Annotated in this window: 100 protein-coding genes and 1 riboswitch; of the genes, 30 read left to right on the forward strand and 70 right to left on the reverse strand. The window is 40.9% G+C overall.

Going from position 1 to position 101,129, the window contains the following annotated elements; all coding sequences use genetic code 11:
* Positions 1-479 precede the first annotated feature (479 nt).
* From RT138_RS16690 to RT138_RS16705, 4 genes are all read right to left on the reverse strand, one after another.
* On the reverse strand, positions 480-1,094 hold the full coding sequence (locus RT138_RS16690) for a superoxide dismutase (protein WP_313191587.1): 615 nt from the start codon (positions 1,092-1,094) through the stop codon (positions 480-482).
* Positions 1,095-1,185: 91 nt separating this feature from the next.
* Positions 1,186-1,662: a nucleoside deaminase gene (locus tag RT138_RS16695; RefSeq protein WP_313191588.1), complete on the reverse strand. Its 477-nt coding sequence runs from the start codon at positions 1,660-1,662 to the stop codon at positions 1,186-1,188.
* Positions 1,662-2,003 (reverse strand): tRNA-binding protein, encoded by a 342-nt coding sequence (locus RT138_RS16700; RefSeq protein WP_313191589.1) that lies wholly within the window; start codon positions 2,001-2,003, stop codon positions 1,662-1,664. The genes RT138_RS16695 and RT138_RS16700 overlap by 1 nt, the downstream gene beginning before the upstream one ends.
* Before the next feature lie 8 nt (positions 2,004-2,011).
* The gene (locus RT138_RS16705; RefSeq protein ID WP_185213342.1) at positions 2,012-2,227 is read right to left on the reverse strand and encodes a hypothetical protein; all 216 of its coding nucleotides are present in this window, start codon (positions 2,225-2,227) and stop codon (positions 2,012-2,014) included.
* A gap of 152 nt (positions 2,228-2,379) precedes the next feature.
* On the opposite strand from RT138_RS16705, the gene RT138_RS16710 reads away from it, so the two are divergent.
* The 5 genes from RT138_RS16710 (at position 2,380) to RT138_RS16730 (ending at position 10,464) form a co-directional block, all read left to right on the forward strand.
* Positions 2,380-2,877, forward strand: coding sequence for a porin family protein (locus RT138_RS16710; protein WP_409529460.1), 498 nt, complete (start codon positions 2,380-2,382; stop codon positions 2,875-2,877).
* A gap of 163 nt (positions 2,878-3,040) precedes the next feature.
* Positions 3,041-3,820, forward strand: a complete 780-nt coding sequence (locus tag RT138_RS16715; protein ID WP_313191591.1) for a succinate dehydrogenase cytochrome b subunit — start codon at positions 3,041-3,043, stop codon at positions 3,818-3,820.
* Positions 3,821-3,869: 49 nt separating this feature from the next.
* Positions 3,870-5,804 (forward strand): fumarate reductase/succinate dehydrogenase flavoprotein subunit, encoded by a 1,935-nt coding sequence (locus RT138_RS16720; protein WP_313191592.1) that lies wholly within the window; start codon positions 3,870-3,872, stop codon positions 5,802-5,804.
* A gap of 46 nt (positions 5,805-5,850) precedes the next feature.
* Positions 5,851-6,627: a succinate dehydrogenase/fumarate reductase iron-sulfur subunit gene (locus RT138_RS16725; RefSeq protein ID WP_175486344.1), complete on the forward strand. Its 777-nt coding sequence runs from the start codon at positions 5,851-5,853 to the stop codon at positions 6,625-6,627.
* Positions 6,628-6,711: 84 nt separating this feature from the next.
* Positions 6,712-10,464, forward strand: coding sequence for an ATP-binding protein (locus tag RT138_RS16730; RefSeq protein ID WP_313191593.1), 3,753 nt, complete (start codon positions 6,712-6,714; stop codon positions 10,462-10,464).
* 1,043 nt (positions 10,465-11,507) lie between these two features.
* Here the strand turns inward: RT138_RS16730 and RT138_RS16735 are convergent.
* From RT138_RS16735 to RT138_RS16745, 3 genes are all read right to left on the reverse strand, one after another.
* On the reverse strand, positions 11,508-12,449 hold the full coding sequence (locus RT138_RS16735) for a hypothetical protein (protein WP_313191594.1): 942 nt from the start codon (positions 12,447-12,449) through the stop codon (positions 11,508-11,510).
* A gap of 108 nt (positions 12,450-12,557) precedes the next feature.
* Entirely contained in the window at positions 12,558-13,709 is a 1,152-nt protein-coding gene (gmd, locus tag RT138_RS16740; RefSeq protein ID WP_313191595.1) for a GDP-mannose 4,6-dehydratase, read from the reverse strand.
* A gap of 141 nt (positions 13,710-13,850) precedes the next feature.
* Positions 13,851-14,414 carry a lipocalin family protein gene (locus tag RT138_RS16745; protein WP_185213334.1) on the reverse strand — a complete coding sequence of 188 codons (564 nt, stop codon included), beginning with the start codon at positions 14,412-14,414 and terminating at the stop codon, positions 13,851-13,853.
* A gap of 27 nt (positions 14,415-14,441) precedes the next feature.
* Between RT138_RS16745 and RT138_RS16750 the strand changes: the two genes are divergently transcribed.
* The 5 genes from RT138_RS16750 to RT138_RS16770 all read left to right on the forward strand — a co-directional run bounded on the left by RT138_RS16750 (position 14,442) and on the right by RT138_RS16770 (position 21,086).
* Positions 14,442-14,801 carry a hypothetical protein gene (locus tag RT138_RS16750; RefSeq protein WP_237219520.1) on the forward strand — a complete coding sequence of 120 codons (360 nt, stop codon included), beginning with the start codon at positions 14,442-14,444 and terminating at the stop codon, positions 14,799-14,801.
* Between the two features lie 16 nt (positions 14,802-14,817).
* Positions 14,818-15,735 (forward strand): lysylphosphatidylglycerol synthase transmembrane domain-containing protein, encoded by a 918-nt coding sequence (locus tag RT138_RS16755; RefSeq protein WP_313191596.1) that lies wholly within the window; start codon positions 14,818-14,820, stop codon positions 15,733-15,735.
* A gap of 2 nt (positions 15,736-15,737) precedes the next feature.
* Positions 15,738-16,448, forward strand: a complete 711-nt coding sequence (locus RT138_RS16760) for an SDR family oxidoreductase (RefSeq protein WP_313191597.1) — start codon at positions 15,738-15,740, stop codon at positions 16,446-16,448.
* Between the two features lie 231 nt (positions 16,449-16,679).
* Positions 16,680-19,688 carry a TonB-dependent receptor gene (locus RT138_RS16765; RefSeq protein WP_313191598.1) on the forward strand — a complete coding sequence of 1,003 codons (3,009 nt, stop codon included), beginning with the start codon at positions 16,680-16,682 and terminating at the stop codon, positions 19,686-19,688.
* An 18-nt stretch (positions 19,689-19,706) separates the two neighbouring features.
* Entirely contained in the window at positions 19,707-21,086 is a 1,380-nt protein-coding gene (locus tag RT138_RS16770; RefSeq protein ID WP_313191599.1) for a RagB/SusD family nutrient uptake outer membrane protein, read from the forward strand.
* Between the two features lie 59 nt (positions 21,087-21,145).
* On the opposite strand, the gene RT138_RS16775 is transcribed toward RT138_RS16770, so the two are convergent.
* Genes RT138_RS16775 through RT138_RS16790 form a run of 4 tightly spaced genes read right to left on the reverse strand, consistent with a single transcriptional unit; the run spans position 21,146 to position 23,833 of the window.
* The gene (locus RT138_RS16775) at positions 21,146-22,510 is read right to left on the reverse strand and encodes an alpha/beta fold hydrolase (protein ID WP_313191600.1); all 1,365 of its coding nucleotides are present in this window, start codon (positions 22,508-22,510) and stop codon (positions 21,146-21,148) included.
* A gap of 4 nt (positions 22,511-22,514) precedes the next feature.
* The gene (locus RT138_RS16780) at positions 22,515-23,114 is read right to left on the reverse strand and encodes a hypothetical protein (protein WP_313191601.1); all 600 of its coding nucleotides are present in this window, start codon (positions 23,112-23,114) and stop codon (positions 22,515-22,517) included.
* A complete protein-coding gene (locus RT138_RS16785) occupies positions 23,104-23,565 on the reverse strand; it encodes a hypothetical protein (protein WP_313191602.1) in 462 nt (153 codons plus the stop codon). The genes RT138_RS16780 and RT138_RS16785 overlap by 11 nt, the downstream gene beginning before the upstream one ends.
* A gap of 4 nt (positions 23,566-23,569) precedes the next feature.
* A complete protein-coding gene (locus RT138_RS16790) occupies positions 23,570-23,833 on the reverse strand; it encodes a DUF2089 family protein (protein ID WP_313191603.1) in 264 nt (87 codons plus the stop codon).
* Between the two features lie 135 nt (positions 23,834-23,968).
* Here RT138_RS16790 and RT138_RS16795 point away from each other — a divergent pair, with 135 nt between their 5' ends.
* Complete coding sequence (locus tag RT138_RS16795; protein WP_313191604.1) at positions 23,969-24,715, forward strand: lysophospholipid acyltransferase family protein; 747 nt, start codon at positions 23,969-23,971, stop codon at positions 24,713-24,715.
* A 2-nt stretch (positions 24,716-24,717) separates the two neighbouring features.
* Here RT138_RS16795 and RT138_RS16800 read toward each other — a convergent pair whose 3' ends face one another.
* Together RT138_RS16800 and RT138_RS16805 are read right to left on the reverse strand one after the other, a co-directional pair.
* The gene (locus RT138_RS16800; RefSeq protein WP_313191605.1) at positions 24,718-25,818 is read right to left on the reverse strand and encodes a glycosyltransferase; all 1,101 of its coding nucleotides are present in this window, start codon (positions 25,816-25,818) and stop codon (positions 24,718-24,720) included.
* 16 nt (positions 25,819-25,834) lie between these two features.
* Entirely contained in the window at positions 25,835-26,776 is a 942-nt protein-coding gene (locus RT138_RS16805) for a lysylphosphatidylglycerol synthase domain-containing protein (RefSeq protein ID WP_313191606.1), read from the reverse strand.
* 119 nt (positions 26,777-26,895) lie between these two features.
* Between RT138_RS16805 and ruvC the strand changes: the two genes are divergently transcribed.
* The gene (gene ruvC / locus RT138_RS16810) at positions 26,896-27,459 is read left to right on the forward strand and encodes a crossover junction endodeoxyribonuclease RuvC (protein ID WP_185213322.1); all 564 of its coding nucleotides are present in this window, start codon (positions 26,896-26,898) and stop codon (positions 27,457-27,459) included.
* On the opposite strand, the gene RT138_RS16815 is transcribed toward ruvC, so the two are convergent.
* On the reverse strand, positions 27,456-28,499 hold the full coding sequence (locus RT138_RS16815) for a hypothetical protein (RefSeq protein WP_313191607.1): 1,044 nt from the start codon (positions 28,497-28,499) through the stop codon (positions 27,456-27,458). The genes ruvC and RT138_RS16815 overlap by 4 nt on opposite strands.
* A gap of 379 nt (positions 28,500-28,878) precedes the next feature.
* Between RT138_RS16815 and RT138_RS16820 the strand changes: the two genes are divergently transcribed.
* Positions 28,879-29,349 (forward strand): Lrp/AsnC ligand binding domain-containing protein, encoded by a 471-nt coding sequence (locus RT138_RS16820; RefSeq protein ID WP_185213320.1) that lies wholly within the window; start codon positions 28,879-28,881, stop codon positions 29,347-29,349.
* An 88-nt stretch (positions 29,350-29,437) separates the two neighbouring features.
* Here RT138_RS16820 and RT138_RS16825 read toward each other — a convergent pair whose 3' ends face one another.
* From RT138_RS16825 to RT138_RS17035, 43 genes are all read right to left on the reverse strand, one after another.
* Positions 29,438-30,502: a M20 family metallo-hydrolase gene (locus RT138_RS16825; RefSeq protein ID WP_313191608.1), complete on the reverse strand. Its 1,065-nt coding sequence runs from the start codon at positions 30,500-30,502 to the stop codon at positions 29,438-29,440.
* Positions 30,495-31,295 (reverse strand): pyrroline-5-carboxylate reductase, encoded by an 801-nt coding sequence (gene proC / locus RT138_RS16830; protein ID WP_313191609.1) that lies wholly within the window; start codon positions 31,293-31,295, stop codon positions 30,495-30,497. The genes RT138_RS16825 and proC overlap by 8 nt, the downstream gene beginning before the upstream one ends.
* A gap of 11 nt (positions 31,296-31,306) precedes the next feature.
* Positions 31,307-32,095, reverse strand: coding sequence for an acetylglutamate kinase (argB, locus tag RT138_RS16835; RefSeq protein WP_185213317.1), 789 nt, complete (start codon positions 32,093-32,095; stop codon positions 31,307-31,309).
* An 8-nt stretch (positions 32,096-32,103) separates the two neighbouring features.
* Positions 32,104-33,069 carry an acetylornithine carbamoyltransferase gene (locus RT138_RS16840; protein WP_313191610.1) on the reverse strand — a complete coding sequence of 322 codons (966 nt, stop codon included), beginning with the start codon at positions 33,067-33,069 and terminating at the stop codon, positions 32,104-32,106.
* Between the two features lie 18 nt (positions 33,070-33,087).
* Positions 33,088-34,221, reverse strand: a complete 1,134-nt coding sequence (locus RT138_RS16845) for an aminotransferase class III-fold pyridoxal phosphate-dependent enzyme (protein ID WP_313191611.1) — start codon at positions 34,219-34,221, stop codon at positions 33,088-33,090.
* A gap of 132 nt (positions 34,222-34,353) precedes the next feature.
* Positions 34,354-35,085, reverse strand: a complete 732-nt coding sequence (gene rplQ / locus RT138_RS16850; RefSeq protein ID WP_313191612.1) for a 50S ribosomal protein L17 — start codon at positions 35,083-35,085, stop codon at positions 34,354-34,356.
* A 97-nt stretch (positions 35,086-35,182) separates the two neighbouring features.
* Complete coding sequence (locus tag RT138_RS16855) at positions 35,183-36,175, reverse strand: DNA-directed RNA polymerase subunit alpha (protein WP_093100377.1); 993 nt, start codon at positions 36,173-36,175, stop codon at positions 35,183-35,185.
* A gap of 77 nt (positions 36,176-36,252) precedes the next feature.
* Positions 36,253-36,861, reverse strand: a complete 609-nt coding sequence (rpsD, locus tag RT138_RS16860; protein WP_093100379.1) for a 30S ribosomal protein S4 — start codon at positions 36,859-36,861, stop codon at positions 36,253-36,255.
* 66 nt (positions 36,862-36,927) lie between these two features.
* The gene (gene rpsK / locus RT138_RS16865; protein ID WP_093100381.1) at positions 36,928-37,317 is read right to left on the reverse strand and encodes a 30S ribosomal protein S11; all 390 of its coding nucleotides are present in this window, start codon (positions 37,315-37,317) and stop codon (positions 36,928-36,930) included.
* A gap of 10 nt (positions 37,318-37,327) precedes the next feature.
* Positions 37,328-37,705, reverse strand: a complete 378-nt coding sequence (rpsM, locus tag RT138_RS16870; RefSeq protein ID WP_094257893.1) for a 30S ribosomal protein S13 — start codon at positions 37,703-37,705, stop codon at positions 37,328-37,330.
* Positions 37,706-37,732: 27 nt separating this feature from the next.
* On the reverse strand, positions 37,733-37,849 hold the full coding sequence (gene ykgO / locus RT138_RS16875) for a type B 50S ribosomal protein L36 (protein ID WP_013665024.1): 117 nt from the start codon (positions 37,847-37,849) through the stop codon (positions 37,733-37,735).
* A gap of 43 nt (positions 37,850-37,892) precedes the next feature.
* Positions 37,893-38,111, reverse strand: a complete 219-nt coding sequence (gene infA, locus RT138_RS16880) for a translation initiation factor IF-1 (RefSeq protein WP_021071231.1) — start codon at positions 38,109-38,111, stop codon at positions 37,893-37,895.
* 73 nt (positions 38,112-38,184) lie between these two features.
* Entirely contained in the window at positions 38,185-38,967 is a 783-nt protein-coding gene (gene map / locus RT138_RS16885; RefSeq protein WP_313191613.1) for a type I methionyl aminopeptidase, read from the reverse strand.
* A 6-nt stretch (positions 38,968-38,973) separates the two neighbouring features.
* Complete coding sequence (gene secY / locus RT138_RS16890) at positions 38,974-40,320, reverse strand: preprotein translocase subunit SecY (protein WP_093100387.1); 1,347 nt, start codon at positions 40,318-40,320, stop codon at positions 38,974-38,976.
* Between the two features lie 6 nt (positions 40,321-40,326).
* Entirely contained in the window at positions 40,327-40,773 is a 447-nt protein-coding gene (gene rplO / locus RT138_RS16895) for a 50S ribosomal protein L15 (RefSeq protein WP_093100388.1), read from the reverse strand.
* Positions 40,774-40,883: 110 nt separating this feature from the next.
* Positions 40,884-41,063 (reverse strand): 50S ribosomal protein L30, encoded by a 180-nt coding sequence (rpmD, locus tag RT138_RS16900; protein ID WP_093100390.1) that lies wholly within the window; start codon positions 41,061-41,063, stop codon positions 40,884-40,886.
* Between the two features lie 4 nt (positions 41,064-41,067).
* Positions 41,068-41,586, reverse strand: a complete 519-nt coding sequence (gene rpsE / locus RT138_RS16905; RefSeq protein ID WP_093100392.1) for a 30S ribosomal protein S5 — start codon at positions 41,584-41,586, stop codon at positions 41,068-41,070.
* A 12-nt stretch (positions 41,587-41,598) separates the two neighbouring features.
* Positions 41,599-41,952, reverse strand: a complete 354-nt coding sequence (rplR, locus tag RT138_RS16910) for a 50S ribosomal protein L18 (RefSeq protein WP_093100394.1) — start codon at positions 41,950-41,952, stop codon at positions 41,599-41,601.
* Between the two features lie 5 nt (positions 41,953-41,957).
* Positions 41,958-42,512: a 50S ribosomal protein L6 gene (rplF, locus tag RT138_RS16915; RefSeq protein WP_185213310.1), complete on the reverse strand. Its 555-nt coding sequence runs from the start codon at positions 42,510-42,512 to the stop codon at positions 41,958-41,960.
* 18 nt (positions 42,513-42,530) lie between these two features.
* Positions 42,531-42,932 (reverse strand): 30S ribosomal protein S8, encoded by a 402-nt coding sequence (gene rpsH / locus RT138_RS16920; protein ID WP_229678329.1) that lies wholly within the window; start codon positions 42,930-42,932, stop codon positions 42,531-42,533.
* A 137-nt stretch (positions 42,933-43,069) separates the two neighbouring features.
* Positions 43,070-43,339, reverse strand: a complete 270-nt coding sequence (gene rpsN, locus RT138_RS16925; RefSeq protein ID WP_093100399.1) for a 30S ribosomal protein S14 — start codon at positions 43,337-43,339, stop codon at positions 43,070-43,072.
* On the reverse strand, positions 43,332-43,901 hold the full coding sequence (rplE, locus tag RT138_RS16930) for a 50S ribosomal protein L5 (protein ID WP_185213309.1): 570 nt from the start codon (positions 43,899-43,901) through the stop codon (positions 43,332-43,334). The genes rpsN and rplE overlap by 8 nt, the downstream gene beginning before the upstream one ends.
* Positions 43,901-44,245, reverse strand: a complete 345-nt coding sequence (gene rplX, locus RT138_RS16935; RefSeq protein ID WP_214648470.1) for a 50S ribosomal protein L24 — start codon at positions 44,243-44,245, stop codon at positions 43,901-43,903. Before rplX ends, rplE begins: the two co-directional genes overlap by 1 nt.
* Before the next feature lie 2 nt (positions 44,246-44,247).
* The gene (gene rplN / locus RT138_RS16940; protein WP_002997484.1) at positions 44,248-44,616 is read right to left on the reverse strand and encodes a 50S ribosomal protein L14; all 369 of its coding nucleotides are present in this window, start codon (positions 44,614-44,616) and stop codon (positions 44,248-44,250) included.
* Positions 44,616-44,870 carry a 30S ribosomal protein S17 gene (gene rpsQ, locus RT138_RS16945; protein WP_013665010.1) on the reverse strand — a complete coding sequence of 85 codons (255 nt, stop codon included), beginning with the start codon at positions 44,868-44,870 and terminating at the stop codon, positions 44,616-44,618. The genes rplN and rpsQ overlap by 1 nt, the downstream gene beginning before the upstream one ends.
* Before the next feature lie 13 nt (positions 44,871-44,883).
* Positions 44,884-45,102 (reverse strand): 50S ribosomal protein L29, encoded by a 219-nt coding sequence (gene rpmC, locus RT138_RS16950; RefSeq protein WP_185213308.1) that lies wholly within the window; start codon positions 45,100-45,102, stop codon positions 44,884-44,886.
* A 91-nt stretch (positions 45,103-45,193) separates the two neighbouring features.
* Positions 45,194-45,616, reverse strand: a complete 423-nt coding sequence (gene rplP / locus RT138_RS16955) for a 50S ribosomal protein L16 (RefSeq protein WP_094257903.1) — start codon at positions 45,614-45,616, stop codon at positions 45,194-45,196.
* 51 nt (positions 45,617-45,667) lie between these two features.
* The gene (gene rpsC, locus RT138_RS16960; RefSeq protein WP_094257904.1) at positions 45,668-46,450 is read right to left on the reverse strand and encodes a 30S ribosomal protein S3; all 783 of its coding nucleotides are present in this window, start codon (positions 46,448-46,450) and stop codon (positions 45,668-45,670) included.
* A gap of 11 nt (positions 46,451-46,461) precedes the next feature.
* Entirely contained in the window at positions 46,462-46,893 is a 432-nt protein-coding gene (rplV, locus tag RT138_RS16965) for a 50S ribosomal protein L22 (protein ID WP_093100409.1), read from the reverse strand.
* Positions 46,894-46,899: 6 nt separating this feature from the next.
* Positions 46,900-47,166 carry a 30S ribosomal protein S19 gene (gene rpsS / locus RT138_RS16970; protein ID WP_002997495.1) on the reverse strand — a complete coding sequence of 89 codons (267 nt, stop codon included), beginning with the start codon at positions 47,164-47,166 and terminating at the stop codon, positions 46,900-46,902.
* Positions 47,166-47,990, reverse strand: a complete 825-nt coding sequence (gene rplB / locus RT138_RS16975) for a 50S ribosomal protein L2 (protein WP_093100410.1) — start codon at positions 47,988-47,990, stop codon at positions 47,166-47,168. Before rplB ends, rpsS begins: the two co-directional genes overlap by 1 nt.
* Positions 47,991-47,996: 6 nt before the next feature.
* Positions 47,997-48,287 (reverse strand): 50S ribosomal protein L23, encoded by a 291-nt coding sequence (rplW, locus tag RT138_RS16980; RefSeq protein ID WP_093100412.1) that lies wholly within the window; start codon positions 48,285-48,287, stop codon positions 47,997-47,999.
* Position 48,288: 1 nt separating this feature from the next.
* A complete protein-coding gene (gene rplD / locus RT138_RS16985) occupies positions 48,289-48,918 on the reverse strand; it encodes a 50S ribosomal protein L4 (protein WP_093100413.1) in 630 nt (209 codons plus the stop codon).
* A gap of 5 nt (positions 48,919-48,923) precedes the next feature.
* The gene (rplC, locus tag RT138_RS16990; RefSeq protein ID WP_093100415.1) at positions 48,924-49,541 is read right to left on the reverse strand and encodes a 50S ribosomal protein L3; all 618 of its coding nucleotides are present in this window, start codon (positions 49,539-49,541) and stop codon (positions 48,924-48,926) included.
* A 174-nt stretch (positions 49,542-49,715) separates the two neighbouring features.
* Positions 49,716-50,948 carry a glycoside hydrolase family 88 protein gene (locus RT138_RS16995; RefSeq protein WP_313191614.1) on the reverse strand — a complete coding sequence of 411 codons (1,233 nt, stop codon included), beginning with the start codon at positions 50,946-50,948 and terminating at the stop codon, positions 49,716-49,718.
* A gap of 379 nt (positions 50,949-51,327) precedes the next feature.
* Entirely contained in the window at positions 51,328-51,687 is a 360-nt protein-coding gene (locus RT138_RS17000) for a CoA-binding protein (protein ID WP_185217651.1), read from the reverse strand.
* A 19-nt stretch (positions 51,688-51,706) separates the two neighbouring features.
* Positions 51,707-52,891 carry a serine hydrolase gene (locus RT138_RS17005; protein ID WP_313191615.1) on the reverse strand — a complete coding sequence of 395 codons (1,185 nt, stop codon included), beginning with the start codon at positions 52,889-52,891 and terminating at the stop codon, positions 51,707-51,709.
* Between the two features lie 305 nt (positions 52,892-53,196).
* Positions 53,197-54,855, reverse strand: a complete 1,659-nt coding sequence (locus tag RT138_RS17010; RefSeq protein ID WP_313191616.1) for a 2-oxo acid dehydrogenase subunit E2 — start codon at positions 54,853-54,855, stop codon at positions 53,197-53,199.
* Positions 54,856-54,897: 42 nt separating this feature from the next.
* Positions 54,898-55,893, reverse strand: a complete 996-nt coding sequence (gene pdhA, locus RT138_RS17015) for a pyruvate dehydrogenase (acetyl-transferring) E1 component subunit alpha (protein ID WP_093100421.1) — start codon at positions 55,891-55,893, stop codon at positions 54,898-54,900.
* Between the two features lie 277 nt (positions 55,894-56,170).
* Positions 56,171-57,550 carry a histidine--tRNA ligase gene (gene hisS / locus RT138_RS17020; RefSeq protein ID WP_313191617.1) on the reverse strand — a complete coding sequence of 460 codons (1,380 nt, stop codon included), beginning with the start codon at positions 57,548-57,550 and terminating at the stop codon, positions 56,171-56,173.
* A 186-nt stretch (positions 57,551-57,736) separates the two neighbouring features.
* Positions 57,737-58,474 carry a ribonuclease III gene (gene rnc, locus RT138_RS17025; RefSeq protein WP_185213303.1) on the reverse strand — a complete coding sequence of 246 codons (738 nt, stop codon included), beginning with the start codon at positions 58,472-58,474 and terminating at the stop codon, positions 57,737-57,739.
* 80 nt (positions 58,475-58,554) lie between these two features.
* Complete coding sequence (gene fabF / locus RT138_RS17030; RefSeq protein WP_313191618.1) at positions 58,555-59,808, reverse strand: beta-ketoacyl-ACP synthase II; 1,254 nt, start codon at positions 59,806-59,808, stop codon at positions 58,555-58,557.
* Between the two features lie 27 nt (positions 59,809-59,835).
* Entirely contained in the window at positions 59,836-60,072 is a 237-nt protein-coding gene (locus tag RT138_RS17035) for an acyl carrier protein (protein ID WP_079643602.1), read from the reverse strand.
* A 266-nt stretch (positions 60,073-60,338) separates the two neighbouring features.
* Between RT138_RS17035 and RT138_RS17040 the strand changes: the two genes are divergently transcribed.
* Together RT138_RS17040 and pyk are read left to right on the forward strand one after the other, a co-directional pair.
* Positions 60,339-60,839 (forward strand): IPExxxVDY family protein, encoded by a 501-nt coding sequence (locus RT138_RS17040; RefSeq protein ID WP_313191619.1) that lies wholly within the window; start codon positions 60,339-60,341, stop codon positions 60,837-60,839.
* 111 nt (positions 60,840-60,950) lie between these two features.
* Complete coding sequence (pyk, locus tag RT138_RS17045; RefSeq protein ID WP_313191620.1) at positions 60,951-62,384, forward strand: pyruvate kinase; 1,434 nt, start codon at positions 60,951-60,953, stop codon at positions 62,382-62,384.
* A gap of 63 nt (positions 62,385-62,447) precedes the next feature.
* On the opposite strand, the gene RT138_RS17050 is transcribed toward pyk, so the two are convergent.
* On the reverse strand, positions 62,448-62,834 hold the full coding sequence (locus RT138_RS17050; RefSeq protein ID WP_313191621.1) for a hypothetical protein: 387 nt from the start codon (positions 62,832-62,834) through the stop codon (positions 62,448-62,450).
* A gap of 126 nt (positions 62,835-62,960) precedes the next feature.
* On the opposite strand from RT138_RS17050, the gene RT138_RS17055 reads away from it, so the two are divergent.
* The 3 genes from RT138_RS17055 to metE all read left to right on the forward strand — a co-directional run bounded on the left by RT138_RS17055 (position 62,961) and on the right by metE (position 68,275).
* A complete protein-coding gene (locus tag RT138_RS17055; RefSeq protein WP_185213298.1) occupies positions 62,961-64,832 on the forward strand; it encodes a sensor histidine kinase in 1,872 nt (623 codons plus the stop codon).
* Positions 64,833-64,850: 18 nt separating this feature from the next.
* Positions 64,851-65,540, forward strand: coding sequence for a response regulator transcription factor (locus tag RT138_RS17060; RefSeq protein WP_093100433.1), 690 nt, complete (start codon positions 64,851-64,853; stop codon positions 65,538-65,540).
* 251 nt (positions 65,541-65,791) lie between these two features.
* A riboswitch (SAM riboswitch) is annotated at positions 65,792-65,890 on the forward strand.
* 75 nt (positions 65,891-65,965) lie between these two features.
* On the forward strand, positions 65,966-68,275 hold the full coding sequence (metE, locus tag RT138_RS17065; RefSeq protein ID WP_254529636.1) for a 5-methyltetrahydropteroyltriglutamate--homocysteine S-methyltransferase: 2,310 nt from the start codon (positions 65,966-65,968) through the stop codon (positions 68,273-68,275).
* A 66-nt stretch (positions 68,276-68,341) separates the two neighbouring features.
* Here metE and RT138_RS17070 read toward each other — a convergent pair whose 3' ends face one another.
* Positions 68,342-69,733, reverse strand: a complete 1,392-nt coding sequence (locus RT138_RS17070; protein ID WP_313191622.1) for an APC family permease — start codon at positions 69,731-69,733, stop codon at positions 68,342-68,344.
* Positions 69,734-70,563: 830 nt separating this feature from the next.
* Here RT138_RS17070 and RT138_RS17075 point away from each other — a divergent pair.
* From RT138_RS17075 to RT138_RS17090, 4 genes are all read left to right on the forward strand, one after another.
* Entirely contained in the window at positions 70,564-70,746 is a 183-nt protein-coding gene (locus RT138_RS17075; RefSeq protein ID WP_093100438.1) for a hypothetical protein, read from the forward strand.
* A 65-nt stretch (positions 70,747-70,811) separates the two neighbouring features.
* Positions 70,812-71,336 (forward strand): DUF4833 domain-containing protein, encoded by a 525-nt coding sequence (locus RT138_RS17080; RefSeq protein ID WP_313191623.1) that lies wholly within the window; start codon positions 70,812-70,814, stop codon positions 71,334-71,336.
* Positions 71,337-71,454: 118 nt separating this feature from the next.
* On the forward strand, positions 71,455-72,618 hold the full coding sequence (locus tag RT138_RS17085) for an alpha-hydroxy acid oxidase (RefSeq protein ID WP_313191624.1): 1,164 nt from the start codon (positions 71,455-71,457) through the stop codon (positions 72,616-72,618).
* Between the two features lie 146 nt (positions 72,619-72,764).
* Positions 72,765-74,789, forward strand: coding sequence for an alpha-galactosidase (locus RT138_RS17090; protein ID WP_313191625.1), 2,025 nt, complete (start codon positions 72,765-72,767; stop codon positions 74,787-74,789).
* 32 nt (positions 74,790-74,821) lie between these two features.
* Here the strand turns inward: RT138_RS17090 and RT138_RS17095 are convergent, their stop codons facing one another.
* Together RT138_RS17095 and uvrB are read right to left on the reverse strand one after the other, a co-directional pair.
* On the reverse strand, positions 74,822-75,256 hold the full coding sequence (locus tag RT138_RS17095; RefSeq protein ID WP_313191626.1) for a hypothetical protein: 435 nt from the start codon (positions 75,254-75,256) through the stop codon (positions 74,822-74,824).
* A gap of 54 nt (positions 75,257-75,310) precedes the next feature.
* Positions 75,311-77,344 (reverse strand): excinuclease ABC subunit UvrB, encoded by a 2,034-nt coding sequence (gene uvrB, locus RT138_RS17100; protein WP_313191627.1) that lies wholly within the window; start codon positions 77,342-77,344, stop codon positions 75,311-75,313.
* A gap of 117 nt (positions 77,345-77,461) precedes the next feature.
* Here uvrB and upp point away from each other — a divergent pair, with 117 nt between their 5' ends.
* The 4 genes from upp (at position 77,462) to RT138_RS17120 (ending at position 80,226) form a co-directional block, all read left to right on the forward strand.
* Positions 77,462-78,106, forward strand: coding sequence for a uracil phosphoribosyltransferase (gene upp, locus RT138_RS17105; protein ID WP_185213290.1), 645 nt, complete (start codon positions 77,462-77,464; stop codon positions 78,104-78,106).
* A gap of 102 nt (positions 78,107-78,208) precedes the next feature.
* Positions 78,209-78,682: a ribonuclease H-like YkuK family protein gene (locus RT138_RS17110; RefSeq protein ID WP_313191628.1), complete on the forward strand. Its 474-nt coding sequence runs from the start codon at positions 78,209-78,211 to the stop codon at positions 78,680-78,682.
* Positions 78,683-79,071: 389 nt separating this feature from the next.
* The gene (gene pnuC / locus RT138_RS17115; protein ID WP_313191629.1) at positions 79,072-79,674 is read left to right on the forward strand and encodes a nicotinamide riboside transporter PnuC; all 603 of its coding nucleotides are present in this window, start codon (positions 79,072-79,074) and stop codon (positions 79,672-79,674) included.
* Positions 79,675-79,686: 12 nt separating this feature from the next.
* Positions 79,687-80,226, forward strand: a complete 540-nt coding sequence (locus tag RT138_RS17120; protein WP_313191630.1) for an ATP-binding protein — start codon at positions 79,687-79,689, stop codon at positions 80,224-80,226.
* A 97-nt stretch (positions 80,227-80,323) separates the two neighbouring features.
* Here the strand turns inward: RT138_RS17120 and ahcY are convergent, their stop codons facing one another.
* Positions 80,324-81,640 carry an adenosylhomocysteinase gene (gene ahcY, locus RT138_RS17125; RefSeq protein WP_313191631.1) on the reverse strand — a complete coding sequence of 439 codons (1,317 nt, stop codon included), beginning with the start codon at positions 81,638-81,640 and terminating at the stop codon, positions 80,324-80,326.
* Positions 81,641-81,802: 162 nt separating this feature from the next.
* On the opposite strand from ahcY, the gene RT138_RS17130 reads away from it, so the two are divergent.
* Entirely contained in the window at positions 81,803-82,213 is a 411-nt protein-coding gene (locus RT138_RS17130; protein ID WP_185213285.1) for a BrxA/BrxB family bacilliredoxin, read from the forward strand.
* Between the two features lie 126 nt (positions 82,214-82,339).
* A complete protein-coding gene (locus RT138_RS17135) occupies positions 82,340-83,989 on the forward strand; it encodes an amidohydrolase (RefSeq protein WP_313191632.1) in 1,650 nt (549 codons plus the stop codon).
* A gap of 2 nt (positions 83,990-83,991) precedes the next feature.
* Here the strand turns inward: RT138_RS17135 and RT138_RS17140 are convergent, their stop codons facing one another.
* Positions 83,992-84,888, reverse strand: coding sequence for a hypothetical protein (locus RT138_RS17140; protein ID WP_313191633.1), 897 nt, complete (start codon positions 84,886-84,888; stop codon positions 83,992-83,994).
* A gap of 74 nt (positions 84,889-84,962) precedes the next feature.
* On the reverse strand, positions 84,963-85,844 hold the full coding sequence (gene lipA, locus RT138_RS17145; RefSeq protein ID WP_185213281.1) for a lipoyl synthase: 882 nt from the start codon (positions 85,842-85,844) through the stop codon (positions 84,963-84,965).
* A 142-nt stretch (positions 85,845-85,986) separates the two neighbouring features.
* Here lipA and RT138_RS17150 point away from each other — a divergent pair, with 142 nt between their 5' ends.
* Positions 85,987-88,239: a family 20 glycosylhydrolase gene (locus RT138_RS17150; protein WP_313191634.1), complete on the forward strand. Its 2,253-nt coding sequence runs from the start codon at positions 85,987-85,989 to the stop codon at positions 88,237-88,239.
* Between the two features lie 279 nt (positions 88,240-88,518).
* Positions 88,519-91,338 carry a carbamoyl-phosphate synthase large subunit gene (carB, locus tag RT138_RS17155; RefSeq protein WP_313191635.1) on the forward strand — a complete coding sequence of 940 codons (2,820 nt, stop codon included), beginning with the start codon at positions 88,519-88,521 and terminating at the stop codon, positions 91,336-91,338.
* A gap of 129 nt (positions 91,339-91,467) precedes the next feature.
* Here carB and RT138_RS17160 read toward each other — a convergent pair whose 3' ends face one another.
* The 6 genes from RT138_RS17160 to RT138_RS17185 all read right to left on the reverse strand — a co-directional run bounded on the left by RT138_RS17160 (position 91,468) and on the right by RT138_RS17185 (position 100,577).
* A complete protein-coding gene (locus tag RT138_RS17160) occupies positions 91,468-92,484 on the reverse strand; it encodes a formylglycine-generating enzyme family protein (RefSeq protein ID WP_313191636.1) in 1,017 nt (338 codons plus the stop codon).
* A 205-nt stretch (positions 92,485-92,689) separates the two neighbouring features.
* Positions 92,690-94,099 carry a Gfo/Idh/MocA family protein gene (locus RT138_RS17165; RefSeq protein ID WP_185213277.1) on the reverse strand — a complete coding sequence of 470 codons (1,410 nt, stop codon included), beginning with the start codon at positions 94,097-94,099 and terminating at the stop codon, positions 92,690-92,692.
* Between the two features lie 264 nt (positions 94,100-94,363).
* Positions 94,364-95,668, reverse strand: a complete 1,305-nt coding sequence (locus RT138_RS17170) for a TolC family protein (RefSeq protein ID WP_313191637.1) — start codon at positions 95,666-95,668, stop codon at positions 94,364-94,366.
* Position 95,669: 1 nt separating this feature from the next.
* A complete protein-coding gene (locus RT138_RS17175) occupies positions 95,670-98,765 on the reverse strand; it encodes an efflux RND transporter permease subunit (protein WP_313191638.1) in 3,096 nt (1,031 codons plus the stop codon).
* 10 nt (positions 98,766-98,775) lie between these two features.
* Entirely contained in the window at positions 98,776-99,837 is a 1,062-nt protein-coding gene (locus RT138_RS17180; RefSeq protein ID WP_313191639.1) for an efflux RND transporter periplasmic adaptor subunit, read from the reverse strand.
* 122 nt (positions 99,838-99,959) lie between these two features.
* Entirely contained in the window at positions 99,960-100,577 is a 618-nt protein-coding gene (locus RT138_RS17185; RefSeq protein ID WP_313191640.1) for a response regulator transcription factor, read from the reverse strand.
* Positions 100,578-101,129: the final 552 nt, after the last annotated feature.

A 101,129-nucleotide genomic window follows, 5' to 3' on the forward strand; every position in this document is an offset into this window, starting at 1 on the left:
TGACGAAGGAAGGATCTCGGAATTTTACAGACAAAATCAATTACGGATGGTATTGGCGTACAGTTCCTTAACCTTCGGTTAAGGATGACAAGCAGTTTGTGAGGAGAACCGTACAGATTCCTCACTGAACGTTCAGAATACCAATGCGCTAAAGAGGGATTCAGAGTGCAACGAAGAATCTATTTTTGTTTTATTTAGAGGTGTTTGTCATCCCGAAATCGTAAGATGAGGGAACTATTTCAAGTGAAGTATGGATAGTTCCGAGACCCTTCGGGAATGCCCTCAGGGTGACAAAGAAAAGGTATAGAAAAAGATTTCACCTACGCAGTGGGTAGTGGGTTCACCAATACAAACATCCTGGTTCTACAAACATTTCTCCCACTCTGTGGGCTTTGCAAGATTCAAGCTGTCATTGAAATCATAAAAAAAGCGGATACCTGCATTCAGATATCCGCTCTCTAAGAATAATCTATAATGGATTAACCTTTTTTAGCTTCCGCGTAACGTTTAGCTACGTCTTCCCAATTTACTACATTGAAGATTTCTTCTAGGTAGGCTGGGCGTTTATTTTGATATTTTAGGTAGTAAGCATGCTCCCATACATCGATACCAAAGATTGGAGTACCTTTTACTTCAGCAACATCCATCAAAGGGTTATCTTGATTAGGAGTAGATGTTACCGCCAGTTTACCGTCTTGACCAACGATTAACCAAGACCATCCTGAACCGAATCTACCAGCGCCTGCTTCTTGCAGTTTCTTTTTCAATTCAGCGAATGAACCGAAAGCAGCATTAATATCATTTGCTAAATCTCCTGTAGGCTCACCACCTGCATTTGGGCCTAAAACCTTCCAGAAAAGATCATGGTTCCATACACCGCCAGCATTGTTTCTCACTGCTGCTGGGTACTTGCTCACATTCTTCAGGATTTCTTCCAAAGAAAGGTTTTCTGCATCGGTACCTGCAATAGCTTTGTTCAAGTTGTCTACATATGCTTGGTGGTGACGATCATGGTGAATGATCATTGTTTCTTTATCGATAGATGGTTCTAATGCGTCTGCTGGGTAAGGTAACGCCTCTAATTCAAATGCCATAACGTTTATATTTTATTTATTAATTATCAATACACGAATATAACAATTTAAGCCCGTTTTTGTTTCGTTTAGGCCCCAATTTGTGGATAACTCAACGTTTATTACGAAAAAAAGACATCATCAGTTCGGCACATTCCTTTTCCAGCACGCCCGACTGAATGATCGTCTTGGGATGGATGATTTTCTCATGAATACTGGAATAGCCTCTCTTTTCATCACGGGCTCCATAGACAATCTTGCTGATCTGGGTCCAATAGCTCGCACCGGCGCACATCACGCAGGGTTCAACGGTCACATACAGGGTGCAATCCTTCAGATATTTTCCGCCAAGGTAATTCGCTGCTGCCGTAAAGGCTTGCATTTCCGCATGGGCCGTCACATCATTCAACCTTTCGGTCATGTTATAGCCCTTACCTATGATCTTGCCATTGGAGACTATAATGGCACCAATCGGTATTTCATCTTCCTGGAAAGCTTTCTTGGCCAGCTTCAAGGCTTCCTGCATATACTGCTCATCAAGATTGGGAATGCCTTCTTGAGGATTTTCTTCGAAATTGTATACCTTCATTACTTCAGTTTTGCACCATTAGGAACCTTGCGTTCCACGGTTGTCAAAATAATATCTCCATTCTCATCCTCGAATCCCGTTACCAAGCACTCGGACATAAAATTGGCAATCTGTTTTTTAGGGAAATTTACGACTGCCACGACCTGTTTGCCAAGGAGCTCTTCCCTGGAATATTTTGCAGTGATTTGGGCGGAGGACTTGCGAGTCCCGATTACCTCCCCAAAATCTACCAACAATTGGTAGGCTGGCCTTCGGGCTTTGGGGAAATCAGAAACTTCCAATATGGTTCCCACCCGCAGGTCCACCTGTTCAAACTCTTCCCAACTGATCAACTTCTCCATAACTTTCCTTATAGTCTATTTGACTCCAGGTCGGTCAATTCTTTGGAAAGGGTAAACACGACATAGTCTACGTTACGGTTCAATCTTTTGGCAAGACGCTTCAGAAGTTCTTCTTCTTGGCCTGGACTGTATTGCAAGTCTTCTTCGGAAAGAGTATTATATTTTCTTTTCAGTTTTAGTTTTAATATCGGCCATTCTTCGGCACTGATCTTGAAATTATACATATTAATATGCGCTTATTGAATAAAAACTACTAATTTAGTGTTTGGAATTAGTAAATATATAAATTTTTGATATGAAAAAAATCTTTCTTGGATTAGCTGCCTTATTCTTATGCGTACAGGCAACGCAAGCACAATTATTACCGAGCTTAAAGTTGGGTATTAAGGGTGCAGTAAACTTTTCGAGCTTAAAATCGGACGGCGCATGGTTAAATTCAGATACGAAAGCTGGATTCCAAGCAGGTATCTGGGGACGTGTAGGTGTTGCAGGATTCCACGTTCAGCCAGAGTTGTACTATGCACAGAAAAAAGCAGGATATGAAACCGAAGACGGAACAAATAGTGAAGCAACCTTTAAAAGTGTAGATTTACCAGTCCTTTTAGGAACAAGAATTGGCTTAGGTCCAATTGGCGTACGTATCCAAGCGGGTCCAGTATTTTCATTCGCTCATGAGGGCGATATCAAATCGGTAGCCAATACCGATGCTTATAAAAAATCATCGACCGGAATCATCGGTGGTGTTGGTGCCGACATCAGCAAATTCACCGTTGATTTGAGATATGAACATGGATTAAGTAATATCAGCAAAGATAATGCGCACAAGCAAAAGATCAGTATGTGGTCAATTGGAGTAGGATACTCATTCTTGTAAGCGCTTAATAATAAAAAGTTTTTGGCCTGATTTGATAAAAATCGGGCCTTATTTTTTGGCGAAAATTAGAACCATTCTAAATTAGGCCTTTTTTATACATAAATCTCATTTATATGTCATCAAATAGATAGATTTGCGTACTTAAATTAAATTCATAGTAATAATGAGTAAATCAAAGCCAGTATTAACATCTTCACTAGGGAAGAAACTAATCATGAGCTTGACGGGATTGTTCTTATGTACTTTCTTGATAGTTCACTTGATCGGTAACTTACAACTATTTAAAGATGATGCGGGGTATGCGTTTAACAATTACGCTTATTTCATGACCCATTTTACCCCGATTAAAGTAGTATCATACCTACTTTATCTTTCTATCATTGTTCACGCGGTTTATGCTCTTATCCTAACTACAAAGAACAAAGCAGCACGTCCTATTGGTTACAACCAGTATGATGGAAAAGCAAACAGCGCTTGGAATTCTCGTAACATGGGAATCTTGGGTACTGTTTTACTAATTTTCATTGTTACACACATGCAAAACTTCTGGTTTCAGTACAAATTTGGTACTACTCCATACGTCGAGTACCGTACTGAATTAGCGACGGGCAACCAAGAGGTTTTACAATTAGACGATATTCCTTCAGATTACAACGGGTATGCACAATACCAAGATGCTGGATTTGAGGTGGTTAAATCTAAAGATTTATACAGACAAGTGGCCGTTACATTCCAAAACCCATTATTGGTTGGATTGTACCTTTTAGGAATGGCAGCATTAGCTTTCCACTTGATCCACGGTTTCCAATCCGCATTCCAAACGATTGGTTTCAACCACAGACGTTACAATGGAATTATCAGAACCATCGGAGTATGGGTATTTGGGGTAATTATTCCAATCCTGTTCGCTTCTATGCCATTGTATTTTTATTTTGTTAAATAGGTTATTTACAGATTACGCAATAGCAAGATCTTATAAATAAATAAAGGATATGTTAGATTCAAAAGTACCTTCAGGCCCTTTGGCCGAAAAATGGTCAAAACATAAATTTGAGATGAAGCTGGTCAACCCAGCCAACAAGCGTAAGTTTACCATTATCGTTGTTGGTACAGGTTTGGCAGGAGCATCTGCTGCCGCTGCATTAGCAGAATTAGGCTACAACGTTAAAACATTCTGTTATCAGGATTCTCCAAGACGTGCACACTCTATTGCTGCACAAGGGGGTATTAACGCTGCAAAAAACTATCAAAATGACGGTGACTCGGTTTACCGTCTATTCTACGATACGATCAAAGGTGGTGACTACCGCGCTCGTGAGGCAAACGTATACCGTTTGGCCGAAGTTTCGGTAAACATTATCGACCAATGTGTTGCTCAAGGTGTTCCTTTCGCACGTGAATATGGTGGTCTATTGGACAACCGTTCATTTGGTGGTGCACAGGTATCACGTACGTTCTACGCACGTGGCCAAACTGGACAACAATTATTGTTAGGTGCTTATTCAGCGCTTAACCGCCAGATTGAAGCGGGTAAAGTAAAATCCTATACGCGTCACGAAATGCTAGATTTAGTAAAGATCGATGGCGAAGCTAGAGGTATCATTACACGTGACCTTATCACCGGTGAGATCGAAGCTCACGAAGGTCATGCGGTCTTGTTATGTACTGGTGGATACGGAAACGTATTTTTCCTTTCTACAAATGCAATGGGCTGTAACGTAACGGCAGCATGGAGAGCGCACAAACGTGGTGCTTACTTCGCTAACCCTTGTTATACGCAGATCCACCCTACTTGTATCCCAGTTACCGGTGACCATCAATCCAAATTGACCCTGATGTCAGAGTCATTGCGTAATGATGGCCGTGTATGGGTTCCAAAGACAATTGAATTGGCAGAGAAACTGCGTAAAGGAGAATTGAAGCCTAAAGATATCAAAGAAGACGATCGCGATTACTTCTTGGAAAGAAAATACCCTTCATTCGGTAACTTGGTACCTCGTGACGTGGCTTCACGTAACGCTAAGGAAATGGTTGACGAAGGACGTGGTGTTGGTAAGACTGGAGTAGCGGTATTCTTGGACTTCGCTGAAGCGATCCAACGTTTAGGAAAAGATGTAGTAGAAGCTAAGTATGGTAACTTATTCGACATGTATTACCAAATTACTGACGAAAACCCATACGAGCAACCAATGCGTATCTACCCTGCAGTTCACTATACCATGGGTGGTGTTTGGGTTGACTACAACTTAATGACTACGGTACCAGGTTTATACTGTTTAGGAGAGGCTAACTTCTCTGATCACGGTGCTAACCGTCTAGGTGCTTCGGCATTGATGCAGGGTCTTTCTGATGGTTACTTCGTAATCCCTTACACTGTAGGTGATTACTTAGCAAAAATCGGAAACTTCAAACCTGTCGATAAAAACAATCCTGCATTCGAGCAAACCCGTAAAGAGGTTGAAGAAAGAATCAACAAGTTATTGGCCCTTAAGGGTAGCAAAACTGTTGATGATATCCACAAGAAATTAGGCCACATCATGTGGGAATACTGTGGAATGGCTCGTACAGCGGAAGGATTGCAAAAAGCAAAAGGCTTGATCCAAGATCTTCGCAAAGAGTTCTGGACTGATACGAAAGTATTGGGACAAAACGAAGAGTTGAACATGTCCCTAGAAAAAGCCGGTCGTGTTGCAGACTTTTTGGAATTAGGAGAATTAATGGTTGACGATGCTTTGAACAGAAATGAGTCTTGTGGTGGTCACTTTAGGGTGGAATCACAGACTGAAGAAGGAGAAGCAAAACGTAATGATGATGAATATGCATATGTTGCAGCTTGGCAATACAATGGTGATAACCAACCGGAGATCTTGCACAAGGAGTCATTGGTATTCGAAAACGTTAAGTTAACACAAAGAAGTTATAAATAAGCCAAAGGGCTTCCTGTGAAGCCTTTTGCTACTCAAAAATATTATCATGAGTGCACATATGAATTTAACGCTAAAAGTTTGGCGTCAAAAAAACTCAAATGACAAGGGACAATTCGTGACTATCCAAGCTAAAGACATCGCTGATGATATGTCTTTCCTAGAAATGCTGGATGTGGTAAACGAAGACCTAACTCGTCAAGGGGAAGATCCTATCTATTTCGACCATGACTGTCGTGAAGGTATCTGTGGAATGTGCTCCCTCGTTATCAACGGACGTCCACATGGACCTAAATACGGTATTACAACCTGTCAGCTGCATATGCGTTCTTTCCACGATGGCCAAACGATCGTGATCGAACCATGGAGAGCCGCTGCATTCCCTGTATTGAAAGATTTAGCAGTTGATAGAACATCATTTGACAGAATCCAACAAGCAGGTGGTTATATCAACATCAACACCGGTGGACCTCAGGATGCCAACAATATCTTGATCCCTAAGCGTATCGCTGATGAGGCATTCGAATCGGCAACCTGTATCGGATGTGGAGCTTGTGTTGCTGCATGTAAAAATGCTTCAGCTATGCTATTCGTATCGGCTAAGATTTCACAATTCGCTTTATTGCCACAAGGTCAAACTGAACGTTATGAACGTGCTCAGGCAATGGTTGACCAAATGGACGCAGAAGGTTTCGGTAACTGTACAAATACAGGAGCTTGTGAAGCGGAATGTCCAAAAGGCATTAAATTAACAAACATCGCAAGAATGAACCGTGAGTATTTTACGGCAAAATTCTTCCGTCAAGAAGACGTTCACCAACACTAAGGTTGAATTTCTCTATAAAACTCCTCGTAAAGTTATTTGCGAGGAGTTTTTTATTTATATTTACCCATTAGTAAAATCAGATAAATGGGTAATAAAATAAGAATCCTCTTACTAATCCTAACTGTATCTTTCCTCGCTACCGCCATCATGATCAACAAAATGGTAACCAAGGAAGATATGTTGGAATTGGATACCAGAACTCTTTCTAATAACATTCATCGGTACGAGGATATTGTAGACGAACTGTGGGCGGATTCTAACCTCATGAAAGCCTTTGTCAATGTTGAGGTCTACCCTACTCAAGTCTTAGATGTCGCCAATAAATACGGTGACAAACACAAGATCTTCTTTTATATCTATAAGGACCATAAACCCATATTCTGGAGCAACAATATCTATGTTCCCCTTACTGATGGCGGCATCCAATCGGATGTGGTCTTTATACAGGAAGACAATCGCTCCTTTATCCTCAAACGGAAGACACTAACATCCAATACTTCCGTCCTTGCCTTAATCCCTGTAAAGACCAATTTCTCCATTACCAATGAATATCTCGTCAATCATTTCTTCAATGAGCTCATTGCTACCAACAATCTGACCATTGCAGACTATACGGATACAGAGAACATCAAAAACATCTATAGCAAGACAGGGGCCTATCTATTCTCGGTCAAGCTAAACCAAGGGAAGCATGACAATATATTCATGGATATCCAATTTATGTGTTGGGTATTCGCTTCGATCTGTTTCCTGATCTTGGTCAACAATATCTGTCTGATGATTGCAAAGAATGGCAGACCCTGGTTTTCCCTTGCCTTCTTTACCTTTACATTGATCCTGACCCGATATGTGGATCTAAACACAAACTGGCTGGCGTCCTCATCAAGCATTGGACTCTTTGATCCTAAATATTACGCTTACAGTCCGCTCCTTCCTAACCTCTGGGGTTTCTTTATGACCACCTTATTGGTAGGTTGGCTGGTTTTTTATTTCCGGGTTATCCAACCTTACCTGAGGATTCCATTGAAGAAACTGACTGGTAACCTTGCGACTATTACGGCCCTGCTTTCAATTTTGGGGATCTACCTGATCAGTAACTTACTGTTTTTCCATCTGTCTACCCTGATCACGAACAGTACCGCGGTAACCTTGGACTTGACCAATTTACTTTCCTTTAACTCTTACAGCTGGTTGAACATCTTGATCATGTGTATCAACATGGTTATCCTGCTCTATTTTATAGATACGGTCGTCAATATCTTAAAGTCAATCCTACCGAATACAACATCCTTTCTGAACATTCAATTGATCGCTTTAGTTACTGCGATCATCTTGAATGCCATTTTTGTTGGCGACAATACCTTCTTTAACATCTTCTTGGCCGGTATCATCATGCTGAGAGCATATAGTAAACTGAAGGTAAACCTGGCCATGTCCACCTTTATCCTTACCCTGGTTTTCCTAGCGTTCATGACGACCTCTGTCTACACTAGAAGCTTGGAATCAAAGGTAGAAAGGGAAATGAAGGTGACGGTAAATCAGTTGGAAGCAGAAGACGACCTCAATGCCACAGCACTCTTTGTGGATCTGGAGAGAAAAATAACAGCCGACGAAGGATTGCGACAATCTTTCGCCATCAGCTTACCAAATACGCAGATTGATATTATCAATGATTATATCAAGAACACCTATTTCAGTGGTTACCTTTCGAAGTTTGAGTTCAACGGTTATTATTATTACAATGACCAGGCCCTTGGCAACTATGAGAACAATAAAATCGATGAATACCGGGAGAAGGTAATCAATAAGTCCACCAAGGTTCAACAGACCGAACATTTCTATCGGGTCCGTAGTGATTTGGGGACCCATGAATATTTCTTGCAGTTTGATATCCCCGTCGATACGACCGAAGACCGTGTAGTCCAAGTTTTCATCAATCTCAAGAACAGGGCTTATGGCACGACCATGCCTTATCCAGAGATCCTCTCGGATAGCAAGGTAGAATTTATCAGAAACTACCAGAGCAATGCGACCTCCTTTGCTCTATATCGCGATGGAGCATTGGTCACACAGAATGGTTCATTCACCTATCCCAACAAGGATGATGCCTTTGGTGGAAAGGTACAGCAATACATAACAAGGGATGACTATAATGGTTATTTTAACCTGGTCTATAAACCGGATTCAAATACCACTCTTGTGGTCAGCACTCCGCAGCTAAGCCTATGGCAGTCCGTCGCGGTGTTCTCCTTCCTATTCTTATGTCTCTACATCTATTTCCTGATATTCGACGGTATCAAATATTTCTTTAGTACCATTACGCAGAAATCCTTCAATTTCAGAAGTATCAAATACCACTTTAAATTATTGATAAACCGAATCCAGTATAGTACGCGTATCCAGACCATGATCATTGGTGTCGTGATCTTTGCAATCGTAATCTCTGGTTTTATTTCCTTTATCAGTATTTCGGGTCAATTGGAAAAATCGAAGGTGCAGCAACGTCTAGGTTATATCATGGATGTGGTGAAAAAGATCGAGAACAAGATCCAATCTTCCGATAACCTATCCGAGGCGGAAATACAGGACTTTGTAAAGAATTTCTCCGAAACCTCGGTCACTGACATCAACCTCTATAATAAAAACGGAAAGTTGATCTTTACCTCTCAACCCAAAATCTATGATATGGGATTGGTTTCGAGGTTTATTAACCCGATCGCATTCAATAACCTGAACGTTCTCAAAAAGACAGATTCCTTTATCAAAGAGAATGTTGTGACCTTTGAATACAATTCAAGTTATGCAACCATAAAAAACAATGAATACAACAATATTCTCTTCTTAAATATCCCATACTTTACATCCGTAGAGGAAGAAAATGAGAGCCAGAACTTGTTGTTGAATACCCTATTGAATATCTACACCATCATAATCCTGGGATTAGGTTTCTTAACGGTGATGGTTGCCAATTCCATTACCAAACCATTGAGCTTGATCGGTAAAAAGCTTTCCCAAACCATATTCAGCAATAAGCCAAACGAACCATTGTACTGGGAGCGTGATGATGAAATCGGCGCCTTGGTCAAGGAATACAATTTTATGATCGTGAAGCTGGAGGAAAATGCCAAACAGCTGATGAATGCGGAGCGGGAGTATGCTTGGCGTGAAATGGCTAAACAGATTGCACATGAGATCAAGAATCCATTGACCCCAATGAAATTGGGAATCCAACAATTAACGCGCAGTTATAAGGAGGATGACCCGAGGTTTGAAGAACGGTTCTTTAGGATTTCGAATTCCTTTATTGAGCAGATCAACAGCTTGAGCAAGATTGCTACTGAGTTTTCAAATTTTGCAAGGTTACCAGACACCAATTTAGCAAAGATAAACCTGATCGAAAAGATCAATAAATCTGCTAACGTCTACCATAACAACCATAATACGTACATTAAGATCATCAATAACACGGATGATGAGAATGTTTATGTACTGGGAGATAGGGACCAATTGCTAAGGACCTTCAATAACTTGATCAAAAACTCCATTGAAGCATCGATTGGAAGGAAAAAACATCTGATCAGCATCTTGATCGAGCATTTAGACCAAAAGAAAGTCAAGATCATCGTGAAAGATAATGGGATGGGCATACCTGCCGATGTGATTCCAAAGATCTTCCAACCAAACTTTACAACGAAAAGCTCTGGAACAGGACTTGGATTGGCCTTTGTTAAGAAAACCGTTGAGTCCATGAATGGAGATATCTCATTTGTGACTTTTGAAGGCATAGGAACGACTTTCACTATTCTCCTGCCTCTTTATGAGGAAGAAGAGAAATAAGGGCTTAAAAGCGAGGGAACACATGTTATTGGAAAGGGCTATGGTTAGCTTCTGATGAGAGATTGGAAATGAAAGCTTTCTTTGGGCTGAAATCTTTTTCTATATCCTTTTTGTGTCACCTTGAAGGGGCTCGGAACTAATCATGCTTCATTAAAAATAGTTTCCTCATCTAACGATTTCGGAATTACTGCAATCCTTAAAAAAATAGATTCTTCGTTTCACTCTGAATCCCTCTTTAGCGCATTGGTATTCTGAACGATCAGTGAGGAATCTGTACGGTTCTCCTCACAAACCGCTTGTCATCCTTAACCGAAGGTTAAGGAACTGTACGCCAATGCCATCCGTAATTGATTATGTCTGTAAAATTCCGAGATCCTTCCTTCGTCAAGACAACAGCTAGGGGGGACGAAGATTGAGGACCTGTACGCCAATGCTATCCGTAATTGATTATGTCTGTAAAATTCCGAGATCCTTCCTTTGTCAGGACGACAGCTAGGGGGGACGAAGATTGAGGACCTGTACGCTAAAGCCATCCGTAATTGATTATGTCTGTAAAATTCCGAGATCCTTGCTTCGTACTAATAACATGGTTGTTAGATCTGTGTTTCTAGCTTTTAGTGCCATATTTATTAGAAGAATATTTCCAGCAGCCATACATCCCCAGCGGGGATGAATTATTTTAGCATGAATGGTATTGAACAATATAGGAGTAGCGAAAAACTGATGTTCGATTAATCGAATATCAGTTTTTCGCTACTCCCAGGCTAACGTGCCATGCCAGCTAAAATAATGGAACCCCAATGGGGTTCTATAACTAAAATTCAAGAGCCTAAATGTTTTCGTTGCAAAAAAGCTGTAATTACCTTCCGATAAATTTTGTTCAAATTTTACTTCTCAAGACGACAGCTACGGAGCCGAAGGTAAAGGACCTGTACGCCAATGCAATCCGTAATTGATTAAGAATTTAAAAACTTAAATAGCTAAAACGCAAGAAAGGAGCTGAATATTCAGCTCCTTTCTTGTCTTTATATATAATAACCTTTCTATTTCAATACAACTGAGGAACGACCCATTATGGCATCATCCGCATAAAGCAATACCGTGTATGCTCCTTTTTGGAATTTGTGATTAGGATCGGACCACATAAATTGGTACTCTTGACCGTTATTATTGAATTCAATATTTTCTTTGAAGGTATATTGTAATTTTTCGCCATGCACCAAGAACAAATCCTCAGAGTTGGCTATTAAGTTACCTTTAGGGTTGATAATCCTAACATATACTTCTTTTTTCCCCATTGCCGCCAACGGATTGTCTGCAACCGTAAAGTTGATCTGAAGTTTATCGATACGCTTAGCTTTATTTTCATTTTCTAGAGAGCCATTTCTTTTCTCTTCAATACCGATGATATGTACATTGGATACCTTGATAGAAGAAGCTTTGGCAATCTTATCGGTAAGCACATTTTTCTCCGTTATGAGCGTTGCGGCTTTAGTTTCGGAATCTTTGATTTGCTTATTGAGGTCGGAGTTGGTTTCCGCCAGCAGTTGATTTTTGATCTTCAAGGCGGTGACATCATCCTTCATTTTTGAAACCTGATCTTTCAATAAAGAAACATCAGCTTTGGCAGCCTCTATCTGAGGGCCAGTGATTTCATTGTTTTCGAGTCCTTTTCGTAAATCTTCAATCTTTTGCCTAGCGGACTGTTCTGCGGCTACCAAAGCGGCAGTGCTGGTAATACCTTCAGATTTGATATTATCAAGTTCGGCTTCAATACGATCTATTTCAATCTGTAAGTTTTCTTTCTGCAGAGTCACTGTGTACAGTTTTTCACCAGAAGATTTATATTTTACATAGAAATATATATTGGTAGCCAAAAGGGCTGCAATTGCAATCACGAAAAAGTAGATCTTAGAATTATCCCTTTTTACTACAGGGGCGACTTGCGCTTCTTTTGTATCTATCTTGTTAACGTCTGTTTTCATTTTCCATTATCTCCATTGAACTGTTAAGTGGGGAGACACTAAACAATTACAAAATGAATATTTAATATTTATTTAACTTTCGGAAGCAAATATTGTTCCAAGTTGCTGTTATTCAAAATAATTTAGGATATCAAAGCCCCCTTTTTTGAGATATTCCTCTCTTTGCATAAGTTTGAGGTCAGAGAGTACCATTTCATTCACCAACATTTCTAGGTCGTATTTGGGTTTCCAACCTAATTTGTTGTTTGCCTTACTGGGATCACCAATCAATAAGTCGACCTCCGTAGGACGATAATATGCAGGGTCTACTTTTACAATAGTTTGACCTAGCTTAATTTTCTCAGGATCAAGGCCTAACTCTTTCAATCTTTCGTTATCACGATCAATGATAACACCTTTCTCAGCTTCTGCTTTACCTGAGAATTCCACTTCAATCCCTAGCTCAGCAAAGGCCATCCTGACAAATTCACGTACAGTAGTCGTCACACCAGTAGCAATGACAAAGTCCTCCGCCTTATCCTGTTGCAAGATCAGCCACATGGCTTCAACATAATCTTTGGCATGTCCCCAGTCACGCTGTGCGGAGAGATTGCCTAAGTAAAGTTTATCCTGAAGACCTAATGCAATTTTCGCTGCAGCACGGGTAATCTTTCTAGTCACGAAAGTTTCTCCACGCACAGGGCTTTCATGATTAAAAAGGATACCATTGCAGGCATACATATTATACGCTTCACGGTAGTTTACCGTAATCCAATAGCCATAAAGTTTTGCTACGGCATATGGACTTCTCGGATAAAATGGAGTGGTTTCACTTTGAGGAACTGCCTGAACTAGCCCATAAAGTTCCGAGGTAGAGGCTTGATAGATACGGGTATGTTCTGTCAATCCCAACAAACGGACAGCCTCAAGGATCCTTAGCGTTCCTAGTCCATCGGCATTTGCAGTATATTCTGGGGTATCAAAGCTCACTTTCACATGAGATTGTGCAGCGAGATTATAAATTTCAGTAGGTTTCGTTTCTTGAATGACACGGATCAGGTTGGTTGAATCCGTGAGATCGCCATAATGCAGGACGAAGTTACGTCCTAATTGGTGCGGATCTTGGTACAAATGGTCGATACGGTCGGTATTAAACAAAGAACTTCTTCTTTTCAATCCATGCACGACATAGCCTTTTTTTAATAAAAACTCTGCTAAATATGCTCCGTCCTGTCCGGTAATACCGGTAATGAGAGCAACTTTATTACTTTCTTGACTCATTCTGATTGTTATAACTTGACAAATATAGAGATTTCAGGCAAACGATTGAGAAAAACCTTACCGAAACCTGATAAAATGGCTTGCATAAAAAAAGCCGTAGATTTCGCTACGGCTTACATTCAAAAAATTCTTTTTGTGGAATTATTCTCCGGCTCTGCTAAATTTAAGGACCAAATTTCCAGTTTTACCGTCATTCAAATCTACCGGCAAACGCATCTCCAAGGAGTTTTCATCAGCATAGGACAAATCCAAACGGTAACCACTTGTTACGTTAGAAGCTTTGTCTCCAGCATAGATTTTCTTGAATTGGAATGCAGGCTGACCACCTGTTTTACCGGGATTGAAGATAGACCAAACAATGGTACGTACAGTTCCACTAGCACATAGGTTTCCATCCGCATTAAAGGTGATGCTTCCTCTTTGGTTTCCACCAGGAAGGTTCCATAGCGAACCGATGAAACAATCAACCGGTGCTTCATCAAACATATTTTTAACGGTATAGCTGCTTGGGATGTTTTCGCGGGTCACGGAATTCAATGTCCATGTTCCTTTCACTCCAGAACGCCATTGTGATGCCGATGGGCCTGTAGCAGAAACAGTTCCTGATTCAGTACCACCTGTAGCCCCTTTTCTTGGTGCTCCACAACTACCTAAAACCAACAAAGCTGTTAGTAAAGATAAAAACGAAATAATACGTTTATGCATATTACAAATTTTAAAATAGTATAATAAATGTATATTAGTAAACAAAAAACTCAATTTTCATTGATGAACAACACTTCCAAAAATCATACCATAAGCAAAATTGTAGCCAAGGCTATTCTTCGTTTGATGATGATTGTTTTAATTGTCGGAATTGTATTCGCTTTTAGCAAAGATGCTAAAATACTGGATAATATTTCTTTAAATTTCCCAAACAAATGGGCTATATTTGCCCCCATTTCCTTATTCATTATCTTTATCATTTTGATGTTCATGATGTTAAAGGAAAAATACAGACGGATTGATTTGAATTGGTTATTCAGCTTGTGTGGAGGATTTCTGCTGATTTACCTGATTTTATTTTATTCCCGCATTTACCCGATGCTATAATTACAGCAAAAATTAAATGGAAAAATCAAAGATTTGGGAAATCGCAAAAAACATCCTAAAGGTACTGATCACGGCGGGTGCTCTATATTGGGTTTCCACCAAAATATCATTCAAGGACCTTACTGAGGTATTAAAAGACAGTAATCCCCTATACTTATTCTTTGCCTTGTTGGCTTATATATGCTCCATTTTAGTAGCATCCTCACGTTTGAATTCTTTCTTTAAGGCGATAGGACTCAGATTGACCGAACGCTATAATTTTAGACTCTATCAATTGGGCCTGCTCTATAATTTCTTTCTACCAGGAGGAATTGGTGGTGATGGCTATAAGATCTTCTTCTTAAAGAAGAATTTCCAGATTTCACGTCGACAGGTATTAGGCGCTGTTTTTTTTGATAGGTTATCAGGTCTTTGGGCCTTAAGTATCATTACGGGTGCCCTGATTATCTTCATGCCCAGACTTGCTATTCCCAATGCCGTTACCATAGCAGTCCTTTTTATCGGAACCATCAGCTACCTGTATGTGCTCCGTTTATTCTTCAAGCAGTTCCTTAAGAATTTTATCACGACCCACTTTAAGGCCTTATGTGTTCAGGGGTTTCAAACCTTGACCGCAACCTTTATATTATTGGCCATGAATTTTGACGGCAAGTTCTCTCCTTACCTATTGATCTTTATGGTCTCTCAATTGGTGGCTATTGTACCTTCCATTGGAGGAGCGATCGGCCTTCGGGAATCTGTCATATTCAGTTTGGCAACCTACCTTAAATTGGACCCACATATCGCGGTAACCATAAGTTTGATATTCTATATCATATCTTTATTGGTTGCATCAAGTGGTATATACTATATATTCAGGCCACAACGATTGGGAGCAGATAAATTACCATCTGCAAAAGAAGTAGAGGAAGAAATAGATAAAGAAGAGGAATAATAATGGCAAATATCATCATAACAGGCGCTAGCAGTGGAATAGGATTTGAAGCCGTGCTAGATTTGACCGCGAATAAGGAAAATAAGGTAATCGCACTGGCGCGATCCGCAGATAAATTGAGGAAATTACATGAGATTGCGTCCTCCTTGAACCATGATGGCGGCACGCTCTATCCGGCACAATTTGACATTGTGTTTGACAATTATCCTGAATCTTTGGTCCCATTTATCCAATCCAAGTTTGACAAGGTTGATATCCTGATCAATAATGCAGGAGCACTGATCAATAAACCTTTTTTGGAAACAAGCATGGAAGATGTTGCCCAGATGTTCCAATCCAATCTATTGGGTCATATACAGATGATTCAGCATATCGTGCCGATGATGAAAGATGGCGGCCATATTGTGAACATCAGTAGCATGGGTGGATTTCAAGGGTCTGCAAAATTCCCTGGATTATCTGCATATTCCGCAAGCAAAGGGGCTTTGGCCATCTTAACGGAATGTTTAGCGGAAGAGTTAAAGGATAAAAACATTAAAGTGAATTGCCTAGCCTTAGGTTCATCGCAGACTGAAATGTTTGAAGCTGCTTTCCCAGGTGTTGAGGCCGGAACCTTAGCTTTTGAAATGGGACGATATGTCGCTGAGTTTGCCCAAAACGGACATAAATATTATAATGGAAAGATTCTTCCTGTTGCAAATACGACCCCTTAAATAAAAAAATACAAGAAGTTAATGCGGCTATCATGTACCATGATAGCCGTTTTTTATTGTTTAAACATCGATTTGCAAAAATTAACTCCTCGCTTATAAAAACGCTAATATTAAAAGTTTTAGCTATCATTTATTTGATTATTAAATTTTTCTATATTTAATTTAAATCAAGCCTAAAGGAGTTAGAACAGCTCCTTAAGTGAACACTAATCACTAACTGAAACTTATTTTATGAAAAGAAAACTACTTTTTTTCTTATCGTTGTGCCTGATGCATTTCATTGCATTTGGACAAGACCAAACGATTACAGGAACAGTAACTGACGCTGTAACCAATCAGCCCATTTCTGGAGTTACCGTTCGTGCAGTTGGAAGCAACTCTGCAGCACAGACCGATGCTCAGGGACGCTATGAAATCGGTGTAAGTGCTTCTATCAAAGCCTTACATTACACTTTTGTTGGCTATAGTTCCCAACAGGTGAACATCGACAATCGAAAAAACATCGATGTTCAATTGACACCTGCTGCAGCAGACCTGGAAGAGGTTGTGGTAGTGGGTTATGGTACTCAGATCAAAAAGGATATGACCGGATCGGTGGCCAGCGTGAAAATGTCTGATCTGGAAGATGTACCTCTACAAACTGTTGAAAGTGCCTTGCAAGGTCGCGCACCAGGGGTATTTGTCAACTCAAGCTCTGGAAAATTAGGCCAGGCATTACAGATCCGCGTTCGCGGTATTTCTTCCATCTCGGCAGGCACTCAACCTCTGTATGTCATCGATGGTGTGCCAATTATTTCTTCTGCCATGGGTACTTATGATGAACCGGACAACCCCTTGGCTGCCATCAGTCCTGATGATATTGAATCCTTGGATGTATTGAAGGATGCAGCAGCTACAGCAATCTATGGTGCCAGAGGTTCGAACGGTGTCGTTATCATCACGACCAAAAAGGGTAAGGCTGGAAGAACAAAATTTGAGTTAGGCTACTTTGGAGGTTTCAGCGATCCAACCAAAAAGGGTGAATTCCTGAATGGAACCCAGTATAAGGAATTATTGGGAGCTGCCCTGAACAATGGCGGCTACATCGGAACCGGTGAAGACCAATATCCTACATTAGCTGAATTTTGGGAGGATTGGACCGGGTCAGACGATTGGGACAAAAACTACAATAGCAATTGGGTAGACGAAGGATTGAGAAGAGGCGGAATCCAGCAATACAGCCTAAATGTATCTGGAGGGGATGAAAAAACAAGATTTATTGCTTCTGGAAGTTATAACGACAATAAAGGTGTTATTGTCGGCAACCGCTTTGTGAGGACCTCTGGCCGTTTAGGTTTGGACCATTCGGCAAATTCCTGGTTGGATGTTGGCGGTACGATCAATATCAATAAAATTGACAACTACCGTGTTAGCAGTGATAATGCCTTTTCAAACCCTTTACAATTAAATGCCCTTCCCCCTATTCAAGCAATCAGGGACGAGAATGGTGTATTGAACAATTACACTGTCTATTATAACAACCTGATTGACCTTGAAAATGGCAAGAACCTTTCAAACACCTACCGTACTTTCGCAACGGCTTATGCCAGTGCTAAGCTAACCCCTAACCTGATCTTCCGTTCGGAATATGGTATGGATTTCCAAAACCTTGAGGAAGAAATCTTCTTAGGATCAAGAACCCAAGATGGTGGTGATGTTGGTGGTTATGGCTGGAATTACCAAGCCCGCTCAATCAATTTCAATACGAACAATACTTTGAACTATAGCAAGACATTCAATGAAATCCATGATTTCAGCGCGATGTTAGGTATGGCTTATCAAGAAGGGCAATTTAGATATACCATGGCAGAAGGTAAAGGTTTTCCTTCAGACCAATTCACTAAGATCATCAGTGCGGCTGTAAAGTCAAATGCCAGTTCATCTGAGTCAAGGTTTTCTTTCCTATCTTACCTTGCGAGAGCTAACTACAAATTCAAGAACCGTTATTTATTGGAAGCGACCTTACGTATTGATGGGTCTTCCAGATTCGGTAAAGAGTCTAGATATGGTTCCTTCCCTGCGGCTTCAGTAGGTTGGGTGGTTTCGGAGGAGGACTTCTTAAAGGGCAACTCAACCCTATCATTCCTGAAACTGCGAGCAAGTTACGGTCGTACCGGTAATGCCGAGATTGATAATTTTGGACCAAGGACACTGTACACAGGTGCTAACTATGCCGGTGTACCAGGAACTGTTCCGTTGAGATTAGGCGATGAAAAACTGACTTGGGAAAACACAGCTTCAAGCAACTTTGGTGTTGACTTTGGTTTCTTCAACGATAGATTATCTGGAACCATTGATGCTTATTTCAAGAAAACAACCGATCTACTATTGGATGTGCCTATTGAATCTACCAATGGTTTCACAACCATTCTTCAGAACGTAGGTGATATGCAGAACCGCGGTATGGAGTTCGCATTGAATTCTAAAAACTTTGTTGGCGAATTCAAATGGAGCACCTCTTTTAATATCTCCTTCAATAAAAACAAAATCTTAAAGTTAGTTGATGGGCAGCCGATTTATCCAGGTGGTCGCTATTTGGGTAGAATTGAAGAAGGTATGCCTTATGGTTTCTTCTACGGGAAGGCCTATGCAGGTGTGGATACCGAAAATGGTGATGCTTTATATTACTTGGATGCAAGTCAAACGACAACAACCAACGAATATTCGGAAGCTGCTGACCAATGGATTGGCGACCCTAATCCTAAATTCTTTGGTGGTTTCGGAAACAACTTCTCCTATAAGAGCTTCGATCTAGCCATACAGACACAATTTGTTTTTGGCAATGATATCTACAATGCTGCTGGAGGTTTCCAATCAACCAATGGTGATTACTTCGATAACCAGACTTTAGATCAAATGGACTATTGGAAGAAACCTGGCGATGTGACCATGATTCCGCAACCTCGTTTTGATGAGGGAAATGGAACGAGACCTTCTTCTCGCTATATTCAAGATGGTTCCTACTTCCGTGTGAAAAACGTAGTCCTTGGTTATAACTTACCTTCTAGTATTGCCAACAAAGCTTATATGCAATCTGCTCGTATCTATGTTTCTGCTACAAACTTGTTGACTTTCACAAGTTACAACGGTTATGACCCAGAGATCAACACGACCTTTGCCGGCAGGTATCAGCTAGGTACTGATTTTTATACAGCACCGCAGCCTAGAACGATCACATTTGGAGTTAACATTGGTTTTTAATCTTCTAAGCGAACTATCATGAACATCATAAAATATATTACAATTCCTGCTGTGGCAGTTGCACTGACCTTGGGATCATGCGGAAAAAAACTGGAGATTGAGCCTGTAGACGATATTTCGGCTGAAAAGGCGCTTTCTACCCCTGCAGATGTGAACAATGCCCTCACCGGTGCTTATACCATTATCGCTAAAGGGGCATTATATGGAACGAACCTCGTTATGGTTCCTGACCTATTTGCCAGCCCTGGTTATTTAAACTGGACTGGTTCCTTTTCAACTTATCGAGACATCTCGAATCAGAACATTATTGCAACCAATGAGGATGTAACCCGTACCTGGACCAATGCTTATCAGGCGATCAATGCAGCCAATACGGTCCTAGAAGCCCTACCTATCATCACTGATGAGGATATGAAGGCCCAAATTGAAGGTAAAGCTTATTTCATACGCGGTATCATGTTCTTTGAACTTGTGCGTCTCTATGGTTTACCATATGAAGCCGGTGGAGCTAATTCAAGCCCAGGGGTACCTCTTCCCCTGAAAGCGGTTACTAAGTTTGAGGACCTGATCAAAGGGATCACGAGAAGTACAGTAACGGAGTCCTATGCACAGGCGGAAAAAGATCTATTGGCCTCCATCACCAAATTAGCAGATTACCCCTCTGACCTAGCAGCTTCTCAAGGGATGTTGGCTCGTCTATATTTACAACAAGGCAAATATGATAAAGCCCGAGACCTAGCCAATGATATCATTGAAAGTGGAGATTATGAGTTATCTCCGACATTGGAAGCTCCTTTCCGTACGCCAAACTCTTCTGAAGGCGTATTTGAGATTCAACAGAACGAACAAAGTAATGCTGGTTCTTCAAATGATGGTTTAGCAACATTCTACTCCAGCTATTTGAACAATACCGGTGGTAAAGTCGGTCGTGGTGATTTGAGCATCTTGAATTCCTATTACAACACTTTTGATCCTACCGATAAACGCAGAACACAGATGATCTACGATGGCACCGGCGCCAAATCGGGTTGGTTTACCAAAAAATGGTACAATTATTTTGATAACATCCCAGTGGTTCGCTTGACCGATTTGTATCTGATGCGCGCTGAATGTAACTTCAGATTGGGCACTGCAATCGGAGCCGATCCATTAGATGACATCAATGTACTACGTGAAAGAGCTGGACTCGAAGATCTGGAAGATTTGACCTTGGACGCTATTTTATTGGAACGCAGTAAGGAATTGGCCTTTGAGGGTTATAGGTTGCACGACCTGAAGAGAACAAAAAAGAATATTGGTTCTCTGCCGTACAATTCTCCGAAAATGGTATTCCCTATTCCATATAGAGAAATCTCAGTGAACCCTGCATTGGTACAGAATCCAGGTTATTCACAATAAAAGATTATATAAAAATAGCGGTCTAAATTAGACCGCTATTTTTATTAAATACCTATACTTTATAAAGCTTTAATCCAAGCTGTAATGTCCTTTAACACTTCTGGACTAATTGTTTCTTCAATTTCAGCATATTCACCTACAGCACCAGTTTTAGCATTCTGGAATAGATGGTTTAAGTTTGGGTATACCTTAGAAAGGTCTTTTTTATTTTTTGGAAGGTTGTCCGTTAGGCTTTCTATATTTTCACCGGCGGGCACTTGGACATCTTTGCCCCCAAATGCTGCAAAGGTAGGGATCTTGATCTTTTTGATAAATGGCACGGGATCTATCTTGATGAAATGACGGAACCATGGAGTCACCAAAGCAGCTAGCTGATCGGCACTTTCCATATTTTGACTACCGCTTACTGAACGCATATTATTGCGTATGGCGTCAAAAGCCTTGTCGCTCGGAAAATCGGAGGCCATAATCTCATAATTCTTCTTGATTATTGCACGTTCTGCTGCAGAAATATCCTTTCCTTGTGATTTCATGATTGCGGCATTCTGGAGAATCATCAGGGAGTCCATCCTGATCGTTGGACCTGCCAAGGTTACAATAAAATTCAATCCACTAGCTTGTTGCCCTGCTAAAATCGTGGCTATCAATCCGCCTTCACTATGGCCTATTATCCCTACTTTCATTGGGTCCACTTGGGCTTGCTTGCGTAAGAAGCTCAAAGCTGCAAGTGCATCTTTTCCAAAATCACCGGTAGTAGACTTTGCAAAATCACCTTGGGATTTACCTACTCCTCTATCATCATACCGGAGAACCACAATATTATTCTTGGTCAGGTAATCCGCCAATACCTTAAATGGCTCATGACCCATTAAAGTTTCATTGCGATCCTGCGGACCACTTCCTGAAACCAATATCACGGCTGGATATTTACCTGGTTCTTTGGGCTTGGTTATCGTTCCGGCTAGAGTTACCTTATCTATTTTATTTTCAAATGTTACGTCTACAGTATCATAAGAATATGGAGGATTTACGCGTTGGCTTCGTTTAAAAGTACCAGCTTCACTGGCTTGCTCAGCAGTAAGTTTGTTAAGGACTAATTCGGTCTTTAAACCCCCTTGTTGAAACTTGCCATCGATACTCTTTCGGTCAGTGCTGATCTTTCCAGCATATTTTACACCCATACTTTTCAGCTCCACAAATATCGAATCACCTTCGGCAAGAATGCTTGTCAAAGGAAATCTATTGCTGCTCTGTTTAGGACTCTGCATGCTCCCTTCCCAAGCTCCATTGTATTTAAATTCAAAGATCAATGGTAATTCCATCCCTGAAACCTGCAAAGATCCCTTCCAGTTTCCTTCAAAGGATTGTGAAAATCCCATTGAACATGAACAAAACAGGACCAGTGCCAAAAAATAATTCTTCATATACTTAAAAATAAGGGTTTAATACATTCAAAATAACGTCCAAAACCAAGGTCAACAACACTATTGCTATGGTATGGAACAGTTTATTACTGTTGATGGCAATTTTCATACCTCTAACCAGTAAATGAAAAAAATAATAAATGGAAAAAATACTGAAAATCCCAGCCAAGGTGATGATCCCCAAATTAATAGGTGAAATATTTAGCTTATCAATATTACCTTTTTCAATTTCACCCTTAAGATCATCCATGATTCCCATAATGTAAGGATTCAATAGAAAAAGGGCAATAATCACCAATACGCATTGCGCAATCAGTACTGAAATCAACACATCAAATAGTCTAGTCTTAGAATAATTGAACCTTGCATAAGCATACATTAAGGCAGTTAATGCCCCAGTATTGATCAGACCATAGATTAAATATTTCCAAAATGGCCTGGGATGACTAAAGTGTAATTGAATAATCCCATTGTTAATAAAATGGAAGAAAAACCCCAATATACTCAGCAGCAGAAAACCTAGACTGCCAAAAATCAATAATTTACGACTAGTTACATCCTCAAATGGGTTTAACATGATATTGACAAAATCTCTAGAACTCATCTTTGTAGGGTTTATATTGGTTTATTATTTTTTGGATCTCTTCTGGTTTCTGGGTCCCAATCATTAATTGGCTGCCGTCTTTCATGATCAATTGCAATCCTTGGTCTCCTTTGGCAGAATAGGCTTTTCCCCACTTACCTAGTCGATAACCCCAGCCTCCAAAATCTGCAAATGTATAGGTCCTAATATACGCAGAAGCAATGTCAGACCAGGGTATAAATTTATTCCAGATAAAAGGGATGAAAACAATTCGGATTCCTTCGGAATCATAGGTGGTCTTTAATTTAATCAGTAATAAGAATAGCAGCACGATTACTGACAACAGAAAGCCACTGGTTTTGAATACATCCATATAATTGGGACTGATGGCAAAAACTTGGGCACCTATAACCACTAAAATGATTAAGAGCAACCAAGTCGTCAGCATATTTTGATTTTCTTTAAATTTCATGATTTTACTGCAGGTTTTTAACTTTATCTATCAATTCATCAAGCTTATTCCTAACGGTTGGATAGCTCTTCCCTAATTTATTGGCCATTTCCTTGAGACTTCCAGAGTTTAACAGAAACTCAATAATGAATTCCTGTTCTTCAGGTTCCAAACGCATCAATAATGGAAAATTAAATCTTCCAGCCACCTCAGTTTCGCAGTTGCTACAGTGCAATTTTACCACAGACATTTCATTATCACATGCCGGACATTGAATAGGAAACTTCATATATTATAGATTTACTTAAATAAAGTTAAACAATTATTTAATAATATTTAAACATTGTTTAACAATTATTATTTAAGAATTGGAGAAAGGGATAAAATATACTAATTCGTATATTTGCTCAATTTTAGTTTACAGATGAGAAAGTTATTAGGATTTATCCTTACTCCGATATTTTATATTTGTTTTGCATTATCATTATTGATATTTCATCCCATTCAATGGTTATGCCTGAAACTAGGGGGCTATGCCGCCCATAAGAAAAGTGTGGATATCTTAAATGGCTTTCTGGTAGCATGTAACTATACCCTATTCAACAGGACGCAGTTTATCGACAACAAAAACATTCCAGTTGGCAGACCCATTATCTTCATTGCCAATCACCAAAGTACCTACGACATCCCTCCTTTGATTTACTTTTTGAGAAGGTTCCATGGCAAGTTCATTTCTAAGATTGAATTGATGACCGCCAATATTCCAAGCATCTCCTTTAACCTTAAACATGGTGGTGCGGCCAATATTGACCGAAAAGACCCTAAACAGTCTATAGCAGAGATCTTGACCCTAGCCAATAACATGAAAAAGAATAACTGGTCTGCATTTATTTTTCCTGAAGGGACAAGGACTAAAACCGGAAAGATGAAGTCTTTCTCTGTAGGTGGAATTGCGACTTTGATGAAGAAAAACCCAGAAGCACTTGTTGTTCCAATTGCAATTAACGGATCCTATAAAATGGTAGAATGGGGGGCATTTCCACTTAGGCCATTCACCCACATGTCTTGGGAAGTTTTGGATCCTATTGACACCACAGGATTAAATCCAGAGGAGATTGTGAAGAAAGCCGAGGATTTGATCCGCGCCAAGGTGAAGGAAGAAAATCTGTAGGATTATTTGACGGTTCTGCCTTTCCAATCGTACTTACCGATATTTCCCACCACACCGATATAAACAAAATAGAGCGAATGGACCACAGTTAGCAACGGTAGGTTCCAAAGGAGTTCCTTTCTGTTCACGAAGGTAAGGATGGGATAAAGAAAAGTCAGTTCCACCAACATCTTCATCATCAGGGAGGTTAATACCAATTCACTAGCATCATAAATACCAAACAACAGAAAGATCAAGCTCAGCAAAAAAGAAAGGTTGAAGAGCCAGATACAAACCCCCAATACAACTACCTTCTTGTCCTTATATTTGGTACTTTTTGAAGCCCAACGTTTTCTTTGGCTTAAGAATGATTTTAGGTTTTCTTTGGCATCGGTGTAAACTATCGCCGCTCTAGATTTACAGAAACCTATCCTGTCGGCATGTTTTTCCGCAACCTTATGCAATAATAGCTCATCATCGCCAGAAGCCAATTCATCAATCCCATTAAAACCACCCATTTCAAAGAACAGCGTCTTTCTATAAGCGAGATTGGCCCCATTACAGGTCGTTGGATTTCCGTTTCCTATACCTGCTGCCCCTAAACCAATAAGGTAAAGGAACTCCAAGGTCTGCAAACGTTCGAAATAAGATTTTTCCTGATCGTAACATACTGGAGAAGAAACCATCAGTTTATCTTGGCTTTCCATATATTGAACTATGCTCAATATCCATTTGGAACCCATTCTACAGTCTGCATCGGTGGTAATGATAATATCACCAGAAGAAGCATGAATAGCCTTGTTGATGGCGAATTTCTTATATGAATTGAGTTTATTTCCTTCATTTAGGGTGATAAGCTTTACCCCGCGGTCTGCATAACGCGTGACGATCTCTCCTGTCCTATCCGTAGAATGGTCATCTACCACGATCACTTCCAGCAATTCCTTAGGGTATTCCTGACCGACAATACAGTCCAATGTATTGCCAATGTTTGACTCTTCGTTCCGAGCAGCGATAATTACTGTCACTTTTGAAAGGGGCATTATGGATGTCAGATGGAACATGGGCAGCTTCATCCAGCCATTGCGCATGTAAAGGACCAATACCACATAGATAATGGTCATGATAAATAGGAAAAAACTAAGATTTATTATCACTGATATAATTCACGTTAAATACAAAAAACGACCCTATGATTGCCGGAAAAATGAGGTTGACAAACCAAACACAGGAAACAATGGCCATCACTGCAATTTCTTGGGTCGTAATATACGCATACAAATTGCTGGCTACAAAACTACGAACACTAAAGTCAAAAATATCTAAGGAAGGAACGGCAGATTGAATAAAAAACATAATAAAAATCATCAATACCATGGAAACCAACGGTAGCTCTGGCAAAATGACCAACATCAATATTATATATTGCGAGGTAAAAATGGCGAAACGAAAAGCAGATAGCAAGAGCACATAGGCCAATTCTTTAACGGTAAAGTCTTCAAGAACCGAAAAGAACGGCTTGATCTTCCTCAAAAACTTTACTTTCCCTACCAGATAATCAACCCAAGAGACATTGAAATACAGGATCAAAAAGGCCAATGCGTATATTATGGCTATTAACCAGACCCCAAAATCCACTGAGGCTGGGGTTTCCAAAAAGGTCGTTACGAACCAAGCGATGCTCAAAGAACCAAAAACCGAAGTCAAAACCAATTGAGCAAACAACCCTACTCCCATCGCAACAGCGCCAGTAGCCCTATTCTCGGGTTTCAACAACATCACCCGTCCACCGTATTCACCAATCCGATTTGGAGTGAATATTGCCCAGGTAAGTCCACAAAAAACTGATTTTATAGCCTTCCAAAGCCCTAAGGTCTCTATCCTTTGACTCAGATATTGCCACTTTTTAACTTCAAGAAACCAATTGAAAAACATTAAGAGCACAACAACCAGCAATACCATTCGGATCGTAAGAGGGTCGATCTGATGAATAAGGTGTTCAAACTCTTTCAAGTTCTTTTGATTATTCACCTTGCTGACAACAAACCACATCGCCAGCGCAACAATGGCTACTTTAATCAAAAGATTGAGATATTTTCGCTGTGTCTTCGTCAATTTTGTCTAAGAAAGCACAATTTTAATAATTTTTTAATTAATAACCGTTTTTAGAAAGCAATGTTTAGAAAATCGTATTATTGCATATGCAAAAAGAACCGGCTAAAGAGAGGATTATTTTGGGAATTGACCCTGGAACGGTAGTTCTAGGTTATGGAATATTGAAGGAGGTGAATAAAAAAATATCCTTGATCACGCTAGGTGTCATAAAAATGGGGCATCTGGATGACCATGGCCTCAAACTCCAACGCATCTTCAAAAAGACCAGCGCATTGATTGCAGAATATAAACCAGACTGTGTAGCCTTGGAGGCACCCTTCTACGGAAAGAACATCCAAGTCATGCTAAAGCTGGGTCGTGCCCAAGGAGTGGCTATGGCAGCTGCCCTAAACGCCGATATTCCAATCTTTGAGTATTCCCCCCGAAAAATAAAACAATCCGTTACAGGCAGCGGAAATGCGAGTAAGGAACAAGTGGCGGCCATGTTACAGACCCTGCTTAGCTTCAAGGAAACTCCAGAGTTCCTCGATGCTACCGATGGTCTTGCCGTTGCGGTCTGTCATGCCTTTCAACAAAATCAATCCACAGGAGGAAAAAACTATTCGGGTTGGGAAGCTTTTGTAAAGGATAACCAAAAGCGAATCCGCTAGAGCTGAACCTGCCGTATGACATTCTTGACGTTGAGTTCAATAATATCGGTCATACTCTTGCATTTGAAGTAATTTTCATTTTCATAATACCTCGCATAGCCCTCTTTCAGCTTCTCAATATTTTCCTTTGTTGAGAGCTGTTGTGTACTGGAAGCATCACGGAGGTCCTTGATACGATGCCTTTCGCTTCGAACCCGATGCACAATGGAAGATCTTTCTTCTTGCTGATACTGCAGCACTGTCTTCTCATTCAAATGGTCCATGGACAATTTGACAAAAGGTAAGTTCTCCTTGAAGAACTGCGGAAGATACACCTTGATGTTCCCTTCATAGAATTGTTGGTCAAAATCAATGGCACGGATCCTAAATTGGAAATCATCAAAATCCGGAGTGATCTGCATCACGAAATTATAGGCCCGCATGTCCCCTAACATGGAGATCACACAACGCTCATTAAACTTGACAAACTCTTTTGCTATTCTCGTTTGGTTATAATCAGGAGCGTCCATCTTGGTCTTAGCAAAGGTATCTCCAGGAATTCCAACAATATGTTCCTCCACCAAGGTATCGCGATCATAGAGGTAATTGACTTGGTTTGGAGATACAATCTCTTCCAGCTCCAATCCATAGATCCTGGAAGCATCCGCTTGCTTGATATAGAAATAATCATAGACATCATTCAGTCTATTGACAATTTTGATTCGGAAGGGATGGGTATTACCAAAAGCACAGAATTCAATCTTTTCGATGACTTTATGTTGCACAATCCTGGTATTCCCGGAAGCTTTCAGTTGCGCATATACAATCTTGAGCTGGTCATACAGGGTATCTTGTATATGGGGTGGATATAAAGGGATTTCCCACAACGTATCATTGCCAAACTTGTCCAGTGAAGGAATGGTTTCTTGGAAATTCAAAAGATCAGAATAGGTCATGGGCAATTTACCATCCCGCTGATAAGCTTTTAGATATTTCAACAAACCCGTACCCACCGGAAAAATTGGCTTTTTCCTCGAAATCTTTACATCATCTTCTTTCATAACAAGCATTTGTGACTGAAAACTAAAGTACGAAAAATAGTTGTTGTATACATCAATGAAAAAATGCTAAAAAAAATGACGTAATTTTATCATTCGAACATTAATATAACAATAATTGTTATTATTTTTGAAAAAATTAGAAAATTGAAAAATTTATTTGAAAGGCCTATATATGGAAGAAGCTCCCCGGGCGAGGAGCTTCAACGCTAACCAATTATAAACCTATGTTATTTTGAGGGAAGTAATTACAAACTTTAGTGTTTTTTACCTCGTTTGTTATGACAAATTTAATTTTTTCAACAATTAAATAGAAATTTATTTGATTTTTTTAGATATTTTTAAAAAACTTATTACAAATTAACACACAAATACCATTTTTATGGAAAAAAACTATTCAAATTACGATTTAGACAACCTAGATGTTCAAATTTTATCCATTTTAATGGAAGATGCCTCAATTCCATATACAGAAATCGCTAAAAAACTAATAGTTTCTGGAGGAACCATCCATGTTCGCATGAAAAAAATGGAAGAATTGGGAATAATCAGAGGTTCTAACTTAATTATCAACCCTCAAAAGGTTGGATTTGACATTACTGCCTTCTTAGGAATCTATTTAGAGAAAGGTTCTCAGTATTCGGATGCGGTTGAACAGTTGAAACAAGTGAAAGAAGTAGTGGAATTACATTACTGTACTGGTCAATATAGTATGTTTGCTAAGATCATCTGTAAGGACACTTCACATTTACGCAAAGTTTTGAATGAAGACATCCAAGGATTGAAAGGAATTCAACGTACAGAGACCATTATTTCCTTAGAAGAGAGCATCAAAAGACAAATCACCTTATAAGAACTGTCGAAAAAGGAGATTTTTATCTTAGAACTACCGTCTAGAGATAAAAAAAGCGGGCCATGGCCCGCTTTTTTTATAGAATTTCTTATAATATCCCTTTCAGAAGGTCGATATAATACCGAACCCCATCATTTATTTCTTGCAAATAGATAAATTCATCCGCAGTATGCGACCTTGCCGAATCTCCAGGTCCCGTTTTGATGGACGGAATATTCAATATGGCCTGATCACTCATCGTCGGACTGCCATATAATTCTTTTCCCAAAGATTTCCCGGATTGAACGATTGGATGATCGATTGCAATCGAAGAAGGATTCAGGCGTGTAGAACGTGGCTCTACCGAAGACTTCACATGTTGTCTGATAATTTCCAAGACTTCCAGGTTACTGTACACATCGGTAGTCCTTACATCCACCACAAATTTACAGCTAGCCGGCACCACATTATGTTGTGAGCCCGCTTCTATCATGGTGACACTCATTTTCACCGGCCCTAAAAACACCGACTGTTTGGGAAATTGATAATTCCGGAACCAATTGATGTCTTCAATCGCATTATAAATCGCGTTCTCACCCTCTTCCCGAGCGGCATGACCAGATTTACCCGACGCTTCACAGTCCAAAACCATCAATCCTTTTTCCGCCACTGCCAAATTCAACAGGGTCGGTTCACCAATAATGGCAAACTCACAAGGTTTGATGTGCTTATAGGCTTCTTCTAAACCTCCTTTACCAGAAACCTCCTCTTCGGAAGAAGCTACCAAACAAAGGTTAAACGGCAAATCCTCATGGTCATAAAAATAACGGAATGCAGCAATCAAGGAAACCAAACATCCTCCGGCATCATTACTCCCTAAGCCGTACAGCTTCCCATCTTCCACAATAGCCTTAAAAGGATCTTTACTATAGCCAGGGTTGGGTTTTACGGTATCATGATGCGAATTCAACAGGACATAAGGTTTTGAAGGATCTTCAAAACGGTTATAGGCAACCACATTGTTCCCTATCCTTTCCGTAGCTATGCCATGTTGCTGAAAATACTCCACAAGCAATTGAGCAGTCTGATCCTCTTCCCTACTGAATGACTGGGTTTCAATCAATCCTTTCAATAGCGAGGTACTGCCTTCAATCAGTTGGGCAATATCAATCATTATATAGGCCTCCGGCTTTTTTAGCAGACAATTTTATTCCTTTAATGAAAGCAGAACTGAAACCGTTGTGTTCCATTTCGTTCAATCCTGCAATGGTACAACCTTTTGGAGAGGTCACCTTATCGATTTCACTTTCCGGATGGCTCTCCATCTGCAGCAACAGGTCTGCAGCACCTTTGGCCGTTTGAATGGCCATTTTCAAGGCATCGTGAGCATGGAAACCAATTTCCACACCACCCTGTGAAGCTGCTCTGATACTTCTCAGGAAAAACGCGATTCCGCAAGCACATAATGCCGTCGCGGAAGTCATTAAGTCCTCATTGATGACTACGACAGAACCTACCGATTCAAATATCACCGATACATCCTGGATTTTGTCCTCAGGAGCACTGTCAGTGGCAATACATGTCATGGACTGCCCTATTGCAATAGCCGTATTCGGCATTGCACGGATAACAACCTTGTCTTGGCCCAATACATCCTTGATATCTTGGCAGGATACGCCAGATACCACCGATATAATGGTTTGAGCGGGAGTCAGTACAGGAGCCAATTCGTCCATCACCTTTCTGATCTGCTGGGGGAGAATGGCCAATACAATAAATTCAGACCCTTGAATCGCTTCAGGGTTTGAATCGCTTACCGTAAAACCTTCTTCCTGTTCCACAGCCAAGGACGCCAGATTGCGCCTGGTGATGGTAATCTCATTCGCTTTGCAATATTTAGATTTCACCAGCCCTTTGGCCAATGACAACCCTATATTCCCGCCTCCAATAATTGTTATCTTATTCATTTTATTTAAGTTTAGGCAATCAAGCAGGTTCCAAACTTCCGCTGCTGGAAGAGGTGCAGGTTATTGGCATGTCCGATATAGACATTACTGACACCCTTGGAAATCGCTTCAAATGCATTGTATAGTTTAGGGATCATTCCATCATGAATGGTCTTGCTATCTTTCAATCGTTCAAAATCAACAGAACGGATGGTCTCAATTACCGATTGCTCGTCATTTACATCCAACAATACACCATTTTTATCGAAACAATAGATCAATGAAACTTCATATAGTTTGGATAGCGCAACAGCCAAGGAAGACGCAATGGTATCGGCATTGGTATTCAATAGTTGACCATTACCGTTGTGGGTAATAGCTGAAAAGACAGGAATAAACTCCGCCTCCAATAGTTTTTTGATGGCCAATGAATCAATCGAATCAGCAAGGATATCGCCTACAAAACCATAATCGATTTCCTTAACCGGTCTTTTTACCGCTTTGATTACATTCGCATCTGCACCGCACAATCCAATGGCATTGCAATTGTATTTCTGCAGGGAAGCAACCAGGTTTTTATTGGTAAGGCCAGCATAGACCATGGTCACGACATCCAGCATGGCAGCATCGGTAATACGTCTACCTTCCACCATCTTGGCTTCTATGCCCATATCTGATGCCATACGAGTGGCAATCTTTCCACCTCCATGCACCAAGATCTTTCGTCCTGGCAATGCAGAAAATTTCTCTAAAAATTCCTCTAATTGTTCCGGGTTGTCAATGACATTCCCGCCTATCTTGATAATATTTAATACCGACATCCTAAATTTTAACCCTTCAAATCTTCCAACATTCTTTTCAATACTACCTGCGCAGCCCACACCCTATTGCTGGCTTCCTTGATCACCAATGAATTTGGACCATCCAATATCTCAGAAGATAGCTCCAGATCCCTACGCACTGGCAAACAGTGCATCACTTTTGCATCATTGGTCAATTTCAATTTCTCATTGTCCAAAAGCCAATTCTCATTGACCGGATAAACCTCTCCATATTCCTTAAAAGAAGACCAGTTCTTCACATAAACAAAATCCGCTCCTTTCAAGGCCTCATCCAGGTTGGTCGTGATATTGGCTCCAGAAGTAAAGTCCTCCGAAAGTTCATAGCCTGCAGGCTGAGCAATGGTGAAATCTACCAAACCTTCTTCCTGAGCACGGCACATCCATTCTGAGAAAGAATTGGGAACAGCTTGAGGTAATGCCTTCACGTGCGGCGCCCAAGCCAATACAACCTTTGGTTTATCTATTTTTTTATATTCCGTAATCGTGATCAAATCAGTCAAACTTTGCAATGGATGCCTCGTTGCACTTTCCAAGGAAACTACAGGCACTCCGCAATAGTTGATAAATTTATTGAATAGGTCTTCCGAATAATCCGCTTCCTTATCTTTCAATGTAGGAAATGAACGCAGACCAAGAATATCACAATACTCTCCCATTACAGCCGCAGCTTCACGGATATGTTCCACCGTCGTTCCATTCATGATCACGCCATCGCGCGTTTCCAACGCCCAGCCATCCTTATCCATGTTCATCACCATGACGTTCATGCCAAGGTTCATCCCTGCCTTTTGCGTACTCAAGCGTGTTCTCAAACTTGGATTAAGAAATACCAAACCCAGCATTTTATGCTTCCCCAGGGTTTCATTTGAATAAGGACTAGCCTTGATTTCTAAAGCCTCTGTAACGATGTCTTTCAGATTATCTACGTCTGCTACGGAAAAAAACTTCTTCATTTAATCTATTTTGATTTTTTATGCCTTTAATCTCTCTTCAAAAGCAGTTAAAAATTGATCAGCAATCTTATTGGTAATATTTAGTGCAGGCAACAGACGAATCACGTTTGGTTTCGCCTCACCCGTAAAAATCTTGTTTTTTGACAACAATTCCTTCTTCACATGTGCCAATTCAGTTGGTAGTTCAATCCCAATCATGAGACCTCTACCTCTCACTTCCATTACCTGATCAAACTTCTTAAGTTCTTCGATCAGATAACTTCCTACTTTTGCTGCATTTTCCATCAAGTTATCTTGCTTGATGATATCCAATACAGAAACAGCTGCTGCACATGCCAAATGGTTACCACCGAAAGTCGTACCTAACATGCCATGCGAAGCCTTGAATTTTGGAGATATGGCAATCCCTCCTATTGGAAAACCATTGCCCATTCCCTTTGCCATTGAATAGATATCCGCATCAATTCCGGCATAGTCATGCGAGAAGAAAGTTCCCGTCCTTCCATATCCACATTGAACCGAATCCGCGATAAATACGGATCCATATTGGTCACACAGACTGCGGATCAGTTTCAAGAAAGGCACCGATGCTTCACGGATACCTCCTACCCCTTGAATTCCTTCAATGATTACGGCAGCTATCTCTTCGCCCTGTTCCTTGAATACCATTTCTAGTGCTTCTTCATCATTGAAAGGTAAGAATTTTACATTATCAGTTTCATTTACAGGAGCAACGATAGCTGGATTATCGGTAGCAGCTACGGCTAAGGATGTACGTCCATGGAAGGATTTTGAAAAGGCGATTACCTTTTTTCGTCCGGTATGAAATGATGCTAATTTCAAGGCATTTTCATTGGCCTCAGCACCAGAATTACAAAGAAACAGGGTATAGTCGGTCTTACCCGAAACCTCACCTAATTGTTTCGCTAATTGTTGTTGAATAGGGATCATGATAGAATTGGAATAAAACCCGATTTTATTCAACTGATCCGTGATACTTTTCACATAATGTGGATGGGTATGGCCAATGGAGATAACAGCATGACCTCCATATAGATCCAAATATTCAGTTCCTTGTTCATCCCAGACAGTAGAGCCTTGTGCTTTTACGATGTTGATAGGGTTAACAGGATAAACGTTAAATAGTTCCATGAAATGAAATAAATATGCTAAAGTTTAGTTTTTCAAATGTACAAATAATTAAATAGCTGAACTTACTATAAAAGCGTATAAAATAAAAAAGTCCTCTTGGATAAGAGGACTTTTCTATGATTCGTTTAAAGATTATTCATCAACTTTTTTTCCACCGTCTAATTCGGCTTTAAGTTTCTCTAATTCTTCAAATTTACCATCTGCAGCTAATTGTGCTTGTTCAGCCCAAGTAGTAGGATCTGCAGTGTTAAAGTTAGAACCAGCTTCAGTTAAGATTTCTTTAACTTTCTCAGCATCAGTTTTAGCTAATTCAGCGTAAGTTGCAATACCAGCAGCTGCCAATACTTCTGCAATCTTAGGACCGATACCTTCAACAATGGTTAAATCATCGCCAGCTTTAGTAGCTTTTGCCTCTTTTGATTCAGTTGTTGCAGTAGCTTTCTTTTTAGCAGAACCACGACGTCGAGTAGATTTTTTCTCAGTTTGAGCAGTTTTACCGTAGATTTCGTTGTAATCAACTAATTCGATAAATGCCATTTCTGCGTTGTCACCCAAACGGTTCTCTAATTTAATGATACGAGTGTAACCTCCTGGACGTGATGCCACTTTTTCTGAAATCTCGCGGAACAAGATAGAAACTGCATCTTTGTCTTTCAAGTAAGCGAATACCGTACGACGTGAGTGTGTAGTGTCGTTTTTAGATTTTGTAATCAAAGGCTCCACATAAGTACGCAACGCTTTTGCTTTTGCTAAAGTCGTAGTAATACGTTTGTGTTTGATCAATGAAGTCGCCATGTTAGCTAACATCGCCTTACGGTGACTGTCAGTGCGGCCTAAGTGATTTACTTTTTTTCCGTGTCTCATTTTAGTTTTGATTTTGTGCGTACCGTTCTTTTTCTATAAACCGTAGTCCATATACTCCGGAGGAATTACGCAGCAGGTCGCTTATATTATTTAATTATTATTCTTCGTCCAATTTGTATTTAGACAGGTTCATACCAAATGATAAACCTTTTGATTTAACTAACTCTTGAATTTCGCTCAATGATTTTTTACCAAAGTTGCGGAATTTCAACATATCAGCTACATCATATGTAACCAATTCAGCTAAAGTGCGGATATCAGCAGCTTTCAAACAGTTCAATGCACGAACTGAAAGGTCTAAGTCTACTAATTCTGTTTTCAAGATCTTACGCATATGCAAGATTTCCTCGTCTACAACTTTAGTTTCTTCTTTAGTTTGAGACTCTAACAACATGTTTTCGTCAGAGAACAACATAAAGTGTTGGATCAAGATTTTAGCTGCTTCTTTCAAAGCATCTTCTGGATGAATAGAACCATCAGTAGAGATATCTAACAACAATTTCTCGTAGTCAGTCTTTTGCTCTACACGGTAGTTCTCAATGGTATATTTTACATTCTTAATTGGAGTGTAGATTGAGTCAATCGCAATTACTCCAACAGGACCATCAACCACTTTATTTTCCTCTGCATTAACGTATCCGCGGCCTTTTGCAACTGACAATTCAACTTCTACAGTTACTGAACTATCCATGTTACAGATGACCAAATCAGGATTCAATACAGTAAAATTATTGGAAAACTTCGTAATATCACCAGCTGTAAATTGATCTTGACCATTGATAACCACAAAGATCTTCTCGTTATCGCCTTGCTCACCTGATTTCTTGAAACGTACTTGTTTCAAGTTCAAGATGATTTCCGTAACGTCTTCTACCACGCCTTTAATCGTAGAGAATTCGTGCGACACGCCTGAAAATCTTACCGACGTAATTGCATATCCTTCTAAAGAGGACAATAAAATACGGCGTAAAGCATTACCAATAGTAACTCCAAAACCTGGCTCTAGTGGACGAAATTCAAAGGTACCATCAAAATCAGTTGATTTCTGCATGATAACTTTATCCGGTCTTTGAAATGCTAAAATTGCCATTTATGTTCTTTTAAGTTTATTTACTATTTATGAAAACAACAACATGCATCTATGACAATGCATGTTGTTATTAATTATTATTTAGAGTATAACTCTACAATTAAGTTCTCTTTAATGTTTTCTGGAATATCAGCTCTTTCAGGGAAATTAACGAATGTTCCTGTAAGTTTGTCTGCATCCCAATCCAACCAGCTGAATTTGTTGATTTTTCTTCCAGCTACCGAGTTTACGATCGCCTCTAATGATTGAGAACGCTCGCGAACTGCAATAACATCACCTGGACGGATACTGTATGATGGAATGTTAACTACTTGACCGTTAACAGTAATGTGCTTGTGCGAAACTAATTGACGAGCAGATGAACGTGTAGGAGCAATGCCTAAACGGTAAACGATGTTATCTAAACGTGCTTCTAATAATTTCAAGAAGTTCTCACCGGTAACACCTTGTTTTGCTGCTGCCTTAGCAAATAAGTTAGCGAATTGACGCTCCAATACACCGTAAGTGTATTTTGCTTTTTGCTTTTCTAACAACTGAATTGCGTATTCAGATTGTTTTCCTCTTCTTTTTGATGGTCCGTGCTGACCTGGAGGATAATTCTTTTTTTCTAATGCCTTATCTGGGCCGAAAATTGGCTCTCTAAATTTACGAGCTATTTTGGACTTAGGTCCTGTATATCTTGCCATTTCTTATTCTGTTTGAAGTATCAATCAGCCTATAGCTGACGAATCTTATCTTAAACAAATCTGTTATTAAACTCTTCTGCGTTTTGGAGGACGACAACCGTTGTGAGGAAGTGGAGTAATATCCTTGATCGTGGTTACGTCGATACCAATACCTTGCAATGAACGGATAGCTGACTCACGTCCAGCGCCCGGACCTTTTACGAAAACTTCAACTTTACGCAATCCTAAATCATGTGCAACTTTACCACAGTCTGATGCAGCTTGTGATGCAGCGTATGGAGTGTTCTTTTTAGAACCTTTAAAGCCCATTTTACCAGCTGATGACCATGAAATTGTTTGACCTTGATTGTTAGTCAAAGTTACGATGATGTTGTTAAAAGTAGCGTTGATATGAGCTTGTCCTACAGGCTCGATAACTACGATACGTTTTTTAGTAACTTTTTTACTTTTAGCCATTTCTTACTTATTATTTAGTAGCTTTTTTCTTGTTTGCAACTGTCTTACGTTTACCTTTTCTGGTACGAGAGTTATTCTTAGTACGTTGTCCACGAACTGGAAGGTGCTTACGGTGGCGTAATCCACGGTAACAACCAATATCCATTAAACGTTTAATGTTCAACTGAACCTCTGAACGTAAAGCGCCTTCTACCTTAATCTCATCATTGATGATTGTACGGATAGCTGCTAATTGATCATCATTCCATTCTTGAACCTTTACATCTTGACTGATGCCTGCTTTCTCTAGGATATAAGCAGCAGTAGAACGACCAATACCGAAAATATAGGTAAGGCCAATGATGCCTCTTTTGTTTTTAGGTAAATCTATACCTGAGATCCTTGCCATATAATATTTTAAGCGATTATGTTAAAATTAACCCTGACGTTGTTTGAACTTAGGGTTCTTTTTATTGATTACAAATACTTTTCCTTTACGACGGATAATCTTACAATCCGCACTACGTTTTTTTATTGATGCTCTAACTTTCATTACAGTAAATTTTTAAAAGCTATTTTATTGAAGAAACTTACGTTTACTTATAGCGGTATGTAATTCTTCCTTTTGTTAAGTCGTATGGTGACATCTCTAACTTCACTTTGTCACCTGGTAATATTTTAATATAATGCATGCGCATTTTTCCAGAGATATGTGCAATGATTTCATGCCCATTCTCTAATTCTACGCGAAACATCGCGTTAGAAAGCGCTTCTTTGATTATGCCGTCTTGCTCAATCGAGGCTTGTTTAGCCATATAATCTATTATTTTAAATGATGATATACCCGCAAACAGGAGTGCAAAGATAAATAAAATAATTGAATACCAACTACTTTTTATTTAAAACTTTCTCTATCGCGTCAAAATTCAAAAGCACGTCCGGACTACCTTTTCTGATCGCAACCATCTGTTCAAAGTGTGCCGAAAGCTTTCCATCAACTGTACTCACTGTCCAACCATCATCCCAGAACTTGACCCCCGCCATACCGGCATTGATCATCGGTTCGATACAGATTACCAATCCTTCTTCCAATTTCGGCCCGGAACCACGTTTCCCGTAATTCGGAACCTCAGGTTTTTCGTGCAAATGAAAACCAACTCCATGTCCTACCAATTCACGAACAATCCCATAGCGATATGGTGTGACATATTCCTGAACGGCAGCTGAAATATCGCCGACACGTTTCCCTGCGATTGCTTGATCGATCCCCGCTTGCAACGAACCTTTTGTTACTTCCAACAATTGTTTCGCCTCTTCAGAAATCTCTCCTACAGCAAAAGTATAAGCAGAATCACTGATAAAACCATTCAAATTCACCCCTCCGTCAACCGTTACGATATCCCCATCTTTCAGAACATAGTCACTCGGAAATCCGTGCACGACCTGGTCGTTCACAGAAATACACAATGAATAAGGAAAGCCTTGATAGTTCAAGAAAGCTGGAGTCCCTTTATGATCTTTAATAAAATCAAAGGCAAACTTATCTAGGGATAAGGTCGTGATGCCCGGTTTTACTAATCCTGCAATTTCAGCAAGTAACTGCGAGAGTACATTTGCTGACTCTCGCACTTGCTCAATTTCATCTGCTGTTTTATAATATACTTTAGACATTCAAAATTATAATGCGGATTGATCATAGCCTTCAACGGTAGTCGCAGTGCTTCTACCTTTTACGCGGCCTGTTTTCATCAACCCATCATAATGACGCATTAACAAATGACTCTCAATTTGCTGGATCGTATCCAGTACAACACCTACTAAGATCAATAGGGATGTACCACCATAGAAATGTGCAAATTGATTGTTTACTCCAAATAATGTTGCAATTGCCGGCAAGATCGCAATGATCGCCACAAATACAGCACCAGGGAAGGTAATATGTGATATTACGTTGTCGATAAACAAGTTGGTCTCATAGCCTGGCTTGATGCCCGGAATAAAACCACCGTTCTTCTTCATGTCCTCAGACATCTGCTGTGGGTTCACCATAATCGCTGTATAGAAGAAGGTAAATGCAATGATCAACAAGGCAAATACCACGTTATACGTTACGGATGTATAGTTACTCAACGAGTTCAGGAAATCTGACTGGACGTTCGGGAAGAACTGGGTCAACGACATCGGTAAAAACATAATCGCCTGAGCGAAAATGATTGGCATTACACCCGCCGCATTTACCTTTAAAGGAATGTATTGACGCACACCACCAATCTGTTTGTTACCAACGATTTTCTTCGCGTATTGCACAGGGATCTTACGAACACCTTGTACAACCAAGATCGTGAAGATCACGACGAAAAACAGAGCGACAAACTCCAATAACAATGGAATAGGACCACCACCACTCGGGCTCATTCTGGATGCCCACTCTGCAGTAATACCTGCAGGAAGCTGAGCAATAATACCAGCCATAATGATTAATGAAATACCATTACCAATTCCTTTATCGGTAATCTTTTCACCTAGCCACATCACAAACAATGTACCCGCTGTCAAAACAACTGCTGATAGAATGGAGAACATTGGATCCGCAATAGTCTTAGCTTCTGGTCCGATTTGAGTCTTCACATAGGCTACGGCTTGAACCAACGTAATCGCTACGGTAAGGTAACGAGTGATGTTGTTCATTTTCTTACGGCCAGATTCACCTTCTTTCTGCATCTTTTGAAAAGCAGGAACAGCAATCCCCAATAGCTGAACTACGATAGATGCCGAGATATAAGGCATAACACCAAGAGCAAAGATCGCCGCACGGGAGAAGGATCCCCCAGCAAACATATTGATCAAGTTCATGATGTCATTACCACCTTCTCTGTTTACTACCAACGCTTCCGGATTGACACCTGGTAAAACCACGTGACAACCAACGCGGTATATTAAAAGAAATAGTAACGTATTAAGAATACGGTTACGTAATTCTTCTATCTTCCATATATTGGTTAAGGTTGTGATTAGTTTCTTCATGTATTATTACAATTTAACGATAGAACCACCTGCTGCTTCGATAGCTTTTTGTGCTGAAGCTGAAAATGCATGGGCCTTTACTTCTACTTTTGCGGTGAACTCGCCACGACCTAAGATTTTAATCAAGTCATTTTTTGAAACTAATCCGTGCTCTTTCAAAGTATCGAAATCTACAGTGGTTAAGCTGTATTTCTCAACGATAGCTTGTAAAACATCTAAGTTAACACCTACATATTCTACACGGTTGATGTTCTTAAAACCAAATTTAGGCACACGACGTTGAAGAGGCATTTGACCACCTTCGAAACCGATCTTCGTAGAGTTACCTGAACGGGAACCTGCTCCTTTGTGACCACGTGTTGATGTACCACCACGGCCAGATCCTTGTCCACGACCAATACGTTTTTTAGTTTTAATTGAACCAGCTGCTGGTTTTAGATTACTTAAGTTCATTTTTAATCAAATTGTGCTACGCCTTCGCTCTCACTAAACAGGCCTTAGCATTCCATAAATTTATTAACAAAGAATGGAAAGGAAGTGAGTATCCTTTCCATCTATTCTTATTAAATGGACTCTACAGCCACTAGGTGGTTCACTTTACGAACCATACCAATGATTGCTGCTGTAGCTTCAACTTCTACCGAATGGTTGATCTTTTTCAAACCTAATGCTTCGATAGTTTTCTTTTGGCGCTCGCTTCTGTCGATAACGCTCTTTATCTGGGTGATTTTAATTTTTGCCATGATATTAACCGTTAAATACTTTGTTTAAATCGACACCACGTGTTTGCGCTACTGTATAAGCGTCACGCATATTAGCTAATGCATCGATCGTTGCTTTTACCACGTTGTGTGGGTTAGAAGATCCTAATGATTTTGCCAATACGTCTGTAATGCCTGCAGACTCCAATACCGCACGCATAGCACCACCTGCTAATACTCCGGTACCACTTACAGCTGGTTTGATCAAAACTGAACCACCTGAATATTTACCGTATTGCTCGTGAGGTACTGTACCTTTGATAATAGGAACCTTTACTAAGTTTTTCTTTGCATCATCGATACCTTTAGTGATAGCTTCAGTAACCTCTTTAGCTTTTCCTAATCCGTATCCTACGATACCGTTCTCATCTCCAACTACAACAATAGCTGAGAAACTGAAGGTACGACCACCTTTGGTCACCTTGGCTACGCGCTGGATGCTTACTAAGCGATCTTTTAATTCGATTTCGCTTGATTTTACTCTTTTAATATTGCTTAATGCCATTTTCTTCTTTAATTAAAAGTCTAAACCGCCTTCGCGAGCACCTTCAGCCAATGATTTGATACGGCCATGGTATAAGTACCCATTACGGTCAAAAACTACTTTGCTAATTCCTGCTGCAACCGCTTTCTCAGCAACTAATTTACCTACTTCTTTCGATTGATCTACTTTGTTTCCTGATCCAGCAAACTCTTTTGACAAAGTGGATGCCGAAGCAATTGTTTTACCAGTTGTATCGTCGATGATCTGTGCGTAGATGCCTTTGTTACTTCTAAAAACCGTCAAACGAGGACGTTCAGTTGATCCAGCCAGGTGTTTTCTAATTCCTTTTTTGATTCGCTCTCTGCGAGTTGATTTAATTCCTGCCATGGTTATTATTTTTTAGCTGATTTACCTGCTTTTCTTCTTAATACTTCACCTGCAAACTTGATACCTTTACCTTTGTATGGCTCTGGCTTACGGAAGCTACGGATTTTCGCCGCTACTTGACCGATCAATTGTTTGTCGATAGATTCCAAAGTGATAGTTGGGTTCTTACCCTTATCAGCAGTTGTTGTTACTTTAATTTCCTGTGGCAATACGAATACAATCTGGTGAGAGAAACCTAAAGTTAACTCTAGCGTATTACCTGTGTTTGCTGCACGGTAACCAACACCAACTAGTTCTTGGGTAGTTTTGTATCCCTCGGTTACACCTACAACCATATTGCTCAATAGGGCGCGGTATAATCCATGTAATGCTTTGTGCTTCTTTTGTTCTGTTGAACGTGACACTACGATATTACCATCTTCTTCTTTAACGGTAATGTCGCGGTCTACTTGTTGTGTTAATTCACCTTTAGGGCCTTTAACAGTTACCAGATTCTTATCTGATACTGTAACCGTTACACCAGAAGGTATAGCGATAGGCGCTTTTCCAATTCTTGACATTCTGTGCTTTTTCCTAGATTAATAAATGTAACATAAAACCTCTCCACCAACGTTTTGTACGGCAGCTTCTTTGTCTGACATTACTCCTTTCGAAGTAGACAAAATCGCAATTCCTAAACCGTTTAATACACGAGGGATGCTGTCAACACTTGCATACTTTCTTAAACCAGGTTTACTCACACGTGTCAATGTGCGAATAGCCGGTACTTTGCTAATTGGATGGTATTTCAAGGCAATCTTGATGGAACCTTGAGGACCTTCTTCAATAAATTTGTAGTTAGCAATGTAACCTTTGTCGAAAAGAACTTTTGTGATTTCTTTTTTAAGGTTCGATGCAGGAATTTCAACAACCCTGTGGTTGGCCTTGATGGCATTCCTTACTCGGGTAAGGTAATCCGCTATTGGATCTGTATTCATTATGTATAAAATTGTGATAAGGGTTTCCATGACTAACCGAAGCCACAGACCTTTTATCGGTTAAAATATTGCATTGCAAAAAAAACCCGATAAACCACAGTTCGTGGTTTATCCGGGCAAAAGTAATTATATTTTTTTGATTACCAAGAAGCTTTTTTCACTCCCGGGATTTTTCCGTCTAGGGCCATCTCACGGAATGTTACACGGGAGATACCGAATTGACGCATATATCCTTTTGGACGTCCAGTTAATTTACAACGGTTGTGCAATCTTACTGGTGACGCATTCTTTGGTAATTTATCTAAAGCTGCATAATCACCTGCTGCTTTTAAAGCCGCACGTTTCTCTGCAAATTTTGCTACTAATTTCTGACGCTTTACTTCGCGTGCTTTTAATCCTTCTTTAGCCATTGTTATTCGTGTTTTGGTTTTTGAATGGTAAACCGAATTGTTTCAATAATTCTAAAGCTTCGATATCGTTCTTAGCTGAAGTTACGAAAGTGATATCCATACCTTGGATCTTGTTGATCTTGTCAATGTTGATCTCAGGGAAGATGATCTGCTCAGTAATACCCAAATTGTAGTTACCATGTCCATCAAATCCTTTATCGTTGATTCCACGGAAGTCACGGATACGTGGTAAAGAAACCGCGATTAAACGATCTAAGAATTCGTACATATTGTTGTCACGTAAAGTTACGCGAGCACCAATTGGCATACCTTTACGCAATTTGAAGTTCGAGATATCTTTCTTGGATTTCGTAGGAACTGCTTGCTGACCAGTGATCGTCGTCAATTCGGTGATTGAGTTGTCGATCAATTTCTTGTCTGCTGTAGCGGCACCAATACCTTGTGATACTACGATTTTCTCCAGTTTCGGAACTTGCATAACGCTCTTATACTGGAATTTTTCCTTAAGCGCTGTACGGATATCTTCCGCATATTTCGCTTTTAATCTTGGTACGTAAGTCATTATTTAATTTCCTCCCCTGATTTTTTTGCGTAACGAACTATTTTACCATCTGCATTAACTTTACGTCCAACACGGGTAGGATTACCTGTCTTCGGATCGATTAAAGCTAAGTTAGAGATGTTGATTGCAGCTTCTTTCTCGATGATACCACCGTTCGGGTTAGCTGCGCTTGGTTTAGTGTGTTTCTTAACAATGTTAGCGCCTTCAACAACCGCTCTGTTAGTTTCAATAATAACCTGTAATACTTTACCTTGAACACCTTTAGAGTTACCAGCGATAACTTTCACTAAATCTCCACTTTTGATCTTGATCTTGTGAGTAGTTTTGTTTGTTTTCTTTGCCATAATTATAAAACCTCCGGTGCTAATGATACAATTTTCATGAACTGTTTCTCACGCAATTCTCTGGCAACTGGGCCGAAGATACGTGTTCCGCGTGGTTCATCGTTATTATTTAACAATACTGCAGCGTTGTCATCGAAGCGAATGTAAGAACCATCTTTACGACGGATCTCTTTTTTCGTACGTACTACAACTGCTTTTGAAACTGATCCTTTTTTCACGTTTCCTGAAGGTAGTGCGCTCTTAACGGTAACAACAATTTTATCACCGATAGATGCATAACGCTTGCGCGTACCGCCTAACACACGGATTACTAAAACTTCTTTAGCTCCGCTGTTGTCAGCTACATTTAGTCTTGATTCCTGTTGTACCATTATTTAGCCCTTTCTAAAATTTCTACTAATCTCCAGTTCTTAGTTTTACTCAGCGGACGTGTCTCCATAATTAATACCGTATCGCCGATACCGCAGGTATTTTGTTCGTCATGAGCTTTAAATTTAGTAGTTTTCTTAACGAATTTACCGTAAATAGGGTGCTTTACTTTACGTTCAACAGCCACTACGATAGATTTGTCCATCTTGTTGCTAACTACTAAGCCGATTCTTGTTTTTCTTAAATTTCTTTCCATTTCGACTTTAATTTTATGCCTCAGCGGCTGTTTCAGATTTTGCTGCATTAGTACGCTTTGAAATCTCCGTAGAGATACGAGCGATAGTTTTGCGAGCTGCTTTGATCACGTTTGGATTCTCAATAGCAGAAACAGCATGTGCAAATTTCAATTTGTTCAAGGCAGCTTTCTCTTCAGCAAGACGAGCTGTTAAATCCTCAGTTGATAATTCTACGATTTCTGAATTTTTCATTTTTCAATTTGTTGTGCCGGGTTATCTCGAGTGTTAAGCGGCCTTACTGGTAACGGCAGTAAGGCTGAACTCTTGACATTACCGACGATTATTATGCTTCAACGTAATCTCTACGTATCACAAATTTCGTTTGAACCGGTAATTTTTGTGCAGCTAAGCGTAATGCTTCTTTAGCGATTTCCAATGGAACGCCTTCTGCCTCAAATAACATACGGCCTGGGCGCACTACGGCTACCCAATATTCTGGAGCACCCTTACCTTTACCCATACGTACCTCTGCAGGTTTCTTGGTAACAGGTTTGTCAGGGAAAATGCGGATCCAAACTTGTCCTTCACGCTTCATATAACGTGTTACCGCAATACGAGCTGCCTCAATCTGACGGCTTGTGATCCATGCTGGTTCCATTGATTTGATACCGAAAGATCCGAAAGCTAATTCCGCTCCACGAGTGGCATTACCTTTCATGCGGCCTTTCTGCATCTTTCTGAACTTCGTTCTTTTTGGCTGTAACATGTTCGTATTTTTTTAAATCTGTTGAACAGATAATCTAAATCTTGTTATTAATTAATCTCTTTTACCTCCACGGTTGTTGTCACGGCGTCCGCCACGGTTTCCACCGCGACCTCCACGGTTGTCACGACGGTTGTTGTTATCACCACCTTCGTTGCCACCACGTGATTTTACGCCTGATGCTTGACCAATGTTTGGAGATAAATCTCTCTTACCGTAAACTTCACCTTTACAGATCCAAACTTTTACGCCAATCTTACCGTAAGTTGTCAATGCTTCTGCTAATGCATAATCGATATCTGCACGCAATGTGTGTAAAGGAGTTCTTCCCTCTTTGTACTGCTCAGTACGTGCCATCTCAGCACCACCTAAACGACCTGAACACATTACCTTGATACCTTCTGCTCCCATACGCATTGTAGATGCAATCGCAGTCTTCATTGCACGACGGAATGAAATACGTGCCTCTAATTGCTTAGCAATGCCTTCTGCAACTAGTTTTGCGTCTAATTCTGGGCGTTTGATCTCAAAAATGTTGATCTGAACATCTTTCTTAGTTAATTTCTTTAACTCTTCTTTGATCTTATCAACTTCTTGACCACCTTTACCAATTACGATTCCTGGACGTGCAGTATGGATCGTTACAGTGATACGTTTCAACGTTCTCTCAATAACAACTTTTGCTACACCGCCTTTTGCGATACGTACAGAAAGATATTTTCTTATTTTTTCGTCCTCAACCAACTTATCAGAATAGTTGTTGCCTCCGAACCAATTAGAATCCCATCCTTTGATGATTCCTAATCTGCTACCTATTGGATTTGCTTTTTGTCCCATTCTTAATATAATTAGTTGTTAACGTTATTAATACTGTCTACTACCAAAGTTACATGGTTTGAACGCTTGCGAATTCTATAGCCACGACCTTGTGGTGCTGGACGTAATCTCTTCAATTGACGACCGCCACCTACAGATACTTCCTTAACAAACAATCCACCGTCTTCTACGGAAGAACCTTCGTTGTGAGCTTCCCAGTTCTTGATCGCTGATAATAATAATTTCTCAACGCGGATTGAAGCTTCTTTTCCGGAATGTTTAAGGATGTAAAGTGCGTTCTCTACTTTCTGTCCACGGATAAGATCCACTACTAGACGCATCTTACGAGGTGAAGTAGGGCAATTCAATAACTTGGCAGTAGAAGCTCCTCCTACTTGAGCTTTTGCCTGCTCCTTGCGCTGCTTAATTAAAACAGACTTTTTGAGTTTTTTTGTTGCTTCCATTACCTATTATTTTTTCTTTTCTGCGTGGCCTCTGAAAGTACGCGTAGGCGCAAATTCACCAAGCTTGTGACCAACCATATTTTCTGTTACATAAACCGGAATGAATTTATTCCCGTTGTGCACTGCGAAGGTATGACCAACAAAATCAGGTGAAATCATTGATCTACGAGACCAAGTTTTGATTACTGATTTCTTGTTTGTTTCATTCATAGAAAGAACTTTTCTTTCTAAGTTGTGATCGATATAAGGACCTTTTTTAATTGAACGAGCCATTATTTTTTCCTTCTCTCAATGATGTAACGATTCGATGTTTTCTTCTTGTAGCGTGTTTTGTAGCCTTTAGCTAATACACCTGTGCGTGAGCGTGGGTGACCTCCTGATGAACGTCCTTCACCACCTCCCATAGGGTGATCAACCGGGTTCATCGCAACACCACGAACTCTAGGACGACGACCTAACCAACGTTTACGACCTGCTTTACCCAATACTTGGTTTGCTTTCTCTGCGTTCGATACCGAACCGATCGTAGCAACACATGTCAATAAAATCATACGAGTCTCGCCTGAAGGCAATTTGATAATAGCATACTTACCATCACGTGCAGACAATTGTGCATAGGTACCTGCTGAACGAGCAATGGAACCACCTTGTCCTGGATTCAACTCAATGTTGTGGATGATCGAACCCAATGGGATGTTTGCCAATGGCATAGTATTACCTACTTCTGGGGCTACTGATTCGCCTGCAATCACAGTCTGACCTACTGTTAATCCAGCTGGTGCAATGATGTAACGTTTCTCTCCATCTGCGTAGTGCAATAAAGCAATACGTGCAGTACGATTTGGATCGTACTCAATGGTAGCAACTTTTGCAGGGATATCTTTTTTATCGCGTTTGAAATCTATTAATCGGTATGATTTTTTGTGTCCCCCACCGATGTAACGCATAGTCATTTTACCGGAGTTATTACGACCACCTGATTTCTTGATGCTAACTACTAATGATTTCTCAGGTACGTTAGTTGTAACGTCTGAATAATCAGCACCTACTCTGAAGCGAGTACCAGGGGTAACCGGTTTGAATCTTTTAACTGCCATTTCTTATTATAGTGTACTGTAAAAGTCAATAGTTTCACCATCTTTAACTGTAATGATGGCCTTTTTATATTTAGGGCTTCTTCCGGATACAAATCCTGCTTTCGTGTAACGGCTTTTTGCCTTACCAGCAACAACTGCTGTGTTTACTGCTAATACAGTAACACCAAACATTTGCTCTACTGCAGCTTTGATTTGAATCTTGTTTGCTCTATGATCTACTTTGAAAGCGTAACGGTTTAATTTCTCCGTTAACAATGAAGCTTTCTCAGTTAAAATAGGTTTTTTGATAATCTCCATATTATTTAGCGAATGCTTCCTCCAAAGTTTTAACAGAATCAGCAGTTAACAATAATTTCGTAGCGTTCAATACATCATATGTATTCAAATCTGATGCTACGATAACTTTTGCTTTCTTCAAGTTTCTGCTTGATAAATAAACATTGTTATTGTATGCTGGCAATACCAATAAGGTTTTCTCGTCAGCAAGGTTTAACGCATTAACTAAAGCAACGTAGTTCTTAGTTTTGATTGAATCGAAGTTAACTTCATCCAATACCACAACATTGTTCTCTTGTGCTTTGTAAGATAATGCCGATTTACGTGCTAATTGCTTTAATTTTTTGTTCAATTTGAAGCTATAGTCACGAGGTTGAGGACCGAATACACGACCACCACCGTTAAACAATGGAGATTTGATAGAACCCGCACGAGCACCACCTGTTCCTTTTTGTTTGTGTAATTTACGAGTTGATCCCGCGATCTCATTACGTTGTTTTGATTTGTGTGTACCTTGGCGTTGGTTCGCTAAGTATTGTTTCACATCTAAATAGATCGCATGGTCGCTTGGCTTTACACCGAATACTGACTCAGGAAGTTGCACCTTGGCACCTGTTTCTTTTCCTGATAAATTTAATACTTTAACTTCCATCTCTACTATTTGTCTACGATTACATATGAACCCTTAGCTCCTGGTACGGAACCACTAACAACAATTAGGTTTTGTTCTGCGTAAACTTTCAAAATCTGTAAGTTTTGAACTTTTACTCTCTCGCCACCTGTACGACCCGCCATACGCATTCCTTTGAATACTCTTGAAGGCCAAGATGAAGCTCCCAATGAACCCGGTGCACGTAGTCTGTTGTGCTGACCGTGAGTCGCACCACCTACACCACCAAAGCCATGACGCTTCATTACACCTTGAAATCCTTTACCTTTTGAAGTACCGACTACATCTACGTACTCACCTTCTTCAAATAAAGTAACATCAACGATGTCTCCTAGTTGCTTCTCATCTGTGAAAGTTTTGAATTCAACTAGTTTACGCTTAGGACTAACTCCTGCCTTTGCAAAATGTCCTTTTAGAGGAGCCGTCGTGTTCTTTTCCTTCGCTTCATCAAAGCCAAGTTGAACTGCCGAATAACCATCCTTCTCTTCCGTACGTATCTGCGTAACCACGCACGGCCCAGCCTCGATTACTGTACAAGGGATATTCTTCCCTTCAGCATTGAACAGGCTGGTCATTCCTACTTTTTTACCAATAATTCCTGACATGTTATAAATTAATTAATTAAACGTCCATCGAAGCAGTAGGGCTTCGCTCAAGACACAATTCCCCATTTAGGGACTGCAAAAGTACAAACAATTTTATAACTATCAAACAGTTAGTCAATTATTTTTAAAAAAAATAGCCCCGGTTTTTTCCCGGGGCTCCAAATCTTCCGCTTTTTATATTTTTATGGCAGGGCCTCCATCCAAAAGTCGTTGATACCGAACCAAGGCTTCTACATAATAATAGTCGGCATAGGTCAAGGGTACATCAACCTCCGAATCCAATGGCAATGCCCCTACGCTATGTTCCAATAAGTAGCCTCCATTTGTGCCTTTCTTCGCAAAATATGCGCTTGAAGACAAACTTTTAAGCATGCCTTCGGCCTTTCGCAGATACGTTGTGGATTCTTTGCCCTTGGTATATTGGGAGAGCTCGATCAATGCCGATGCAGTGATAGCGGCAGCTGAGGCATCCCTTAGGCTTCTCCGGGAATAGGTCTTATCGTTTGCAGGAATCTTATCCTTATCAAAATCCCAATACGGAACCAGGTCTTCCGGAAGGTTAGGGCTCTTCAACATATAATCCGCAATCTTTTTTGCCTGGTCCAAATAGGCCTTATCCTTGGTTTCCCTGTACATCATCGTATAGCCATACAGCCCCCAAGCCTGTCCCCTCGCCCACGCGGACTCATCAGCTGCGCCCTGTGCGGTTTGCTTGGCAAGCACCGATCCTGTCTGAGGATCATAATCGATCACATGGTATGAACTGTTATCCTTACGGAAATGGTTCTTTATGGTGCTGTTCGCATGGGTGATCGCTATATCGGAATATTTCTTGTTGCCGGTGGTCTTTGCCATCTGCATCAGGAACTCCAGGTTCATCATGTTGTCAATGATCACGGGGAATTTCCATACATTATGGTCCCAGGAACGGATGGTCTTGGTCGTCGGGTTAAAGCGGCTGCTCAATGATTCAGCTCCATTTTTCAGGATCGGCTGGTATTTGCTACTGTCACCAGTCAATCGCAAGGCATTTCCAAAACTACAGAATAGCATAAACCCTAAATCATGGGTCCCTTTATTGAACTGTTCTTTTTCCAGGTCCTTCAGCTTATCAAGGCCGGCCTGTTTGAGTTTAGGATCCGAAGTAGCTTCTCCAAGGTATAGCAAGGTGCCGGGGTAAAATCCAGAACACCACCAACCTGAATTGGAGAATTCTTGCTTTCCAGCTTCAAAAGTTTTTGGAAATTTATGCTCAGGTACCACGGAAACTAAATTTTGGTATTGTTCAGCGGAAGCCTTAAGCTGATCATCGATAAATTTGGAACTCAGTTTCAGGTCATGCTCCTGCCCAACTGAAACCTGGAATGAAATCAAACAAACGGCTAAGGTTGAAAAAAGGCCTTTCATATCTACGGTTTTTAATAAATTGTTATTCTTTAGGAATAACAAAATACTGATATAAAAACAAAAAATAACAATTATTTACTACAACGTTTTCATATTGGGTCAAATCGAACTAAATTCAAGGAACTTTCCCATGCTTTCCATGCCTATCCTTATTTAAGATTTCAGGATCCAAAAAACTCCGTGGAATTGATTTGAACCTTGTTCGGGACACATTCGGAATTTTGGCAAAATGAGTGAAGCCATAACGATCGAATATTCGGAGCAAACTGCAAGATTTCCCGAACATGCCTCGAATGAGACCCGACCATGACCAAGAAAAATCCAATAAAAAAGGACAATGAAAAATCATTGTCCTTTGAATAAATCTTTAAGTTCTGGATTAGTATTGTCCTGTATTCAGCATCACTAAAGTACAAGCTTCTACGACTTCAATGCCATTCGCTCTAGCTTTGTCGGCTAGCTCTGCATTTTCTGCACCTGGATTGAAAATAATACGCTTCGGCTTGGTCTTCAAGATATAATCATAGTATTGAGGCTGATTTTGCGGACCTACATATAAGGTCATCGTATCTATGTCAGTATGAATGTCCTCTGCAGGTTCGATCTCTACGCCAGCAACTTTCCCAGTTTTACGTCCAACATTCACGATTGGATGTCCTTTTCTAGCCAATTTATTGGCAACCAAATACGAATATCTTGCCGGGTTGGTACTCGCACCTAAAATCAAGGTCTTTTTCATATATTGTTGTTAGGTTTTCTTAATTTACTAATTCTCCACTTGAGTTATATGCATTTTGTCTCAAAATAGGCATTTCTAAGATTTTATACAAATCATCGAGGTGATTCAAACTGCCATTTGCCATATTTGTTAACAAAACAATGGTCACATCGTTTTTCAGGTCGCGCACGTAAAGGCTCTTGAAGCCATGCCACCAACCCGTATGATAGACAATAGGATTTTCGGGCGGACTAAAGGTACGCCAACCGTAACCATAACTGAATAGGCTGCGTTTCGCATCGCTTCTAGGCATATACATCGAATCAAGCATGGTCTTATTCACCAAACGGCCTTCATTGATTGCCCTGTCCAATAGGTACATATCCTGAACGGTACTGTAAATACCCTTGTCGCCGACCGGACCATCTAAATAATTTCTCACCACCGAACGACGCCATACCTTATCATGTCCCATTACATTGGAAGGAGTTTTCTCGTACACGGCAGTAGAATAGACCGCAGTATGCTTCATCCCTGCAGGATCGAAGATGTTTTCCTTCATATAAACCGCAAAGTCTTTCCCCGTTACCTTTTCAATAATGGATGCTAGGACCATGAAGTTAGAGTTGTTGTAATGGAACCTGCCATCAGGAGCTCCGTAGCGGTTTGGATGCTTTTCGATCAATAGGCTCATGGCATCCTGGTTGGACATCGGTTTCTTGCGGTCCGGCCATGCTTCCTCCGAAAAGTAAACATAGTTTGGCAACCCTGAACGGTGGGAAAGCAGCTGTGCTATGGTAATCCCAGGATATGGGAAGTCAGGATAGAAATCGTTGACGGTATTTTCCATCTTCAGCTTTCCTTCCTGCACCAGCTTCATCACGCCTAATGCCGTGATAGGCTTGGACGCAGAAGCCAGCTCGAACTGCGAATTGATGTTCAGGCTATCTTTCAAAAGGTAATCTGCCCAACCAAAGGAATTCTGGTAAAGAATCTTTCCTTTTTTGGCCACCAATACATTTCCGTTAAATGCGGATTTCTTGTGTAGGTTTTGCATGAAAGCATCAATCTGCTTATCTGCTTTTGTGGAATCATAAATCAGTGCTACACTATCTTTTTTGGCCTGATCTATTTTTATCTCTTTTTGTTTTGCTTCTGGCGAAGAACAGGAGACCATCGCAAATGTCCCCAACCCCAATACGAATAATAAATTTTTTATTGACACGCTCCTAATCTGATTCTTTTAATGCTTATAATCTCTAATGATTATCAAGACAAATTACTATATATTGTGACAATTTACAATAAAAATTAGCTTTCTTTTGATAAAACTATAGTTACATTAAAGTATTGCCCCATTATCGATATTAATTCCTGATAATTAGTAAACGGTTCAATATTTCACTTATTGCAATTCGGTAAAAAATAAGGAAGGGCATTTTAGGAGGTATGTCCTGAATGATGAAAGGGTCTTTAAACACAAAAGCCAGCAAGATCTGCTGGCTTTTGTGTTTTTTATGGATGCTTCGATTACGCTAATAAACGGATCGGAGCTTCGATAAGTCCTTTTAAAGTCTGAAGGAATTGAGCACCAGTAGCACCATCGACTACGCGGTGGTCACAACCTAATGTCAACTTCATGATGTTTCCAGGAACAACTGCTCCGTTTTTCACAACCGGAACTTGTTGGATAGCACCTACCGAAAGGATAGCGCCATCAGGAGAGTTGATGATCGATGTGAATTCATCGATACCAAACATACCTAAGTTAGAAACAGTGAAAGTGGATCCTTCCCAATCAGAAGGCTGTAGTTTTTTAGCTTTTGCTTTTTGTGCAAAGTCTTTCACTTCAGCAGAGATATGGGATAGTGATTTACCGTCAGCAAAGCGAACAACTGGAACCAATAGACCATCTTCTACAGCCATGGCTACACCAATGTTTGTATGTTCGTTGTAACGGATCTTATCACCTAACCAAGATGAGTTCACGTTAGGGTGTTGTTTCAAGGCAACGGCTACCGCTTTAACAACGATATCGTTGAATGAAACTTTCACTGGAGCTACCTCATTGATCTGCGCGCGTGCCGCCATTGCATTGTCCATATCTACACTGATGGTCAGGTAGAAGTGTGGAGCAGTGAACAATGACTCAGACAATCTGCGAGCAATCGTTTTACGCATTTGGTTAACAGGTTTCTCAGTGAAACGCTCTTCACCAACAAATTGAGGTAAGCTGATTGTTTTAGCTTCAGACTCGGCAGCTGGCGCAGTGGAAGCCGCAGCAGCAGGAGCTGCAGATGGTTTGAAGTTTTCAACGTCTTTTCTTACGATACGTCCGTTTTCAGCAGAACCTTTCACTTGGCTCAAGTCAATTCCTTTTTCCTTAGCAATTTTCTTAGCTAAAGGAGAAGCTTTGATTCTTGAATCACTTGATGAAGAGGACGCAGCAACAGGTGCATCAGACTTGCTTTCTTGAACAGCTGGTTTTTCTTCTTCTTTCTTAGATTCAGATTTTGTACCTGCTGAAGATTTTTGGTTCAACAAAGGCGTTACATCGGTTCCTGCAGGACCTACGATCGCAATGATATCATTTACTTTCGCAGCTTGTCCAGCTTCTAGACCAACATATAACAAGGTACCATCAGCATAAGCCGTAACTTCCATAGTCGCTTTATCAGTTTCTACGTCAGCAATAGCATCGTCTGATTTAATGGTATCCCCTACTTTGAAGTTCCATTGAGCGATCACCCCTTCAGTCATGGTATCACTCAATAAAGGCATGGTAATAACAGTAACACCTAAGTCTTCTGCCGTTACATTGCTTCCTGAATCAGCTGGAGCAGCTTCTTCAGTTTTATCTTCTTTAGTTTCTTTTTTGGATTCTTCTTTTGGCTCTTCTTTCTTCTCAGCAGCAGCACCATCTCCTTTGATCAGAGACTCGTAATCTTCACCTTCTTCACCTAACACCGCAATTACAGAATCAATTGGAACTGCATCTCCCTCTTTAGGGCCGATATACAACAAGGTACCTTCTTGGTATGATTCGAAGTCCATTGTCGCTTTGTCAGTTTCAACCTCTGCAATAAGGTCTCCTGAGTTTACTTTATCACCAACTTTTTTGTGCCATTTAGCGATTACACCTTCAGTCATGGTGTCGCTCATTTTTGGCATTCTTACTACTTCAGCCATCGTTTAGGAATGTTCTATTTTAGTTAAAGTAATTATCATTAATTAATCCATGACAAAAGGATAGTCCTCTTGTACATAAACGTCTTTGTAGATGTCAGAAGCATCTGGGTATGGAGACTCCTCAGCAAATTTCACTGATTCATCTACGATTTTCTTCACTTTTGCTTCTACTTCATCAAACCAAGCTTGATCAGCATATTTATTCTCAACAATAGCATGCTTTACAGCAATAATTGGATCTCTTTCTTTGTATTCTTCTAACTCTTCCTTGGTACGGTATTTCGCTGGGTCAGACATCGAGTGTCCTTTGTAACGGTAAGTACGGATCTCTAAGAAAGTTGGGCCTTCACCTGCACGAGCACGTTGAACGGCTTCGTCCATAGCGTTGTGAACGGCTACTACATCCATACCATCTACAGGTGCACTTGGCATATCAAATCCAAGACCCATTTTGTAGATATCCTGCATGTTTGTAGTACGTTTTACAGAAGTTCCCATCGCGTATCCGTTGTTTTCACAAACGAAAATCACAGGTAATTTCCATAACATCGCCATATTCAAGGTCTCGTTGAAAGCACCTTGACGTACAGCACCGTCACCCATATAACAGATGTTTACATTGTCTGTTCCTAAATATTTCTCTGCAAAAGCAATACCTGCACCTAAAGGAATCTGACCTCCTACGATACCGTGTCCTCCCATGAACTTATGTTCTTTGGAGAAGAAGTGCATCGAGCCGCCTTTACCTTTTGAACAGCCTGTAACTTTACCAAACAATTCGGCCATACAAGCATCTGCAGACACTCCCTTTGCCAAGGCATGGGCATGGTCACGATATGCTGTAATCAAAGAATCTTCTGGTTTGATCACTGACATGGTACCCGCTACTACGGCTTCTTGACCAATGTATAGGTGACAAAATCCACGAATCTTTTGCTGTCCATAAAGCTGTCCAGATTTCTCTTCAAATTTGCGCATGAGCAGCATGGATTCATACCACTCTAGGTAGGTTTCTTTTGTTATAGGTGTTGAACTCATTTCTAAGTATTGAATTTCTTTACTAAACTGACCACAAATTTAATCAATATTAACGAGATTTTTGATAATTTTTAGTTTACATTTCACTGTTTTATACGGATTATGTCAAAATAATACCACAATCCGCAGCTCGCTCAGCAACTCCTCCTCCAATATGGAACAGACTAAAACATTGGCAAGAATGAATATATGGGGTTCATAACGGACTATCCGCCGCTGTAGTTTCTGGCGCTAAAATAAAAGGCACAAAAAAAGCGGTCTCTGAGGACCGCTTCTATTATTTCAATTTTTCTATTAACTCTTCGATGGTCAATTTTTCCTGAACACCGCTTTCCATGTTCTTCAAGGACAACTGACCTGATCCCGCTTCCTCATCTCCTACCAAAAGGACATAAGGGATCCCCTTGGAATCAGCATAACTCATCTGTTTCTTTAACTTCACTGCTGCCGGATAGAGTTCCACGGCTACGCCTGCTTCTCTCAATCTATACAACAAAGGCAAGGTATAGCCTTCTAAGGACTCTTCGAAATTAACGATCAGCAGTTTTGTACTCGCTGACCCTGCTTGTGGGAAAAGATTTAATTCTTCCAAGACATCGTAGATACGGTCTGCTCCGAATGAAACCCCTACCCCTGTTAAGTCTTTCAGCCCGAACATCCCAGTAAGGTCATCATAGCGACCACCGCCTCCGATGCTTCCCATTTGTACCTCATTGGTCTTTACCTCAAAAATACAACCTGTGTAGTAGTTCAAACCTCTGGCCAAGGTGATATCCACCTCGACGATCTTTTCAAGTAGATCTGCGCGACCAAATTTATTCAGGTATTCAAAAACTTCCTCAAGTTCAGCGATCCCTTTCATTCCGACTTCTGTATTTGAAAGCACGGACTTCATGGATGCTAGTTTATCGGCATTGGAACCTTGCAATTCGATGATCGGTTTTAGGACCGCTAAATCCTCATCCGTGAATCCTCGTTCAAGCAATTCTTTGTTCACCCCATCCAAACCGATCTTGTCTAGTTTGTCAATGGCTACCGTCATATCCACGATCAGCTCAGGTTTCCCAACCACTTCGGCAATTCCTGAAAGGATCTTTCTATTGTTAAGTTTTATGTTGAAATCCTTCAGGCCCAGTTTCGCCAAGGCCTCATTATAGATCAGGATAAATTCTGCCTCGTTCAACAAAGAACTAGAACCTACCACATCCACATCGCATTGGTAGAACTCTCTGTAACGACCTCTTTGCGGACGGTCGGCACGCCAAACTGGTTGGATCTGGAATCTTTTGAAAGGAAGTGCAATATCGTTTTGATGCATCACCACATAACGGGCAAACGGTACGGTCAGATCATAGCGCAAAGCTTTTTCAGATATATGTGAAATCAAGCTGGTAGAGTTTTTGGCTTCCAACAGATCTGCTGGAGCTTTGCTCATATAATCACCTGAATTCAAGATCTTGAAAATCAATTTGTCGCCTTCATCACCATACTTACCTGTCAAGGTACTTAAATTCTCGAATGAAGGGGTCTGGATCTCGGAATATCCGTATTTCCTGAAAATAGATTTTAACGTGTTGAAAATATGATTACGCTTATCCATTTCAAGGGGCGAAAAATCACGAGTACCCTTTGCTAAAGATGGTTTAATTGATGCCATAACCGCAAAGATAGACATTAGACATGAAATAATGGATGGGAGATTTGAGATTTGAGTATAGAGATATTAACCTTCTCAGGAACTGTTCGAAGCTTTATTTATTAAAAAGGTTAAATCAATAAGAATGATGGAAACAAATGGCTTATTAGATTTAGTATCTCAAATCTGATATCTCAGATCTCTATACTATTCTTCGAATATCTTCAAATATTCGCAAGCGCGTTCTGCAGCAATCTTTTCGGCGCTCTTTTTATTGAAGTCACGGCCAAGGCCACATTCCTCGCCATCAACGACAGCTACCACAGAAAACATCTTATTGGACTCGCCCTCTGGGTTATCCACCTGCATAAAGCTGATTTCTTTGTTGTTGTGTTGGCACCATTCGATCAAGCGGCTTTTGAAGTTTGTTTCGGTCACTTCAAGCGTTTGAATATCGACATGCGGTTTGATAATGCGGGACAAAAGGAATTCCCTAGTAAAGGTGTAACCTTTGTCCAGATAGACAGCACCGACCAAGGCTTCAAAGGCATCCCCGAGAAGAGATCCTTGTTTGTTGGGATAACTGATCATTCGAGCATCGAACTCAATCATCTCGTTAAAACCTAACTTACGGGAAAGTTGGTTCAGGTTTGCCCTGGATACGATCTTTGAGCGCATCTCGGTCAAGAATCCCTCATCCTTGTAAGGATAGAGCTTGAAGAGCAATTCAGCCACCACCGATCCTAAAACCGCATCGCCTAGAAATTCCAAACGCTCGTTACTGTTCTTGACGCCATCCTTGATCATGACCGCAACAGACTTATGTCTGAAGGCCATTTGGTAAAGGCGTACATTGCCAGGTACGAAACCAAGCAAGTTCTTTAGTTTTCGAACGTAATTTCGATTTGGAGACAGATATAGATTATAGACCTGTGTGATAGGCATGGTAACTATAAATAACAAATAGGTAGTTGAAAAATGCAACTACCTATTTAAATGTTTAGCATGGTGAAAATGAATACATTCTAACCATTATACTTTTTCACAATAATTGTTGCATTATGGCCTCCGAAACCGAAGGTATTACTCAAGGCAGCATTTACAACTCTTTTTTGTGCTGTGTTGAACGTAAAGTTCAGTTTGCTGTCAATTTCAGGATCATCCGTGAAGTGATTGATCGTTGGAGGTACAATATCGTTTTTGACTGCCAAGATAGAGGCAATAGCTTCAACCGCACCTGCTGCACCTAGAAGGTGACCAGTCATGGATTTGGTAGAACTGATATTCAGATTATAAGCATGTTCACCGAATAGGTCAACGATAGCTTTGGTTTCACTAACATCTCCCACTGGAGTTGAAGTTCCATGGACATTGATGTAATCAATATCAGAGAAATCCATTCCAGCATCCTTGATTGCCATTGTCATGGCTAATTTAGCTCCCAATCCTTCCGGGTGAGAAGCAGTGATATGGTATGCATCTGCACTCATTCCACCACCTACAACCTCAGCGTAAATTTTCGCTCCACGCGCTAATGCATGCTCTAAGCTTTCCAACACAATTGCTCCGGAACCTTCGCCAGACACAAATCCATCACGATCTTTATCGAATGGACGAGATGCTGTCTTAGGATCGTCGTTCCTGGTAGAAAGCGCGTGCATCGCATTGAAACCTCCGATTCCAGCTTCATTGATTGTCGCTTCGGAACCACCGGTGATAATAATGTCAGACCTTCCCGAACGGATGTAAGTGAAGGCATCGATCATTGCATTGGTAGCCGAGGCACAAGCAGAAACTGACGAGAAGTTTGGACCTTGCAATCCATGGCGCATAGAAATATGGCCAGGCGCTAAATCGATAAGCATCTTGGGAATAAAGAAAGGATTGAACCTAGGCGTTCCATCCCCTTTGGAGAATTGCGCAACTTCCTCAGTGAAAGTTGTTAATCCACCAATTCCAGAGCCCCAAATTACACCAATTCGCGTCCTGTCTAATTTATCGAAATCTAAACCTGCGTCTTTTACTGCTTCATCGGTAGATGCAATAGCATATTGGACAAAGGGATCCATCTTACGGGCTTCTTTACGGTCCATATAGACGTGCGGATCAAAACCTTTGACTTCGCAGGCAAACTGTGTTTTGAATTTTGACGCATCAAAGTGCGTGATAGGAGCGGCTCCACTTACACCGTTTATTAATCCATCCCAGTATTCTGAAACGGAATTACCAATAGGTGTAAGTGCGCCTAATCCTGTTACAACTACTCTCTTAAGCTCCATTTATGATGTTTGGCCTAATAAAATTAGTTAGTTAACGTTTTTTTCTAAGTAAGCGATTGCTTGTCCTACAGTACTGATGTTTTCAGCTTGGTCATCAGGAATTGCAACGTTGAATTCTTTCTCGAATTCCATGATCAACTCAACTGTATCAAGTGAGTCTGCACCTAAATCATTCGTGAAAGAAGCCTCTGGTGTCACTTCATTTTCGTCTACACCTAACTTTTCTACGATAATTGCTTTTACTCTTGATGCGATATCTGACATGATTTTCTAGTTTAATTGTTTAATAAATCTGTGCAAAGAAAAAATAAATATTCCCAAAAATCAAATCTTTTTGACTTTTGAAATTAAATAAAGAACAAAGTCATCCTAAATAAAGTTTTTAATACCTTATTAATTAACCTTAATCCAATAATACTAAAACAAATAAAGTTTTACAAACTTAATGCATATTTAATGATATTTTTACTTAACCTTCAAACTTAAATGCAGTAAAAACGTAATTTTGTAAATCATCAAAACAAATTGACTTGAGCAAAATAACCTTTAAACTCGAAACTGACTTTGACCTAGAACTCGATTTTGTCCTGATTGGGATCAGTTCGGTTTTGAGAGATTATCGACTTTGCCACTTTATCAACAAGCATACCGGACTCCAGCTGGTCTACGGGAAGGAAGATTACACGGACCATAACGGCCACAACAAGGAAAAACCCAAGGACGAACTGGATTATCACATTCTTTTTGAATCCAAGAAAAACAAACCCGTCGTAAAAAACCACTACAACATCTTCAGGTACCATAACCAAACTTTCGAATTTGAATTCTATTTACTGAGCAACCGCTCAGTCGAAGGTGCCGCGTTAATACCTGAAATTAGTAGCTTTGATTACTTCCTGATGATCAAACATTTTATCGACGAGGAGGATTTAGATGCTCTTTTAGAAAACATTAAGTCTATTCCGGAAGTTCTTTTAGTAAAAGAAATAGACCCAACAATATTGAAATCTAAAGAAAATCTGATATTTTAGCGGATTATTAAGATAGTGTAACTTATACACATAAACCTAATCATCTGCTTTAAGGGGAGAATAAAGCAGGAAAAGACTTAATAGAGAATATAAATTTAAAATTTAATTTAAATGGATAAACTAAAAAAGCGGACCAAAATTGTTGCCACACTAGGTCCGGCTTCTTCAAAAAAAGATGTTTTAACCCGTATGATTGCAAAAGGGGTAGACGTATGTCGCCTTAACTTCTCACACGGTTCTCAGGAAGATCACTTAAAGGTAATCAACACAATCAACGAAATCAACCAAGAACACCCTTTCAACGTAGGTATTTTAGCCGATCTTCAAGGTCCTAAAATCCGTATCGGAAAAATGAAAGAAGGTGGTGCCATCCTTGTCAACGGAAGCACGGTAGAAATGACTACGCACGAACTTATCGGTGACGAAAAGAAAATCTACATCACTTATGACAACTTCCCTAACGACGTAAAAGAAGAAGAAATCATCCTATTGGATGATGGTAAACTGCAATTGCGCGTTCTTTCAACAAATCACTTGGACACAGTAACTTGTGAGGTAGTTCACGGAGGTATCTTGACTTCTAGAAAAGGTGTAAACCTTCCTAATACAAAAGTTTCTATCCCTTCATTAACGGAAGAGGATCTAGACAACTTGAACTTCGCTCTTGACCACGGTGCTGACTGGATTGCCATGTCATTCGTGCGTTCGGCTGAAGACATCAAACAATGTAAGGAAATCATCAAGAAAAAAGGTTCACATGCTAAGGTGATCGCTAAGATCGAAAAACCGGAGGCTATTGACAATATCGACAGCATTATCGAAGCTACCGATGCGATCATGGTTGCTCGTGGAGACCTAGGTGTTGAACTTCCAATGGAAGAAGTACCAGGACTTCAAAAAATCATTGCTCAAAAATGTCGTAACCTTTCAAAACCGGTAATCATTGCAACACAGATGTTGGAAAGTATGATCACTACCCCACGCCCAACACGTGCGGAGGTGAATGACGTTGCTAACTCTGTAATCGATGGTGCTGATGCTGTGATGTTGAGTGGTGAAACTTCAGTTGGTGAATTCCCAGAGATCGTAATCGAGACTATGGCGAAAGTGATCACCCATGTTGAAGCAACTTCATATCCATACTACAGCGAAAAAGAGCAGTTAGGTACTGTTCCAGTAACGCGTATTCCAGATGCAATCTGTAGTTCATCGATCTTCTTGGCTGAGAAAACCCATGCTTCAGCAATCGCTGTCATGACTTCTTCTGGCTATACTGCCATGGAAATCTCCAGCTACCGTCCCGATGCAGATATCTATGTGTTCACGGGTAACAAAACCTTGTTGCGCACGCTTAGCTTATGCTGGGGTGTGAAGGCATTCATTTACGAAAAATATGAATCTACTGATGGTACTATCCAAGATGTAAACGGCTTATTGAGAGAACGTCACTTGGTAGAACCTGGTCAGATCGTAATCAACACTTCTTCTACCCCTCTTCATGAGAAGGGCAGAACAAACACCATCCGTGTTTCTGAAGTAAGATAATTACAGGACGATACAAAAAAAGAGCCTCAATGAGGCTCTTTTTTTGTATCGTCTATTTTCAAGCTATCTCTTGATTATTGGCGACTTGACGGTCGCTGTATCCTGTTTGGCAATCATGGAATGCTCGTCCAGTTTCTTTGTCCCCGGCATCTTCACCGACCCCTCACCTGACAGTTTTTTCTCCAAGATTATGGTATCATCATGCTCCTTTTGCACATTATTGGGTGCAATCAGATGCCCCTGTCTTTTACCCTTATAGGCATTCGGAATCTCTATCGATTTATTCATGGAATCCAACAAGGGGATCCTGAACTGCTTTAAACTATCCTTGGGATTAAGGTCAACCTTAAAATCTAATGGTTTCTTTTTTTGAATATTTTGATTATTTTGAGCAGAAGAAGGAATTGCCCAAATCAAGAATATGAAGGAAATCAAGATGAAATTTTTCATAATCAGTATCTTAAGTCATTATTCTATAACAAAAGAAATCCTATTCTGCTAAAAAAGCTAAAAACTTGCTGTTAAATTGTGTTAAATGAGAAAATTAGCTGTTTTCCCTTATTACTTTTGTAACAAATGAAAAAAAGAAGTATTGCATTGATTATTTGGCTCATGTCCATCGCGCTGATCGGCGTAATGGCAATGCAATATTATTTTGTGCGGGAATCCTTCATCAAGGAGTCCAAACTATTTGACGAGGAAGTCAAGGCTTCTCTCTCGGCTGTAGCCAATAAGATCGAGCGCCAGGAAATCTATGATTTCGCAAGGGAGCAAGAACGACTAAACCAAGAGAAGTTCAGGATTGACCAGGAACGCATCCAAAAGAACGAGAAGATCCTTGCTTTGCAGGTGCAATACCAGGACAGCATCAAAACCTTGCAGAGAAGGGCTTTTGCCCATACCACTAGGTTCAACTTCCTGGAAAGAGAACTGAACCAACAGTTCCCGGCAGTACCTATCAGCAATGATTTCTACGAAACGTACTTAAAGAGAAAAGAATACAAGCACCTTGTGCGAATCACTTTGGAACAGGGCCTAACCTCCGACAATACCATTGGAGAATTCACCAATGTGGAGGCCATCAAAGTCGTTCCTAGGATTGCGCAGAAGGACGATAGCACCCGCTACCTGATCCCCGTATTCAACCCACCTTCCACCGAAGCGATTGCCTACCAGATCAGGACCCTTCCTCCACGTTATGATTCCAAGACCCTGTCAAAGATCGAGGAACTCGAGATCAAGCTCAATAACCTGAGAGGACAGCGATTATCAGAGGCCGCAACACTATATGACACCATTGCCATGTTAGGAGGCAAGAAAAGCTCTGTAATCGCCGATGTAGCCATGGGGATGGAATTATCCAAAAGACCTTTGGCCGAACGTATAAACGGAAAGAAAACCGTCAACCTATTGATCCACGAACTCCGTGAAAGAGGCATAAAATCCTCCTTCGTTATGGAAATCAAGGATTTCAATAAAATGCCCGTTTTCCAAGGAGTCTATCAATTCAACAACGAGCAACTCAAGGAAGTCAATAATCCATTGATCTATACCGCTAGGCTGTTCCAAGGAGATCGTGGGAATGCTCCTGGCGAGCTCAGCATACATTTCCCTAACAAGGGCGGGATTATTGCCGAGACCATGGGCTATTGGCTATTTCCGACCATCCTGGCCTTATTGGCGCTATTGATCGGATGTTTTGCCTATACCTTGAGCATCATCTTCAAGCAGAAGAAGATGTCGGAGATGAAAACCGATTTCATCAACAACATGACCCATGAGTTCAAAACACCGGTAGCCACCATCATGATCGCCAGTGAATCCTTACGTGACCCTGAGATATCCGCAGATGGCAAGCGTGTCAACAAGTTGGCAAACATTATCTACGATGAGAATGTCCGTTTAGGCTCGCATATCGAACGCGTCCTGAACATTGCCCGTCTGGAGAAAGAAAACCTAAAGATCGAACGCACCAATGTGCATATCAACTCCTTGGCCAATGCAGTCCTGGAGAGCATGCGACTACAGATGGACAAGGCAGAAGGCACCTTGAATATCGATATTTCCGCAGGCAATGATTTAGTGGTTGGCGATGAACTTCACCTCTCCAATGTGATGTTCAACCTGGTCGATAATGCAATTAAATACTCTCAGGAAAAACCAGAAATCACTTTTAAGACTTTTAATAGAGGGAACAGTATCGTAATATCGGTTGCAGACAAGGGAATGGGAATGACCAAGGACCAACAGGAAAAGATATTTGACCAGTTCTATCGCATACCTACGGGAAATATCCACAACGTGAAAGGCTTCGGTCTAGGGCTAAGCTATGTTAACGATATCATCAAAAGACTGAACGGAAAAATATCCGTAAAAAGCGAAAAAGATAAAGGCACACAATTTGAAGTAACTCTTCCTTTAAAGGACGCATCCAAGGAAGTAGCATAACATAAGAAAGAGAAAAGTATGAATCAAAAGATATTATTAGCAGAAGATGATCCTAATTTGGGCGAATTACTGAAGGATTATCTTGAATTAAAAGGAAAATTTGACGTCGTGCTCTGTACAGATGGTCAAGAAGGAATGGATGCCTTCCGAAAGGAAGAGTTCGACCTTTGCATCTTGGATGTCATGATGCCCAAAAAAGATGGCTTCTCCCTTGGAAAGGATATCCGCAAGATCAATCAGACAGTCCCTATCATCTATGCTACCGCAAAAGGCATGATGGAGGACAAAACCCAGGCCTTCGAACTAGGTGGTGATGACTATATCACCAAGCCTTTCCGTGTTGAAGAGCTTTTATTGAGAATAAATGCGCTATTAAAGAGAGCTTCCAAAGACAAAGAAGAAGAAGTATCGGACAAGTTTGAGATCGGCGATTATTTCTTCGATTACACCAGTCAGATTATCTCCTACAAAGGTCAACAACAGAAGCTGTCCACCAAGGAGGCCGAGTTGCTTCGTTTACTTTGCTTAAAGAAAAACGATGTCCTGACCCGCGAAGAAGCCCTGATCAAAATATGGCATGACGACAATTACTTTACCGGCCGAAGCATGGACGTATTCCTAAGTAAACTGAGGAAATACCTCAAAGAAGACCCGAACGTAGAAATCGTCAATGTACATGGAAAGGGATATAAATTGTTGGTTAGCTAAGGATGGATATGAGATTTGAGATATAAGCAACACGAATGTGTGATATTTTAAAACTTAATCAAAATATATAAAGGGGCAAAAGTATTTTTGCCCCTTTTTTGATAGAATTCTATCCACCTACTTTTAAAACCACGATTTCTCTCATAATCAAAGAACTAAAATATGGGCACCCTTCGTTTTCACATGTCTCAAATCTCATATCTAAAATCTTTTTCCTTGGAAAATAAAAATCTTATCCATAACTTAGCCGACGCTTATAGAGAAAGGCAGAGGGACTAGACCCGATGAAGCCTTAGCAACCTGTCTCTTGACAAGGTGCTACATTCTACCCCGATTGGGAAAGATAAGCTGGTTACAGGAATCCTAGGTAGCCTTCTCTTAGCAAAAAGACTTATTGGAATTTATTTAATTTAGTAGAGAACTATATGCTATTAACAAACAATTTAGGCTACCCACGTGTGGGTGCTTTCCGTGAACTGAAGAAAGCTAACGAAGCTTACTGGGCAAAGAAAATCAGCGCGGAAGAATTATTGCAGGCTGGACTTAAAATCCGTGAAAGCAATTGGAAGACTCAAAAAGATGCAGGTATCGAATTGATCCCATCGAATGATTTCTCATTCTATGACCAAGTCCTAGACTTATCTTTAACTGTTGGAGCTATTCCCGCTCGTTACAACTCCCTTTTGAACAAAATCGATCGCCAATATAACCTAGACTTATATTTCGCGATGGCTCGTGGTTTCCAAGAAGGTGGCGTTGATGTAACTGCCATGGAAATGACCAAGTGGTTTGATACAAACTACCACTATATCGTTCCTGAATTCGTAAAAGATCAAGAATTCAAACTTACTTCAGAAAAATTCTTAAGTGAATACAATGAAGCAAAACAATCAGGTATCGAAACTAAACCTGTCCTGATTGGCCCCATCACTTACCTATTGTTAGGTAAAGAAAAAGAAGCTGATTTTAACCGTATCGATCTAATCGACAGATTACTTCCAGTATACGAAGAGATCTTGGCTAAACTTGCTGATGCTGGCGCTAAATACGTGCAGATCGATGAGCCTTTCTTGGCTTTAGATATCGATGATGCTACCAAAGCTCTTTACGGAAAAGTATTCGAAAAGTTAGCTGCAGCTGCCAAAGGCATCAAATTAATCGTTGCTACATACTTCGAGGCATTAGGAAACAACGAAGACATTGCTGTTAACCTTCCTGTGCATGCGTTACACCTGGACTTAGTTCGTGGTGAGAACCAACTTGACACCATATTATCCAAAGTTCCTGCTTCCCTAACCCTTTCATTAGGTGTTGTTGAAGGCCGTAACATTTGGAAAAACGACTACGAAAACTCATTGAAAAAAATCAAACAGGCTGTTGATGCTTTAGGAAAAGACCGCGTATGGATCGCTCCTTCTTCATCTTTATTGCATGTTCCTTTCGATTTGGACAATGAAAACAATGAAGAGTCGCTACCTGCTGAGGTTAAAAACTGGTTAGCATTCGCTAAACAAAAATTAGCTGAGGTAAAAGACCTTGCTGTATTGGCTGAAGGTGAAGTTGATGCTGAAACACAAAAACGTTTCGAAGCAAACAAAGAAGCTGCTGAAAGCCGCCGTACTTCTCCATTAATCCACAGACCAGAGGTTAAAAACCGCGTTAGCAACATCACTGATGAAGATGCTAAGCGTACTTCTACTTTCAACGCTCGTAAAGAAGCGCAACAAGCGAAATTCAACCTTCCAGGATTCGCAACCACTACAATCGGTTCATTCCCACAGACTAAAGATGTCCGTAAATGGAGAGCTGACTTGAAAAAAGGTGCAATCTCTCAAGAAGAATACGATAAAGAAATCGCTGCTGAAACTGAAAGAACAATCCGTTTACAGGAAGATTTAGATATCGATGTATTGGTACACGGTGAATTCGAACGTAATGACATGGTGGAATACTTCGGCGAGCAATTAGCTGGATATGCATTCACACAAAACGGATGGGTTCAATCTTACGGTTCTCGTTGTGTTAAACCTCCAATTATCTTTGGTGATGTTTACCGTCCTGAAGACATGACAGTTCGTTGGTCTGCTTATGCGCAGTCTTTGACTAACCGTCCTGTAAAAGGAATGTTAACTGGTCCTGTAACCATCTTACAATGGTCATTCGTACGTAACGACCAACCTCGTTCTACAACAACTTACCAAATCGCTTTGGCAATCTTGGACGAAGTTCAGGCATTGGAAAAAGCAGGTATCAAGATCATCCAAATTGATGAGCCAGCTATCCGTGAAGGTCTTCCTCTACGCAAGGCTGATCAGCAGGAATACTTAGACTGGGCTGTACGTGCATTCCGCGTTTCTTCATCCAATGTTGATGACGATACTCAAATCCACACGCACATGTGTTACTCTGAGTTCAACGATATTATCCAAGATATCGCTGCCATGGATGCTGATGTTATCACCATCGAGACTTCTCGTTCTCAAATGGAATTGTTAGATGCTTTCGCAGACTTCAAATATCCTAACGATATTGGTCCTGGTGTATATGATATCCACTCTCCACGTGTTCCTAGCACAGAAGAAATGGTTAACTTATTACGCAAAGCAAAAGCAGTAGTTCCTGCAGAGCAATTATGGGTAAACCCTGACTGTGGACTGAAAACCCGTGCTTGGCCAGAAACCAAAGCTGCCTTAGAATCCATGGTAGAAGCTGCCAAAATCCTAAGAGCTGAATAAGAAACATTAGTAATTTTAAAATAAAATAAAGGCCGAGCAATTTTTGTTCGGCCTTTTACTTATCCTTTATTTTAATATAGGTTTCTTTCGGTTGGCAAAATAATAGATCGGCACGCCCATCAGGATCAAAATAAACCCAGGCCAGGTGTACTGCGGTTTATACAAGATCAACAGCACACAGAAAGCTGTTCCGATCAAGAGATAGACCAATGGGGGGATTGGATATAAGAATGTCTTATAGGGCCTTTCCAGGTCAGGTCTCTTCCAGCGCTGATACATCATCGCCAATACCGTGATCATATAGAAAATCACGATCACAAAGGACACCATATCCAATAGGTTCCCGTACTGTCCGCTCAAACACAATAGCGAGGCCCAGATTCCCTGAAACCACAAGGACCTTTCCGGAACATCGTTCTTGTTGTTTGGAATGGCCTGCTTGAGGAAAAGGCCATCCTTGGCCATGCTCTGAAAAACCCTTGCTCCTGATAGCACAATCCCATTCACGCAACCAAAGGTTGAGATCATCACCAATATGGCCATGATAATGGTCCCTGCACTTCCCAATAACTTTTCAGCAGCAGCTATTGCAACACGATCATTCGCGGCAAAGGCAATTTCTTCTCGATTTAAAGTGGCTAAATAAACATAATTGGCAAACAGGTACAAGATCATTACCAAGCTGGTCCCGATCACCATGGCTATCACCACAGTCTTCTTCGCATTCTTGATCTCCCCTGCCACGAAGGTGACATTTTCCCAGGCCACACTACTGAACACCGAACCTACCATGGCCGCAGCAATTCCACCAAGCAGCACATTACCTGAAATCTCTTTCCAGCTTGAATGGTCCAGATTCTGCGAAGCAGACCAACCAAAGCTCATATTCCCTGAAAATTGATTGCTCTCGATCAGTAAAAGCCCTCCAACGATCAGGGCCAACAGGGCAATGACCTTGGAAGAGGTAAAGACGGATTGGACGATCTTGCCACTCTGTACTCCCTTACTGTTGATAAAAGTTAACAACAGTATGATTCCAATGGCTAGGATCTGCATCCAGGTAATCATAAAGGTGCCATTCTGATAAATGGGTGTTGCATCATTCAGCTGTGGAAAGAGGTAACCGGCAAATTTGCCAAAAGCAACCGCAACTGCAGCTATGGTTCCAGTCTGGATCACGGCAAATAAGCTCCATCCATACAGGAAGCCCGTCATTTTCCCAAAGACTTCCGTCAGGTAGGTATATTGGCCACCAGCCTTAGGATACATCGAAGAAAGTTCACCGTAACAGATTGCTGCAGCAATGGTCGCAATCGCAGTAATCAGCCATACAGCAATCAGCCAATAGCCTGAACCTAATTGTCGCATCATATCCGATGAAACAATAAAGATCCCACTTCCAATCATAGAACCCATGACAATCATAATGGAGTCCCATAAATTGAGTTTTTTATTCATAATTGGTTATTATATTCACCAAACGTACAAATAATTATTATGTTAATAATTTTCTTATTTCATAAAATTGTTGTTACCACATTTATTAGCGTAACTGGGATATCTTACACAGTATCAGGGTATCACGCTATTTCCCGAAGAAGAAAGGTTCTCGGAACATAGCATAGCTTTCCTGTAAATAAACCGGTATTGGCGTACAGTTCGTCAATCTTCGATTGACGATGACAGAGTCTTTGCTGGAGAACCGAACAGACTCTTCACGAATTGTTCAGAATCAGAAGTTTTCTGAGAGGGATTCAGACGAAGAATCTATTACTGTTTTTTTAACGGATCGTTGTTATTGCAAAATCGTAAGATGAGCAATCTATTTTCTTTCCACAGAAAGATTCATTGAAAAATATTTCACCCACGCTGTGGGTTGTCCGTTAAGCGATTCAATTTCTATAAAGATTCCACCCCCGCTGGGGGTTACTCAAAACAAACATTTCACCTTCCGAAGGAACCCCTTTAGCCCCCGGCTCATTTCCAATGGCGGAAAAATGGAAAGAATGCCGTTGCCCTGTGCGATGGGATTGGCCTTGGAATGCTTTCAAAAAATTCTCCATCAAAAGGGAGAATTTTGAAGAAAGATATTCCCGACAACAAGGCATTCTTGTCCATGTGCGGATGACCGTGCGAAAAGCCATCTTAAATGAGCCGAAGCCTTTTGGTTACTTTTGGGCTTCAAAAGTAACGAAGAGAATGATTTCACCTTTATGGCCATTCCCACTGTAGCCCCCAAAATCAAACATTATCATTTTGAAATTGTTTAATAAACTAAACATAGAACTATGAATAGATATATTGGATTTTTGGCACTAGCACTGACAACATCATTGTTCAGCAGCTGTTCGTTAATTGAAGGAATTTTTAAAGCAGGGATGTGGTGGGGAATCATCTTAGTGATCGGCGCCGTTGTCCTTGTAATATGGTTGATTTCCAAGCTGTTTGGGGGACGCGGGGGAACAAATTAAACTTTAACTAAAATTTCATTATCATTTAATGCGAATATCAGTAACTTCCCCTCAAAATAAATAAGATGAATAGATTCATTTTGAGCTTACTGATATTCGTTACTACCTATTATGCACAGGCCCAAGAAGGCTACCCTACTCCAACCAACAAAGAAAACCTTCTTTTCTATATCCAACACAATCGAGGTAAGAACACCTTTATCTACGACCTGAATAAGAATGGTTCAAATAAAGTGAACGAAGATGATCCTATCCGGGTCTATCGCCAAATATTTGATAAGTCCGGAGAAATAAGACCTCTTACCGGTATTCAGAAAAACTTTGCCTATGGCATCGAGGCCAAGCCTATCGATGCCCATACCTACGAAGCAACCATTGTATCGCTTCCCAGTCAGAAATTTTACCTGACCGTACCAGCAAAAGGCAAAGCCTATGTTGTGACTACCGTCAATGGGTTAAAAATAAAAGTAAACAGGATTTTCATTAGACAAAAAGATGGCACATCTGGCTTGACTACCAAGGTAGATTACATTCTTTTTTATGGAACTTCAAAAAACAAAGAGGTCGTAGAGAAACTCCTGATCGACTAAAAAGCCCATTTTTAAATTCATTTGAACAGCTATTTCTTGTTCTCACCGCATAGCACAGGATGGATATTTCAATTTTTTAACCGTAATTTCGTGGGCACCACCTAAATCTTAAATAAAAATGAGTGTAAAAATCAAGTATCCCTATAATCCAGGGTATCCTTCTGTAACTGACTTGAAGAAAAAAGCGAAATGGCGCATTCCAAAATTTGCATTTGATTACCTGGAAGGCGGATGTAATGAAGAGCTCAATTTGGCCAGGAATGAGAATGATTTTGATGATATCCTTTTAAAGCCGCAATACCTCCATGTTTCCGGAGATATTGATATGTCCGTTGAACTCTTCGGAAAAACCTATTCCGCACCTTTTGGGATTTCCCCAATCGGTTTGCAGGGACTGATGTGGCCAAATGCACCTGAGATCTTGGCCAAGGCAGCAGCAAAGAACAATGTCCCCTATATCCTGAGTACGGTATCGACCTCAAGCATTGAAAGAATTGCTGAAGTTTCCAATGGCGAAGCCTGGTTCCAGCTCTATCACCCTACCGAAGATCGCCTTCGTGACGATATATTAAATAGGTTAAAGGCCGTAGAATGTCCAGTACTGGTGGTATTGGTCGATGTACCATCCTTTGGCCTTCGCTATCGCGAAATCAAGAGCGGACTGTCTATGCCGCCTAAAATGAATATCAGCAATATATTCCAGGCCATGATCTGTCCTGAATGGGGAATCAAGACCCTGCAGCACGGCATCCCAAATTTTGCAACCCTACAACCCTATATGGAAAAAGGTCTAGACCTATCCCAACTGGGGCAATTCATGAACAAGACCTTTACTGGAAAAGTAAACATCCAAAAGGTACAGGCCATCCGTGATCTATGGCCAGGTCCACTGGTATTGAAGGGCATCACAACCCAAGAAGATATGGAAGCTGCAATTTCCATCGGTGTCGATGGCGTAATCGTTTCCAACCATGGCGGTAGGCAGATTGATGCCGGCGAATCTTCCATCCATTCCTTGATCCGCTTGACACAAAATACCAGCTATGCCAGCAAGGTTAAAATCATGTTAGATGGAGGTATCCGATCTGGTGTAGACCTTGGACGCGCCTATGCTGTGGGATCTGACTTCAACTTTATGGGGAGACCATTCATGTATGGAGTCGGCGCCTTAGGAGATGAAGGTGGAGACCATACCATTAACATGTTTAAGGCGCAACTTTATCAAGTCATGCAACAATTAAGTATTGAAAATATAAAACAGTTCCCATCAAGATTATTGTAACTCGATAAGTTCTTGTAAAAAATAGGCTATAAACTCATTTATAGCCTATTTTTTTGTACCCAGCCCCATTTGATACCGTTTTTTTGATGTACATTGGACTACTTTATGAAGCAACCAATTCATGAAAACCGTACAACCTAATCAAGATGTTATTTAAATTTTCGAACCTATCCTGGCTAATATGCCTTCTTTGTTTGCCATTCCATACCCTTCAAGCTCAAATTGAAGTCAAACTCAACAACAATCAAGAATTTCGATACGACCTCAAAAAAGGAAGTTTTTCCTTGTTAGAAAACAAGAAGTTGGTATTTGAAAATGCCATATCCAGCTATCAATTAAAAAACGGAGCTGTTCAGGAGGTTGCCTCATCAAATCCCAGAGCCTTAAAACAGAAGTTCAAGGACAATGCAGGCTCTGGCATCTGCTATTCCATAGAGCATTTCTCCAAAAATGGGACAAAAGCCATCCAAAACTTCTATTTCTATGATGGAAGCCCTTTTTTCGTCATGGAACTCGTTTTGAAAGGCAGGAACATCAGCTCAAATGCCTTATCACCTTTCCAACTAAAAGGACAATCTCTTCTTTCTGGAAAAAACCTAAGTTCAGTCTTTGTCCCTTTTGACAACGATACTTTTATCGAATACAAGCAGCAAGATTTCGCATCCGAACCGTATGAGAGCTCTGAATTAGGGATACTATATGACAATAAGGACCAATCTGGATTCCTGACCGCATCTTTGGATCAATCAACCTGGAAAACGGGAATCCTGGCGAAGCAAGATCATCAGCAAACAGACCTTGAAGTCAAAAATGGCTTTGTCAAGGCTAGTGTTACCCGCGATTCCATGGAACATGGTTATCTCTCGGGAAATGAAATCCGCTCTTCAAAAATCCTGATTTCCTATTCCAAAAATTGGCAAGACGGTCTGGATGAATTTGCAAAATTCCAAAGAAAACTATTTCCTCCCAACATCAAGGCATGGACAGCGGGCACTCCGGTAGGCTGGAACAGCTGGGGAGTGATCCAAACCAAGCTTTCCTGGGAAAATGCGACCGCAACGGTGGATTATTTCAAGGACAGCCTCCCAAAATTCAGAAATGAAAATGGAAAAGCCTATATCGACCTAGATTCTTTCTGGGACAATATGGTACCCGGAGGAATGGCAGGTGATTACAGTAAATTAAAGGAATTTGCCGATTACTGTAAAGCAGCAGGATTGGAACCTGGTGTGTATTGGGCTCCATTTACGGACTGGGGGCATGGTTCTGGACCTGATCGAAAGGCCGAGGGATCGGATTATACCTTTGGGGAAATGTGGACCAAGACCAGTGCTGGATTCCATGACCTTGACGGTGGCAGGGCATTGGACCCTACCCATCCCGGCACCCAGGCCAGAATGAAATTCATCCTTGGAAAACTAAAGGAATGTGGGTTCAAGATGATCAAAATTGACTTCCTCTCCCATGCAGCCATTGAATCGAGTAAATTCTACAATCCCAATGTCAAAACCGGAATGCAAGCCTATGCGATTGGGATGACCTACCTGAATGAGCTGTTAGATAATCAAATGCTGATCTATGCAGCCATTTCCCCATCCCTAGCCACTTACAGGTATGCCCACATGCGAAGGATAGCTTGCGATGCCTGGAAGACGATCGATCAAACGGCATATACCCTAAATGCCATAACCTTTGGCTTCTGGCAGACCTACCTCTATGATTATATCGATGCTGACCACTTGGTGTTTACAGGCGAATCCCATGATGTCAATATAGCAAGGTTCCTTTCAGGAGTTGTCGCTGGACCATTGATCTTAGGTGATGATTTCTCCCAGGACGAGGAGTGGCATAGCAGCATGGAGCCCATTCTTCAAAATCCAGAGATCCTGAACATCATAAAAAATGGAAAAAGCTTTAGACCTCTTCCCATCATGCAGGATAATAGAACCAGCAATATCTATCTGAAACGCGAAGGGAACAAAGCTTATTTGATTGCACTCAACTTCAAGGAAGGTCATGCCCATTTTGATATTGACCTGAATACCTTAGGCCTAACTGGAAACTACAAGATGCAGGATCTGATCAACACTCAGGAAACTAAGGTTACTTCCAAGTTGGATATAGAATTTGATAGCATTGGAGGCAGGATCTTTAAACTCGAAAAGGAATAATTGATTGAATTAACAAGCAGTGATTCTCGTTGTTATTCCCTTTCTCGATCTATATATCTTTTAATCAACGAAAGCAGATCGGAATAGCCTTTTTCAGACTTAATCATTCCTTTATCTTCATAAGTGGTAATTAAATCTCTTGTAGTTCCTTCCTGCATATAGATCTGCAAGGTAATCCTACAATCATTTTCATTGATGGTATTCAATAGCACATTAATGGATAGTTTATAATCACTTCTAAAGAGGTTATTGGTCCTCGAGAGAAATCCTAATTGTATAAAACCCTCTGCACGGTCCAATTTCTTGATGAAATAATCATTCTCAAGCGCAAATTGCTTGAGATGATCAAAGGTCTGGTCTTGGGTAAAACCAACTATATCTATTGACTTATTAATTTCTTGTGCATTAACCTGAAAGGATAGGAAAAGAAATAACGCTAAAATAAGGCTGTGCTTGATCGATTTCATAATGGAGGGTTTTCACATTAGACCTCCATTAGATCTACAGGTTTAATAACAGCCTTACTTTCCTCCAAATTTCTCTTCGAAGGTCTTCTCCAGAGAGAACATTTCGTCACGCAGTTTTGCTGCTTCCAAGAATTCCATTTCCTTGGCTGCTTTCTCCATACGCTTTCTGACGGTCTCAATCGCTTTCTTCATTTCCTTCTCACTCATATATTCGATCAATGGATCAGCCGCTACCGAAGCGCCCGCTTCCGGCTCGATATAAGCCTTAGATTCGCCTTTAAAGTCAGCCACTGAAGTTTGCTCCAAGATCTCCTCTTTGGTCTTCCCTACCGTCCTAGGTGTTATACCATGCTCCAGGTTATAGGCAATCTGCTTATCCCTTCTGCGATTGGTTTCATCGATTGTCACACGCATACTATCTGTCATCTTATCGGCATACATGATCACACGTCCCTTGTCGTTACGTGCTGCACGACCGATGGTCTGGATCAAGGATCTTTCCGAACGCAGGAAGCCTTCCTTATCCGCATCCAGGATGGCCACTAAGGTCACCTCTGGTAAGTCAAGCCCTTCCCTCAATAGGTTGACCCCTACCAAGACATCAAACTCGCCCAGACGCAATCCCCTCAAGATCTCTACCCTTTCCAAAGTCTTTACCTCTGAGTGTATATACCGAACCTTGATGTTCAATCGGGTCATGTATTTGGTTAGCTCCTCAGCCATGCGTTTGGTCAAGGTCGTTGCCAAAATCCTTCCACCCTCTTTTATCGTTTTATCAACTTGTTCCAAGAAATCGTCCACCTGATTGACTGCCGGTCTGACTTCCACAACCGGATCTAACAATCCAGTCGGACGGATCACCTGCTCCACCACCACACCTTCGGTCTGTTGCAGTTCATAATCTCCAGGAGTCGCTGAAACATAAATGGTCTGATTAGTTAAAGATTCAAATTCCGGAAAGTTCAAAGGACGGTTATCCAAAGCCGCCGGTAAGCGGAAACCGTGCTCCACCAAAGAAATCTTCCTGGATCGGTCACCACCATACATAGCACGCAATTGCGGTATGGTCACATGGCTCTCATCGATCACCAACAGATAATCCTCGGGAAAATAATCCAGCAGGCAGAACGGTCGCATGCCCGGATCCCTGCCATCAAAGAAACGAGAGTAGTTCTCGATTCCTGAACAATAGCCCAATTCACGCATCATCTCCAGGTCGTAGTTTACCCTTTCTTCCAATCTTTTGGCTTCCAGCATTTTTCCTTCATCCTCCAATTGGGTTTTCCGAGCTACCAATTCATCCTGAATCGACCAGATGGACTGGGTAAATTTATCCTTCGGTGTCACGAAAAGATTCGCTGGAAATAAGGCCAGGCTTTCATGTTTTTCCAAAGTCCTTCCCGATACCGGATCGATTTCACTCAACTCATCGATCTCATCTCCAAAGAAGGAGACACGATAGGCTACATCCAAATATGCAGGGTAAACATCTATGGTATCGCCCTTTACACGAAATGTTCCACGTTTAAATTCAGCAGTCGTCCGAGCATACAGGATTTCGACCAACTTATGCAGGAATGCATTCCTACTGATGGTGGTCCCTACGCCGAAACGGAAAATGGACCTCGAAAAGTCCTCCGGATTACCCATACCGTAAATACAGGAAACCGAAGAAACCACGATAACATCTCGTCTTCCAGACATCAGGGCGGAAGTCGTTGCCAAGCGTAACTTTTCAATCTCCTCATTGATGGCCAGATCTTTCTCGATATAGGTGTTCGTATGGGCTATAAAAGCTTCTGGTTGATAGTAGTCATAATAGGACACAAAATAATTCACGGCATTGTTCGGGAAGAATTGCTTGAATTCTCCGTACAGCTGCGCCGCTAGCGTCTTGTTATGGCTTAATATCAAGGTGGGCTTCTGGGTTTGCTGAATCACATTCGCTACAGTAAATGTCTTTCCCGATCCTGTAACCCCCAAAAGGGTCTGATAGGTTTCGCCCTGATCCACGCCACTCACCAATTCTTTGATTGCTCCAGGCTGATCACCTGTTGGTTTATACTCTGATGTTAACTGAAATTTCATAGAATGCCTTTCGTACACCTAAGTTATCAAATTTTATTCCCTTTATAGTTATCTGCCCTGTAAACAAACGAATCCGAAAAATTATTGTTATTTTGGTAGCTAACAAGACTTTTTGTCATGGTCACTATCTTAACGAAACAAAACAGCATTGCAAACCATTTCTTAGCAGAACTAAGGGATGTTGGGGTTCAAACAGACAGGATGCGGTTCAGAAGGAATCTGGAACGCTTAGGCGAGGTCATGGCCTATGAAATCTCCAAAACCTTCGAATATAAATATTCCGAGGTGGAAACTCCCCTTGGCGTGGCCAATACCCATCTCATGAGCATTCAACCGGTCATCGCAACGATAATCCGTGCAGGTTTGCCTTTTCACCAAGGCTTGTTGAATTATTTCGACAATGCAGACTCTGCTTTTATAGCTGCCTATAGGCATACCAAGAAAAGCGGTGAGTTTGAGATCCACAAAAAATATCAGAACACCCCTAACCTAGATGGCAAGATCGTTATTATGGCCGACCCCATGCTAGCCACAGGACGCAGCCTGGTCCTATGCTGCAAGGACCTCATGAATGATTATGATATCAAGGAACTGCACATCGCCACGGTCATCGCTTCTGAAGAAGGGCTACAGCATGTTCAGGCATTCTTGCCTGAGGTGCAGATATGGGTAGGTGCGGTGGACAATGAGCTAACGAGCAAGTCTTATATCGTCCCGGGATTGGGTGATGCCGGAGACCTTGCATTTGGCAACAAAGAATAGGCAAATAGCTATAAAATAAACAAATACTTAGCAATTTATTAACATATAACAATTAGATAATGAATCACATATCCGTAAATTTAATAAACAAATTTTCATACTATGGAATGGCAAAAATACAACGGAGAGACAATAAAACTTCCTTTATGGTCCGCAGTTGAGGAGACCATTGTAAGGGAGAATAATGCTGGAAACAAGCTCAAGGTCTACATTGGCACTGATTCCCAAGTCAAAAGAGGAACAGTGGAGTTTGCAACAGTTGTTGTCTTCCTCAGAGAACACCGAGGTGGTTTCATGTTCATCAGAAAAGACAAGAAAAGTCACAACATGACCATCAAAGAAAGAATGCTTTTAGAAGTTCAGCATTCGATTGAGACCGCATACGAACTTTGCCCCCTCTTAGATCAATACCAAATCGATCTAGAAGTCCACGCCGACATCAATACAAATCCAAATTTCCAATCCAATACTGCACTGAAGGAAGCCATGGGCTACATCCTAGGAATGGGTTTTATTTTTAAGGCTAAACCAGAATCTTTCGCAAGCACCAATTGCGCCAATAAGTTGGTTCAATAAGCCTGAACAGAGATTCCTTCTTGACTGAGTCGCCTCTTTAATTACTCCCCGTAATTGAAGGATGCCAAACTTACCCCCACAATTTTGATCTAATTCCTAGGTCGGTAAAAATCTTCTCCCCTAATTTTTCTGAAAACCTTGTAGATTATTTTAGGTAATCTTTTAAAAAATCTTGCGGATTCATCTTGACCTCATTCGAGACATATTCGGAAAATTCCGAATTGGCCATAATACTTTCCGAATGATTCTCGAATGATTCTCGAACATGCCTCGAATAAGACCCCTGCTATTGGATCGTGTCCTGTCCTGAAATAGGAAATTTTTCTGACCATTATTTTTAATAATGGAATAGAATGGGCACTTTTATTGAAAATATCTAGAAAAAGAGCATGCAGGACTTCCTACAGCAATTATATGAGCAGTTTCTGCTGACCTCAGCCCTGGAATGGTTGGCAACGATTACCGGTTTTCTTTGTGTCTATCTTGCCGCCAAGCAAAATATCTGGAATTGGCCTATCAGTATTGTTTCCGTCCTGACCTATTTATTTATCTTCTATCATAACAAACTGTATGGTGACTCCATTCTGCAGATCTATTTTTTAGGAACAGCGATTTACGGTTGGTACTATTGGAATAAAAGGGCCCATTCTGAAGAGCGTCCGATCAGTTCCTTCAACAGCAAACAGATGCTGTTGACCATTGCCGTGATTGCGGTTCTTTCGGGTATTTTGGGTTTTCTCTTAGACCGCTTTACCGACACCGATGTGCCTTATGCAGATGGTTTCTGTACAGCAACCAGTTTTGTCGCGCAGTTTCTGATGACGAGGAAGGTGCTCCAAAATTGGCTTTTGTGGGTGTTTGTGGACATCTGCTATATCCCTTTATATTTCCACAAGGACCTGCTCTTGACAGCGGTCCTCTATTTGGCATTTGCCATTATTGCCTGGAATGGCTACCGGGATTGGAAGAAAACCTATCAAAATTTTCAGTAATATTGCCTTTCTATGGAAATTGAAAGAGTGCATCCCATGAAGATTGCAGTAGTCGGGCCGGAATCAACAGGCAAATCCACCATGGCAAATTACCTTGCCAAAGAGTTAGGTACGGTCTGTGTCCCCGAATATGCTCGATATTATTGCAAAAACCTGAACAATCAATATACCTTGCAGGATGAGACCAACATGTTTTACGGGCAGGTTGCACTGGAAGAAGCATTGACCGCATCGGCTAGCCATGGACTCTTGGTTTGTGATACGACGATATTGACGGTTAAGATTTGGTCTGATCATCTTTTTGGTCATACGCCCGCAGAAGTAACCGATGAAATCAGATCAAGGAAATATGACCTCTATCTCCTGATGGATATTGACCTACCTTGGGAAGATGATCCCTTACGGGATTTCCCTACCGAAAGAACGCACTTTATGCAAGTTTGGAAAGAAGAACTAAATGCCCTCAAAGCGCAATACGAAATCATTTCCGGTCTAGATGAAGCCAGACTACAGAACGGATTGAATGCCGTAAAAAAACATTTAAAAGCATAAAACAGGAGAGCCGAGGAATATTCCTCGGCTCTCTTGTTTTATGGGTTAAGCAATCAGCAAAGTCTAAATACTAAATACTAATTACTAAATACTCATATTAATAACGGTATGCTTCTGGCTTATAAGGGCCTTCAACAGTTACACCGATATATTCAGCTTGTTCAGGAGTCAATTCATCCAATTCAACACCGATATGGGCAAGGTGCAGACGAGCAACTTTTTCATCAAGGTGTTTAGGTAGGGTGTATACTTCTTTTTTGTATTCGTCAGTATTGGTCCATAGTTCCAATTGAGCCAATGTTTGGTTGGTAAACGAGTTTGACATCACGAAAGATGGGTGACCTGTAGCACAACCTAAGTTTACCAAACGGCCTTCAGCTAAAAGGATGATGTCTTTGCCATCGATTGTATATTTATCAACCTGAGGTTTGATTTCTACTTTAGAGCTACCGTAGTTTTGGTTTAACCAAGCCACATCGATTTCATTGTCAAAGTGACCGATATTACAAACTACAGTCTTATCTTTCATGGCCTTGAAATGTTCAGGGCGGATGATGTCTTTGTTACCAGTGGTAGTTACCACGATATTGGCTTCTTTGATGGCATCTTCCATTTTCTTAACCTCATAACCTTCCATTGCCGCCTGTAAAGCACAGATTGGGTCAATTTCAGTTACCAATACACGCACACCTGCGGAACGCAATGATTCAGCAGAACCTTTACCCACATCACCATAACCAGCAACTACCGCAACTTTACCTGCCAACATCAAATCGGTTGCACGGCGAATGGCATCAACCAATGATTCACGACATCCGTACTTGTTATCAAATTTAGATTTGGTCACGGAGTCATTAACATTGATCGCTGGTAGATGTAATGTACCGTTTTTCATACGTTCGTAAAGACGGTGAACACCTGTCGTGGTTTCTTCAGAAAGACCTTTGATGCCATCGATCAATTCAGGGAATTGGTCGAATACCATATTGGTCAAGTCTCCACCATCATCCAAGATCATATTCAAGGGTTGACGATCTTCTCCAAAAAACAAGGTTTGTTCTATACACCAGTTAAATTCCTCTTCATTCATGCCTTTCCAAGCATAAACTGGGATACCAGCAGCAGCGATTGCAGCAGCAGCATGATCTTGAGTAGAGAAGATATTACAAGAAGACCAAGATACATCCGCACCTAGTTCCACTAATGTTTCAATCAATACAGCAGTTTGAATAGTCATGTGCAAACAGCCAGCGATTCTTGCGCCTTTTAAAGGTTTGGTTGCACCAAATTCCTTACGTAAGGACATTAAGCCTGGCATTTCCGCTTCTGCTAATTCTATTTCTTTACGGCCCCACTCTGCTAAAGAGATGTCTTTTACTTTGTAAGGTACGTAGGTAGTTTCTAATGATGACATAGTTTTCCTTTTTGATTTTAGAACCACAAAATTACTTGATAGTCAAATCAATTCAAAACATTGCTGCATTATTCACTGTAAAATTGACATTTTCTTGAGGATAACGGCTTGACTATGGTATCATTTAAGACTATATTTGCATAAATCATTAAGAATAAGAATATGTATCCAGAATATTTAGTAGCTCCAATGCGTCAAGAATTAGTTGATGCTGGATTTCAAGAATTAAAGTCAGCATCTGAGGTTGACTCTGCAATTCCTTCTGAAGGAACTGTATTCGTAGTTGTAAACTCGGTTTGTGGTTGTGCTGCTGCCAATGCGCGCCCAGCTGCAAAAGCTGCTGTTAAAAACGAGAAACACCCTGACAAATTGGTTACTGTATTTGCCGGAATGGAAAAAGAAGCAGTAGACAAAGCACGTCAGTATATGTTACCTTACCCTCCATCTTCTCCAGCAATGGCATTGTTCAAAGATGGTAAGTTGGTGCATATGATAGAAAGACATATGATTGAAGGCAGACCTGCTCAAATGATTGCTGACAACTTAGTTGCAGCTTTCGACGAGTACTGCTAACATTCATTGTATTTTGATTTTTGAATATCGAAAAAGCTTCTTTTAACCTTAAAAGAAGCTTTTTCTTATTCAGGGCAATTTCAGCTTTTTCTTAGTACATTTGTCTTAAATCATCTAAACGAAACGATGAATCTTAAAACCAACCTTATATTTCTATTTCTGATAAGCTTGTTCATAAGCTGTACCACCAATAAACAGATTGATTTGATTGTTTATAATGCGAAAGTGTACACGGTAGACTCTCTTTTTTCTACAGTGGAGGCCTTTGCCGTAAACAATGGCGTCATCGTCGAGCTGGGGGATTCACAAGATCTACTCAACAAGTATGATGCAAAGGAGAAACTGGATGTGGAAGGAAAGTTCATCTATCCTGGGTTTTATGATGCCCATGCGCACTTCTTTATGTTAGCAGAGGGTATGGATGAGGTGAACTTGGTAGGTTCAAAATCATTTGATGAGGTATTAGAAAGGTTAAAAGCCTATGCTGCCGCCAATCCAGACAAAAAATGGATCATTGGTAATGGCTGGGACCAGAACCTATGGGAAGTGAAAGACTTCCCGACCAAGGATTCCTTGGACAAATATTTCCCGAATATTCCAATCTATTTGACAAGGGTGGATTATCATGCTGCACTTGCAAATTCCAGTGCCCTGCAGAAAGCATCTCTAGACAGCGCATATTTTGTTGAGGGTGGCGTAATATCGGTCAACGAAGAAGGATTGCCGGACGGCATCCTGATCGACAATGCCATGCAGTTGGTTCAGAGCCACATTCCTAAACAACAAAATTCAGCCTTGCTGAAGATTTTGAGAAGAGCTCAAGATTCACTGCTTTCGGTAGGTCTGACCAGTATCGTCGATGCTGGATTAACCAAAGAACAGATTGAATCCCTGAAGATATTCTATAATGAGGATTCATTGGCCATCCGGGATTATGCCATGGTGCTGGCGAATGAACAAAGTGTAAAGGACTATTTGAGGTCCGGAACATTCGAGTCGGACCGATTAACGGTACGCTCCTTTAAGTTAATGGCAGATGGAGCCCTGGGTTCTCGTGGTGCATGTTTATTACATCCCTACCATGATGCGCCAACCAATGGGTTCCTATTGCAAAGCCCTGAAGAATTTGACAAGGTCATCAAAAGGTTGGCCAACAGCAATTTTCAGGTAAATACCCATGCAATAGGTGATTCTGCCAATAGGATTATCTTGGACACTTATGGCAAATACCTAAAAGATGGCAAAAAACGCCGTTGGAGGATAGAGCATGCCCAGATCATTGCTCCTAATGATTTTGATAAATTCAAGGAATTCCAGATCATTCCATCGGTTCAACCTACCCATGCTACCTCGGATATGTACTGGGCAGAAGATCGCATCGGACCGGATCGTATCAAAGGCGCATATGCTTATAAGAAGCTCTTGGAGGAATATGGATTATTGGCATTGGGCAGTGATTTCCCCGTGGAACATTACAATCCCCTATATGGTTTCCACGCTGCTGTAGCACGTGTGGACAAGGTAGGGTTTCCTGAGGGTGGTTTCCAGATGGAAAATGCCATTACAAGAGAACAGGCCTTGCGAGGCATGACCATTTGGGCGGCATATTCTTGCTTCCAGGAAAAGAAACGCGGAAGTATAGAAAAAGGTAAAGATGCGGATTTTGTGATCTTGGAAGATGATATCATGACCGCTCCCAATGAGAAATTGAGGGATGTTAAAACCCTGAGAACGGTTATCGCGGGGCAGACCGAATATCTAAGGTCCAATAAATAAACTTATTCCAGTCCTTCAAATTCCTTAGGTTTAAAATAAGCGATCAATCCTGCGATTATCAATAGTCCCGGGATTCCTACGATTGCAAACAGGAACAGAAAATACTTGAAATGGTAGATCGATAGGATATCTCGGTCCACATCTTGCCCTCTGTAAATATTGATGAAACCGCTTTTAAAATAATCGTGGACTTGGGCCATCTCCTTAAATACTTCATATTGCTCGCCCCTAGGAAATGCTTCAAAATAGTCAAAACCACGCACATTCATTTTCTTGAAATGGGCTATTGACCCTTTAGCAAACTTATCATCTAGGTGCTCATTCAGTTCCTTTCGACTAAATACCTTGCTGTAGGCAAAACCCAACCATGCCTTGGCATGAGTTCGGTAGGCATCTGTTTTGGAGAAAATGGGTGCAATAAACAGGATATTGACCTGATGTTTCCCCATACTCAAGAAGGAAGGGGTACTGATGCTGCGGATGGGAATGACACGCATGCGATCTACATACCAATCCTCTACTTCCAAAAAGACAGGGCTTTCACCGGCTTTCAGGTTATTGATGCTCTTGAGCTGCTTCACCGTAGCGAAATTGTAACGGATACTCTTGGCCAATGCCGGAAATAAGACTGCCGTAAGGATGGGAACCAGCACGAATAATAGCACAATCGGCAGTAGTTTTAAGGCATTATTTGATAAGTCGGGAAAAATTATGTGAAGGATACGATGGAGAAAGATATAGACAAAAAGGAGGCTCAAGGCAATAGGAAACATCCATAATACCCATTCTGGAAGATTAATATTCCAATAGCGGACCAGCAGGAAATAGGCTAAACTGGTTAACAAAAGCAATAACAGCTCCAGTAGGAATAAGGGAAGAAATATTCTTTTGAAAAACATATCAAACACTATTGATAAAGGTTAAAAATAGTGTATTCCAAAAAAAAATCCTTAGAATTCTAAGGATTTAATCTTTATTGCATATCGAAGAGATGTTTTTCAGCATGGTAGGATGATCTTACCAGTGGTCCGGATTCTACGTATTTGAATCCCATTTTCAATCCGATTTCTTTATATTTTTCAAATTGTTCAGGGGTTACCCAATCAATAACAGGATGGTGTGCTTTTGTAGGTTGAAGGTATTGTCCGATGGTTAGGATATCTACCCCTACATTGTACAGATCTTGCATAGTTTCGATAACATCCTCTTCGGTCTCACCTAAACCTAACATAATACCTGATTTCGTACGAAGACCTGCTTCGGAGATTCTTCTCAAGCATTCCAATGAACGGTCATATTTAGCTTGGATACGAACTTCACGGGTCAATCTTCTAACGGTCTCAATATTATGGGATACCACTTCAGGACGAACGGCCAATACGCGGTCTAGGTTTTCCCATTGCCCCTTAAAGTCAGGGATCAAGGTTTCCAAAGTTGTTTCAGGACTTTCCCTACGGATAGCCAAGATTGTTTCAGCCCAGATCTGTGAACCTCCATCCTTCTGGTCATCGCGGTCTACCGAAGTAATAACACAATGCTTAACCTGCATCAATTTGACCGAATTTGCCACACGGTTTGGTTCATCGTGATCTACAGGTAGCGGTCTACCGGTAGCTACGGCGCAGAATGAACACGATCGCGTACAGATATTTCCTAGGATCATAAAGGTAGCAGTACCTGCTCCCCAACATTCACCCATGTTAGGACAATTTCCACTTTCGCAAATGGTATGCAGCTTATGTTCATCAACCAAACTTCTTACATGTCGGTATTCTTTTCCAACAGGTAGCTTTACGCGCAACCAATCTGGTTTACGTTGAGTCTGGTTTACAGGAATTACAGGAAGTTCAATCATGCAACAAAGTTAATGATATTTACAGTATTTATGTTAAACGAATGTTAGGATAATCTCATAAAAACCATGTCTCTACTTTTATTGTTATCTAAATATTATTTTTTTAGGATATTTGCTAAAAATCAAACCCCTATTCTCCAATATGGTTCATCATCTGCGTAAATTACTCTTTTTGACCTGTTTGTTGCCCTTATGGCTATCTGCCCAAGAACAGGAAATTGCCATAATTCCACGACCTGTCAAAGTGGTCTCCCAAGAAGGGGATTTCAGCCTCAACCACAAACTAGACCTCTACTATACCGAGGAATTTTCTCAAGTTGCAGATCTGATCAATGAGATACCAGGCATACATATTGGTAATTCAGAGTTAGTTAAAAAGATCAAAAAACAGCATAATTCGGGAATTCGCCTGTTTAAGGCGGAGGAATTTGACCGTGTTGACCCAAATGGCTACCTCATTGAGGTGGATGAACAGGGTATCCTCATCAAGGCGCATTCTGCTCAAGCGATGATCCCGGGAATCTATAGCCTGGTGCAATTGAGCTATCTGAACGACAGTAAGTCTTTGCCATTTGTTCGCATCGAGGATAAGCCAAGGTTTCCCTATAGAGGGATGCACTTGGATGTTTCCCGGAATTTTTTGCCCTTTAATTTCCTAAAGAAATACATTGACCTATTGGCGCTTTATAAATTCAATTATTTCCATTGGCACCTCACTGATGGAGCTGGATGGAGATTGGAGATTAAGCATTATCCAGAATTGACGAAGAAGGCCGCTTGGAGGACGCATACGCTATGGAAAGACTGGTGGAATAATGGTCGACAATATGTGGACGAAGGCACCCCAAATGCCAGCGGAGGATATTATACGCAAGATCAAGCAAGGGAACTGGTAGCCTATGCCGCTAAGCGTGGCATTACCATTATTCCAGAGATTGAAATGCCAGGGCATTCGGAAGAGGTATTAGCCGTTTATCCTGAACTATCCTGTACAGGTCAACCTTATACCCAAGGTGAATTCTGTTTAGGCAATGAGGACAGCTATAAATTCCTGAAGAACGTTTTGGATGAGGTGATGACCATTTTCCCTTCCCCATATATCCATATTGGGGGCGATGAGGCTGATAAATCACATTGGAAAAATTGTCCGAAGTGTCAAGCCTTGATGAAGAGGGATAGCCTGAAGTCGGAGGATGAACTACAGTCCTATGCCATCAAGCAAATGGATGAGTACCTGCAATCAAAAGGCAGAAAGCTGATAGGCTGGGATGAGATATTAGAAGGAGGATTGACAGCGGGAGCCACCGTGATGAGCTGGAGAGGTGAAAAAGGCGGGATTAAATCAGCGAATGCTGGGCATGATGTCATCATGACGCCTGGGGCATATTTATATTTTGATGGTTACCAGACCGATCCTAGGACACAGCCTGAAGCCTTGGGTGGATTTTTACCATTGGAAAAGGTCTATAGCTACAACCCTATTCCCGAAGGAATCCAAGATGATAAGAAAAAGCATATTCTGGGTGCGCAGGCGAATGTATGGACAGAACACATCCCTACTTACCAACATGTGGAATACATGGCATTCCCGAGAGCATTAGCGCTATCGGAAGTGGTATGGACCGATAAGGAAAGTAAATCTTGGCCTGATTTCCAAAAGAGACTGCAACAGCAATACAAGATATTACAGAAATTGGAGGTGAACTATTACCGTCCTTCCTATAATGTGATCAACAAAGTGGAATTTGACTCTGTTCATGTCAGGAATACCGTCAGTTTATCTTCGGAGCAGTTTAAACCAAACATCCGCTATACGATAGATGGAACGGAACCTAGCAAATCTTCTACTTTGTACAATCTTCCGATCGAGCTTTCGAAATCGGCGGTAATCAAGGCTGCATCCTTTTTGGATTCCGCTAGGGTCAGTCCGGTGGAGACCATAGAACTGGACATACATAAGGCCATTGGAAAAGAAGTGATCTATAAAATGGCTTGGGAAGGGTACCCTGCACAGGGCAATAGGACCTTGACCAACGGCATAAAAGGAACATTGACCTATCAGGATGGACAATGGCAGGGATTTACCAAAGGTGTAGATGTGATCGTTGATTTCGAGAGAAGAGAAGAGATAAAATCTGTTGCCTTGAATTTTATGCAAATTCCAGCACCGGGGGTATATTTTCCGGGTGAATTTACGGTATTGGTTTCGGACAATGGAAAAAGTTACAGAGAATTGGGAACCGTAAAAAATCAGGTAAGCACGACAGACCCAGCATTGAAATTTCAGAAGTTTGAAATCAAGCTGGAAAAGCCGGTCATGGCACGATATATACAGATCAAGGCGACTAACCCGATGAAGGGTTATCTATTCGCCGATGAGATAGTCATTTATTAATGGAAAAAGGGAATTCAGATCATTGAGTTCCCTTTTTTATGGGCGATACTTTTTGTGAGGAAAAGCATAATGGGTTTAATTGGAGGAAAACATAATGAATTCCTTAAATAAGCAGCAAGTAAGGTTCAATTTTTTCGATGAAATAATTCGTTCATTATTAAAATAAAAATGTAACTTTGCACTCCGACAAAGCAGTCGGAAAAACACCTCCCATTAAGGCAATCTCTGTCTGCAAACGTCCACTTAATTATTTGTATTTAACAATTGAAATAAAAAATAATGCCTAGAAACACCTCCATCAATTCGGTATTAATCATTGGATCTGGACCTATTGTTATCGGACAAGCCTGTGAGTTTGACTATTCAGGATCACAAGCAGCATTGTCTCTGAAAGAAGAAGGAATCTCTGTATCCATCATTAATTCAAACCCAGCTACAATCATGACCGATAGTGTTGTAGCAGATCACGTTTATTTACTTCCATTAACTTGCGAAAGTATCGAGCAGATCCTTCAAGAACGCCAAATCGATGCTGTACTACCAACGATGGGTGGTCAGACCGCTTTGAACCTATGTATTGAAGCATCCAATCGTGGTATTTGGGACAAATACAATGTTAAAGTGATAGGAGTTGATGTAGCTGCTATCGAGAAAACTGAAAACCGTGAAGAATTCCGCCAATTGATGATCGACATCGGTGTTGGTGTTGCGAACTCTAAGATTGCGAACTCCTTCTTGGAAGGTAAAGAAGCAGCGCAGTTGATCGGTTTCCCCTTAGTAATTCGCCCTTCTTACACATTGGCTGGAACCGGAGGTGGTTTTGTGCACAAGAAAGAAGAATTTGACGCTGCCTTGAACAGAGGTCTGCATGCATCCCCTACCCATGAGGTATTGGTGGAGCAAGCAGTATTGGGTTGGAAAGAATTTGAATTGGAATTATTACGTGATACAAACGATAACGTAATCATCATCTGTACGATCGAGAACTTCGACCCTATGGGTATCCACACGGGAGACTCCATAACAGTGGCTCCAGGAATGACCCTTTCGGACAAATGTTACCAAGATATGCGTAATCAAGCGATTAAGATGATGCGCTCTATCGGTAACTTCGCCGGTGGTTGTAACGTTCAGTTCTCCGTAAACCCTGAGAATGAAGAGATCATCGCTATCGAGATCAATCCACGTGTATCCCGTTCATCTGCATTGGCTTCTAAAGCTACAGGTTACCCTATCGCTAAGATCGCTGCGAAATTGGCAATCGGTTATAACCTGGATGAACTTCAAAACCAGATCACTAAAAATACTTCTGCATACTTCGAGCCTACATTGGACTATGTAATCGTTAAGGTCCCACGCTTTAACTTTGACAAGTTCAAAGGTGCCAACAAGGAATTGGGCTTACAGATGAAGGCTGTAGGTGAGGTTATGGCAATCGGCCGTACTTTCATCGAGGCGCTTCAGAAAGCGGCTCAATCGCTTGAGACTGGCCGTGCAGGTTTAGGTGCTGATGGTCGCCAATCTAGAAACTTAGAGGAAATCATGCATAGCTTGGAGCATCCAAGTGCTGATCGCCTTTTCCATATCAAAGATGCTTTCGAATTAGGCGTTCCTTTGGAATCTGTTCGTAAAGCGACCTTAATTGACAAATGGTTCTTATTGCAGATTCAAGAGCTTGTTCAATTAGAAGGTGAATTGCGCAGATACCAATTGAACAATATCCCTCGCGATTTCTTCATGACCTTGAAACAAAAAGGTTATTCAGATATTCAAATTGCTTGGTTATTAGGAAATACAACAGAAGACGAGGTTTATGCTCGCCGTAAAGAGTTGGGTATCCGTCGCGTATACAAAATGGTAGACACATGTGCTGCGGAATTCCCTGCACAGACTCCATACTACTACTCTACTTTCGAAGACGAAAACGAGTCGACAGCATCTGACCGCAAAAAGATCATCGTATTAGGTTCAGGACCTAACCGTATCGGTCAAGGTATCGAGTTTGATTACTCCTGTGTACACGGTCTATTGGCCGCTAAAGAATGTGGTTATGAAGCGATCATGGTTAACTGTAACCCTGAGACAGTTTCTACAGACTTTAACATGGCTGACAAACTTTACTTCGAGCCTGTATTCTGGGAACACGTTCGTGAAATCATCGAATTGGAGAAACCAGTTGGTGTAATCGTACAGTTAGGTGGTCAAACTGCCTTGAAAATGGCTGAGCGCCTAGAAGCTGAAGGCGTGAAGATCATCGGAACAAACTTCGCAAACATGGACTTAGCTGAAGACCGTGGAAGTTTCTCGGATCTATTGAAAGATTTAGATATCCCTTATCCAAAATATGGTGTGGCAACTTCTGCAGAGGAAGCGATCAAGGTTGCGAATGAAGTTGGTTACCCAGTATTGGTTCGTCCTTCCTATGTACTAGGTGGACAAGGAATGAGCATCGTGATCAACGATGAAGACTTGGAGAAAGCAGTAGTGAACCTATTGAAAAACCTTCCAGGTAACCATATCCTAATTGACCACTTCTTGGATAGAGCTGAGGAAGCGGAATCAGATTCGATCTGTGACGGTGAAGATGTTCACATCATCGGTATGATGGAACATATCGAGCCAGCAGGTATCCACTCTGGTGACTCATCAGCTGTATTGCCTCCATTTAGCTTATCGGAAAAGGTTCAGCAGAAAATGGAAGAATATACGATCAAATTAGCGAAAGCATTGAATGTAATCGGTCTATTGAACATCCAATTCGCCATTAAAGATGAGAATGTATTTGTAATCGAGGCAAACCCTCGTGCATCACGTACCGTTCCGTTTATCGCGAAAGCTTATGATGTGCCTTACATCAATATCGCTACAAAGGTGATGTTGGGCGAGAACAAGTTGAAAGACTTCACGATTGAGCGCAAACTGAATGGATACGCCATCAAAGAGCCTGTATTCTCTTTCTCAAAATTCCCTGAGGTAGACAAGCAATTAGGCCCTGAGATGAAATCTACTGGTGAAGCCATCCGCTTTATCAAAGATCTTAACGATCCACATTTCAGAGAATTGTACAGCAAGAAATCAATGTTCTTGAATGCGCAGTAGGAGTACGAAGTACTAAGTATTTAGTATTTAGTATTTAGTATTTAGTATTTAGAAATAAAAAAAGGTCTGAGATAAATTTCTCAGACCTTTTTTTGACATAAATATAGTCTAAATACTAAATACTTTCTACTAAATACTACTCTTGACACACCTAAACCCTACATTATTCGTAGGTGAATTGATCTCTCCTTTTCCTCGACTGCCGGCTTTATAGCGCTCGCAATATTGGTCATTGCAAAGAAAAGAGCCTCCACGTTGGACGCGTTTGATGGTTCCAGGTTCTTGGGGATCGTAGGAGTCTGCCGGTCCTTTGGGGTTATCTTGGGGACTATGCTGGTAGTAATCTGGTCTGTAGTAGTCAGAACACCACTCCCAGACATTACCTTCCATATCGTAAAGGCCATAGGCATTCGCTGGAAAGGACTTGACTGGCGCCGTAGTTTCGAATCCATCTTCTTTAGAGTTCTTGGTAGGGAATTCACCTTGGTAAATATTCGCTAGCCATTTGCCATCCTCTAACTTCTCTGCCCCCCAGTAGTAGGTTTCTGCTTGATGTTTGCCTGCCTTGGCTGCATATTCCCATTCCGCTTCAGTGGGAAGTCGCTTACCAGCCCATTTAGCATAGGCTTCTGCATCTTCGTAGGCAAGTTGCGTGACAGGATGGTTCTCCTTTCCTTTAATACTGCTCTTAGGTCCTTCAGGATGGCGCCAATTGGCGTCGGGGACATATTCCCACCATTGCAGGTGATCTTGCAAACCTTGAACCTGTTTTGGAGCCGAGAAGACTGCTGAGCCTGGCACCAATAGAGCAGGGTCAGCTCCTGGGAAATCTTTTGGATCTAATGGACGCTCTGCTACTGTTACATATCCAGTGGCTTTCACAAAGGCTTCAAACTGCGCATTGGTTACCTCATGCACGTCCATATAAAAGCTATTGACCGTAACTTGGTGCAAAGGTTGTGCATCCTGAAAGCTATTGCTCCCCATTTCAAAGGTCCCCCCTTCGATCCTGACCATTTCTGCTTTATCCTCTCCCACGAGGTTACTGCCTACTGAGTCTTTCTTTAAGTTCGCAAAACGGGAAGGAATCGATGAGGTATGACAAACGGCAACCGAATCTGAAAAGACAACCTGTTCTTTATTCATAGCACCAGATTGGCAAGCAGTGAACAATAAAAGGGAAATAGGAATAGATTTGAAAATGTTCATAGTATAGGATTGAAAGATCTCCTTTTACAAAGATAACAGAGTAATTGAAAAATGAAAACCAAGGACATTCGCCATGGAATCAGAAAGGAAACAAAAAAAGCTGCCTGTTGAGGCAGCTTTAATGAAAATATAGGATTTTTAACTATTTCACATTTAATTGAACATCCTTCGCATTAACCTTTGGACGGATCTTGGTGTTACCCCCCCCGTTCAAGGTCATGTCATGAGGTTTATTTGTTTTCCAGTTACCTCTAGTGAAGTCAGGGATGTCCACTGTTCTGCTGTTTTTAGAAACAGACTCAACGCTTAATGGAACGATTGCACTCCACACAGCACCATCATATACCGTTTGATCAAGAGGAAGACCATTACGTAGACAGTCGATCATTCTCCAGTCCATCATAAAGTCCATACCACCGTGGCCACCAACTTCCTTAGCTTGTTCACCAATGAATTTCACTAATTCCGGAGTGTACTGATCGTATAGCTTTTTAAGTTCTTCTGGTTTTACGAAGCTATGTCCGAAAGCGATTCCTTCTTGTGGGTACTTCTGTGCAAAGCCTTTTGTACCGCTCAATAGGTGGATACGAGAATATGGACGAGGTGAAGTAACATCATGTTGAACCATTAATGTTTTACCTTTTTCCGTTTTGATCAAGGTCGTATCCATATTCCCTCTGTATTTCTTACCAACGAATTCTTGGAAGAAATCATCCTTGGCTGCTAATTCTCTAGCTCTGTCAGCCATCATAAAGTCGTTTGACTGCATTGCAACGAGGTGGTTCAGTTTATCGCCACAGTTTATGTTCATACATTGCGCGATTGGGCCAATACCGTGAGTTGGGTACAAGTTACCGTTCAATTTGATGTTTTCACGCAATCTCCACATGTTTTCATAACCTTTCTTATCGAAGTTCAAGTCTAATAAGTCGTGGATATAAGCACCTTCAGCATGTACCAATTCGCCGAATAACCCTTGACGTACCATGTTCAAAGTCAACATTTCGAAGAAGTCATAACAACAATTCTCCAACATCATACAATGCTTCTTGGTCGCTTCAGAAGTTTTTACTACTTCCCAGATTTCAGAGATCGTCAATCCCATTGGAACTTCTGTTGCAGCGTGAGCACCAGATTTCATTGCTTCAATAGCCATTGGAGCGTGGTATTCCCAAGGAGTTGTGATATATACAAGGTCTAGTTCTTCGTTTTTCAACATAGATTTCCAGCCATCCTCACCTGAATAGGCTTTAGCTTCCTTCAATCCTTTTTTAGTTAAGATAGTTTGAGCCTTGGTCACACGGTCTGCATGCTTATCACATAGTGCTACGATTTCTACGCCTTCAATGTATGAAAGACGGTCCACGGCACCAGGACCACGCATACCCAAACCAATTACGGCTACTTTTACTTTATCTATTTTTGGAGCAGCAAATCCAGACATATTAAAGTTGGAGCTTGCAAACACCTCGTTTTGCAAAGAGGGCAATGTAATTGCTGCGCTGGACAACAAACCAGCCTTCTTCAAAAAATCTCTACGGGAGTTATTCATAGTATAAATTTATTATCAAACTAATTTACAAAATAAAGGGGGACATAGTCCCCCTATAAATCACCTATTTTAAAACAAACTAAACAGTCAAATTTTGATTTATCACAAATTAACGAATGGTATAATTTGGTTGAGGGGCTTGATTATCAAACCACTAATACAATGATAATATGATTTTTGATAAAACAAAAACAATTTGACCACGCAAACGTTTGTCCAATTTGCACAACCGTTTGCTTTCTGTCAAAATATTGAGACAAAAGACTATAGATTGATATTTCCGATCATCTCCTTCAATGCAAGCTCTGAAAGCTTGGCCTGTAACCGAGAAGAATTGAACCTGGATACCGCATTGATAAAGTTTTCCTGGGCATCACGGAATTCTACGGCAGAGATGGTTCCTATCTTATATTTTTCTAAGGTAATATTGAGGTTCTGTCTGGCGATATCGGCGTTATTCTCCTCTAATCGTGCTAACGACAGGTTTGTTTGATAAGATTCATATGCGGTGGACATGGCTGTCTTGATCAATAGGTTCTGCTGGTCGATCATCAATCCGGAGTTTTCCAACTGGATCTTGGCAACCCTTTCATTTCTACGTTGGTTAAATCCATCGAAAATATTGATCGAAGCCGTAACACCATAATTAAACCCTCGGGAGTTCGAACTGGACACGAAACCTAAACTGGATTCAGATTCTGAAAAATTATAACCTGTATTCAAACGTACAATGGGATATCGATTCCCCTTGATTCTCTTCACTTCCAATTCAGCCATTCTTTTATTGATCGCGATGATCTGTAGGTCTGGATTGTATTCTTTGGCCTTGCTCAATAACTCATCATAAATCAATGAATCATCGTATTCAACTTCTCTTTCTACATCAAACTCGATATTCAGATCACGCGCCATTAGGCTGTTCAGGTTAATCTTTAGGTTCTTAACCACATTGGCTTGCCTTAGTCTATTGGATTCATCCTCATTGAGGTTCACTTGCACGTTCAATACTTCCAAACGGGAAGCCTTTCCGATCATAAATCTATTTTCAGCTGTACGCAGACGTTCCGTGGAGATATTGATACTTGAATCAATGGCATTCAGCAGATTCTGTTGCTCTACAATGGTATAATAGGTAGAGATAACATCGGATACTTTTGCCAGGATCGTTTTTTTAAGTTCAAACTCCCCTTGTTTCTGAAGCTCCTTTAACTGATCATACCTGGAAAACATTGCAAAACCATCGAAGATGGTCCATCCAATGCTAACGCCATAGCTCATATTATTGTTTTTGGCATTCCTCAACGAACGTTGATCTCCATTCGCCTGAACTTGTGAAGAGTTCATGACAGAGTTGTTCTGCGAGAAATTACCTGTAACCGTAGGCAACATCCCGGCATTGCCATAGGTCATGTTTTCCTGGGCAACACGCAGGTCGTTCTGCGATAGTTTTATTTCAAAATTATTCTCAAGTGCTATCTGAACAGCATCCTTAGCGGTCAATAGTCCCTGCGCATTCAAATTCACCCCTGCTAAGAGTATCAGACAGCCTAATAAGACAAGTTTCTTCATTTTATTCTTCAATTTCCTCCAGCATTTTAATTTCTTCCAATTCCGGATGTAAGTTCTTCTTCCTTGACATCATCAGGTAAAATGCAGGAATAACAAATAAAGTCAATACCAAGGCGAAAATAGTTCCGCCTACGATCACTACCCCCATACCGATACGGCTGGTTGAAGCTGCCCCTAGGGAAAGCGCAATTGGCAATGCCCCTAAAGCAATAGCTAGTGAAGTCATTAAAATAGGTCTTAGCCTCGCTTCAGATGCAGTAACAACGGCATCGTACTTATTATAGCCTTCTTCCCGTAGCTGGTTGGCAAATTCCACAATCAGGATCCCGTTCTTGGTTACCAAACCAATCAACATGATCGTTCCGATCTGGGAAAAGATATTCCAGGATTGGCCAAAGAGCCAAAGCGAGAACATGGCTCCGGCAACTGCCATAGGAACCGTAATAATGATTATAATAGGGTCAATGAAACTCTCGAATTGGGCAGCTAGGATCAAAAAGATAAGCAATACTGCCAATCCAAAAGCGAACATCGTATTCGAACCGCTTTCTACAAAGTCTCTGGACTCACCGCCAAGATCGGTGGTAAAGGTATCATCCAATACCCTTTCCTTGATCGCTTCCATGGCTTCAATGCCATCGCCCATACTCTTTCCTGGCGCAAGCCCCGCAGATACGGTGGCTGCCATATAGCGGTTATTATGGAACAACTGTGGTGGACTGCTTCTCTCTTCGATCTCCACGATATTATCCAATTGTATCAACTGCCCCTGATTGTTCTTGACAAAAATAGAAGCCAGGTCCATCGGCGTAGAGCGATCTTTACGATCAAACTGTCCCATGACCTGATACTGCTTTCCATTCATCATAAAATAACCGAAGCGCTGTCCTGAAAGCGACATTTGTAAGGTCTGGGCAACATCTAATACCGATACTCCTAAGGATTGGGCTTTTTCCCGATCGATGCTGACATACACCTCAGGTTTGTTGAACTTCAGATTAACATCCGTAATGGAAAAAGTATTGTCCTTTGCCAATTCATCCATAAACTCTGGAATCTTTTCCTCCAATTTCTGAAAGTTAGGTGCCTGAATAATATATTGAATCGGCAGACCTCCCCTTCTATTGACAGAAATCGTAGGTTGTTGTGATACCGACACACGTCCTTCTGAGTAACCTCTCGTCAACCTAGATAGGTCATCCGCAATCTCTTGTTGCGTCCTTTCCCTTTCACCAGGTTGCACCAATCCAAGGCGAACGAAACCTGAATTGGAGGAAGCAGAACCAAATCCTGGGGATGTGATCACCAAACTGACCTTTTTCTCAGGTACTGAATCGTTGATCAACATGGTTAGGTCGGTCATGAATCTATCCATATAATCATAGGACACCCCTTCCGGAGCTGTTGCTCTCAGACTGATGTAACTTCTATCATCATAAGGAGCAGTTTCCTTAGGAAGTAATTGATAGAAGAAGTAGATCAATGCAAAACAGGCCAAAATGGTGGCAAAACTAAGCCATTTCATGCTCAGGAAGCTTTTTAGCGAATCGGCATAGCCGGCGTTCATCATTTCAAAATAACGTTCGGTACGCATATAAAACTTCGATCTCTTCTGTTCGCCACCTTTCATGAGGTAAGCATTCAACATCGGTGTCAAGGTCAGGGAAACAAAGGCTGAAATCAATACAGCCGCCCCGATGACGACACCGAATTCCCGGAACAGCCTTCCCACGAATCCCTCCAAAAAGATTACCGGTAAAAACACTGCTGCCAAGGTAATAGAAATGGATATTACCGCAAAGAAGATCTCATTGGAACCTTTGATGGCCGCTTGAATGGGCGACATGCCCTCTTCCACTTTCTTAAAGATATTTTCTGTAACCACAATACCATCATCCACCACCAGACCGGTAGCCAATACAATGGCCAGCAAGGTCAGCACGTTGATGGAGAAACCACAGAGGTACATAATGAAAAATGTCGCAATCAATGAAACTGGTATATCGATTAATGGCCTAAAGGCAATGGACCAGTTCCGGAAGAACAGATAGATAATCAAGACCACCAATACGATAGCGATCAATAGGGTTTCTACGACTTCCAATACCGCTTTCTTAACGAATTGGGTATTATCTATGGCTATATTCAACTCAAAGCCTTCCGGCAGTTCATTCTGCAAGCGATCATATTCCGTATAGAACTGATCGGCAATTTCCAGATAGTTCGTACCGGGTTGAGGGATCACTGCCAGACTCACCATGGGAAAACCCGAGTCTGACATCTTCGTCTCAAAGTTTTCAGCTTCCAGTGCAGCCTTACCTACATCCGAAAAGCGAACAATTCGGTTGTTATCAGATCGTATGATGATATTACTGAATTCTTCCTCTGTCGCAAGGTTTCCGATGGTCTTGATGGCCAATTCCGTATTGGCCCCGGTCAGTTTCCCCGAAGGTAGTTCCACGTTCTGCGTGGTCAATGCCGTCCTAACATCCAGAACCGTCAGTCCATAGGATGCCAGCTTCACCGGGTCGATCCAAAGACGCATGGCAAATTTCTTTTGTCCCCAAATCTGAACCGAACTCACCCCTGGTATGGTCTGTAGCCTTTGGGCGATTACATTTTCAGCATAATCCGAAAGCTCCAATACGTTTTTCGTAGCGCTTTGCATGGTCATCGTCAGGATAGGCTCTGAATCTGCATCAGCTTTGGAAACGACTGGCGGCGCATCTATATCTTGAGGCAAGCTCCGCAATGCCTGTGAAACCTTGTCCCGCACATCATTGGCAGCCTCTTCCAAGTTTTTGCTCAGATTAAACTCGATGGTGATATTACTGGATCCTTGATTGGAAGAAGAAGATATATTTCGGATACCATCAATGGAGTTAATGGATTTTTCCAGTGGTTCCGTAATCTGCGACTCAATGATGTCTGCATTTGCCCCAGCATAGTTTGTCCGCACAGAAATCTGCGCTGGATCAATGGAAGGGAATTCCCGCACACCCAAGAACGTGTATCCAATGATTCCAAAGAGAATCAGGATCAGGTTCATGACTATGGTCAGGACCGGTCGCTTAATACTTATGGTAGATAAACTCATTTCTTAACGATTATTGAAGGTTCACCTGAACTTTAGAGCCATTGCGCAAGGACATTACCCCCGAAGTCAGCACCGTATCGCCGGTCTGTATCCCTGAAGTAATCAAAACGTCCTCATCCGTTCTCGCTCCTGTTTCAACCATGACCTCATTGGCCAGACCATTCTTCATAACAAATAGCTTCTTACCGTTTTGAACAGGTATCAAAGCTTCTGCAGGTACCAATAGTCCATTTTCCAAAGTTTCCAATGGAAAGATAATATTGGCAAATGTCCCCGGGATGATATGATCTGAACTGTTAGATGTGATTGCTTTAACTAATAACGTCCTGGTATTGGCTTCTACGGCAGGTTCCGTAGCATAGATCTTGGCCGTATATTCCCCTTCAACACCTTGGACACTAAATTTTATCTGATTATTGACCCTTACTTTATTGGCATATTTTTCTGGAATGGAAAAAGAGACCTTCAATCTATTGGTATTGACCAATTGGGCTATATTGGTAGTCGGGGTCACATAACTACCTTTTGAAATATTCCTTAGACCGATGCGCCCAGAAAAAGGAGCTCTGATCACCGTCTTGCTCAACTGTGCCTTGATCAATTGGATCTGTGACTGTGCAGTCCTGAAATCGGCACTAGCAATGTCATACTCTTCCTGAGAGATCGCTTCCTTTTCCAAGAGAAGTTTTGCCCTTCTTTCATTTTCAGCAGCCAGATTATTGCGGGTCTGGGCCTGAGCCAACTGCGCCTGCAATTCAGCATCATTGATCGTCAATAGGGGTTGACCCTGGGAAACCCGTCCCCCTTCAGAGAAATTGATAGATTCCACAATGCCGGAAATCTCGGTATGGAGCTCTATCTGTTCATCTGCTTCAATGGCACCCGATAAAGAAAGGAAATCAGAAAAAGGTTGACCTTGAACAACTGTACCATAAACCTTAACGGAGGAATTGCCTCCCCTAGGTCCTTGTTGAGCAGCTGCTTTCTCTTTGTTTTTATTGATCCTATAATAGACCATCCCACCAACAACCAGTACCGATATCAATAATATTATAATGGATTTTCTTTTCATTTCAGGTTAGTTAAAAACTTATCGTTTTCGCGTTTTATAAAACTGAAAAATAGAAAAAAAAGGAATAGGATAGTGTAATATTGTTATTATACTATTATTAGCAGAGGATGAACTTAAGATTGCTATACAGAAGGAACCTGCACAGAGCTCACAATATTGAGCTTTTTAAGGATTACGTTAATCAATTGCCATAATTTATCAACGGTAATTTCGAAGGTTTTTGCAATATTATCCAAGCTAAATCCTTCTAACAAACGATGTACAATGTTCAATTCACGTTTTGATAATTTTCTTCTCGATTGAGGAGGTTGTTGAATGCCAAAGAATAGGGATTTGGTAAGTTCTGGACTGACATAGGACGAGCCATTGATCACATCGATGATGATATTCATCATATCTACGGCCTTCGTCCCTTTTTTCACAAAGGCGTTTGCACCTGCAAGAAGGCTCTTACGGACTATTGCGGGATTGTCGACATCGGATAGCATCAGGATATGTACATTGGGATAAAGTGCCCTGATCATCGGGATACCTGAAATACCATCAATATCAGGCATCATGATATCCAATAGGATTACCTCAGGAATTTCTGCTGAGGAAGCCTTATCTTGAAAGTCCAATATGGATTCGGCCTCGATTACAAAATCAAAGTGAACTGAATTTATGTTCAATAGCTGGAATTTTGTCAAAGTACGACAAAAGACGCTATCGTCAACTATTCCTAATTTAATGCTCTGCATATGTATTAACTTAAATCCACTAAATTGATTTTTGGGCAAACCAATATTAACAACTTATTATCTTTCCTTATAAATATACAATTTGTACGCAAAATCAGAAAGAAACTATATGTAAAAGTAGGAATATTTTTTATGAATTAATTAATTTATAAAAATAAGAGATAATATTTTTCAATAGGGATAAGTGAAATAATTTAGCAAACCATCAGTAAAAATAAGCAAAGAATCTCATAAAATAAATGTTTAAACTTAAGTCTAAGGTTAATTTTAAGAATCATCGATTGAATATCAATAAATTCATGGAATTATTGATGGGATATTCAAGCGTAAGTCACGGTAAATCTTAAAAAACGGTTCAGCAATATTGAAGCCTGCTTTTAATTTACGTATTAGCTGGCTGATTTCTATTTATTTTATACAGCAAAGATATTTATTTACATATTGAGCAAAGGAGACGGAGCTTGAAAGGATGAGAGAATGGTTTGAACCAGGATGGAAAGGATGAGAGGATGGACCAAGAACTGGACCTGAACCATGATGGAAAGAATTAGA

Origin of the sequence: Sphingobacterium sp., assembly GCF_032065005.1 — a bacterium.
Lineage (GTDB): Bacteria > Bacteroidota > Bacteroidia > Sphingobacteriales > Sphingobacteriaceae > Sphingobacterium.

What these genes read in the sequence shown, in the direction of transcription:
- RT138_RS16690 (WP_313191587.1), bottom strand. Translation starts at nt 1,094, where the DNA reads ATGGCATTTGAATTAGAGGCGTTACCTTACCCAGCAGACGCATTAGAA.
- RT138_RS16695 (WP_313191588.1), bottom strand. Translation starts at nt 1,662, where the DNA reads ATGAAGGTATACAATTTCGAAGAAAATCCTCAAGAAGGCATTCCCAAT.
- RT138_RS16700 (WP_313191589.1), bottom strand. Translation starts at nt 2,003, where the DNA reads ATGGAGAAGTTGATCAGTTGGGAAGAGTTTGAACAGGTGGACCTGCGG.
- RT138_RS16705 (WP_185213342.1), bottom strand. Translation starts at nt 2,227, where the DNA reads ATGTATAATTTCAAGATCAGTGCCGAAGAATGGCCGATATTAAAACTA.
- RT138_RS16715 (WP_313191591.1), top strand. Translation starts at nt 3,041, where the DNA reads ATGAGTAAATCAAAGCCAGTATTAACATCTTCACTAGGGAAGAAACTA.
- RT138_RS16720 (WP_313191592.1), top strand. Translation starts at nt 3,870, where the DNA reads ATGTTAGATTCAAAAGTACCTTCAGGCCCTTTGGCCGAAAAATGGTCA.
- RT138_RS16725 (WP_175486344.1), top strand. Translation starts at nt 5,851, where the DNA reads ATGAGTGCACATATGAATTTAACGCTAAAAGTTTGGCGTCAAAAAAAC.
- RT138_RS16730 (WP_313191593.1), top strand. Translation starts at nt 6,712, where the DNA reads ATGGGTAATAAAATAAGAATCCTCTTACTAATCCTAACTGTATCTTTC.
- RT138_RS16735 (WP_313191594.1), bottom strand. Translation starts at nt 12,449, where the DNA reads ATGAAAACAGACGTTAACAAGATAGATACAAAAGAAGCGCAAGTCGCC.
- gmd (WP_313191595.1), bottom strand. Translation starts at nt 13,709, where the DNA reads ATGAGTCAAGAAAGTAATAAAGTTGCTCTCATTACCGGTATTACCGGA.
- RT138_RS16745 (WP_185213334.1), bottom strand. Translation starts at nt 14,414, where the DNA reads ATGCATAAACGTATTATTTCGTTTTTATCTTTACTAACAGCTTTGTTG.
- RT138_RS16750 (WP_237219520.1), top strand. Translation starts at nt 14,442, where the DNA reads ATGTATATTAGTAAACAAAAAACTCAATTTTCATTGATGAACAACACT.
- RT138_RS16755 (WP_313191596.1), top strand. Translation starts at nt 14,818, where the DNA reads ATGGAAAAATCAAAGATTTGGGAAATCGCAAAAAACATCCTAAAGGTA.
- RT138_RS16760 (WP_313191597.1), top strand. Translation starts at nt 15,738, where the DNA reads ATGGCAAATATCATCATAACAGGCGCTAGCAGTGGAATAGGATTTGAA.
- RT138_RS16765 (WP_313191598.1), top strand. Translation starts at nt 16,680, where the DNA reads ATGAAAAGAAAACTACTTTTTTTCTTATCGTTGTGCCTGATGCATTTC.
- RT138_RS16770 (WP_313191599.1), top strand. Translation starts at nt 19,707, where the DNA reads ATGAACATCATAAAATATATTACAATTCCTGCTGTGGCAGTTGCACTG.
- RT138_RS16775 (WP_313191600.1), bottom strand. Translation starts at nt 22,510, where the DNA reads ATGAAGAATTATTTTTTGGCACTGGTCCTGTTTTGTTCATGTTCAATG.
- RT138_RS16780 (WP_313191601.1), bottom strand. Translation starts at nt 23,114, where the DNA reads ATGAGTTCTAGAGATTTTGTCAATATCATGTTAAACCCATTTGAGGAT.
- RT138_RS16785 (WP_313191602.1), bottom strand. Translation starts at nt 23,565, where the DNA reads ATGAAATTTAAAGAAAATCAAAATATGCTGACGACTTGGTTGCTCTTA.
- RT138_RS16790 (WP_313191603.1), bottom strand. Translation starts at nt 23,833, where the DNA reads ATGAAGTTTCCTATTCAATGTCCGGCATGTGATAATGAAATGTCTGTG.
- RT138_RS16795 (WP_313191604.1), top strand. Translation starts at nt 23,969, where the DNA reads ATGAGAAAGTTATTAGGATTTATCCTTACTCCGATATTTTATATTTGT.
- RT138_RS16800 (WP_313191605.1), bottom strand. Translation starts at nt 25,818, where the DNA reads ATGACCATTATCTATGTGGTATTGGTCCTTTACATGCGCAATGGCTGG.
- ruvC (WP_185213322.1), top strand. Translation starts at nt 26,896, where the DNA reads ATGCAAAAAGAACCGGCTAAAGAGAGGATTATTTTGGGAATTGACCCT.
- RT138_RS16815 (WP_313191607.1), bottom strand. Translation starts at nt 28,499, where the DNA reads ATGAAAGAAGATGATGTAAAGATTTCGAGGAAAAAGCCAATTTTTCCG.
- RT138_RS16820 (WP_185213320.1), top strand. Translation starts at nt 28,879, where the DNA reads ATGGAAAAAAACTATTCAAATTACGATTTAGACAACCTAGATGTTCAA.
- RT138_RS16825 (WP_313191608.1), bottom strand. Translation starts at nt 30,502, where the DNA reads ATGATTGATATTGCCCAACTGATTGAAGGCAGTACCTCGCTATTGAAA.
- proC (WP_313191609.1), bottom strand. Translation starts at nt 31,295, where the DNA reads ATGAATAAGATAACAATTATTGGAGGCGGGAATATAGGGTTGTCATTG.
- argB (WP_185213317.1), bottom strand. Translation starts at nt 32,095, where the DNA reads ATGTCGGTATTAAATATTATCAAGATAGGCGGGAATGTCATTGACAAC.
- RT138_RS16840 (WP_313191610.1), bottom strand. Translation starts at nt 33,069, where the DNA reads ATGAAGAAGTTTTTTTCCGTAGCAGACGTAGATAATCTGAAAGACATC.
- RT138_RS16845 (WP_313191611.1), bottom strand. Translation starts at nt 34,221, where the DNA reads ATGGAACTATTTAACGTTTATCCTGTTAACCCTATCAACATCGTAAAA.
- rplQ (WP_313191612.1), bottom strand. Translation starts at nt 35,085, where the DNA reads ATGAGACACGGAAAAAAAGTAAATCACTTAGGCCGCACTGACAGTCAC.
- RT138_RS16855 (WP_093100377.1), bottom strand. Translation starts at nt 36,175, where the DNA reads ATGGCAATTTTAGCATTTCAAAGACCGGATAAAGTTATCATGCAGAAA.
- rpsD (WP_093100379.1), bottom strand. Translation starts at nt 36,861, where the DNA reads ATGGCAAGATATACAGGACCTAAGTCCAAAATAGCTCGTAAATTTAGA.
- rpsK (WP_093100381.1), bottom strand. Translation starts at nt 37,317, where the DNA reads ATGGCTAAAAGTAAAAAAGTTACTAAAAAACGTATCGTAGTTATCGAG.
- rpsM (WP_094257893.1), bottom strand. Translation starts at nt 37,705, where the DNA reads ATGGCAAGGATCTCAGGTATAGATTTACCTAAAAACAAAAGAGGCATC.
- ykgO (WP_013665024.1), bottom strand. Translation starts at nt 37,849, where the DNA reads ATGAAAGTTAGAGCATCAATAAAAAAACGTAGTGCGGATTGTAAGATT.
- infA (WP_021071231.1), bottom strand. Translation starts at nt 38,111, where the DNA reads ATGGCTAAACAAGCCTCGATTGAGCAAGACGGCATAATCAAAGAAGCG.
- map (WP_313191613.1), bottom strand. Translation starts at nt 38,967, where the DNA reads ATGTCTAAAGTATATTATAAAACAGCAGATGAAATTGAGCAAGTGCGA.
- secY (WP_093100387.1), bottom strand. Translation starts at nt 40,320, where the DNA reads ATGAAGAAACTAATCACAACCTTAACCAATATATGGAAGATAGAAGAA.
- rplO (WP_093100388.1), bottom strand. Translation starts at nt 40,773, where the DNA reads ATGAACTTAAGTAATCTAAAACCAGCAGCTGGTTCAATTAAAACTAAA.
- rpmD (WP_093100390.1), bottom strand. Translation starts at nt 41,063, where the DNA reads ATGGCAAAAATTAAAATCACCCAGATAAAGAGCGTTATCGACAGAAGC.
- rpsE (WP_093100392.1), bottom strand. Translation starts at nt 41,586, where the DNA reads ATGGCATTAAGCAATATTAAAAGAGTAAAATCAAGCGAAATCGAATTA.
- rplR (WP_093100394.1), bottom strand. Translation starts at nt 41,952, where the DNA reads ATGGCAGGAATTAAATCAACTCGCAGAGAGCGAATCAAAAAAGGAATT.
- rplF (WP_185213310.1), bottom strand. Translation starts at nt 42,512, where the DNA reads ATGTCAAGAATTGGAAAAGCGCCTATCGCTATACCTTCTGGTGTAACG.
- rpsN (WP_093100399.1), bottom strand. Translation starts at nt 43,339, where the DNA reads ATGGCTAAAGAAGGATTAAAAGCACGCGAAGTAAAGCGTCAGAAATTA.
- rplE (WP_185213309.1), bottom strand. Translation starts at nt 43,901, where the DNA reads ATGACTTACGTACCAAGATTAAAAGCGAAATATGCGGAAGATATCCGT.
- rplX (WP_214648470.1), bottom strand. Translation starts at nt 44,245, where the DNA reads ATGGCAAAGAAAACAAACAAAACTACTCACAAGATCAAGATCAAAAGT.
- rplN (WP_002997484.1), bottom strand. Translation starts at nt 44,616, where the DNA reads ATGGTACAACAGGAATCAAGACTAAATGTAGCTGACAACAGCGGAGCT.
- rpsQ (WP_013665010.1), bottom strand. Translation starts at nt 44,870, where the DNA reads ATGGAAAGAAATTTAAGAAAAACAAGAATCGGCTTAGTAGTTAGCAAC.
- rpmC (WP_185213308.1), bottom strand. Translation starts at nt 45,102, where the DNA reads ATGAAAAATTCAGAAATCGTAGAATTATCAACTGAGGATTTAACAGCT.
- rplP (WP_094257903.1), bottom strand. Translation starts at nt 45,616, where the DNA reads ATGTTACAGCCAAAAAGAACGAAGTTCAGAAAGATGCAGAAAGGCCGC.
- rpsC (WP_094257904.1), bottom strand. Translation starts at nt 46,450, where the DNA reads ATGGGACAAAAAGCAAATCCAATAGGTAGCAGATTAGGAATCATCAAA.
- rplV (WP_093100409.1), bottom strand. Translation starts at nt 46,893, where the DNA reads ATGGAAGCAACAAAAAAACTCAAAAAGTCTGTTTTAATTAAGCAGCGC.
- rpsS (WP_002997495.1), bottom strand. Translation starts at nt 47,166, where the DNA reads ATGGCTCGTTCAATTAAAAAAGGTCCTTATATCGATCACAACTTAGAA.
- rplB (WP_093100410.1), bottom strand. Translation starts at nt 47,990, where the DNA reads ATGGCAGTTAAAAGATTCAAACCGGTTACCCCTGGTACTCGCTTCAGA.
- rplW (WP_093100412.1), bottom strand. Translation starts at nt 48,287, where the DNA reads ATGGAGATTATCAAAAAACCTATTTTAACTGAGAAAGCTTCATTGTTA.
- rplD (WP_093100413.1), bottom strand. Translation starts at nt 48,918, where the DNA reads ATGGAAGTTAAAGTATTAAATTTATCAGGAAAAGAAACAGGTGCCAAG.
- rplC (WP_093100415.1), bottom strand. Translation starts at nt 49,541, where the DNA reads ATGTCAGGAATTATTGGTAAAAAAGTAGGAATGACCAGCCTGTTCAAT.
- RT138_RS16995 (WP_313191614.1), bottom strand. Translation starts at nt 50,948, where the DNA reads ATGAAAGGCCTTTTTTCAACCTTAGCCGTTTGTTTGATTTCATTCCAG.
- RT138_RS17000 (WP_185217651.1), bottom strand. Translation starts at nt 51,687, where the DNA reads ATGAAAAAGACCTTGATTTTAGGTGCGAGTACCAACCCGGCAAGATAT.
- RT138_RS17010 (WP_313191616.1), bottom strand. Translation starts at nt 54,855, where the DNA reads ATGGCTGAAGTAGTAAGAATGCCAAAAATGAGCGACACCATGACTGAA.
- pdhA (WP_093100421.1), bottom strand. Translation starts at nt 55,893, where the DNA reads ATGAGTTCAACACCTATAACAAAAGAAACCTACCTAGAGTGGTATGAA.
- hisS (WP_313191617.1), bottom strand. Translation starts at nt 57,550, where the DNA reads ATGGCATCAATTAAACCATCTTTAGCAAAGGGTACTCGTGATTTTTCG.
- rnc (WP_185213303.1), bottom strand. Translation starts at nt 58,474, where the DNA reads ATGCCTATCACACAGGTCTATAATCTATATCTGTCTCCAAATCGAAAT.
- fabF (WP_313191618.1), bottom strand. Translation starts at nt 59,808, where the DNA reads ATGGAGCTTAAGAGAGTAGTTGTAACAGGATTAGGCGCACTTACACCT.
- RT138_RS17035 (WP_079643602.1), bottom strand. Translation starts at nt 60,072, where the DNA reads ATGTCAGATATCGCATCAAGAGTAAAAGCAATTATCGTAGAAAAGTTA.
- pyk (WP_313191620.1), top strand. Translation starts at nt 60,951, where the DNA reads ATGGATAAACTAAAAAAGCGGACCAAAATTGTTGCCACACTAGGTCCG.
- RT138_RS17050 (WP_313191621.1), bottom strand. Translation starts at nt 62,834, where the DNA reads ATGAAAAATTTCATCTTGATTTCCTTCATATTCTTGATTTGGGCAATT.
- RT138_RS17055 (WP_185213298.1), top strand. Translation starts at nt 62,961, where the DNA reads ATGAAAAAAAGAAGTATTGCATTGATTATTTGGCTCATGTCCATCGCG.
- RT138_RS17060 (WP_093100433.1), top strand. Translation starts at nt 64,851, where the DNA reads ATGAATCAAAAGATATTATTAGCAGAAGATGATCCTAATTTGGGCGAA.
- metE (WP_254529636.1), top strand. Translation starts at nt 65,966, where the DNA reads ATGCTATTAACAAACAATTTAGGCTACCCACGTGTGGGTGCTTTCCGT.
- RT138_RS17070 (WP_313191622.1), bottom strand. Translation starts at nt 69,733, where the DNA reads ATGAATAAAAAACTCAATTTATGGGACTCCATTATGATTGTCATGGGT.
- RT138_RS17075 (WP_093100438.1), top strand. Translation starts at nt 70,564, where the DNA reads ATGAATAGATATATTGGATTTTTGGCACTAGCACTGACAACATCATTG.
- RT138_RS17080 (WP_313191623.1), top strand. Translation starts at nt 70,812, where the DNA reads ATGAATAGATTCATTTTGAGCTTACTGATATTCGTTACTACCTATTAT.
- RT138_RS17085 (WP_313191624.1), top strand. Translation starts at nt 71,455, where the DNA reads ATGAGTGTAAAAATCAAGTATCCCTATAATCCAGGGTATCCTTCTGTA.
- RT138_RS17090 (WP_313191625.1), top strand. Translation starts at nt 72,765, where the DNA reads ATGTTATTTAAATTTTCGAACCTATCCTGGCTAATATGCCTTCTTTGT.
- RT138_RS17095 (WP_313191626.1), bottom strand. Translation starts at nt 75,256, where the DNA reads ATGAAATCGATCAAGCACAGCCTTATTTTAGCGTTATTTCTTTTCCTA.
- uvrB (WP_313191627.1), bottom strand. Translation starts at nt 77,344, where the DNA reads ATGAAATTTCAGTTAACATCAGAGTATAAACCAACAGGTGATCAGCCT.
- upp (WP_185213290.1), top strand. Translation starts at nt 77,462, where the DNA reads ATGGTCACTATCTTAACGAAACAAAACAGCATTGCAAACCATTTCTTA.
- RT138_RS17110 (WP_313191628.1), top strand. Translation starts at nt 78,209, where the DNA reads ATGGAATGGCAAAAATACAACGGAGAGACAATAAAACTTCCTTTATGG.
- pnuC (WP_313191629.1), top strand. Translation starts at nt 79,072, where the DNA reads ATGCAGGACTTCCTACAGCAATTATATGAGCAGTTTCTGCTGACCTCA.
- RT138_RS17120 (WP_313191630.1), top strand. Translation starts at nt 79,687, where the DNA reads ATGGAAATTGAAAGAGTGCATCCCATGAAGATTGCAGTAGTCGGGCCG.
- ahcY (WP_313191631.1), bottom strand. Translation starts at nt 81,640, where the DNA reads ATGTCATCATTAGAAACTACCTACGTACCTTACAAAGTAAAAGACATC.
- RT138_RS17130 (WP_185213285.1), top strand. Translation starts at nt 81,803, where the DNA reads ATGTATCCAGAATATTTAGTAGCTCCAATGCGTCAAGAATTAGTTGAT.
- RT138_RS17135 (WP_313191632.1), top strand. Translation starts at nt 82,340, where the DNA reads ATGAATCTTAAAACCAACCTTATATTTCTATTTCTGATAAGCTTGTTC.
- RT138_RS17140 (WP_313191633.1), bottom strand. Translation starts at nt 84,888, where the DNA reads ATGTTTTTCAAAAGAATATTTCTTCCCTTATTCCTACTGGAGCTGTTA.
- lipA (WP_185213281.1), bottom strand. Translation starts at nt 85,844, where the DNA reads ATGATTGAACTTCCTGTAATTCCTGTAAACCAGACTCAACGTAAACCA.
- RT138_RS17150 (WP_313191634.1), top strand. Translation starts at nt 85,987, where the DNA reads ATGGTTCATCATCTGCGTAAATTACTCTTTTTGACCTGTTTGTTGCCC.
- carB (WP_313191635.1), top strand. Translation starts at nt 88,519, where the DNA reads ATGCCTAGAAACACCTCCATCAATTCGGTATTAATCATTGGATCTGGA.
- RT138_RS17160 (WP_313191636.1), bottom strand. Translation starts at nt 92,484, where the DNA reads ATGAATAAAGAACAGGTTGTCTTTTCAGATTCGGTTGCCGTTTGTCAT.
- RT138_RS17165 (WP_185213277.1), bottom strand. Translation starts at nt 94,099, where the DNA reads ATGAATAACTCCCGTAGAGATTTTTTGAAGAAGGCTGGTTTGTTGTCC.
- RT138_RS17170 (WP_313191637.1), bottom strand. Translation starts at nt 95,668, where the DNA reads ATGAAGAAACTTGTCTTATTAGGCTGTCTGATACTCTTAGCAGGGGTG.
- RT138_RS17175 (WP_313191638.1), bottom strand. Translation starts at nt 98,765, where the DNA reads ATGAGTTTATCTACCATAAGTATTAAGCGACCGGTCCTGACCATAGTC.
- RT138_RS17180 (WP_313191639.1), bottom strand. Translation starts at nt 99,837, where the DNA reads ATGAAAAGAAAATCCATTATAATATTATTGATATCGGTACTGGTTGTT.
- RT138_RS17185 (WP_313191640.1), bottom strand. Translation starts at nt 100,577, where the DNA reads ATGCAGAGCATTAAATTAGGAATAGTTGACGATAGCGTCTTTTGTCGT.